This window comes from Cyanobacteria bacterium FACHB-DQ100 (assembly GCA_014695195.1).
Lineage (GTDB): Bacteria > Cyanobacteriota > Cyanobacteriia > Leptolyngbyales > Leptolyngbyaceae > Leptolyngbya.
Genome location: JACJNW010000035.1, coordinates 57,156 through 172,498 on the forward strand (window position 1 = coordinate 57,156; position 115,343 = coordinate 172,498).

108 protein-coding genes, 1 tRNA gene and 1 riboswitch (2 of these 110 cut by a window edge) are annotated in these 115,343 nt (G+C 48.4%); of the genes, 47 read left to right on the plus strand and 62 right to left on the minus strand.

All coding sequences use genetic code 11. The features are described 5' to 3' along the window. Window positions 1-616, plus strand: the end of a protein-coding gene (lysS, locus tag H6F51_20235) for a lysine--tRNA ligase (GenBank protein MBD1824801.1). It extends 884 nt beyond the left edge of the window; 616 of the gene's 1,500 nt are visible here — the last part of the coding sequence; its start codon lies off the left edge, out of view; it ends in the stop codon at window positions 614-616. Window positions 617-744: 128 nt separating this feature from the next. On the opposite strand, the gene H6F51_20240 is transcribed toward lysS, so the two are convergent. From H6F51_20240 to H6F51_20265, 6 genes are all read right to left on the minus strand, one after another. Next, complete coding sequence (locus H6F51_20240) at window positions 745-1,185, minus strand: hypothetical protein (protein ID MBD1824802.1); 441 nt, start codon at window positions 1,183-1,185, stop codon at window positions 745-747. A gap of 247 nt (window positions 1,186-1,432) precedes the next feature. Further along, on the minus strand, window positions 1,433-2,674 hold the full coding sequence (locus H6F51_20245) for a glycosyltransferase family 4 protein (GenBank protein ID MBD1824803.1): 1,242 nt from the start codon (window positions 2,672-2,674) through the stop codon (window positions 1,433-1,435). A gap of 77 nt (window positions 2,675-2,751) precedes the next feature. After that, the gene (locus H6F51_20250) at window positions 2,752-4,242 is read right to left on the minus strand and encodes an MFS transporter (GenBank protein MBD1824804.1); all 1,491 of its coding nucleotides are present in this window, start codon (window positions 4,240-4,242) and stop codon (window positions 2,752-2,754) included. A 36-nt stretch (window positions 4,243-4,278) separates the two neighbouring features. After that, window positions 4,279-5,160: a DNA repair protein RecO gene (gene recO / locus H6F51_20255; GenBank protein MBD1824805.1), complete on the minus strand. Its 882-nt coding sequence runs from the start codon at window positions 5,158-5,160 to the stop codon at window positions 4,279-4,281. After that, window positions 5,157-5,852: a deoxyribose-phosphate aldolase gene (gene deoC, locus H6F51_20260; GenBank protein MBD1824806.1), complete on the minus strand. Its 696-nt coding sequence runs from the start codon at window positions 5,850-5,852 to the stop codon at window positions 5,157-5,159. Before deoC ends, recO begins: the two co-directional genes overlap by 4 nt. 104 nt (window positions 5,853-5,956) lie before the next feature. Continuing rightward, entirely contained in the window at window positions 5,957-6,229 is a 273-nt protein-coding gene (locus H6F51_20265; GenBank protein MBD1824807.1) for a hypothetical protein, read from the minus strand. Window positions 6,230-6,655: 426 nt separating this feature from the next. Between H6F51_20265 and H6F51_20270 the strand changes: the two genes are divergently transcribed. The 5 genes from H6F51_20270 to H6F51_20290 all read left to right on the plus strand — a co-directional run bounded on the left by H6F51_20270 (window position 6,656) and on the right by H6F51_20290 (window position 11,949). Next, the gene (locus H6F51_20270; protein ID MBD1824808.1) at window positions 6,656-7,600 is read left to right on the plus strand and encodes a site-specific DNA-methyltransferase; all 945 of its coding nucleotides are present in this window, start codon (window positions 6,656-6,658) and stop codon (window positions 7,598-7,600) included. 194 nt (window positions 7,601-7,794) lie between these two features. After that, window positions 7,795-9,018, plus strand: a complete 1,224-nt coding sequence (gene chlP / locus H6F51_20275; protein MBD1824809.1) for a geranylgeranyl reductase — start codon at window positions 7,795-7,797, stop codon at window positions 9,016-9,018. Between the two features lie 152 nt (window positions 9,019-9,170). Further along, a complete protein-coding gene (locus H6F51_20280) occupies window positions 9,171-10,556 on the plus strand; it encodes a BCD family MFS transporter (GenBank protein ID MBD1824810.1) in 1,386 nt (461 codons plus the stop codon). Beyond that, entirely contained in the window at window positions 10,556-11,146 is a 591-nt protein-coding gene (locus H6F51_20285; GenBank protein ID MBD1824811.1) for a Uma2 family endonuclease, read from the plus strand. Before H6F51_20280 ends, H6F51_20285 begins: the two co-directional genes overlap by 1 nt. After that, on the plus strand, window positions 11,143-11,949 hold the full coding sequence (locus H6F51_20290; protein ID MBD1824812.1) for an inositol monophosphatase: 807 nt from the start codon (window positions 11,143-11,145) through the stop codon (window positions 11,947-11,949). Before H6F51_20285 ends, H6F51_20290 begins: the two co-directional genes overlap by 4 nt. A gap of 33 nt (window positions 11,950-11,982) precedes the next feature. Here the strand turns inward: H6F51_20290 and H6F51_20295 are convergent, their stop codons facing one another. Together H6F51_20295 and H6F51_20300 are read right to left on the minus strand one after the other, a co-directional pair. Further along, window positions 11,983-12,441 carry a DUF29 domain-containing protein gene (locus tag H6F51_20295; protein MBD1824813.1) on the minus strand — a complete coding sequence of 153 codons (459 nt, stop codon included), beginning with the start codon at window positions 12,439-12,441 and terminating at the stop codon, window positions 11,983-11,985. A 92-nt stretch (window positions 12,442-12,533) separates the two neighbouring features. Further along, on the minus strand, window positions 12,534-13,304 hold the full coding sequence (locus H6F51_20300) for an SAM-dependent chlorinase/fluorinase (GenBank protein ID MBD1824814.1): 771 nt from the start codon (window positions 13,302-13,304) through the stop codon (window positions 12,534-12,536). Window positions 13,305-13,414: 110 nt separating this feature from the next. Between H6F51_20300 and H6F51_20305 the strand changes: the two genes are divergently transcribed. Then, complete coding sequence (locus H6F51_20305; GenBank protein MBD1824815.1) at window positions 13,415-13,567, plus strand: hypothetical protein; 153 nt, start codon at window positions 13,415-13,417, stop codon at window positions 13,565-13,567. Window positions 13,568-13,625: 58 nt separating this feature from the next. On the opposite strand, the gene moaC is transcribed toward H6F51_20305, so the two are convergent. Next, window positions 13,626-14,111 carry a cyclic pyranopterin monophosphate synthase MoaC gene (gene moaC / locus H6F51_20310; protein MBD1824816.1) on the minus strand — a complete coding sequence of 162 codons (486 nt, stop codon included), beginning with the start codon at window positions 14,109-14,111 and terminating at the stop codon, window positions 13,626-13,628. Window positions 14,112-14,170: 59 nt separating this feature from the next. On the opposite strand from moaC, the gene H6F51_20315 reads away from it, so the two are divergent. Then, a tRNA-Arg gene (locus H6F51_20315) sits at window positions 14,171-14,244 on the plus strand. A 105-nt stretch (window positions 14,245-14,349) separates the two neighbouring features. On the opposite strand, the gene H6F51_20320 is transcribed toward H6F51_20315, so the two are convergent. Together H6F51_20320 and H6F51_20325 are read right to left on the minus strand one after the other, a co-directional pair. Further along, complete coding sequence (locus H6F51_20320; protein ID MBD1824817.1) at window positions 14,350-15,000, minus strand: hypothetical protein; 651 nt, start codon at window positions 14,998-15,000, stop codon at window positions 14,350-14,352. A gap of 172 nt (window positions 15,001-15,172) precedes the next feature. Continuing rightward, window positions 15,173-15,499 (minus strand): YbjQ family protein, encoded by a 327-nt coding sequence (locus tag H6F51_20325; protein ID MBD1824818.1) that lies wholly within the window; start codon window positions 15,497-15,499, stop codon window positions 15,173-15,175. Between the two features lie 45 nt (window positions 15,500-15,544). On the opposite strand from H6F51_20325, the gene H6F51_20330 reads away from it, so the two are divergent. Next, the gene (locus tag H6F51_20330) at window positions 15,545-16,615 is read left to right on the plus strand and encodes a tetratricopeptide repeat protein (GenBank protein ID MBD1824819.1); all 1,071 of its coding nucleotides are present in this window, start codon (window positions 15,545-15,547) and stop codon (window positions 16,613-16,615) included. On the opposite strand, the gene H6F51_20335 is transcribed toward H6F51_20330, so the two are convergent. From H6F51_20335 to H6F51_20345, 3 genes are read right to left on the minus strand one after another with little or no spacing between them, the layout of a single operon-like run. Beyond that, window positions 16,605-17,555 (minus strand): NAD-dependent epimerase/dehydratase family protein, encoded by a 951-nt coding sequence (locus H6F51_20335; GenBank protein MBD1824820.1) that lies wholly within the window; start codon window positions 17,553-17,555, stop codon window positions 16,605-16,607. The genes H6F51_20330 and H6F51_20335 overlap by 11 nt on opposite strands. Further along, window positions 17,552-18,676, minus strand: coding sequence for a hypothetical protein (locus tag H6F51_20340; protein MBD1824821.1), 1,125 nt, complete (start codon window positions 18,674-18,676; stop codon window positions 17,552-17,554). Before H6F51_20340 ends, H6F51_20335 begins: the two co-directional genes overlap by 4 nt. Window positions 18,677-18,732: 56 nt before the next feature. Next, complete coding sequence (locus H6F51_20345) at window positions 18,733-21,087, minus strand: GAF domain-containing protein (GenBank protein ID MBD1824822.1); 2,355 nt, start codon at window positions 21,085-21,087, stop codon at window positions 18,733-18,735. Window positions 21,088-21,303: 216 nt separating this feature from the next. Between H6F51_20345 and H6F51_20350 the strand changes: the two genes are divergently transcribed. Next, window positions 21,304-21,765, plus strand: coding sequence for a response regulator (locus H6F51_20350; protein MBD1824823.1), 462 nt, complete (start codon window positions 21,304-21,306; stop codon window positions 21,763-21,765). A gap of 599 nt (window positions 21,766-22,364) precedes the next feature. Here the strand turns inward: H6F51_20350 and H6F51_20355 are convergent. After that, window positions 22,365-22,928: a pentapeptide repeat-containing protein gene (locus tag H6F51_20355; protein MBD1824824.1), complete on the minus strand. Its 564-nt coding sequence runs from the start codon at window positions 22,926-22,928 to the stop codon at window positions 22,365-22,367. Between the two features lie 125 nt (window positions 22,929-23,053). Further along, window positions 23,054-23,935: a spore photoproduct lyase family protein gene (locus H6F51_20360; GenBank protein ID MBD1824825.1), complete on the minus strand. Its 882-nt coding sequence runs from the start codon at window positions 23,933-23,935 to the stop codon at window positions 23,054-23,056. A gap of 289 nt (window positions 23,936-24,224) precedes the next feature. On the opposite strand from H6F51_20360, the gene H6F51_20365 reads away from it, so the two are divergent. Next, window positions 24,225-24,497: a hypothetical protein gene (locus H6F51_20365; GenBank protein ID MBD1824826.1), complete on the plus strand. Its 273-nt coding sequence runs from the start codon at window positions 24,225-24,227 to the stop codon at window positions 24,495-24,497. 15 nt (window positions 24,498-24,512) lie between these two features. On the opposite strand, the gene H6F51_20370 is transcribed toward H6F51_20365, so the two are convergent. Continuing rightward, a complete protein-coding gene (locus tag H6F51_20370; protein MBD1824827.1) occupies window positions 24,513-25,139 on the minus strand; it encodes a Hint domain-containing protein in 627 nt (208 codons plus the stop codon). Window positions 25,140-25,313: 174 nt separating this feature from the next. Between H6F51_20370 and H6F51_20375 the strand changes: the two genes are divergently transcribed. Beyond that, entirely contained in the window at window positions 25,314-25,937 is a 624-nt protein-coding gene (locus H6F51_20375) for a nitroreductase family protein (GenBank protein MBD1824828.1), read from the plus strand. A 35-nt stretch (window positions 25,938-25,972) separates the two neighbouring features. Here H6F51_20375 and H6F51_20380 read toward each other — a convergent pair whose 3' ends face one another. From H6F51_20380 to H6F51_20395, 4 genes are all read right to left on the minus strand, one after another. After that, window positions 25,973-26,650: a TrkA family potassium uptake protein gene (locus tag H6F51_20380; GenBank protein MBD1824829.1), complete on the minus strand. Its 678-nt coding sequence runs from the start codon at window positions 26,648-26,650 to the stop codon at window positions 25,973-25,975. A gap of 62 nt (window positions 26,651-26,712) precedes the next feature. After that, entirely contained in the window at window positions 26,713-26,919 is a 207-nt protein-coding gene (locus tag H6F51_20385) for a glycogen debranching protein (protein ID MBD1824830.1), read from the minus strand. Between the two features lie 40 nt (window positions 26,920-26,959). After that, complete coding sequence (locus tag H6F51_20390; GenBank protein ID MBD1824831.1) at window positions 26,960-27,442, minus strand: GNAT family N-acetyltransferase; 483 nt, start codon at window positions 27,440-27,442, stop codon at window positions 26,960-26,962. A 60-nt stretch (window positions 27,443-27,502) separates the two neighbouring features. Further along, complete coding sequence (locus H6F51_20395; GenBank protein ID MBD1824832.1) at window positions 27,503-28,648, minus strand: RpoD/SigA family RNA polymerase sigma factor; 1,146 nt, start codon at window positions 28,646-28,648, stop codon at window positions 27,503-27,505. Window positions 28,649-29,335: 687 nt separating this feature from the next. Between H6F51_20395 and priA the strand changes: the two genes are divergently transcribed. Further along, window positions 29,336-31,756 (plus strand): primosomal protein N', encoded by a 2,421-nt coding sequence (gene priA, locus H6F51_20400; protein MBD1824833.1) that lies wholly within the window; start codon window positions 29,336-29,338, stop codon window positions 31,754-31,756. Here priA and queA read toward each other — a convergent pair. After that, window positions 31,748-32,824 carry a tRNA preQ1(34) S-adenosylmethionine ribosyltransferase-isomerase QueA gene (queA, locus tag H6F51_20405; GenBank protein MBD1824834.1) on the minus strand — a complete coding sequence of 359 codons (1,077 nt, stop codon included), beginning with the start codon at window positions 32,822-32,824 and terminating at the stop codon, window positions 31,748-31,750. The genes priA and queA overlap by 9 nt on opposite strands. A gap of 181 nt (window positions 32,825-33,005) precedes the next feature. On the opposite strand from queA, the gene H6F51_20410 reads away from it, so the two are divergent. Further along, the gene (locus H6F51_20410) at window positions 33,006-33,395 is read left to right on the plus strand and encodes a hypothetical protein (GenBank protein MBD1824835.1); all 390 of its coding nucleotides are present in this window, start codon (window positions 33,006-33,008) and stop codon (window positions 33,393-33,395) included. Window positions 33,396-33,404: 9 nt separating this feature from the next. On the opposite strand, the gene H6F51_20415 is transcribed toward H6F51_20410, so the two are convergent. Next, window positions 33,405-33,860 (minus strand): YraN family protein, encoded by a 456-nt coding sequence (locus H6F51_20415; GenBank protein MBD1824836.1) that lies wholly within the window; start codon window positions 33,858-33,860, stop codon window positions 33,405-33,407. Window positions 33,861-33,909: 49 nt separating this feature from the next. On the opposite strand from H6F51_20415, the gene H6F51_20420 reads away from it, so the two are divergent. Further along, on the plus strand, window positions 33,910-34,398 hold the full coding sequence (locus tag H6F51_20420; GenBank protein MBD1824837.1) for a pentapeptide repeat-containing protein: 489 nt from the start codon (window positions 33,910-33,912) through the stop codon (window positions 34,396-34,398). Here H6F51_20420 and H6F51_20425 read toward each other — a convergent pair. From H6F51_20425 to H6F51_20435, 3 genes are all read right to left on the minus strand, one after another. After that, a complete protein-coding gene (locus H6F51_20425) occupies window positions 34,386-35,414 on the minus strand; it encodes a serine/threonine protein kinase (protein MBD1824838.1) in 1,029 nt (342 codons plus the stop codon). The genes H6F51_20420 and H6F51_20425 overlap by 13 nt on opposite strands. A 73-nt stretch (window positions 35,415-35,487) precedes the next feature. After that, complete coding sequence (maf, locus tag H6F51_20430) at window positions 35,488-36,171, minus strand: septum formation inhibitor Maf (protein MBD1824839.1); 684 nt, start codon at window positions 36,169-36,171, stop codon at window positions 35,488-35,490. 4 nt (window positions 36,172-36,175) lie between these two features. After that, the gene (locus tag H6F51_20435) at window positions 36,176-36,718 is read right to left on the minus strand and encodes a photosystem II reaction center PsbP family protein (GenBank protein ID MBD1824840.1); all 543 of its coding nucleotides are present in this window, start codon (window positions 36,716-36,718) and stop codon (window positions 36,176-36,178) included. A 516-nt stretch (window positions 36,719-37,234) separates the two neighbouring features. Between H6F51_20435 and H6F51_20440 the strand changes: the two genes are divergently transcribed. The 3 genes from H6F51_20440 (at window position 37,235) to H6F51_20450 (ending at window position 39,852) form a co-directional block, all read left to right on the plus strand. After that, entirely contained in the window at window positions 37,235-37,870 is a 636-nt protein-coding gene (locus tag H6F51_20440; protein MBD1824841.1) for a DUF3038 domain-containing protein, read from the plus strand. After that, entirely contained in the window at window positions 37,867-39,399 is a 1,533-nt protein-coding gene (locus tag H6F51_20445) for a DUF4335 domain-containing protein (GenBank protein MBD1824842.1), read from the plus strand. Before H6F51_20440 ends, H6F51_20445 begins: the two co-directional genes overlap by 4 nt. A 96-nt stretch (window positions 39,400-39,495) precedes the next feature. Continuing rightward, window positions 39,496-39,852, plus strand: a complete 357-nt coding sequence (locus H6F51_20450) for a hypothetical protein (protein ID MBD1824843.1) — start codon at window positions 39,496-39,498, stop codon at window positions 39,850-39,852. On the opposite strand, the gene H6F51_20455 is transcribed toward H6F51_20450, so the two are convergent. Further along, a complete protein-coding gene (locus H6F51_20455; GenBank protein ID MBD1824844.1) occupies window positions 39,800-40,816 on the minus strand; it encodes a methionyl-tRNA formyltransferase in 1,017 nt (338 codons plus the stop codon). The genes H6F51_20450 and H6F51_20455 overlap by 53 nt on opposite strands. 60 nt (window positions 40,817-40,876) lie before the next feature. Here H6F51_20455 and H6F51_20460 point away from each other — a divergent pair, with 60 nt between their 5' ends. The 4 genes from H6F51_20460 to H6F51_20475 all read left to right on the plus strand — a co-directional run bounded on the left by H6F51_20460 (window position 40,877) and on the right by H6F51_20475 (window position 44,202). Beyond that, window positions 40,877-41,374 carry a hypothetical protein gene (locus tag H6F51_20460; protein ID MBD1824845.1) on the plus strand — a complete coding sequence of 166 codons (498 nt, stop codon included), beginning with the start codon at window positions 40,877-40,879 and terminating at the stop codon, window positions 41,372-41,374. A gap of 284 nt (window positions 41,375-41,658) precedes the next feature. Further along, complete coding sequence (locus tag H6F51_20465) at window positions 41,659-42,726, plus strand: hypothetical protein (GenBank protein MBD1824846.1); 1,068 nt, start codon at window positions 41,659-41,661, stop codon at window positions 42,724-42,726. Window positions 42,727-42,783: 57 nt separating this feature from the next. Continuing rightward, window positions 42,784-43,356 carry a TIGR04376 family protein gene (locus H6F51_20470; protein ID MBD1824847.1) on the plus strand — a complete coding sequence of 191 codons (573 nt, stop codon included), beginning with the start codon at window positions 42,784-42,786 and terminating at the stop codon, window positions 43,354-43,356. Window positions 43,357-43,437: 81 nt separating this feature from the next. After that, a complete protein-coding gene (locus H6F51_20475) occupies window positions 43,438-44,202 on the plus strand; it encodes a proteasome-type protease (GenBank protein ID MBD1824848.1) in 765 nt (254 codons plus the stop codon). Here H6F51_20475 and H6F51_20480 read toward each other — a convergent pair. Further along, the gene (locus H6F51_20480) at window positions 44,182-45,024 is read right to left on the minus strand and encodes a transglutaminase family protein (GenBank protein ID MBD1824849.1); all 843 of its coding nucleotides are present in this window, start codon (window positions 45,022-45,024) and stop codon (window positions 44,182-44,184) included. The two genes, H6F51_20475 and H6F51_20480, sit on opposite strands and share 21 nt — an antisense overlap. Window positions 45,025-45,263: 239 nt before the next feature. Between H6F51_20480 and H6F51_20485 the strand changes: the two genes are divergently transcribed. After that, on the plus strand, window positions 45,264-45,926 hold the full coding sequence (locus H6F51_20485) for a hypothetical protein (protein ID MBD1824850.1): 663 nt from the start codon (window positions 45,264-45,266) through the stop codon (window positions 45,924-45,926). Between the two features lie 9 nt (window positions 45,927-45,935). Here H6F51_20485 and H6F51_20490 read toward each other — a convergent pair whose 3' ends face one another. After that, entirely contained in the window at window positions 45,936-47,003 is a 1,068-nt protein-coding gene (locus H6F51_20490) for an ABC transporter ATP-binding protein (GenBank protein MBD1824851.1), read from the minus strand. An 86-nt stretch (window positions 47,004-47,089) separates the two neighbouring features. Between H6F51_20490 and H6F51_20495 the strand changes: the two genes are divergently transcribed. Beyond that, the gene (locus H6F51_20495) at window positions 47,090-48,730 is read left to right on the plus strand and encodes an iron ABC transporter permease (protein MBD1824852.1); all 1,641 of its coding nucleotides are present in this window, start codon (window positions 47,090-47,092) and stop codon (window positions 48,728-48,730) included. Window positions 48,731-49,102: 372 nt separating this feature from the next. On the opposite strand, the gene H6F51_20500 is transcribed toward H6F51_20495, so the two are convergent. Beyond that, the gene (locus H6F51_20500; GenBank protein MBD1824853.1) at window positions 49,103-49,789 is read right to left on the minus strand and encodes a DUF305 domain-containing protein; all 687 of its coding nucleotides are present in this window, start codon (window positions 49,787-49,789) and stop codon (window positions 49,103-49,105) included. 217 nt (window positions 49,790-50,006) lie between these two features. On the opposite strand from H6F51_20500, the gene H6F51_20505 reads away from it, so the two are divergent. From H6F51_20505 to H6F51_20515, 3 genes are all read left to right on the plus strand, one after another. Next, window positions 50,007-50,396 carry a response regulator gene (locus H6F51_20505; GenBank protein MBD1824854.1) on the plus strand — a complete coding sequence of 130 codons (390 nt, stop codon included), beginning with the start codon at window positions 50,007-50,009 and terminating at the stop codon, window positions 50,394-50,396. Between the two features lie 126 nt (window positions 50,397-50,522). Further along, the gene (locus H6F51_20510; protein MBD1824855.1) at window positions 50,523-50,930 is read left to right on the plus strand and encodes a universal stress protein; all 408 of its coding nucleotides are present in this window, start codon (window positions 50,523-50,525) and stop codon (window positions 50,928-50,930) included. 106 nt (window positions 50,931-51,036) lie between these two features. Next, complete coding sequence (locus H6F51_20515) at window positions 51,037-53,385, plus strand: response regulator (GenBank protein MBD1824856.1); 2,349 nt, start codon at window positions 51,037-51,039, stop codon at window positions 53,383-53,385. A 204-nt stretch (window positions 53,386-53,589) separates the two neighbouring features. Here the strand turns inward: H6F51_20515 and H6F51_20520 are convergent, their stop codons facing one another. Then, window positions 53,590-54,165, minus strand: coding sequence for an NYN domain-containing protein (locus H6F51_20520; protein ID MBD1824857.1), 576 nt, complete (start codon window positions 54,163-54,165; stop codon window positions 53,590-53,592). A 473-nt stretch (window positions 54,166-54,638) separates the two neighbouring features. Between H6F51_20520 and H6F51_20525 the strand changes: the two genes are divergently transcribed. Continuing rightward, window positions 54,639-55,568 (plus strand): hypothetical protein, encoded by a 930-nt coding sequence (locus tag H6F51_20525; protein ID MBD1824858.1) that lies wholly within the window; start codon window positions 54,639-54,641, stop codon window positions 55,566-55,568. A gap of 48 nt (window positions 55,569-55,616) precedes the next feature. On the opposite strand, the gene H6F51_20530 is transcribed toward H6F51_20525, so the two are convergent. The 4 genes from H6F51_20530 to H6F51_20545 all read right to left on the minus strand — a co-directional run bounded on the left by H6F51_20530 (window position 55,617) and on the right by H6F51_20545 (window position 60,779). Continuing rightward, a complete protein-coding gene (locus H6F51_20530) occupies window positions 55,617-56,456 on the minus strand; it encodes an ATP-binding cassette domain-containing protein (GenBank protein ID MBD1824859.1) in 840 nt (279 codons plus the stop codon). A 91-nt stretch (window positions 56,457-56,547) separates the two neighbouring features. Further along, entirely contained in the window at window positions 56,548-58,521 is a 1,974-nt protein-coding gene (locus H6F51_20535) for an ABC transporter substrate-binding protein (protein ID MBD1824860.1), read from the minus strand. Between the two features lie 22 nt (window positions 58,522-58,543). Then, on the minus strand, window positions 58,544-59,368 hold the full coding sequence (gene ntrB, locus H6F51_20540) for a nitrate ABC transporter permease (protein MBD1824861.1): 825 nt from the start codon (window positions 59,366-59,368) through the stop codon (window positions 58,544-58,546). A 52-nt stretch (window positions 59,369-59,420) separates the two neighbouring features. Next, on the minus strand, window positions 59,421-60,779 hold the full coding sequence (locus H6F51_20545) for an ABC transporter substrate-binding protein (protein ID MBD1824862.1): 1,359 nt from the start codon (window positions 60,777-60,779) through the stop codon (window positions 59,421-59,423). 811 nt (window positions 60,780-61,590) lie between these two features. Between H6F51_20545 and H6F51_20550 the strand changes: the two genes are divergently transcribed. Together H6F51_20550 and H6F51_20555 are read left to right on the plus strand one after the other, a co-directional pair. Next, window positions 61,591-61,785 (plus strand): hypothetical protein, encoded by a 195-nt coding sequence (locus H6F51_20550; GenBank protein ID MBD1824863.1) that lies wholly within the window; start codon window positions 61,591-61,593, stop codon window positions 61,783-61,785. 45 nt (window positions 61,786-61,830) lie between these two features. Then, entirely contained in the window at window positions 61,831-62,871 is a 1,041-nt protein-coding gene (locus tag H6F51_20555) for a SpoIID/LytB domain-containing protein (GenBank protein MBD1824864.1), read from the plus strand. Window positions 62,872-62,917: 46 nt separating this feature from the next. Here the strand turns inward: H6F51_20555 and H6F51_20560 are convergent, their stop codons facing one another. Both H6F51_20560 and H6F51_20565 read right to left on the minus strand, forming a co-directional pair. Beyond that, the gene (locus H6F51_20560; protein ID MBD1824865.1) at window positions 62,918-63,205 is read right to left on the minus strand and encodes an energy-coupling factor ABC transporter substrate-binding protein; all 288 of its coding nucleotides are present in this window, start codon (window positions 63,203-63,205) and stop codon (window positions 62,918-62,920) included. Then, window positions 63,202-63,948 (minus strand): energy-coupling factor ABC transporter permease, encoded by a 747-nt coding sequence (locus tag H6F51_20565; protein MBD1824866.1) that lies wholly within the window; start codon window positions 63,946-63,948, stop codon window positions 63,202-63,204. The genes H6F51_20560 and H6F51_20565 overlap by 4 nt, the downstream gene beginning before the upstream one ends. A 17-nt stretch (window positions 63,949-63,965) precedes the next feature. Further along, a riboswitch (cobalamin riboswitch) is annotated at window positions 63,966-64,107 on the minus strand. Between the two features lie 139 nt (window positions 64,108-64,246). Between H6F51_20565 and H6F51_20570 the strand changes: the two genes are divergently transcribed. Next, on the plus strand, window positions 64,247-65,203 hold the full coding sequence (locus tag H6F51_20570; GenBank protein MBD1824867.1) for a hypothetical protein: 957 nt from the start codon (window positions 64,247-64,249) through the stop codon (window positions 65,201-65,203). Here H6F51_20570 and H6F51_20575 read toward each other — a convergent pair. From H6F51_20575 to H6F51_20600, 6 genes are all read right to left on the minus strand, one after another. Next, window positions 65,183-66,031 carry a class I SAM-dependent methyltransferase gene (locus H6F51_20575; GenBank protein MBD1824868.1) on the minus strand — a complete coding sequence of 283 codons (849 nt, stop codon included), beginning with the start codon at window positions 66,029-66,031 and terminating at the stop codon, window positions 65,183-65,185. The two genes, H6F51_20570 and H6F51_20575, sit on opposite strands and share 21 nt — an antisense overlap. A gap of 154 nt (window positions 66,032-66,185) precedes the next feature. Beyond that, window positions 66,186-68,015, minus strand: coding sequence for a hypothetical protein (locus tag H6F51_20580; protein ID MBD1824869.1), 1,830 nt, complete (start codon window positions 68,013-68,015; stop codon window positions 66,186-66,188). After that, window positions 67,964-68,893, minus strand: a complete 930-nt coding sequence (locus H6F51_20585; GenBank protein MBD1824870.1) for a hypothetical protein — start codon at window positions 68,891-68,893, stop codon at window positions 67,964-67,966. The genes H6F51_20580 and H6F51_20585 overlap by 52 nt, the downstream gene beginning before the upstream one ends. A gap of 210 nt (window positions 68,894-69,103) precedes the next feature. Next, on the minus strand, window positions 69,104-69,685 hold the full coding sequence (locus tag H6F51_20590) for a TIGR00730 family Rossman fold protein (GenBank protein ID MBD1824871.1): 582 nt from the start codon (window positions 69,683-69,685) through the stop codon (window positions 69,104-69,106). 42 nt (window positions 69,686-69,727) lie between these two features. Beyond that, window positions 69,728-70,498 carry an RDD family protein gene (locus H6F51_20595; protein MBD1824872.1) on the minus strand — a complete coding sequence of 257 codons (771 nt, stop codon included), beginning with the start codon at window positions 70,496-70,498 and terminating at the stop codon, window positions 69,728-69,730. A 32-nt stretch (window positions 70,499-70,530) separates the two neighbouring features. After that, window positions 70,531-71,349 (minus strand): DUF975 domain-containing protein, encoded by an 819-nt coding sequence (locus H6F51_20600; GenBank protein MBD1824873.1) that lies wholly within the window; start codon window positions 71,347-71,349, stop codon window positions 70,531-70,533. An 85-nt stretch (window positions 71,350-71,434) separates the two neighbouring features. On the opposite strand from H6F51_20600, the gene H6F51_20605 reads away from it, so the two are divergent. Further along, entirely contained in the window at window positions 71,435-72,406 is a 972-nt protein-coding gene (locus tag H6F51_20605) for a stage II sporulation protein M (protein MBD1824874.1), read from the plus strand. Window positions 72,407-72,604: 198 nt separating this feature from the next. Here H6F51_20605 and H6F51_20610 read toward each other — a convergent pair whose 3' ends face one another. Beyond that, complete coding sequence (locus H6F51_20610; GenBank protein MBD1824875.1) at window positions 72,605-73,297, minus strand: response regulator transcription factor; 693 nt, start codon at window positions 73,295-73,297, stop codon at window positions 72,605-72,607. Between the two features lie 334 nt (window positions 73,298-73,631). Here H6F51_20610 and H6F51_20615 point away from each other — a divergent pair, with 334 nt between their 5' ends. After that, entirely contained in the window at window positions 73,632-74,822 is a 1,191-nt protein-coding gene (locus tag H6F51_20615) for a Coenzyme F420 hydrogenase/dehydrogenase, beta subunit C-terminal domain (GenBank protein ID MBD1824876.1), read from the plus strand. 47 nt (window positions 74,823-74,869) lie between these two features. On the opposite strand, the gene H6F51_20620 is transcribed toward H6F51_20615, so the two are convergent. After that, on the minus strand, window positions 74,870-75,817 hold the full coding sequence (locus H6F51_20620) for a LysR family transcriptional regulator (GenBank protein ID MBD1824877.1): 948 nt from the start codon (window positions 75,815-75,817) through the stop codon (window positions 74,870-74,872). Window positions 75,818-76,252: 435 nt separating this feature from the next. Here H6F51_20620 and H6F51_20625 point away from each other — a divergent pair, with 435 nt between their 5' ends. Continuing rightward, on the plus strand, window positions 76,253-76,654 hold the full coding sequence (locus tag H6F51_20625) for a fasciclin domain-containing protein (protein ID MBD1824878.1): 402 nt from the start codon (window positions 76,253-76,255) through the stop codon (window positions 76,652-76,654). A 108-nt stretch (window positions 76,655-76,762) separates the two neighbouring features. On the opposite strand, the gene H6F51_20630 is transcribed toward H6F51_20625, so the two are convergent. From H6F51_20630 to H6F51_20660, 7 genes are all read right to left on the minus strand, one after another. Next, the gene (locus tag H6F51_20630; protein ID MBD1824879.1) at window positions 76,763-78,067 is read right to left on the minus strand and encodes a CO2 hydration protein; all 1,305 of its coding nucleotides are present in this window, start codon (window positions 78,065-78,067) and stop codon (window positions 76,763-76,765) included. Window positions 78,068-78,099: 32 nt separating this feature from the next. Then, window positions 78,100-79,617, minus strand: coding sequence for an NADH-quinone oxidoreductase subunit M (locus tag H6F51_20635; GenBank protein ID MBD1824880.1), 1,518 nt, complete (start codon window positions 79,615-79,617; stop codon window positions 78,100-78,102). Between the two features lie 48 nt (window positions 79,618-79,665). Then, window positions 79,666-81,564 (minus strand): NAD(P)H-quinone oxidoreductase subunit F, encoded by a 1,899-nt coding sequence (locus tag H6F51_20640; GenBank protein ID MBD1824881.1) that lies wholly within the window; start codon window positions 81,562-81,564, stop codon window positions 79,666-79,668. 363 nt (window positions 81,565-81,927) lie between these two features. After that, on the minus strand, window positions 81,928-82,380 hold the full coding sequence (locus tag H6F51_20645) for a hypothetical protein (GenBank protein MBD1824882.1): 453 nt from the start codon (window positions 82,378-82,380) through the stop codon (window positions 81,928-81,930). Beyond that, window positions 82,377-83,516: a CO2 hydration protein gene (locus H6F51_20650; GenBank protein ID MBD1824883.1), complete on the minus strand. Its 1,140-nt coding sequence runs from the start codon at window positions 83,514-83,516 to the stop codon at window positions 82,377-82,379. Before H6F51_20650 ends, H6F51_20645 begins: the two co-directional genes overlap by 4 nt. Before the next feature lie 2 nt (window positions 83,517-83,518). Then, on the minus strand, window positions 83,519-85,039 hold the full coding sequence (locus tag H6F51_20655; GenBank protein ID MBD1824884.1) for an NADH-quinone oxidoreductase subunit M: 1,521 nt from the start codon (window positions 85,037-85,039) through the stop codon (window positions 83,519-83,521). Between the two features lie 20 nt (window positions 85,040-85,059). Next, window positions 85,060-86,895, minus strand: coding sequence for an NAD(P)H-quinone oxidoreductase subunit F (locus H6F51_20660; GenBank protein ID MBD1824885.1), 1,836 nt, complete (start codon window positions 86,893-86,895; stop codon window positions 85,060-85,062). Between the two features lie 487 nt (window positions 86,896-87,382). Between H6F51_20660 and H6F51_20665 the strand changes: the two genes are divergently transcribed. The 5 genes from H6F51_20665 to H6F51_20685 all read left to right on the plus strand — a co-directional run bounded on the left by H6F51_20665 (window position 87,383) and on the right by H6F51_20685 (window position 91,254). Then, window positions 87,383-87,691, plus strand: a complete 309-nt coding sequence (locus tag H6F51_20665; protein MBD1824886.1) for a carbon dioxide-concentrating mechanism protein CcmK — start codon at window positions 87,383-87,385, stop codon at window positions 87,689-87,691. Window positions 87,692-87,768: 77 nt separating this feature from the next. Further along, on the plus strand, window positions 87,769-88,110 hold the full coding sequence (locus H6F51_20670) for a carbon dioxide-concentrating mechanism protein CcmK (protein MBD1824887.1): 342 nt from the start codon (window positions 87,769-87,771) through the stop codon (window positions 88,108-88,110). Window positions 88,111-88,116: 6 nt separating this feature from the next. Next, the gene (locus tag H6F51_20675) at window positions 88,117-88,416 is read left to right on the plus strand and encodes a EutN/CcmL family microcompartment protein (protein MBD1824888.1); all 300 of its coding nucleotides are present in this window, start codon (window positions 88,117-88,119) and stop codon (window positions 88,414-88,416) included. 81 nt (window positions 88,417-88,497) lie between these two features. After that, complete coding sequence (locus H6F51_20680; GenBank protein MBD1824889.1) at window positions 88,498-90,531, plus strand: ribulose bisphosphate carboxylase small subunit; 2,034 nt, start codon at window positions 88,498-88,500, stop codon at window positions 90,529-90,531. Window positions 90,532-90,540: 9 nt separating this feature from the next. Next, window positions 90,541-91,254 carry a carbon dioxide concentrating mechanism protein gene (locus H6F51_20685; protein MBD1824890.1) on the plus strand — a complete coding sequence of 238 codons (714 nt, stop codon included), beginning with the start codon at window positions 90,541-90,543 and terminating at the stop codon, window positions 91,252-91,254. 30 nt (window positions 91,255-91,284) lie between these two features. Here H6F51_20685 and H6F51_20690 read toward each other — a convergent pair whose 3' ends face one another. The 5 genes from H6F51_20690 to H6F51_20710 all read right to left on the minus strand — a co-directional run bounded on the left by H6F51_20690 (window position 91,285) and on the right by H6F51_20710 (window position 94,910). Next, window positions 91,285-92,352, minus strand: a complete 1,068-nt coding sequence (locus H6F51_20690; GenBank protein ID MBD1824891.1) for a CHAT domain-containing protein — start codon at window positions 92,350-92,352, stop codon at window positions 91,285-91,287. A gap of 286 nt (window positions 92,353-92,638) precedes the next feature. Then, window positions 92,639-92,872 carry a hypothetical protein gene (locus tag H6F51_20695; protein MBD1824892.1) on the minus strand — a complete coding sequence of 78 codons (234 nt, stop codon included), beginning with the start codon at window positions 92,870-92,872 and terminating at the stop codon, window positions 92,639-92,641. Next, window positions 92,872-93,159, minus strand: a complete 288-nt coding sequence (locus H6F51_20700; protein MBD1824893.1) for a type II toxin-antitoxin system HigB family toxin — start codon at window positions 93,157-93,159, stop codon at window positions 92,872-92,874. The genes H6F51_20695 and H6F51_20700 overlap by 1 nt, the downstream gene beginning before the upstream one ends. Window positions 93,160-93,419: 260 nt before the next feature. Next, the gene (locus H6F51_20705; protein MBD1824894.1) at window positions 93,420-93,881 is read right to left on the minus strand and encodes a TspO/MBR family protein; all 462 of its coding nucleotides are present in this window, start codon (window positions 93,879-93,881) and stop codon (window positions 93,420-93,422) included. A 105-nt stretch (window positions 93,882-93,986) separates the two neighbouring features. Beyond that, a complete protein-coding gene (locus tag H6F51_20710; protein ID MBD1824895.1) occupies window positions 93,987-94,910 on the minus strand; it encodes a glycosyltransferase in 924 nt (307 codons plus the stop codon). Window positions 94,911-95,103: 193 nt separating this feature from the next. On the opposite strand from H6F51_20710, the gene H6F51_20715 reads away from it, so the two are divergent. The 5 genes from H6F51_20715 (at window position 95,104) to H6F51_20735 (ending at window position 105,269) form a co-directional block, all read left to right on the plus strand. Then, window positions 95,104-96,306: an argininosuccinate synthase gene (locus H6F51_20715; protein MBD1824896.1), complete on the plus strand. Its 1,203-nt coding sequence runs from the start codon at window positions 95,104-95,106 to the stop codon at window positions 96,304-96,306. Window positions 96,307-96,572: 266 nt separating this feature from the next. Further along, a complete protein-coding gene (locus tag H6F51_20720; protein ID MBD1824897.1) occupies window positions 96,573-99,596 on the plus strand; it encodes a caspase family protein in 3,024 nt (1,007 codons plus the stop codon). Between the two features lie 72 nt (window positions 99,597-99,668). Then, window positions 99,669-103,841 carry a DEAD/DEAH box helicase gene (locus tag H6F51_20725; protein MBD1824898.1) on the plus strand — a complete coding sequence of 1,391 codons (4,173 nt, stop codon included), beginning with the start codon at window positions 99,669-99,671 and terminating at the stop codon, window positions 103,839-103,841. A gap of 74 nt (window positions 103,842-103,915) precedes the next feature. Continuing rightward, window positions 103,916-104,872 (plus strand): DUF362 domain-containing protein, encoded by a 957-nt coding sequence (locus tag H6F51_20730; GenBank protein MBD1824899.1) that lies wholly within the window; start codon window positions 103,916-103,918, stop codon window positions 104,870-104,872. Window positions 104,873-105,044: 172 nt separating this feature from the next. Further along, window positions 105,045-105,269: a hypothetical protein gene (locus H6F51_20735; GenBank protein ID MBD1824900.1), complete on the plus strand. Its 225-nt coding sequence runs from the start codon at window positions 105,045-105,047 to the stop codon at window positions 105,267-105,269. On the opposite strand, the gene ribD is transcribed toward H6F51_20735, so the two are convergent. From ribD to H6F51_20750, 3 genes are all read right to left on the minus strand, one after another. Next, a complete protein-coding gene (ribD, locus tag H6F51_20740) occupies window positions 105,252-106,343 on the minus strand; it encodes a bifunctional diaminohydroxyphosphoribosylaminopyrimidine deaminase/5-amino-6-(5-phosphoribosylamino)uracil reductase RibD (GenBank protein MBD1824901.1) in 1,092 nt (363 codons plus the stop codon). The genes H6F51_20735 and ribD overlap by 18 nt on opposite strands. Beyond that, the gene (locus H6F51_20745) at window positions 106,343-106,879 is read right to left on the minus strand and encodes a hypothetical protein (protein MBD1824902.1); all 537 of its coding nucleotides are present in this window, start codon (window positions 106,877-106,879) and stop codon (window positions 106,343-106,345) included. Before H6F51_20745 ends, ribD begins: the two co-directional genes overlap by 1 nt. Window positions 106,880-107,117: 238 nt before the next feature. Next, window positions 107,118-110,564 carry a HEAT repeat domain-containing protein gene (locus H6F51_20750; GenBank protein ID MBD1824903.1) on the minus strand — a complete coding sequence of 1,149 codons (3,447 nt, stop codon included), beginning with the start codon at window positions 110,562-110,564 and terminating at the stop codon, window positions 107,118-107,120. A 421-nt stretch (window positions 110,565-110,985) separates the two neighbouring features. Here H6F51_20750 and H6F51_20755 point away from each other — a divergent pair, with 421 nt between their 5' ends. Together H6F51_20755 and wecB are read left to right on the plus strand one after the other, a co-directional pair. After that, on the plus strand, window positions 110,986-111,360 hold the full coding sequence (locus tag H6F51_20755; GenBank protein MBD1824904.1) for a hypothetical protein: 375 nt from the start codon (window positions 110,986-110,988) through the stop codon (window positions 111,358-111,360). A 218-nt stretch (window positions 111,361-111,578) separates the two neighbouring features. Further along, window positions 111,579-112,706 (plus strand): UDP-N-acetylglucosamine 2-epimerase (non-hydrolyzing), encoded by a 1,128-nt coding sequence (gene wecB, locus H6F51_20760; protein ID MBD1824905.1) that lies wholly within the window; start codon window positions 111,579-111,581, stop codon window positions 112,704-112,706. Here the strand turns inward: wecB and H6F51_20765 are convergent. Further along, window positions 112,703-113,683 carry an ABC transporter ATP-binding protein gene (locus H6F51_20765; protein MBD1824906.1) on the minus strand — a complete coding sequence of 327 codons (981 nt, stop codon included), beginning with the start codon at window positions 113,681-113,683 and terminating at the stop codon, window positions 112,703-112,705. The genes wecB and H6F51_20765 overlap by 4 nt on opposite strands. A gap of 125 nt (window positions 113,684-113,808) precedes the next feature. Here H6F51_20765 and H6F51_20770 point away from each other — a divergent pair, with 125 nt between their 5' ends. Next, window positions 113,809-113,955, plus strand: coding sequence for a hypothetical protein (locus H6F51_20770; GenBank protein MBD1824907.1), 147 nt, complete (start codon window positions 113,809-113,811; stop codon window positions 113,953-113,955). A gap of 1 nt (window position 113,956) precedes the next feature. Here H6F51_20770 and H6F51_20775 read toward each other — a convergent pair whose 3' ends face one another. After that, window positions 113,957-115,343, minus strand: partial view of a DUF697 domain-containing protein gene (locus H6F51_20775; GenBank protein MBD1824908.1) — the 3' portion only. The gene runs 209 nt beyond the window's last position; the window shows 1,387 of its 1,596 coding nt (coding positions 210-1,596); its start codon lies beyond the right edge, outside the window — the gene reads right to left on this strand; its stop codon occupies window positions 113,957-113,959.

The window sequence follows — 115,343 nt, forward strand, 5'->3', positions numbered from 1 at the left end:
GAAGGTGATTGGAACGCTCAAAATTAATTATCAAGGCGAAGAAATTGATCTCACTCCCCCTTGGCGGCGAATCACCATGCACGAAATTGTGCAGGAAAAAACCGGGATCGATTTTGCTCAATTCACGTCGTTAGAAGACGCGAAAGCAGCGGCGAAAACAGCAGGAATTCGCGACATTGAGGATTGCTCGTCGATCGGTAAACTCCTCAACGAAGCCTTTGAGCAAACCGTCGAAACCACGCTAATTCAACCGACCTTTATTCTTGATTATCCAGTCGAGATTTCACCTCTAGCAAAACCGCATCGATCGCAGCCCGGACTGGTCGAACGCTTTGAATTGTTCATCGTCGGGCGCGAAACCGCGAATAGTTTCTCGGAGTTAACTGATCCGTTGGATCAGCGCGATCGCTTGGAAGCGCAAGCAGCGCGAAAAGCAGCCGGAGACCTCGAAGCGCATAGTGTCGATGAGGACTTCTTGACCGCCTTAGAGTACGGAATGCCGCCGACCGGAGGCTTGGGAATTGGCATCGATCGCCTGGTAATGCTGTTAACCGATTCAGCTAGTATCCGCGATGTGATCGCTTTCCCGCTATTGAAACCTGAGAAAGAAGAGTAATTGCAGCAAATGTTGCTTTACTGAGCGAGATCTTGCACGATCGCTGCAAAAAGCAGTCAGAAACATCGAATCGCGCCTGACTGCTTTAGATCCCAGAATTGGATCGATTGCCTGGTGTTGACATAGCGCTATCTAGCCGCCGAAGAAACTCCTCGATCGTGATTGGGAAAATCTTGATTCTCATGCAAATAATGGCTAACCGCTCTCTGGCTTAACAGTCTGCCCAACTGTAACCATGTCAAATAGCTCAGCAGCAGGATAAACAGCAGAGAGAAAAATAAAGCAGGCAGAACTGGAACTCCAAGCACTTCCAATCCGGAGGCAGTGAGGATGTAGATTCCACTCATCATGCCGGTCAGCGGCAGGATAATTTGCACCGCTCCTCTGAAGGGTAGGTCACTCGCAGAGAAATGTTTAGACCAATAATCAATGCGTTCTCTAACCAAAGCGACAAATGGAATTGCGCTAGTCACAGCGATAAAAAAGCCGACAAATAGCAAAAAATAAGGAGGATCGGGTCGAGCCATTGCCAGATCTCCAAGTTGTTCAAAAGAAATAAACCAGTTCATCGTTTTTCCCTAATTTCTATTTCTAATTGCTTCAAAAAACGGTTAAATCAAAACTGTTCTAAGCGTGAATAGCTCCCTATTTGTGAGGAATTTAGGGAGCTACTTCATTGTTGACTGCTTTAAATTTCACCTACAGAGCAATCTGAATAACTCCCTCAAAAGGTGAAGAACTTCGTGAAAACTCCAATATTGATGAGAAGAAATGTGAAGCTTTTCTTCTCACTTTACAATCGCTAAACTCCCCAAATTAAATATCAAGCGGTAGATCGATTACAGTCGGATAACGCCCCTGGGGTAAATCGATCGATCTCCAAATCGACGGAACTTTATTCAAAAATGGCACTGGGCGGCGGTGTCGATGTTTCTCTAGCAAGTCTTCGTACAGCGCTTCGACTTGAGAAATATTGTTGCTCAGCGTGTAGCGCTCTTCTACCCGCTGTCTCGCCTTCTGCCCCAGTATCGTTGTCCAACTTGCGTGATCTCGCAGTTGAGGAAGTAATGCTCTCAACTGTGACGTGACTCGCTGCGTTTCTAGAACAATTCCCGCCTCGTCTTCTAAGACTTCACCATCTGCCCCCGCATCGGTCGCCACACACGCGACTCCACACGCCATTGCTTCTAGAAGAGACAGCGATAAGCCTTCGACGAGCGACGGCAAGATAAACACATCCGTATCGCGCAAGATGTTAATACGATCGCGCTCATCTGCCAAAAATCCTAGCCATTTAATCCCGTGTTCCTCGCCGTAAAACGGAATCAGCGAAGCCGCTAAAGTTCCATGATTACCCACAATCACCAGCTTGCAATCCTCACCCATATTCGCCTGCTTCCAAGCTTTTAAGAGGGATTCAACATTCTTTTCGGGTGCGATTCGACCTTGATACAAAAACAACCGTTTTGCACCCACCCTGGCTTTAAACGACGATGCTCCCGGTGAGTATTTTTCAATATCCACTCCGTTTGGAATCACCGCGATCTTTTCTGCTGGAACACCCAGTTTGATGAGTAAATCTCGCTGGATTCTGGAGAAAATAATCACACGATCGTACTTCGCCAAAGAGGGTGCATAAAGCTGGTACATCAAATGCTGAGTCCCAGAGGTGAGATTGCGAAGTTTGCGATCGAACGCAGGATGAAACGTTGCAACTAAAGGAAGGTTCAACGTCTGACAAATCTCCGGCAGCATAAAGTCAAGCGGCGATAGTGTCAGCGAGGCGTGAACCAAATCGGGCTTTGGCGATAGATTTTTAAGCGCTTGTTCGAGAACTTTGGCGGATTTTAGCGTCGGGATCGTGTAGATTTGCGATTTATATAAAAAGGGAATCTGAATTTCTCTGAGATCGGGAAAGTTGTCGGGAACTCCTTCTTCCTGAGCAAAGTGGAAGAAGCTAACTTGATGTCCTCGATCTAACAGAGCATTCGTAACTTCTCGACTGTAGGTAACATTGCCGCAAAACGGTGTTTTCTTGCCAAGCCAAGCGATGTGCATTTGAGTTTAGTAATAGAGACTAAGGGTGATGTGAGGCTCAAGGTCGTAGAAACAACACGTCTCTGGTTCCTAAGCTCTTATTCCTGGTTATTATCATTCGTATGTGCAATATACCAGGTTAGCGATCCGCCCGCGATCGTCAAGGCAGCAAGCGCCAGAAACACGATTCTCAACCCAAAGATCGTTTCAGATACGCCCGCTAAAACCAGCGGCAACGACAACGCGATGTTAACAGCATTGTTTTGCAGACCAAAGACTTTACCTCGCATATCTTCGGGTGTTTCTTGCTGAATTGTGGTTTGCATCGGAATTCCAATCAATGCGGCAAAGGCTCCCAGCGCCACCAGCAATCCGAGGGTAATCCAAAGATGACTGTAGAAAAAGCCAATTCCAACCAGACAGGATGCCATGCCGATCGACCCGATCGTTCCCAGTCTTGCATGAGCAAAACGCTGTCCAAAACTCCCCAGCAATGCCGCTCCCGCCGCCATGCCGACGCCGCCTGCTGCCAAGAGAAACCCAAACTGTGAAGACTTAATTTCGGGCATCACTTCCGCGAGTCGCACCGCCAAAACTGCGAGTGCCGCGAAAATCGAAAACAGAATCACAAGCTGAATCAGTGCGCCCCGGACATGAGCGTGTTTACCGAGAAAGCGCAGTCCGTCTTTGATATCTGCCCAAACGTGCGGTTGATCTTCCGGTGCAACCTCCTGTGGCTTCTCCCCAGTGCGCATCAATAGCAGGAGAACACCTGCAATCACATAACCACCCCCCACGAGCAATTCTTTACCAAAGTCCGTGCTGCCGCCAAATTGACTGGCGATCGTATCCGCCAGCGCCAACAACGGTTCACCCACCGCGAATCCGATAATCACCGAAGCCATTGCAGTCGTGGTGTACAGCGAATTGGCTGAAAGCAGATGTCGTTTCTCCACGACAAGCGGCATGATGGATTGTTCGGCGGGTGCGAAAAACTGCGTCAGCGTCGAAACCAAGAAGGTCACGACTAAGAGCAGACAGAACCCAACCGGTAAGTCTTTGAATGTTGTCCAGCCTTTAGTCAGCCAAAGCATAACCGGCAGCGCAAATACTAGCGCCCCGCGCAGTAGATTGGTCGAGACTAAAACGCCTTTTTTCGACCAGCGATCGACATAGACCCCCGCGATCGAACCAAATAAAATCGCCGGAATTGTGAATGCGATCATAATCGAGGACACCCAACCGCTAATCGTCTGCCCCTCCGACTGAAAGCGACTCGCAATCAAAGCAATCATCAGCACCAGATAGACCTTATCTGACAACTGCGAGAATACCTGACCCGACCAGAGCGTAAGAAAATTACGGTTTCTCAGGACGGGTGCAAATCCTCGTTCTGGCTCTTCAGGCGGTTCTGGTACAGGTTGATCTGGCGATACCACCTTCCCATTTTCAGAAACCTCGCCATCGAAATCAGGGAGGGTATTCTCTTTTGGCATCAATCGCGGCTCGATCGAGCGACTCGGCGGCTGAGAGCGAAACGGCTCAGGATGAGGATTCAGGCGGGCTGAATCGTGATCGAGCGCGGACATTAAAACGTAGTCGGTTGGGGAGGGTCGCATCATGGTTTAAGGCATCGAGTCGGTTGCAAAACAGCTTTCAATCAGGGCAGCAGATCGAATCGGTTGATCGAAGTGATACTGCGCGTACTGACGAAGCAACTTTTCGAGAGTGAGCCAGACGGCGGTGGAATGTTGGTCTGGCGCAGGTGGTTCAGCCTGGGGGAGATGCTGAAGCGCGGCAAGTTCGGGGGCGTAGAGTGGCACATTCAAAGCAGCGTGGAATTTTCGAGGGGAAGTCGAAACGCTTGATCCTGCCACCCGATATTCTCCCACAGGTGACTGGACTCGGTACTGCGGGGACTGTTCTTGGATCAGGCGATCGAGTTCTTCGAGCTTGACCACTCCGCCGATCGCGCTGCTAAATCCAGCTTGCGGCTCAGAACTGCTCAAATCTGGCTCGATCGTGGCTCCGGTGACGCTGCACTGATGCACTTGAGGCGCGACTCCAGCCACCACCAAAAGCTGAAAAACGGCGTGAATTAACCGAGGCAGCACTTCATCATCCGTGCATTGCTCGATTCGGGCTAGGTGCTCATTTAATAGATAGAAGAGTTCTTCTTGGGGCTGTTCGCTGAGGGCTTGCTGAAGGGTGAGTTCGGCTAAATATTGCCCTGCGGTCAGTTTCTTCAGGTTGCGCCCCAAGCCTGGATAAGACTCCAGCGTTTCGGCTTGCGTGATTTTGTCGAGCGATCGTCCTTTTGCCATCAGCAGTTCGTTCACAACAAACAAGCCACTGCGCCCCCCCAGTTTAGAATTTTGCTTACGCGCCCCCATCGCTACGGCTCTAAGCAATCCGAATTCCTTCGTCAAAATCGTGACGATTCGATCTGCCTCTCCCAGGGGCATCGCTTTAAGATTGATTCCGATCGCTTTGTAAGTTCGGCTCATGAACCAGATTCATTGGGGGTCTTTTCTAGGGTATCGCGCTGACGCAGTAACTCGACACCCCTGGATGTTCCAAGCCGTGTCGCTCCCGCCACAATCAAATCTAAAGCCTGTTCAACAGTGCGGATTCCCCCAGAAGCCTTAATTCCGACCCGATCCTGGGCGATTTCTTTCAAAAGGCGGACATCTGCGACAGTCGCTCCTCCGTTCCAGCCTGTACTGGTTTTGAGAAAGGCGGCTCCGGCATCCATGCACATTTGGGCAGCAGTGCGTTTTTCCGCTTCGGTCAAAAGTGACATTTCCAAGATGGCTTTAATCGGACAGCCGGTGGATTCCCGAATCTCTGCAATTTCTCGATAAAGGGCATCGAGATTACCAGACTTTAACCAACCGAGATTAATCACGATATCTAGTTCTGTCGCGCCGTTTTCGACGGCTTCTTCTGCCTCATAGCGCTTGATGATCGAGGTGTTTGCCCCTAAGGGAAATCCAATTACCGTCGTGACTTTAGGCTGCTTGGTATGCAGCAGGTTTGTCGCTTGCTTGACGTGAATCGGAAGGACGCACACGGAGGCGAAGTGATAGCGATCGGCTTCCTCGCACCACTGCTCGACTTGATTAGGAGTCGCGATCGGTGTGAGCAAGGAATGATCAATAAAAGCCGCAATATCGATATCTGGATAAGACTGACTCATTGCGTTCTTTTGGAAACTGCACTCTTCAGAATCGCATAAAAATCCGTAGTCCAACTTTCTGAACTACGGACATCTAGCAAATGGTTATAAATAAAGAAGCTGAATTAACGAGTACCAGATCCCCCAGTGCTACTGGGCGGAGCATTCGGTTCGGGATCGAAGGTTGAATCTATTAATTTAGTGATAGGCTGAAAATCATGGTGGAAAGCGGAGTGCAGCGCTTTCCCAGCGGATGGCGCTGCTACACTCCTTGCGATCGTAATAACTTCAGCCTGAGCAAATTTTGCCAGTGAGAGCGATGCACCTAAAGCCAGAGTTGCTGTCAGTGCCATCCTTGAGAACGTACTCATTTGCAGCAACCGATGGAGATAAAGCATTTATCTTATTCACTTCCTTCACAGTATCTTAATTGATCCAGCAAGATAATTCCAGTGTTTATACGGTAGTCTTATCGCGGTTTTATAGAATCGAAATGATACTTAAGTAATTGCACAGGAGCATAGAGAGGATTTCTACTTGCGAAAGCTTTAATAACTCAATTCTGCGATTTTTATAAAATATTCATGCCGAGCCGTGATGTTGTCTCAGGTTTTTAAGTTTGTTGAAGATTTTTCTCCTAAGAAACTTTGCTCGTCTCGCTCCCTTTATCTGTTAACTTTTAGATCTTTTCTAAGAGCTTTTCCAAAACCTAATCTTTACTTTATAGTCTCTTCATAAAAGTTGACAGTGTGCACCTAACCTTATTAAACACAACTGTGCAATTACGAAACCTTATAAAACTATAAAACTTTAGACTCTGTTCGATCGCGCCCGTGAAAAAATCCAAAGCCAGCAGAAATCGTAGTGTTGAATTAAGCGACCTCGACCGACAACGCCTGAGATCAAGGCTGATTTCGATCGCTGAGCTTTCTACCAACCCACCAATAGGGACTATTCAAGCAGATAGCTTAGCGATTTCCGCTCTGCTACCCGATAGATTTGTGGATCTTTTAATCCTCGATCCGCCCTACAACTTGTCAAAGAATTTCAACGGGTTGAGATTTGAACGTCGCTCAGTCGAAGCGTATACGGCTTGGCTAGAGGCTGCGATCGTTGCCTTTAAACCATTGCTCAAACCGACAGCCTCCCTTTATATCTGCGGCGATTGGCTGTCTTCGGCTTCGATTTACACGGCGGCTTCCGCTCATTTCACGGTTCACAATCGGATTACTTGGGAGCGTGAGAAAGGACGAGGTGCAAAAGCGAACTGGAAGAATTCGAGCGAAGATATTTGGTTCTGTACCGTTTCAAATCAGTACACCTTTAACTTAGATGCCGTGAAATTGCGGCGACGAGTGCTGGCACCCTATCGGACGATCGACAAAACGCCGAAAGATTGGGAATCGACCGAGCAGGGGAATTTCCGCGATACGCATCCATCAAACTTTTGGTCAGATATCACGATCCCGTTCTGGTCGATGCCTGAGAATACAGAACATCCCACTCAAAAAAGCGAAAAACTGCTCGCCAAGCTAATTTTGGCAAGCTCGAATCCGGGAGATTTTGTCTTTGATCCGTTTGTTGGCAGTGGGACGACTTCGGTGGTGGCGAAGAAGCTCGATCGATGTTATCTCGGCATCGATTTAAACGAAGAATACTGTCTGTTAACCGAGCGGCGATTGGAACTGGCGGAGAACGATCGCCGGATTCAAGGCTGGTCAGACGGAGTATTTTGGGAGCGCAATACGTTCGCATCGCAGCAGAAATAAGCGCGATCGTGACTTCGATGCTTCAAATGACATCATCGAGCGTCTTCTATTTCTGTCTTGGCGATCGCTAATTTATTACGACAAAATAATTAAATTGTTAAGCTCTGTTTCAAGTTGCCGTAGTCCGTAACAGAAGGGCAAAAGCCGCGTGATACGATGGCTTTCGTAGCTTTAAAGAAATTGGGAGAAAACCTTTGACACTCCGGGTTGCAGTTGTAGGCGGTGGTCCTGCTGGTTCTTCCGCAGCAGAGACCTTAGCAAAAGCGGGTATTGAAACCTATCTTATTGAGCGCAAGTTAGACAACGTTAAACCCTGTGGTGGGGCAATCCCCCTCTGTATGGTGTCGGAATTTGACTTGCCCGAAAACATCATCGATCGCAAAGTGCGAAAGATGAAAATGATTTCCCCCTCGAATGTCGAAGTTAGTATCGGTAGCACGTTAAAAGACGACGAATATATCGGAATGTGTCGCCGCGAAGTCCTAGATGGCTTCCTGCGCGATCGTGCCGTCTCCCTCGGCGCAAAGTTGATTAATGGCACGATGCACAAGCTGGAATTGCCCACCAGCGCAAACGGTTCCTACACGCTGCACTATGCCGATCACTCGGATGGCAGCTTGGAAGGAAAAGCCGCAACGCTCGAAGTCGATCTGGTCGTTGGTGCAGATGGCGCAAACTCGCGAGTGGCAAAAGCGATCGATGCCGGGGATTACAACTATGCGATCGCCTTCCAAGAGCGGATCATGCTGCCTGATGACAAGATGGCGTACTACGAAGACCTCGCTGAGATGTACGTGGGCGACGATGTTTCCACCGATTTCTACGCTTGGGTGTTTCCGAAGTACAACCACGTTGCGGTGGGAACCGGAACGATGGCTCCGAACAAAGCAGACATCAAAAAGCTACAGGCTGGAATTCGGGCAAGAGCCGCGAAAAAACTCAGAGGCGGAAAGATCATTCGGGTTGAAGCGCATCCGATTCCAGAGCATCCGAGACCGCGCCGTGTGGTTGGTCGCGTTGCCTTGGTTGGAGATGCAGCCGGAACCGTGACTAAATCTTCGGGTGAAGGCATTTACTTCGCTGCGAAATCGGCGCGGATGTGTGCAGAAACGATCGTCGAATTTTCTGAAAACGGTCGTCGCATTCCCACGGAAGCCGATTTGAAAGTGTATCTAAAGCGTTGGGATAAGAAGTACGGACTCACCTACAAAGTGCTGGACATTTTGCAAACGGTATTCTACCGAACCGATGCAACCCGCGAAGCCTTTGTCGAAATGTGTTCGGATATCGATGTGCAAAGGCTCACTTTCGATAGCTACCTTTACAAAACGGTTGTCCCGGCAAATCCGCTGGTGCAACTGAAGATCACGGCGAAAACGATCGGCAGCCTGATTCGCGGCAATGCGTTAGCGCCCTAAGTCAAGATTGCCTTTGCTAAGATGCGATCGTGCAGCACTGCGCGATCGCTTTTTATTGGTCGATCTGAATTCGCAATTGCTCGATTCTCCCTACCTTTACTTCGTTTACGATCGCCACAGAAACCCCAAACCGCTATTCTGAGTTCCAAACTATGATCACGCAACCGCCCAGAATCAAGCTTTTGACGATGTTCCAACTCGGTCTGTATCAGATGGGGTTGGGCATGATGTCGGTGTTAACGCTTGGTGTGCTAAATCGCATCATGATTAAAGAATTGGCAATTCCGGCAACGATCGCAGCAGGCGCGATCGCGGTGCATCAGTTTATGGCTCCCGCTCGATTGTGGTTTGGGCAGATGTCGGACGCAAAACCGATCGCAGGCTATCACCGGACGGGCTATGTGTGGATCGCGTCGGTGCTGTTTTCGCTGACTGCGTTTCTGGCAGTTCAGGTGATGTGGCAAGTGGGCGCGAGTTTGCAGACGGTTGGATGGAGTCTACAAACACAGCTTTGGATCGGCGTATTAGGGCTGGTCTTTGCGCTGTATGGGTTGACTTTGAGCGCGGGATCGACTCCGTTTGCGGCGCTATTGGTCGATGTGAGCGAAGAAGAAGAACGATCGAAATTGGTCGGAATTGTTTGGTCGATGCTGATGGTGGGAATTGTGATCGGGGCGATCGTCACCTCTCGATTGTTACCAGCCGAAGGAACTGCGAATTTAGCCGCGTTGCGTCCGGCGGTCGATCGCGTGTTTGTAATCATTCCAAGTATTGTCTGTGGGCTGTGTGTGTTAGCAACGCTTGGAGTTGAAAAGAAGTATTCGCGGTTTAGTACACGGACGACCTTCGATCGCGAGGATCAAATTACCTTAAGCCGAGCGATTCGAGTGTTAACGGCTTCACCGCAAACGGGATTATTCTTCACCTTCTTGCTATTCATGACGATTAGCTTGTTTATGCAGGATGCGGTGATGGAGTCTTACGGCGGACAAGTGTTTGGAATGTCGGTTGCAGAAACGACTCGCCTAAACGCCTTTTGGGGCATGGGCACCTTGATTGGAATTAGTAGCGCCGGATTTGCGATCGTGCCTCGCCTCGGAAAAACTAGAACCGCCAAACTCGGCTGTGTTCTCGTTGCAGCCTGCATGATCTTTATCATCTTCACAGGCTTTACCGCGAACCCCAAACTTTTACAAAGTGGATTATTCCTGTTTGGTTTGGCATCGGGCGTCACAACCACGGGCGCGATTAGCTTAATGCTCGATCTAACGGCGGTTGAAACCGCAGGAACGTTTATCGGGGCATGGGGATTAGCACAAGCGTTGGCGAGAGCATTAGCAACGATTTTCGGCGGTGGCGCTTTAGATGTGGGCAAAGCGATTTTCTCGAATTTGACGCTATCGTATGCGGTGGTATTCGGATTACAAGCGATCGGGATGCTCGTTGCAGTCGGATTGCTGAGCCGCGTCGATGTCAAAGCGTTCCGCAATAATACAAAAGCCGCAATTTCAACGATTTTGCAAGGTGAGTTGGATTAATGACTCAAGCAAAACCCCGATTTCAGACGATCGAAGAGTATCTTGATTACGATGATGGAACTGACACCCGCTACGAATTGGTTGATGGGGTGCTGGTAGAGATGGGCGCAGAAAAGCCAATTAATACCGCGATCGCCGTTTTCTTGATCGGATACTTTCTACAGCTCGGAATTCCAGTATCCCGAATTGGCATCAAACATTTGATTGCAGTGAGTTCGTCGAGAGTGACTGCACGCGATCCAGATTTAATGATTCATTCCGAAGCATCGCGTGATGCCATGAATCAAACTGCTCAGTTATTTCTGTCGGCTACAATGCCTGCACCTTTGCTTGTGATCGAAGTCGTTTCGCCAGGGGAGCCTGGAAGCGACAACTATAACCGCGATTACATTGAGAAGCCCAGGGAGTACGCGGCGCGAGGAATTCCTGAGTATTGGCTGATTGACCCCAATCGAGCTGTGGCACTTGTGCTATCGCTACAGAACGATCGCTATCAACCGAAAGAATTTAGAAACAACGATCGTCTCGTTTCCCCCACGTTTCCAAACCTGCAATTAGCAGCAGCGCAAATTTTAGAGGCAGGAGCATGAATTTTTTAGAAATCAAAACCTTTTCAGAAACGATTACTCATAAAGTTGGGGCGCAACTGCTGAAAGATTTTGGACAGGTGCAGGCGGCGGAAAAAGCAGACGGAAGCCTTGTTACACAGTCCGATCGCTGGGCAGATGAGCAAATTCGGGCGGCAATCTCGCAAAAGTTTCCCGATCACGGTGTTTTAAGTGAAGAAGCGGAGCATTGTTTTCCCGATCGTGAGTGGTGCTGGATTATCGATCCGCTAGATGGAACGACGAATTTTGCGCGGGGCTTACCGCTCTGGGGGATTTCGATCTCGCTTCTCTATCAAGGCACCCCAGTCTTCGGCTATGTGCATCTGCCGCCGTTGAATCAATCGTTTCATGGATATTGGTGCGGCGAATCGGGGCTAGATTTACCGTCGGGGGCATTTCTCAATGACAAACCAATTCACGCAAGCCAAGAAGCTCTCACCCGCAATCACTTTTTTAATCTATGTGCCCGCAGTACCTCAGTGCTGAAAAATCCATTTCCGGCAAAGATTCGGATGCTAGGAGTTGCGACCTATAACTTACTTACAGTCGCGGCAGGGGCGACGATGGGCGGCGTAGAAGCAACGCCAAAGATTTGGGATATTGCCGCAGTTTGGGCGATCGTACAAGCAGCAGGCGCGGTTTGGCATCCCTTGGAATCGTCTCCGATTTTTCCACTAGAAGTCGGCAAGGATTACAGTATGCGATCGTTTCCCACTTTAGTCGTGAGTCGAGCGGATTTGGTGCCTGTGTTTGAGCCGCTGGTGAGAACGATCGGACAACCCTGACGCTTCTGCGAGCGACTACGATCGCAAATTCAATCAGTCATGACTGTCCCAGAACTTATCATGCAGAAGAACATCGATTTCGCTCTTATATTGCCACTCATCAGGAAATTGAGTTTTCGAGTAGTCTTCTCGCAGGTCTAATAGAGCCGAATTCCAAGCGTCAGGAAATGCTGCAATTAAATATTTTCGCAAGCTTGGCGATTGTTCCAATAAGAGTTTCAGTTGCTTTCGCTGTTCGCGAATGGTTAATTCCCAACCCCGATAGTCATCGGGAGAATAAACATAGAGGCGTTTGAGGAGATGATTGAGTAATACTTCCAGACGGTTTTTTAGCTCCCGTCGATCGCGCCCTGCCAAGCCTTCAATCTCCTCAATCAAGCTGACGATGTCGATGTCTTCAAACTGTCGTTGTTTCAGCTTGATTACCGTATCGTCTAACCAAGCGACTAAATCCTGCTGATAGAGCGTTTTCTGGGCTTGGATTTGCGTCATACAGCATCGCTCCTTTTGCGAGATAACTTTATTTTATCGAGGCTCACAGACTTCTTTTGCTAGAGAAGATCGAAACTGATTGAAAATTGGTTTCAGCTAGAGAGCACCACGATCGTGTCTCCAACCGCTAACTTCAAATAATTCTGAGCATTGCCGCGATTCATCGCAATCTCAACCCAACGATGACTGCCAATCAATCCAATAACCTCGCCGATCGCAGCATCAGCATAAGTCGTCTTTCCTGAAAAGATTGCCTCATTGATGCGAATTCTCCAAGGACGATCGCGCACTCGCTCTCCTGGAATGTTGGTAATGAGATTGCCGAAATGATCGATCGCTTGAATCACGCCGAGCAATCCTGCTTCCGTTTCAATCACATCCGGAGTCGGTAACTGCACGATCGAACTTAAATCGATCGCAGTGCCTAGCTCCTGTAAGGGAACTCCACTCGCCAAATGTGCCGCAGCCGGCGCAAAAATATCGCGTCCGTGAAACGTAGTGCTCGGAGTTAGTGATCGCCAATACTGCGAATTGCTCAGTTCAACCGCCGTGATCGCATCGCTCAAAACACCGCTAATCAACCCGTTATCTGGTGCGACCACAAACCCAGATTTGAGTCGAACCGCAATCGATCGCCGCTGACTCCCGACTCCGGGATCAACGACGGCAAGATGAACCGTTCCACTTGGAAAATAAGGATAAGCATTCATCAGGTGAAATCGCGCGGTTGCAATGTCCTGTGGCGGAACTTGATGTGTTAGATCGATCGTCTGAATCTGGAGATTGATTTGTGCGATCGTTCCCTTCATTACTCCCACATAGACATCATTTAGTCCGAAGTCAGTCAGCAGCGTGATTAACATTTGTCCGTCGAAAGTATGAATTTTTAGTAGCATAAGCTACCGTTTGAAATGACCGATGCTAAAATTAAATAATGGTGATAAGCAAAGCTAACCTCTAGGAAATTCCAATTATGAACAGAAATCGCCTGCATTCAGCAGAAGTTGCGAGAGTCCATCGCGAAAACCTACAAAGAAACCTGCAACGCCGCATGGATGCAGCTAAAGCGCGGGGTGATCAAGCGTTGCTGCGGATGCTGGAAGCAGAAGCAAGCTACCTGAGATAATTCATTGTTTTGTAAAATCTCAAATTTAGCGCGACGAAAGCCGCGCTTTTTTATTGCATTATAAACTCTCTGCTCGGAAGTAATCGCCGGACTTGCCTCCGGTCTTGCTGAGAAGATAAATTTGCTCGATCGTAATCGACTTCTCGATCGCTTTTGCCATGTCATACAAAGTCAACGCCGCGATCGAAGCTGCCGTCAGCGCTTCCATCTCCACCCCGGTTTCTGCCTTGATCTTCACCGTCGCTTGAATCTCAAACCCCGGTCGCTCTGGTTGGGCTGTGATCTTGACCTCCACTTTTTGAATCGGCAAGGGATGGCACAGCGGGATTAAATTTGCCGTTTGTTTTGCCGCCATAATCCCGGCAATTCGCGCGGTTCCCAGCACGTCTCCTTTCGGTGTATCTCCGGACTCGATCGCCTGCATGGTCTCTGGTTTCATCCGAACATGCGCGATCGCAGTCGCTTGTCTCACCGTTGCCGCTTTTGCCGAGACATCTACCATTTGTGCTTGTCCTGTGGCATCGAGATGAGAAAGTTCGATCAATTTTTCAGATTGTTTTGTCATTTGCGTCAGATCGTTGTATATTGAATAAGTGCCGATAAGGGCTTGTAGCTCAGTGGACTAGAGCACGTGGCTACGGACCACGGTGTCGGGGGTTCGAATCCCTCCTAGCCCGTTTTATATTCTAGGGATGTTCAAGCAACATCCCTTTTGTTTTTTAAATTAAAAAACCCCTCAATCAAAGTGAGGGGTTATTAGAGCGATCGATCAAACCCAAATCTTACATGCCGCGATTCGGCTCAACGTAAGCGGTGGTTGCGCGGGGCTTGCGGGTTCCTACTGCTGCACCAGCCAAAGATGCCGCCAAACCGAGCAACGAACCAATCACGAACGACCAGCCTGCGGTTGCAGTGTTGCCTGCAATGTTACGAGCATCTTGAGCAGAAATGTTCGGTCTTGCAGCGTTCGGATCAACATTCGGAACACCCGTTTGCGGCAGAGCGGCACCTGCTGCGTTTGCTGCGCTCGAAACCGCCAAACCAAATGCACCCGTAACACCACTTGCCAACAGGTAAGCGCTCAGTGCCAAAGTGGTTGCCCAAAGAATTGCACCGTTGAGCAATGCGGTGCTGCGGTTCATCGGACCACAAGCGCGTGCCATCACCCAGCTACCGATAAACAGCGAAATCAACAAGCTGATCGTTGCCCAAATTCCGACTGCGGTTCCGACTCCGCCTGCCTCCGTCCGGGGCGCACCGGAGTTTGCGATCGAGGTTGCGCCAATTGCTGCACCCAGCGCGCTCAGAATTAACTGAGACACCAGTGCAACCATCAAACCGGAGATAATCGGGCCCCAACGAACGCGGTCATGATAGTCGCCCGCAACCGGGATAACAGCCGCTTCAGCGACAGGACGATTAGTATATGCCATTGTGAATTGTCTCCCCTAACAAGATAGTTATTTGCAAAGAAATTACTCTTGGCATCACTATAAGGTTTGCAGAAATAAAATCACTCTACCGGGAGTGAGACCATACAGATACCCCGTTAGAGAGAAATCATTGGGGATCACGATCGAATTCAGTTTGTGAACGTGAGCCGAATCAACGAATTTTCACAGCAGTTCCAACCGCAGTAATTAAAAGAAGAACGCCGGATTGATCAAGTTGGATTGTGCCAGTATTCACTTCGATTCCCACAACGGCATTTGCGCCTAGACTTTGTGCCCGTTTTTGGAGTTCTGCGAGGGCGTTTTGCTGTCCTTGTTCAAAGACGCGCTCATATCCTGCGGTACGTCCACCAACGATGTCACGGATGCCGGCAAAGAAATCTTTGAGGGCGTTCGTTCCGTAGACCACTTCGGCCGTAACGACACCGAGGTATGATTCGATCGCAACATCTTGTATTGTATCGGTGGTTGTCATTAGCATCGTTTCATCTCGCTCAAACTGGAGTTTCTGTAATTGTTGATCACTATGGCTACAATATCTCACCTCCGTCGATCGCTCGTTGCTGCTGGAATTCTGGTGTCGGTTGCGATGCCTCAAGTGGCTTACGCTCAATCAGATGAGTTAGATAAATTGCTAGAACAGGGACGCGAGTTTGTTGAGGCGCGGAATTGGTCAGGAGCACTAGCAGCGTTTCAGCGGGCATCGGCGATCGACAATCGCAACGCTCGGATTTTCTCTGGAATGGGGTTTGCCTTTGCTCAGGAAGGGCGATTTCAAGAAGCGGCGGAAGCTTATCGTCAAGCGGTGGCGCTGGAATCGACCAATGCCGATTTTTTCTATGCGTTGGGATTCAGCCTGGCAAATCTGGGCAACGACAGCGAAGCCGAAGAGGCTTACCGTCAAGCGACCCAATTAGACAGGCGCAACGTGAATGCGTTTTTGGGGTTGGGAACGGTTCTTTCTCGTCAGGGACAGTTTTCTCAGGCGTTGTCAGCGTATCAGCAAGCCGCAAGACTCGATCGCCGCAGCGCCGAGGCGCAGGAATCGATCGGCTTAATGCTGCTGCAACTGGGACGAACAACGCAGGGGATGACTGCGCTGCAAGCAGCGACACGGTTAAATCCAAGGCGGACGAGTTCTCATGTTGCAATGGGCATTGCGCTGCTAGATCAAGGCAACTCACAAGCGGCGCTGAATGCGTTTAATCAAGCGGTGCGAATTGATCCAAGTAATTCTAAGCTGCACCTGCAAATTGGCAAGATTCTACGCGAGAAAGGCAATAATACCGCCGCTTTAAGCGCATTTCAGCGGTCGGTGAATTTAGATCGAGAGTCAGCCGAAGCGCAGTTTGCGCTGGCAGAAGCGGCGCTGGCAAACAACGAAACGATGCGATCGGTGATGGCGTTTCGCGAGGTGATTAAGCTCGAACCGAATAACGCAGCAGCGCATTATCAAATGGGGCTTGCTTTGAGAGCGCGGAATTTCACCCAGGATGCGATCGAGGCGTTTCGCCGCGCCAAGATGCTGTTTGAGGAGCAAGGCAAGACCGACGAAATGAAAAAAGTAGAGCAGGCGCTCTCCGAAGCTAAGCCTTGATCAGTGACTTTAGGGTGGCTTCGGGCGATCGCGGGTTCCATCCGAGTTCGCGTCTTGCTTTGGAGCCATCGACGCGTACACAGCGATCGTAAACATAATGAACTCGCTCGTTGTCGATCGGCGGTTGCCAACGGGCGACTCTGCCGATTGGATCGAGAACGCTGGCGACGAGACGCACGATCGATTCTGGAGCTTCGCGGGGAACAGAAATTCCAGTTTCTTGGCTGAAGATTTCAAACATTTCTCTAGTGGTCAAGTCGCCTGCAGAAATGATGTAATAGTCGCCAGATTTGCCGCGATCGACCGCAAGAATCATGGCTTCAGCGAGATCATCAACGTGAACAATTCCTGTCACTCGTCCGCCGCCTGCCCAAACTTTGAGCCGCCCATTTAGAAAGGCGTTCAGAACAGGCTTAAAGTGTGGATCATCGCTGCCGAAAATTCCAGAAGGCAGGACGCTGACGATCGATAATTCTTGGGTTTGATCGACTAATTGCTGCGCTTGGTATTTTGTGCGATCGTAAGCGGAAGAAAAGTCTTTTTGAGTGCGCTGAAAGGTTTCGTCAATCACTTTACCTTGCGTATCGCCAAAAATCCCGATCGTGCTGCAATAAATCAATTTAGGTAGATTAACTGCTTTTGCTGCTTCCAAAACGGCGCGGGTGCCTTTAACATTAACGCGCTCCATTTCTGCAGCATCAACAATTCCAAGCTCAACATAGGCAGCCGTATGAAATACAACATCGACATTTTGCATCGCCTCGCTCAGAGCAGCGCGATCGGTAATATCACCGTAAGCATATTGAATCTCGCAACCGGATAAACGAGACAGATTGCTCGATCGCCGCACGAAACCGATTACAGAATCGCCTCGATGCAAAAGTGCCTTAACCAGATGCGATCCGGTAAATCCATTTGCTCCAGTCACTAAAGCTTTCATAGGGATTTTTCGTACATTCGATAGGTTTTGTAGATTTTACCGCCCGCCGCTTCAATCAATTTGCGCGATCGAGAATTGTCTTCGTAAACCCAGGAAAGCTCAGCCCGTTTATAAGGTTTTCCCTTTTTTAATCCGCCTTGTAATCCCAAGTAAATTAATCCCAATGGAACCAATTTTCTTTGAAATTCTGGAAGTGAACATATCGCAATCACGCGACCCTGATCAATCCGGCGACGGTACCACAAGAACTTCAGAATTCCGACCCAATTGAGCCGACCATTCACAAATTTAAGCGGAATATTGTAGTCAGGCAATCCCATCCAGAACCCGATCATTTCTCCGTTGTATTCTGCAACCGGAAACACATCCGGATCGACTAAATCTTGCAGCGATCGCGCTTCTTCTAAAAATTCTTCAAGGGTGCGAGGAGTTGAACTCCAATTACTTGAAAATGCCTGATTAAACAAGTGATATAGATTAATACAATCTTGCTCAAATCCTTCGCCTTTTGTGTGCAAAGGTCGAAATGTCACGCCGGATTTACAAGCAATTCTGTAGCCTTTTTCAAATTCAGGCGAAAGCGGTTTATCTAATGGAAAATCGTAAGCATACGCATCTTTTGCCTTTGCCCAACCTAACTGCTCAATAAAAGTTGGATAATAGGACGGATTGTAAGGCATCATTACCATCGGAGGAGAATCGAAGCCATCGACCAAAAAGAGACAGTTATTATGCGTTGAAAGGTCGATCGGACCACGAACTTCTGTAATATCTAGCGATCGTAGCCAGTTTTCTGCCGCTTCAAACAGGGCGGCTGCGACTTGGATATCCTCAACACATTCAAAGAACCCAAAAATCCCGATCGGCTTGCCTTCACGCTCAATCAATCGATCATTCACGGCTGCCACAATTCGACCGATCGCCGTTCCGCGTGAGATGGCAATAAACTGCTTCAGCTTGCCGTATTGAAAAAATGGATTCTCTGGCTGAAACTTCTTCTGCACATCGCTCCGCAAGGGTGGCACCCAATTGGGATCATTTGCGTAGACGACCCAGGGAACATTGATGAACATTTCCTGTTCAGTCGCAGACGTAACCGGAAATACTTCAAAGGTTGGCATCGCTCATTCATTCATCTATCAGGTTAATGCTGACTATACCAGCCCCAATGCAAAAATTAATTAGAACTAGGCTGATGCGGCAGTGTGAAGTAGAAGATACTCCCTTCGCCGCTGATCGACTCGACCCAAATTTTACCCTCATGCCGCTCTACAATCTTTTTCGCGATCGTCAGTCCTGCCCCTGTTCCACCTCCATACTTGTTTGGGCCATGAAGCCGCTTGAAGATGCGGAAAATGCTATCAAGATGATGTTCTGGAATGCCAATGCCATTATCTTTGATATAGAAAGTTGTCACCATTTCTGGTGCTTCGTCGTCTACATACCGTTTCTGCAACGATCTCACCGGATCTAAAAAGCCAATTTCAACCCATTTCTGAGCGCGATCGTTGTATTTAATCGCATTGCTGATCAAGTTCGTAAACACTTCCCCCATCTGAACCTGATCGCACAGGACTATTGGCAACGATCGAGGAATCCGAATATCAACATCAGTTTGCTCTAAACTAATCCGCAGCACATCTAGAACTGTATGTACCAGTTCGTTTAAGTCCGTTTGCTTCAGTTCAAGCCCAACTCGCCCCAGACGCGAGAAATGCAGCAAGGAATTGATTAAATCTTCCATTCGCTGCGTCAATCTGACCAGTGTGTGCAGCTTTGAGACTCCATCTTCATTCAAAACATCTCCATAGTCTTCGATCAGAAAGCTGGAATAGTTGTGAATTCCCCGGAGTGGCTCTTTTAAGTCGTGTGAGGCAATGTAAGCAAACGAGTCGAGTTCACTGTTGCTGCGCTCTAGCTCAATGTTAATTTGGGCAAGTTCATCTGCTTGGCGTAGAACAATGCCGACGATCGCGCTTCTGAGGTCTAATACCGCTTCAATTTCGCAGGATTTCCAGGGCAAAGACTGACCGCGCACCGTTTCCTGCCATAGCGCAAAAGACTGACGCGGAGACAAGCGCACTTCTCCACTCTCGGAGATTTCCACGGGTTTATTAGGGTTTCCGCCCCAGTTTACGGTTTGCACCACTTCAGATCGAAACCATAAGATGTAGTTGCGATTGACGCGAGAAATGGCTAATGCTAACAGTCCTGAAGCAATGTCTCGAAAGGCTTCAGCGGCTGGATAGACTTTAGAGAGTGCTGCTGTGGAAAATACATTGCTTTCAAACTGCGTTTCTATCCAGGTCAACAAATCTCTGAGCTGATCTGAGGAGGGAGTCTGACCGATCGAATAAAATTGCTCATTCCAGCAAATCACTACACCCTGAGCATTAACGAGTTCTAAAAGATTCGATTCATTGCTCACCAAACCATCCAGCATATTCTTATGCTGCGGAATGACTTCGACAAAGTTCGACTGAATCTCCTTGAGCTTCATTTTGTAATCCAAGTCTTCATTTTCTTCTTTCGCTATCAGTTCTAGCGACATCACTTGCCCCAAAAACTCACAGGCAGTCCGCACTTCATAGGTGAGATAGTTCGCCGAGGCATGATGACAGGCAATCAATCCCCATAGTTTTTTGTTCTTGATCAGCGAGATGGACATCGAAGCACCAACGCTCATGTTCTGCAAATATTCGATATGCAGAGGTGAAACACTCCTCAACACAGATAGACTCAAATCTGTCACTTGATGGGTGATCGGATTGATAGTTGGAATCAATGCTGCGGGCTGATAACTAACATCTGGAATGATTCGCAACCCGTTAAGCGTATAAAGCTGCTTGGCTTGCTTGGGGATATCACTAGGAGGATAGTGCAATCCTAGATAAGGGGTAAGCGCATCGCGTTTGTCTTCAGCAACGACTTGTCCTGCGCCCTCCTCATTAAACCGATAGACCATCACACGATCGAAGTCGGTCAATCGCCGCACTTCCTTGACGATCAAATTGCACATTTCACTCAAGCTATGAGCATTTTGCAGCTTGTGAATCGTGCCTTTGACGAGATGATAAAACCCGAAAAAGTCGGCTCTTTTTTCACTGCGCGAGGGTTCTAGCTCCAAAATTAGCAATTCTGCCCTGCGATGAATGATGCCATCAAAAGCAAGAGTTTCTTGTGGAGTTGTAATTAACAGATGCAGCGGATTCACGCTCTCAAAATCTTCGTTCAAGCAGTCTGAAATGAATTGAATCTGCTTGGAATCGAGTAAGCAACTTAAAGGCTGATTCAGTAATTCTTCTGGAGATCGCTTCAATAAAGACGTACTGTTGCTGACTTGTACGATCGTTAAGTCCGGCTCACTCAAAACTAACAACACACCGTGCGGCTGAATTTTGCCGGGAATATGAATTAGTTCACGATCGCAGTTTGTGAGATTGATTTCTTCAGGGGCAATGTTTTCAGCTTGATTCGGTTGCCGCTCACTTGATTGGGACGCAGAACTAACACGATGAGCGGGCAATTGCATTGAGGATCGGGGGCAGAACGTCCTTTGTATTCTACCGAGTTCTCTTATCTACAGCCGAGCTAATTCTAGTCATTAGGCTGCTTCTCAGCGATATGTTTGCCTGAAAATCCGTCTTCGGGTAGATGCAATTCATGAAATCTTTTAGATCAGGTCATATAATCTAATTTTAGTCTACTAAACAATATCAGCCTTTGAATCTAAAGCGAGTGTTAGCCAATGGGAGAACAGAGTGCCATCCTGTTAGTTGTGGAAGATAGTGATGAAGATTTTGAAGCACTGCAACGAACAATTCGCCAAACTTCGATCGCCTGTCAGATTCAACGCTGTTCCGAGGGAGACGAAGCGTTAACTTTTCTCTTTTCTAGAGACTCACGGGAAACACTGTTTCCCCTGTCTGCTTTTCCGCCCTCGCTGATTCTGCTGGATCTGAACCTGCCGGGTATGGATGGACGAGATATCTTAGCGCGGTTAAAGCAAGATGAGATTCTAAAGATGATTCCTGTGGTGATACTATCTACCTCCAATAATCCTAAAGATATTCGAGGGTGCTACAGTCTTGGCGCAAACGCTTACCTAATTAAGCCGATCGATACCGTTAAATTTAAGCGAACAGTCCAACTATTTGTGGAGCATTGGTTTGAAGCTGTTACCCTGCCAAACGCGGTCGATCGTGCCTGAGTACCTTGTTTTTCTTGTCGTAGACAGGAATTCTTATCCACGCCAACAACTTAATAATTTCTTAATACTGCCTATACCTAAAGAGCGATTTGTCAGGAAATTCTAACGTCCTATGCTATGAATAGCACCGGCAATTAGGGCGATTTATCTCATTATGGACGCTTCAAATCATTGCTTTATCTGCTCACATACATTGCTTTTACATATCCAACATCAAGAGAAATATTGGTACTGTAGCCATTGCCGTGAAAAGTTTTCAACTGATTTTCAACAGCGCACAAAGATTACAAATAGTGGACGGGTTTCTCCTAGTCAGCCTGAACGCCTAAGACCTCGGCCAATTCCTCATTTTGGTAGAACAACGCCCCGCCCTCAGATGGAGAAGAGCGATCGTTATGCAGCGATATCAAGCTATGTATAGATCTGCTGCTTGAACGATAATCTGCTGTTCAAAGAAACACAGCTTTAGTATGCTCCAAACTGTTTTACGCAGAAGGCAATGGAAGCAACCCATTACAAGAGAGATAAGCTGGTTCTTCACCGCTGCTTAAAAGGATTGGTTTGATCGTGATGGAAGCATCACGATCAAATCAGTAACTTTATGTCTGTTGTTCTTCAAGCTGTGTTCCTTGCAAGTTAGCTCCTTCCAACAGAGCATCTGTTAAGTCAGCATTGGCAAAATTTGCATCTGTCAGATCAGTGTGATCGAGTTCTGCATTGCTCAGATTTGCGGCCTGAAAGTTGACAGAATCCAATTCAGCGCGGCTTAAGTCTGCTGATTGTAAATTCGCTTCACTCAAATCTGCATCACTTAAATCCGCATCTTCTAGATCTGCTTTGATCAAACTTGCTGCAATCAGATCTGCTTCTTCTAAGATAGCGGCTTCTAGATTTGCGCCTTCTAAATTCGCGTGATTGAGCATGGCATCGCGTAGATCTGCACCTGTTAAATCCGCTCCACTTAAGTCTGCATAGTTCAGTGCAGCTCCGCTGAGATCTGTTCGGCTTAGGTTTGCTCCACGCAAGTTTGCTCCATCCAAGATGGCACCATGCAGTATGCTTTCATGCAGATCAATGCCTTCTAGTGATGCTTCTCGCAAATCTGCCACGCTGAAATCTCTTTCTCCTGCGGCATAACGCTCTAGTAGTTCTTGCTTATCCATTGCTGGCTCCGTTCTAGGCTGAATCACTATGCTTGATGATAGAAAAGTTACGCAAGCTCTTACGCCTTCCTATTGGTACACCTCCAGTAAAGAACGAAGAAGCAATGCTTTCTCGATTCGATGAACTAGAAAGCGTAGCGAATCTTGCAGTAAGGCAGACGATCGCTCAATAACTCGGTCAAACCTTCGATCAATGTTCCTTTGAAGCCGCGTCGATACCGCACATTCTTACCGCCTGTCTGAGAATATTTAGTCTCCTGAATGTCTGGTCGCCATAGAAGTGCTTCTCCCTGCGGATGCCAACCGAGATTCACTTCGTGCAGCTTGTCATTGTGCGTGAGGAAGATAATCTCAGCTTGAAGCTGTGCTTTGGCTCGATCGCTCAGCACATTATCTAATTGCTCAAATAGCTCAGAATAGTCTTCAAGCCAATGATCGTCGTAAATCACAGGAGCAAAGTTCACATGCACCTCATAGCCTGCATCCACAAAGTCATTGATGGTAGCAATGCGATCAGCGATCGGGGATGTGCGAATATCTACAATCTGTGCTTTCGCCTGTGGCATCAAACTAAAGCGAATCCGGGTCTTGCCTTGCGGGTCGTAATTCAATAATTCACGATTCACTCGCTTCGTGGCAAAGGTTGCCTTAGCATTCGGCAGCGTGCGGAACAATGCAATCAAATCCTTAACATTATCGCAAACGGCAGCATCGACCGAACAGTCGCTATTCTCACCAATCTCATACACCCAATACTGTGGATCAACCTGATTCGGCTCTAGCTTCATGCCTTGCTTGATACTGTGGCGTTTGAGATATTGCTGAATGCGATCGATGTTCACAAAGGTTGTAATCGGATTCGCAAAGCCCTTGCGCCGAGCCACATAGCAATTATGTGTCACAACGTCGTTTGCAACAAAGGACTCATATTTGGGAACATGAAAATTATGGACAGTCGTAGGCTGGCTGATGCGCTTAATGCTTGAAACTTTCTGATAACTCGGCATAAGTTGGATAAAACGATGGGAAGAGGAATTAAACAAAACTGCTTATGGTGCGGATGAAATACGACCGAGCAGTTGTTCTGCTGTAATCAGTGCGAACAGGCGCATACGGCAATACTTGAAAAGCCCTTCAAGTCTTTTTACTCCTACCGTCAAGCCAGTCAGTATCTAGGAAAAGATACACGAACAATTCGGCAGTATGAAGGCATCCTATTTGCTATTGATAAATCGCTTCCAAATCTGCACAGCAAGCTGAAAAATTGTCGGATTTGCGGTCAACTATCCAAAGCGCATGAGAATCGTAAAGGATATTGTCCAACCTGCTCAAAAGCAGGGGAAGGAAGAAAATCGCAAGCTAAAATCATTGCAGAACGCTACCTTGCACAAGGCAACCCAAACTATGTTAATGGCAGCGTTAACCAAACGTTTAGACATCGACGCAAAGGAAAAGCATGGACTAGAAACATTCTTGAGCGCGATCGGGCTTGCCGATGCTGCGGAGAAACCAAAATTCTACAAGCCCATCACGTCATCCCTGTCGCCCTATTTCCACAATACGCCTTAGATCTGAACAATGGCATTACGCTGTGTGGGCATCATCACACAGAACTTCATCGTCTTCAGTTAGATCTCCAGCTTTTACCCATCCTCTACGAGTCATTATCGGATGTTCAGCCGTTACACGAAGCACTTGCTGACCAACCTGAATTTCAAGCACTTCGTCAACGTCCCGTTGAGCTGTTCCAGAAACGGCGGCTTCTACAAGCTGTCCCGAAGAACTATCGTAAGCAAATACGACATCTCCATCCTGAATTTGCTCGACAGGTACTTGACCTTGAGGAGTAGAGATCAGGGTGCCAGAAGCAACACAATACGCGCAAGCCATCGCGCAACCATTGGCGTGAGAAGGTGCGACAAAATCAGAGCTACGACAATTCGGACGAGCAGAAAGCGACTTCTTCACACCGAGAACTAAGACCGATCGCTTAATCCGATTCCACTCTCCTACAGAATCTTCATTCCCGTGAAGGTCTGGAATTTGCCAGTGAGACTCAACTTCTGTGCGATCGGCATCGGGATACTGTGCAAAGATCTCGTGAGCGCGGGGATAGTCGAGAACCGCAGGTTCAAAATAAATCTGTTGAATGTTGAGAAGCCGAGTAATATCGTCGCTTGATGCGGTGGAATGCTGAAGTGATGAAGTCAAAGGACAGGTCTTATACTCTTCAACTCTAGTTTAGCGTTGCCGTCTAAACGGCTCAGTGAGGTGATCCGATGCGCGATGTAGGGATCTACGCTAGATGCGTTCCCGTCTAAAGAGTGAGGGCATTGAGAAGTGCTTCGATCACGATTAAGCGATCGTTTCTTCAAGTAAAGTGCTATGGCAGTTAGTTCTGATCCATTAGTCGATAAGGTTGTCCCTACCGAGTACCCGATCGAATCCATTCTCAAAAATCGCTGGAGTCCGCTTGCTTTTTCCGATCGTCCTGTTGAACCGGAAAAGCTTGCTAGTGTTCTCGAAGCGGCGCGATGGGCAGCCTCTTCCTTCAATGAGCAACCCTGGAGTTTTATTGTTGCAGCGAAAGACAACCCAGAGGAGTTCGATCGATTGCTTGGCTGTTTAGCAGAAGGAAATCAGGAATGGGCAAAGAGCGCTCCGATACTGATGATTTCAGTGGCTAAGCTCAATTTTGAAAAGAATGGCAATGAAAATCGTCATGCCTTTCATGATGTGGGAGCAGCAGAAGCAAATCTAGCCGCTCAAGCGACCGCGTTAGGTCTTCATGTTCACCAAATGGCGGGCTTTGATGTTGCCAAAGCAAAAGAACTGTATGGCATTCCTCAAGGATATGAACCTGTTGATGCGATCGCGCTAGGGTATCTCGGTGATCCTCATCAGTTATCGGAGCGATTGCAGCAAAGACTATCGGCTCCACGATCGCGCAAACCGATTCAGGATTTTGTCTTTACCGGACGCTGGCAGCAATCCTCAAACTTGATTTAATGGCTTTGGTGCGAACACGCAAAGTGGACTCGCACCTAACTGCACTTCTGAATAAAATCAATCACTTCGTGCATAAATCCCGGTTTGGTCACCATCAGCACCGTAGAATCTGGTGCTAAAATCGTGCTGCCGTTGGGAATCTCCAGATCCATTTGGGAGTGAGGTTGATAGCCAATAATCAAAGAGCCACGCGGAAATCGAGGATCTTGCGCCACCTCTGCCACACTGCGACCGACTACGTTGCAATTCGGCGAAATCGACAGCTTAAACACTTCAATCTGACCCTGCTCAAAGTGCATCATCGATTCCACTTCCGGGTACTCGATCAAATTCACCATTGTCGAAACCGCAAGCTCGATCGCATTGATCACATGAGTTGCCCCGGCAAATCGATACGGCTCAGCAAAATCCTTGTGCCGCATTCTGACCATAATCATCGGCACACCATAATGCTTTGCCAGCGTCACCATTGCTAAATTCAAAGCATCATCCCGCAGCACCGCCGCGATCGCATCCGCCTTACGAATTCCAGCTTCGATCAGCACTTCGGTACTTACCGCACTGCCCTCGAATGCCATCACCCCTAACTGTTCCCGCGCATACCGACAAGCCGCAGGATTCACATCAATCACTGCAACCGTATGCCCCAGAGCAATGAGACGCTGAGCCAGATTTAGACCGATCAGACCCGCGCCTCCAATTAAAACGTACATAGACCTTCTGACTCACGATGATGCTTCTAGCCTAAAGTATGAGCAATCAAAAACCGGATCTTTTAGTCAAGCTTGAGCGAATTAACCGGAACTTCGTCCCAAGATTTAACGAGACGCATCCGGGCAACCCAACCTTCTGCTTTTTGTTTGTCGGTTAGATTTGCTTCAAAGGATTCGTGGCATTCTTGCGCTTGAGATTCATTGCAGCAGGCGATACACGCATACATCAGCCCCGATGGATCAACTTGTTCGTTTACCCAAATTGCCATAATTGTGTCCTCCAAGACCCTACAGAGAATTTTGCCATATTTACGAGGAGCTTGTTGCCATGTGCGTTAGTGCTTCTCCCGTCACTCGACAGATTCGCCAGTCTGGAAGCACCGTTGCCCCCATGCGTTTGTAAAATCCGATCGCGCTTTCGTTCCAGTCCAAGACGCTCCACTCTAAACGCCCACAGCCGCGAGATACTGCGATCCCAGCCAATTCTGTTAGCAGTGCTTTACCGATCCCCCATCCTCGATAGTCGGGTCGAACAAAGAGGTCTTCTAGGTATATTCCCGGCTTTGTCAAAAAAGTTGAATAGTTGTGTAGAAATAGTGCAAAGCCGATCGCTTTATTTTCAACAATGGCGACAAGTGCCTCTACGTAAGGCTTTTCGCCAAAAAGGTGATTGTGGAGATGATCGATCGATCCCGTAACTTGATGGGACAATTTTTCATATTCCGCGAGTGCCTGAATCAAGGCGAAAATCTCAGGCACATCAGCAGGAGTCGCAGGACGAATTTCAAACATAAAATTATGAGTTTCAAGTTGCAGCAACTCAAAACTCATAACTCATATTTCGGGGATTGACTAGCCTAACCAGCCCTTTAACCGCTCTGCAATTTGCGGTCTTCTCAACTTCCGCATCGCTTTACTTTGAATTTGGCGCACCCGTTCTCGCGATAGGTTGAACATTCCGCCCACTTCTTCAAGCGTACAAGGCTTGCTGGTGGTCAGACCATAGCGCAATGAGATAATGTCTTTCTCACGCTCGGTCAGGACATTGCCCAATACATCCCAAATCTCTTGACGCAACATGGTTTCGCTCATTTGGGACTCTGGCGATTGTGTATCTCCATCTTCGAGCAAATCCATCAATTCTGTATCTTCACCTTTACCGACTCGGTGATTTAACGAAAGCGATTGACGGCGAACCTGTTGGAGATGCTGTAATTGCTCTACGGTTAATTCGAGCGATTGAGCCATTTCTGCTTCAGTTGGATTGCGTCCGAGTTCGCGTTTGAGTTCGCGATGCGCTTTTTTCAGTTTGTTGAGCTTCTCAACAATATGAATGGGTAAGCGAATGGTGCGAGCATCATTCGCGATCGTTCGCGTGATCCCCTGCCGAATCCACCAGTACGCATAGGTTGAAAACTTATAGCCTTTGTCGGGATCAAACTTTTCGGTTGCCCGATTTAATCCTAAAGCCCCTTCTTGAATTAAATCTAAGAATGGAACACCGCGATTGAGATATCGTTTCGCAATCGAGACGACTAAGCGGAGATTCGATCGAATCATCTTCCGCTTTGCCACACGACTGCGGTGTAATCGATGTTCTAATTGCCTTTCGGTCAAGCCCATACGTTCTGCCAACTCGGCTTTGGTGGGCATATGACCTAATTCGCTATAAAGCTTACGTTGTACCTCATCCACTTCTACAAGATACTGTACTCGCCGAGCTAATTCGACTTCTTCATCGGCTTTAAGGAGCGGGTAACGCGCCATTTCTTTAAAGAATGCGCCAACCGCATCATCCGCAACGGTTTTGTTATATCCAGACGATCGAGCCGATGCCATCTGATCAATTTCAGATTCACCGGAATCGGTTGAGTCTTCTAAATCAGCGGCAACCGAAGTCAGTTCGAGTAAATCAGGTTCAATTTCGATCGGAGTGCTGTCTGCGAAATCGGCTTCTAATTGCAAAGAGTCCACTGAATCTAACTCAGCAACGTCCATTGCAAAGTCCAAATCACTAGAGAGGGCTTCTGTGTGAGAACTGTTGCTTTGTTCGTTCATAGTGATGTGATATTGAGGTAGTTTTACGCGATCGAGTTAATGAGAGAGTTGCCAGTTAAGTGATCAATTTAGGCTGAAGATTTAAGCCAGTATTGAGTCGTTTTATCTTGAATGTTTTCTAATTAAATTTGAATCATGTAGCCTTAGAATTCCTCCTGAACCTATGACGAATTTGTAAGTTTGGTGACAAACTTTTTGGAAACGTTTAGTTTATGAGCAGGATAGAAAGTCTGCTCGGAACCGCCGTCTCTGAATCGGGAGGAATCCTGGAGATGCGTTTTCAGCTTCGGCACGTTTCCGATTCGCTGGAGTAGCGAATTGCACTTGAATCGAGTTAGAAATTTTGCCCATAAGACAAGATCTCGAACCGTCCGGTTGCTATAACAGACTCTCATACCCGTTCCGATTTTCATCTCTACCAATGGTTGGAAAAGCCAAAGCCAGAGGTTTCAATCTATCTTTAGACAAGTCCTCAGCCATTAGGGCGATCGATCCGGTACACTCAGTCTCACGTTAAAATTAATCAATAGTTCATCCGCACTGCATTACTTTCGATTTCTTGGTAATTTCATACCGTAGTTTTTCTTCCTTACAGGACTTCTTAAGTTTTTCTCTTCATTTGCTGATATGTCTGAGTTGCAATCTGTGGCGGAATCGAGGGCAGAGTATTTGACTGCGCCAATGTGGGTTGAGGTATTAGTGGATTGTCCGGGGGCGCAGGGAGTGTTCACCTATTCTGTGCCGTCTGGATTGCGGGTGCAGCCTGGGGACATTCTCAGTGTTCCGTTTGGGGCACAGCAAGTAGGGGGAATTGCAGTTCGGGTACTGAATGATCTGCCGAAGTTAGAGCAGATTCGATCGGTTGATTCGATTGTGAGTGCAGGCTTTTTCCCAGCATCGTATTGGGCATTGCTCGATCGCGTGGCACGTTATTATCAGACTTCGCTGATGCAGGTGGTGCGAGTGGCTTTACCGCCGGGATTGTTGGCGCGATCGCAAAGACGCATTCGATTGATTAATCCCGAAACGAATGAAGTCTTTCTCAATCCTGCCGCGCAACAAATTCTCAAGCTGCTAAAAGCGAGTAAAACTAAAGGCTATTCCTGGCAATTCATTCAGCGACAGGTCAAAGGGGCGCATCGGGGACTTCAGGACTTACTGAAGCTCAATTATGTCGAAAGCTATCTAGAGCCGCCTGCAACGATTCGACCGCAACTGCGACAAGCTGTGATCCTGGTTTCGATGCAGGCAGAGTTGCGAGAACGTCAGCGCGAGATTTTAGAAGTTCTGAAGCGCAACGGAGGTGAGATGTGGTTGACTGACTTGCTGCAGCATTGCCGCACGACTTCTGCGACGGTGAAGCGGCTGCAAGAGCAAGGCTGTGTGATTCTTCAAGGTCGGGAAGTTCTGCGGAGTGAACACAGTCCACAAGTTAATCATGATGCTGCTAAATCACTCACCCCGGATCAAGCTCAAGCACTAGAGCGAATTCAAGCGGTAACGGGATTTGAACAGATCTTGCTGCATGGTGTGACCGGATCAGGAAAGACTGAAGTTTACTTGCAAGCGATCGCCCCGATTCTAGAGCGCGGTCAATCTGCCTTAGTGTTAGTGCCTGAGATTGGATTAACGCCACAGTTAACCGATCGCTTTCGGGCGAGATTTGGCGATCAAGTTTGTGTGTATCACAGTGCGCTCTCTGATGGCGAACGGTTCGATACTTGGAGACAGATGCTCACAGGTTCGCCACAAGTTGCGATCGGGACACGATCAGCAATTTTCGCGCCGCTCCCCAATTTAGGATTAATTGTGCTGGATGAGGAGCATGATTCAAGCTTTAAGCAGGATCAGCCTGCTCCTTGTTATCATGCGCGATCTGTGGCGCAATGGCGTGCTGAACTAGAAGATTGTCCCTTGATTCTCGGATCTGCAACGCCTTCGCTAGAGTCTTGGTTAACGGCGCAATCTTCAACTTATCTATCGTTACCGAAGCGCATCTTAGATCGACCTTTACCGCAGATTGACGTGATTGATATGCGGCGGGAACTGCACGATCGCAATAGCTCAATTTTGAGCCGATCGTTGCAATTTAAACTGAAGAAACTCAAAGAAAACAATCAAAAAGGACTGTTATTCATTCATCGTCGCGGACACAGTACCTTTGTGTCTTGTCGCAGTTGTGGCTATGTGATGGACTGTCCGAACTGTGATGTTTCGCTCTCCTATCATCATGTTCACGAAAATGCTCAACCGCTTTTAAGATGCCACTACTGTAATCACACTCAGAGTCAACCAGAGCGCTGTCCCGCTTGTGGTTCATCGTATTTCAAAAACTTTGGAAGCGGCACTCAACGAGTGGTTCAAGAACTCGCTAAGCTATTTCCTGACTTAAAAACAATTCGATTCGACAGTGATACGACTCGTGCTAAAGGAGCGCATCGAGCATTGTTAAGCCAATTTGCTCACGGTGACGCAGATTTATTAGTGGGAACACAAATGCTTACCAAGGGGATTGATCTCCCTCAAGTCACCCTGGTCGGAATCATCTCAGCCGATGGTTTACTCAACTTGGCAGACTTTCGAGCGAGTGAAAGAGCCTTTCAAACCTTGGTACAGGTGGCAGGACGCGCCGGACGAGGCACTGAACCGGGACGAGTGATTCTACAAACCTATGCTCCCGAAAATCCGGTGATCCAAGCGGTCAAACGCCAGCAGTATGAACCTTTTGTCGCCAGCGAACTCGAACAACGATCGCTGCTCAACTATCCCCCTTACGGACGCTTGGTGTTGCTGCGATTTAGCGGTCTCAATGCCAGCACCGTTCAGTCCACTGCAGAAACGATCGCTGACCTCTTACTTAAATCCGACGAAGATTATCAAGTTTTAGGCCCTGCACCCGCAACCATTGTCAGAATCGCTCAGCGCTACCGATGGCAAATCTTACTCAAGCTGACTGACGATCGCATTCCTGATGTGATGGAACTGCGATCGCACTGTCCCTCGACGGTGAGTTTAACGATCGATGTCGATCCAATGAACCTAATGTAATCGCGCTTCCGGCAGAATTAGCATCGCATCACCAAAAGAATAGAAGCGATATTCGTTCTCGATCGCATCCTGGTACAGCTTTAACAACCGCTCACGTCCAATCAAGGCGCTGACTAACATCAATAAACTGGACTTTGGTAAGTGAAAATTTGTAATCAAACCGTTAACGGTGCGCCACTCATAGCCCGGATAGATAAATAAATTTGTCTTGCCGCAGTAAGGTTCAATCTGACCCGACTGCGATGCCCCTTCGAGCGATCGCACCACAGTTGTCCCCACCGCAAACACTCGTCCCCCTCTCGCTTGCGTTTCTCGAATCTTCTCCACCGCTTTCGGAGAAACCTCGATCCATTCTCCGTGCATCTGATGTTGCGTGATATCTTCAACTTCGACCGGACGAAACGTGCCTACCCCAACGTGCAGCGTAATAAAAGTCTTTTCGATGCCCTTTTGCTCTAAACGTTCTAGAAGTTCGGGCGTGAAGTGGAGTCCTGCGGTCGGTGCGGCAACCGCTCCCCTGCGATCGGCGTACACAGTTTGATACCGATTGGGTTCTGCTTCAGTTTCGTGGATATATGGGGGTAGAGGCACTTCGCCAAACTGGTCAATCACTTCAAGCAGAGATCGGCCGTCTGAAGCCTGAAATTGCAGAATCCGCCCGCGTGTCTCTGGATCACTCGCTAAAATCGATGCCGTCAACTCAACCTCGGTCTCCCCATGCGGCTTAAACACAATTTGATTGCCAGGCTTCAAACGCCTTCCAGGTTTGACCAATGCTAACCACTGATTTTGCTGATGTTCTTCGAGCAGCAGAATCTCCACTTCAGTCCCCGTCGTTTTGTGCCCGTGCAGTCGCGCCGGAATGACCTGCGTGTTATTCAACACCAGCAAATCCCCAGGACGCAGAATCTCATCTAGCTCCCGAAAAATCCGATGACAGTGCTGAGTTTGACTTTCAATCACGAGCAGCCGCGCACTATCCCTTGGAGTGGCGGGATTCTGAGCAATACGCTCTTCAGGTAAATGATAGTCATAAGCCGAAAGGAGTTGGTCAGCTTCCACGGTCATAATTAGGGGCGATCGTTACAGGTGAGTGGTTAGTATTTTCGGATAATTTTGATCCGGATCACTCAATAATTTACAAAATGGGTGAGATTCCCCAGGCGATATCGGGGGCTTCTCCCCTATTGCAATCGTGGGTGCTACCGCACAATAGAAATGTAAGCCGCATTTGCTAGGTGTCAATTCTATGGAGTACCTCTACTACCTCGCGAATGCCAGTCTAACCCTGAGAATTGTGGAACACTTGCATCACTCGAAGCAACTCCCGCTCAGCTTCTTGACTGTCATTCACCAAATCGATGGTTGGGTTGTCAGGGTTAAGCTATCTCAGGCGATCGATGCCCAGACCGAAGGCGATTTTAGAGCGTTTCTAAATGAGTTAGGCATTCCTTATTGTCCAAACATTCGCATTCAAATGGTATTGTGGGGACTCGAAACAGGACAATCCCCGATCGATGTGATGCAGCGCTATCAAGTGGCAGTGGTTTCGCATGGTAGCCCCGAACGCGAAGAAATCGAAGAGTTCCGCAAGCAGTTTGTTCAAGGGTTGGGATATTGCCCCGAAACGCTGGCTTAACTAAATGGTTTAACTAAACGCATCGCGGATATAGTTTTGTATTGAGAATTGATTTTTGGTGAGGTGGGGGGAAGTCGCCGCAGAAGGCTGATTTCCCCTTTTTCGTGTCTGAGCCTGATATCGGACGAGGGCAACATCAAAGCGACAAGGGAATTCTGACAGGTGTGGATGCGTGAGCAAAAAGAACTTTGCTGTGGTGAGGAGTTTTCTTTGCTTGGCTGGCGTGATTGATAGAACCCCATCGCTGTCCCAATTGCCTCGACTGCGGGTTTTGACTTCGACAAAGGCAACGATGCTCGCACCGCGCTCTGCGATCGCATCGCTGGTTTTGACCACCAGATCGAGTTCACCCGATCGACAAGTCCATTGGCGCGCCAAGATTAGCGCTCCCTGTGACTGAAGCCAGTCCGCAACGAAGTCTTCGCCGGAGGTTCCGAGATTAGATGTCGAATTCGGCTGATCCACAGGTAGGATTTTTAAAGTGTTCTCTTTAAAACATTCCCTAATTTTGCCAATGCGTTCTAATTGCTTAAAAAGTTTCGTTTGCGCGGTCGTGGCTCTATTCGCGTCTTGGATGCTCTTCGCTGCACCCGTTTTTGCGCTGGACTACACCAAAGAAATCCTAATCGGGGCTGATTTTTCAGGGCAGGATTTAACCGATTCGGAGTTTACCAAAGCGAATTTGCGCGACGGTAATTTGAGCCATACGAACTTGAGAGGCGTGAGATTTTTTGCGACGAACCTAGACCGAGCGAACTTAGAAGGGGCAGATTTGCGCGACTGTGTACTGGATTCAGCCCGATTAACCCGCGCCAACTTGACCAATGCCAATTTAGAAGGCGCATTTGCCGCAAATGCAAAATTTGAGGGCGCGATCATCGATGGAGCCGACTTTACCGATGTTCTGCTCAGACCCGATGCCCAAAAGATTCTGTGCTCTGTGGCAAAGGGAACGAATCCGACAACCGGACGCGACACCCGCGAAACGCTTTACTGTGACTGATTTTCTTTCGCTTGTCTCGCGGCAAGCCGCACTTGCCAAGCTCGAATTGCCATCGCTGTTCTCATCATTGGCGAGACGAATTCGTGACTTGCTGCGGTAGGTTCAGTTTGAGAGAGCGGATGATGGCTTAAACAAGGGCGCAAGCTATCTAAATGTGCTTCGAGTTCTAGCGCCCGAAATACCTCATCGGCGGACTTGAAGCGATCGCACGTCGAGGCTTGCAGCATTTTGTCGAGAATACGCCCAAAATAATCGCTGACTCTCACCAGTTTTCGCCACTGCAATTCCCCCGTATAAGCATCGTAGTCTTGTTCGGTGGGAACCCGTCCCCCCAACAGATACAAGCAGGTAATTCCGAGCGCATAAATATCGCTCGAATATACCGGACGCATGGCAACTTGTTCGGGCGGCGCAAATCCGATCGTCCCTACAAATCGGGTGACAAGCGATCGAGAAGTCGGCTCAGATAATGAGATGCGCTCTTTTACCGCTCCAAAATCGATCAGCGCCCAACGTCCATCTTCTCGACAGCGCACGATATTTGAGGGCTTGATATCTCGGTGAATCACCCGCTGAGCGTGAACGTACTGCAACAACGGCAGAAACTCTTTCAGAAACTGTTTGACGGCTGCTTCTGTCCATACGCCGAATTTCTGCACATCTTGAGCGAGCGTCCGTCCCCGAATGAATTCTTGAGCGAGATAAAAGATGCCCTCGATCTCGAAATAATCCAGCAGTTGTGGAATTTGTGAATGGCTCCCCAACCGTGCTAACGTTTTCGCCTCTTGTTCAAATCGCTGACGGGCTTTTTTCAGAGCGGCGGGGTCGCGGACTTTGGGGCAAAGCTGCTTGATCACACAGTGAGGATGTCCCGGCAAGCGGGTATCCCGCGCCAGGTACGTTACACCAAAGCCACCTCGACCCAGCATCCGATCGATCAAATACCGATCGCGTAATAACCGATCGGACTGACTCAAATCGATCCGCTGCTGTGAAGAATCCGCGCCAAAGCTCATGTCGCACTACACCATCATGCAAACGCACAACTTGTTCCAGTTTAGAAGCGCTATTCCATATCCAATAAAATCTTCACACTAAAAATCGGTTATCGGTTTTATCCTGCCAAAAATCGGTGACATCATATCCAAGCGCTGACAGCATTTGACGCAACAAAGGCAGACTTAAGCCGATGACGTTGGTATGACAGCCCTCGATTTTTTCTACAAATAGCCCACCGCGACCCTCTAGCGCAAAACACCCTGCACAACTGAGCGGCTCTTTCGTTTCGACATAAGCCTCGATTTGTCGATCGCTAATGTCAGCAAAATATACCCGCGTCATCTGGGTTTGTACCAAGGGCGGATAAGGCATCAACGCGCCCTGAACGGTTGTGTAAGGCTGCAAAAACGCATGCCCTGTAAACAGCTCACCCAGATTGCCGCGCATCTTTTTCCATCGAGCGATCGCTTCGTCTGAATCTTTCGGCTTGCCGTGAATCTCGCCATCGATCGCCAAAATCGAATCACAGCCGAGAATGAGTCCGGGCGTGGTTGAAAAAAATCCAGACGGCAGTTCAGACTGCCTGGAAAAGAGCGACTGCATTGTCGATCGGGCTTTCCCTTCGGCAAGAACCTGCACCAATTTAGCCGGATCAGTAATCTGAATCTGTGACTCGTCAAAGTCACTCGGATACACCATCGCAGAAATTCCTGCCATCGCCAAGAGCCGACGACGAGCCGGAGATGCCGAAGCTAACACGAAGGGAACCACCATCGATCTAATCCACCATAAACGACTTCACCGACTTCGTGAGAATCGGAGCCATCTTCTCCCAGCGCTCCTCTGAGGTCGAAGCATTCAGCGTGTACAACTTGCTGCGATAGACGATCGCGTTGGCTAAGTTATGCCGCTTCTCCTGATTTGGCAAGGTGACTAGATATTCCAGCAGGTAATAGGTTCGATCGGCAATGTCGCGTGACTCGGCGCTGATTAGCTCCGCTGTGCGACCGGAATCAGGGGGCGCGATCGCGCTTTTACCCAACTGATACCCCACCTCGCTTGGTGTTCCCAATTCCGCTAGCTTTTTCTTACCCGGAACCGGATTAATCACCATACTGATATTTTCGGTTTGCACGATGATGTCATGAAACACCACATCTGGCCCGTTTGTCACTTTCACAGGTAGCCAGCCATTTGGATATAAAAATCGATAGCCATCGGTACTATCAATAAAGCTTTTCAGTCCACCCACGCCAGACACACAACCTTGTAGCCCTAGCGCCAGAACAACGAGCATCACCGCAATGATTCGTTTGAGCATCAAACCACTTCTCCACAAAACGTCTTACTCTGTCAAACCACGCACAAACGACGCGCTATCGGGCAGACAACATTTCTTATTCTCCCATTTTCGGGAGCGCGATCGTGCCGAGAAATTCAGAGGGAGTTGGAGAGAGTGAAGAAAACGCAGCACCCCTCTTCCCCTACTCCCCCTCCCCCTCCAACTCCCGATCAAATTTGGCAGAATGAATCAGCATCCAAAATGTCCGCTAAACTGTAAAACTGTTTGGGCAGAGCGTCTCTAGAATTGCAACTTCCCGCAAGTCTACGGAGGCACGAATTTAACTTCGGCTTCACAATTTGCTTGGCTCAGTAGATCATCCACAGATTTGTCGTGAGATTTCGGTAAAATGCTGGAACTTCGTAATTTGGGATACGCAATTCGTAGTGAGTGAAAGGAACTGTATATCAGTCGGAAGCGATCAAATTTAGAGGATTTCCACCTTCAGTCAGGTTGCTTCAATCAAACCCCCCATTACGAATAAATTAATAAGGAATGAGTGCCTCCGTGAATGTAATGCAGTTGAATAGCCCACCTGCTCCGCTACCGCCCCCCACGCCGATTATTCTCGATAGTCTGCCCGATCCGCCTGTTGCCGAGGGTGTATGTCCGCGTCGCACCCGGATGCAGATCGATTTGCTGCTGTTGGCGATCGAAGCGCTGGATTTAGCAGGATCAGAAGCAATTTTGGCGGTTGCCTCGGAGTTTGAACTGCGCGGAGTGCTGAAAAATCGGGTTACTCTGTGGCGGATGCGATCGACGAACCCATTCCGCCGTTACGCCCAACGCCGACCCTTGACGCTAGTGGAAGCGAAAGCATTAGTGGTGGTGACGTGCTACTTAGCCCGCCGCTTAACGGTGCTAATTCGGCAATTATTGCTGGCGTATCAGCAACTCAGCGAAAAGAATTTATCGATCGATCATCATTTTCGCTTATCAGAATATTTAGAGAGATTTCGCGCTCACTACCGCAGCCGCATGAATCCTCGACGCGCAGGCGTAATGGCTTACAGTTCCGATGAGAAGCTAAACGAACTGGCGCTGGATTTGTTAGAGCAGCTTTTATTCTGTACGGGGACTTCTGGAGTCCAACGATTGTGGATTAGTTTGTTTGACGGAGAAGTGCAATGACGAACGCGATGACGCTGCAACGCCAGTACAGCTTGCCAAATTGCACGTTAATTTTAGAAGGCTTGTCGGATACAACCGGATTTGCACAACCAGAAATTCGCCCGGTGATGTCGCTGCTGATTAATGCAGAATGTCATTTACCCGGACAAGACAAGCCACTTGTCGGCGGGCGCGAATTTTTTGAAAGTCTGGTGACGGCTGTGAGTTTGTACGCTCAAGAATTTTTGAGCGGTGTTCATTTACCCCGGCATACTTATAGCGATCGTCCCTCATTTATTCGCTTGGAGCGGATCGATCGTGCTCATCATCGCTTGATTGTCGAAAAAGATCCGAACCATCCCAACAGTGAAGAACGAGCGGTCGATTTAACGACCGTGCAGTTGTTTGATTTGGTTGAGGCGATCGATCAATTCGTCGCTGATACTCAAACGTTGCCGTATTGGTCGCTGAATCTTTCGCCCGTTCCGAAACGGTATGCGCGATCGGGTGAACCGTTCGCTAAACAAGTCGTTCCTGCCTCGATCGGGGTATCGGGACTGGCATTGGCGGCGATCGCGTTCTTCTCGTTGCCCACGATGCGGGTGAAAACGCCAGAATGCTTAACTCCTGGGGCATCCGATTGTCCGGGTGTCGTTGCAAACCCCCAAAGTCCGGGCGCAAGCCCGATCCCTAGCCCCGTTGCTTCTCCGACTGCTGCGGCATCTCCTAGCCCAACGGCATCTCCTAGCGCTGTGACATCTCCCAGCCCAACAGCTTCTCCGGATCTAGCACAGCTTGAAACTGCGCTGAATGCGGCTCCTCCGATTACCGATCCTCAAGAATTAAGATCGCTGAGCGATCGCTTGTCGGCTCAAATTCGGGACAGATGGAAAACGCAATCGGCTGTAACCGAGGAGTTAGCTTATCGCGTTGGCGTGGCTCGCACTGGAGATGTCGTTGGGTTTAAAGCCGAAAGCCCTGCAGCACTGGATAATGCCCGACGTACACCGCTGCTCGATTTGCTGTATTTACCCGCAGGTGGCAGTCCTCCATCATCGGAACCTCTGGCGCAATATCGCGTGGTCTTCAAGCCGCAAGGAAACTTTGAAGTCACGCCGATCGCGTCGCCCACATCCGCCACGCCTCCGAGTCCTGCGGCAAGTCCGACGACCAATACGACGATCGTTCCGAATCCAGCTTTAAGTCCCGCCGTTGCTGCAAATCCCGCGACGACTCAGACAGAACTGACCGACGAGTCGACCCTCGATAACTTGCAGCCCAAACTCTACGATACGATCAATCAAAATTGGAAAGGCAGACCTCCGTTTAATCAAGATCTCGTGTTTCGAGTTCGGATTAAACCGGACGGGACGATCGCTGGGTATGAACCCGACAACTCAGTAGCAGGTCAGTACGCCAAAGACACGCCGCTCCCACAGTTAGGGAAACAGATTGATCCGAATGCCCCTGCTGAACCTGCAGCATCGTTCAAGGTGGTGTTTAAGCCGAGTGGAGTTTTGCAAATTAACCCCTGGTACGGATCGAGATAAGCAAACTCTAATCCTGTTCAAAAGCTAAACTCGCTCCGGGTCGGGACGCGAGTGCGATACCATCGAATAACTCTGAGTTTGCTAAAGCACATTTTCATGGAGCAACAACTACTTCCCACAGAGGTTATTCTGAGCCATCCTCGTAAATCTCTGGGCAGTGTGCAACTCGACTGGTCGCCACAGCCCGGAGCCTATTTCGATTTGGAAGGTCAGACCTACGCTGTTCTGGAGCGTCGTCACCGCTATGAACTGAAGTCAGGGCGCTATCGCTTACACAAAGTGGCGCTGTATGTTCAAACCGCACAACGTCCGATCGAGCGCTCGCTCGTTGAAGGGCGCTGGGTGCTGGGTGATGCCACTTGCGAATATAATGCGCGATCAGAGATTATGCGCTGTGCGGTTAATCCTGATGGTCTCTGTGCAGGCTGTCGTCACTACCGCCCGCAGGATTAAGCGGTTCTCCGATCGCAATTCTGGTTCCGTTGGCAAAGTCCCAGCCGGATTGAGGTCGCTTACCTGCTAGTTGGACTTGCCGCAGCAGCAATGCGCCATTTCCGGTTTGAATCACTGCCCCCCAGTTTTTCACAACACTCACCACTTCACCGGGAGAGCGTGGCTCAAATGTAATCGTCTTTAACTCTTCAAACTCGCCCAAAAATTCTGGTTCAAGCGGAATCGTTTGCAGCACTTTCAGCGCAGAATCCCGGAATGAAGTTGTACAGCTTGGATAAAATCCGCGAATTTGATTGTGAAGCTCGATCGCGCTGCGCGACCAATCCAACTCATAATCGGGTTTCTTGATTAACGGTGCGTATGTTGCTTGATCGTTGTCTTGCGAAATCGGTTGGATTTCACCCTCAACCAGTTTTGGCAGGGTTTCAACGAGCAAATCTGCGCCGATCGTACTCAATCGAATGGCTAAATCCTGCGCGGAATCGAAGGGTGCGATCGGGGTCGTCGCTTTCAACAGCATCGCGCCCGTATCCATTCCCGCATCCATTAGCATTGTCGTAATTCCTGTTTCCGCTTCGCCGTAATACAGACACCACTGAATCGGAGCCGCACCCCGATATTTCGGCAAGATTGACCCGTGAACATTCACACAGCCGTATTTCGGCATATCGAGAATTTCCTGCGACAAAATTTGCCCGTACGCGACGACAACGAAAACATCGGCGTTGAGCGATCGCAAATTTTCCAGGGTTTCGGCATCTTTCTTCACGCTTTTGGGTTGCCAAACGGGAATCTGATGCGTCTGTGCCACGGATTTCACCGGACTTGGAGATAATTCATTGCCGCGTCCGCGTCGTTTATCTGGTTGTGTAACTACAGCAACGACCTCGAACTCTGCCACTTCTAAGAGCGCTTCCAACGTCGGCACAGCAAACTGAGGGGTTCCAAAAAATACAATTTTCATCAATCTAACTCTCGCTCCTGGCAGACGTTCTACACTTATTCAAGCTGATATTTTGAACCTATGAAGCCGAGATTTGCAACGATCGAAACCTGGCAGCAGGCAGAACTCTTGATGCAGCCTGCCTTCATTCGCCTGATTGACAATTTACGCAAACAACTCGATACCTCAACTTGGCGAGGGCAATACCGCGATGTCCAAGTGTGGGCAGACGACATTCCCGACGAAACCAAACAGACGGTGCTTCAGCTTCAGCAGCAACTCGAAACTGCTCTCCCAGAAAAAGCTGCAGAAATTCAGGAAACACTAGTGCATTTGCCCTCGCCGTATCCGGGGTATGAACTGTGTTTAGAGAAGGACGATCGACAAGTCAATATTGATCTATGGGCGTTATGCTATCGAATTTGCTTTCGATCGGAGAACGGCGAATGGCGGGATGATTTTCCGGTTGAAATCGATATGACTCTGTTTGATCCGACAGGCGAAGTGGATTGGAATCTTTTAGAGGACAAAACGAAGCGAATTGTTGAGCAGGTGTTTGAGAATCTACCGCAGGAGTAGTGCTCTACAGCTTTTTAACCGCGATCGGACTTCACAATTAGCTGGTTACTGTCTCATCTTTCGCTCGATCTCCGTAGAATCCGGGGTTTCTTGCGCCGCACTGCGCCGTCCAAAAAATCGTCGAGTATAATCCCAAACACGCATAGCGGTAGGACTCTCAGATCTTGATTTGAGGCTCGATCGCCCCATGCGTAATGCAAGGCTAACTTTTGTTCACTTTATTTTGATCCTTCTGTTGGATGTCTAGCAATTCTTATACTTGACAAGCCTTTGAATCCAAAGCTATGCCTCAAACCATCAGCGGCGCTCAAAACCAATCCTCACAGGCGACTTCCGCACAGCCTTCAACGAATTCTCATGGGCTGATGCCAGCACCTGTCCAGGTCGATACCTACGCCGATCGATTAATGGATGACTTGTTTGAGGATGTGGAAGACCTCTTATCGGGCAGCGTCCCTCCTCCTGAATCGTCCAAAGCAAGACCCAAGCCCGCGCTCGACCTTCCGCGTCCCGTTGTGGCATCTCTGGCACCGCTCGTTGCCCAGCCACAACTCCCACAATGGACTTCTCCTGCCGTTGTGCCAAAAACTGGCAATCAAATTGCCGAGAAAGCCATCAGGCGTAACTCCCGCTTTCCCAAGTTCGTTGCGATCGTCTTTGGACTGTCGGCACTTTCTGCGGCTTCCGCGTGGCTGATTCAGCGTGGAACCATGCAGCGACTTTTTGCCGTGGCAACGCGAGAACCAGCGGTAGTCGCGTCTGTACCGAAAGCGATGTCGATCGATGCGAACGCTCAGTTTGCCCAATACATGAAACGGTCACTGGAAAACATCGATCGCAAAGCCAACCTTAAGACTCCAACCGCGATTCCAGTCGCTTTAAATAGCAGCTTACCGACGACTTCGATGCCTGGAACCGCACGATCGAATGCTGAATCAAATAAGCTGCCAGTCGTGGTGAATGTTCCTCCGCTCCCTTCGCCGATGCCCGTTGCAACCGCTCTGAGTAAGAGTCCGCAAGAGCTGAATCAAGTGCTCACGCGCTTAACTTCGGTTTTGGAGCGATTGTCGATCAATCCGGCTCCTCGGTCTGCCATGTCTGCGGCTCCGATCGCGATCCAGCCTGCTCAGGCAGTGTCTAGCGAACCGCAACGGATCTTGCGCGGCATTGCGATCGCGTCTGATCCGAGCCAATCTGCGATTCTGTTTGAAATGAATGGCGTGACTCAGCGCTATTACATCGGAGAAAGCGTCGGGTCGAGTGGTTGGAGCGTGGTGGATATTTCGAGTAATTATGTGAGTGTGCGGCGTAACGGTGAGGTTCGATCGATCTCCATGGGTCAAAAACTCTAGAATAAAGAGCAAGGATGAAGAGCGTTCTTCATCCTTCAGCCTTTCTTGGAGTTGCTTATGGGATTGTTCGACGATTTAGGACGCTTTCTAGAAACGCGGATTGACGAATTTTTGAAGGACAATCCGCAGCTTGAACTTCAGGCATTAGAAGAAAAGCTGTATCAGCAAGAACAAGAAACGCGCCGACTGCTAGCAGATCTGCGGCTGCGAGAAAAGCAGGTGGAATCTGAGATTTTAACCACGGCTCAGGAGATTCAGCGCTGGCACGTTCGGATTGAGAAGGCGCGATCGGCAGGACGAAAGGATTTAGCAGAACCTGCTGAATCACATGAAGCTTCTCTGCTGCGCGAGGGCAACCAGAAATGGGGACAAATGCAGGTGCTCAAGGAAAGAATTCAGCAAACCGAAGAACTCCAGCGCAAAATTCAGATTCGCCGTCAGGAAGTGCAATCGGAATTGCGGCAGGTGAAATCGGCTCAAGCGGCTCAAGTAGAACAACGCTGGGCGGTTGATGGCTGGAATCAAAGCTTTACTGAAACTGAGAAATCGACTGATCCACTAGAGCAAAAATTCCGGCAGTGGGAGACTCAAGAAGAACTCAACGAAATGAAGCGCAATATGGGCAAATAAAAGATTTCTGCACAGTCGGATTAATTCCGTGAAATGCCTGTACAGTGATGCTGCTACTGCTTCATGTACAGGATTTTTTCTATGACGTATTGCCTTGGAATTCTGACCCAAACAGGTTTAGTCATGGCAGCAGACTCGCGCACTAATGCGGGAGTGGACTATATTTCGACCTATCGGAAACTGTTTGATTTTTCGATCGAAGGCGATCGCGCATTGTTCTTCTGCACGTCTGGAAATCTTTCTGTCACTCAGTCAGTTCTGGCTCTAATGCGGCAGGCGATCGCTGCCAAGTCAGACATTAACCTACACACGCTGCCGAGCTTGTATGAGATTGCCCGTTATGTGGGTGGAATCATGCGACAAGTGCAAGATGAGAATCGTCCGTGGCTAGAAAAAGACGGCATTGATTATCAATCAACCATTTTGCTCGGTGGTCAAATTCGCGGGACTGCACCTGAACTGTTTATGATTTACAGCCAAGGCAATTTCATCCAAGCCTCTAAAGAAAAGCCCTTTTTGCAGATTGGTGAAGCGAAATATGGCAAACCGATTCTCGATCGCGTGTTGTCCTTTCACACTCCGATCGAGGCTGCGGCGAAGTGTGCGCTGTTGTCGATCGATTCCACGATGATCTCTAACATCTCAGTAGGCCCGCCAATTAACTTAGTGATGTACGAAGCGGATAGTTTCAAAGTTCGACATCAGCTTTGTTTGAACATTGATGCGCCTTATTTGACTCAAATTCGCAAACAGTGGGAACGGTGCTTGAACGAAGCATTTGAGCAGATGCCGAACATTGATTGGGAGCATTATTTGAGTCGTGGATCAGAGCCGCTGAATTTGTAAGGTATAGTTCATTGTTGTTTGTACTCCTCCCGATCGTGTGACTTTGCCGACAATCGGAGCCGCATACTCAGGAAGGGCACTGGCTGCGAGTGCGATGTGTCGATCACTCACCACTAATCCGTGTGTCGGATCATATCCGCGCCACCCTGCACCCGGAAGATACACTTCTGCCCAAGCGTGAAGATGTCGATCGGGATGTTCGGGATCACCTTCTTGATAGCCGCTCACAAATCGTGCTGCCAGTCCAATCGATCGACAGACTTCCATGAATAACATGGTTAAATCTCGACAAGATCCCTGTTTCTGCGTCCAAGTGAGTCCAGCAGGATAAGGATTGCCTGTTTCCCGAGTCCTATACTGACAGCTTGTATAAATCCTCTGATTTAGTTCATTCAGAAACTGAGTCACACTGTTTCCTGAAGCTTCTGCTATTTCGTAAGCGAGTTGAAGTGCAACACTATCTGTTGAACCCACATAAGGTTGAAGTTGTTTCAATAGTGAAGTGGGATAGTCGATCGGAAGCGCGATCGCCCAAGGTTCCAGCAGGTAGTTAAACGGGTTTGATTGCTGGGTCAGAGTTTGCGAGAGAACTTGAACATTGAGCGAGGTGGTTAGTTCAGGAGAAAACCAGACTTTGATGAATGTGTTGCCGTCGAGATCGGTGAGTTCGGATTGTGCGATCGGGATCGGTGTAACTTGCAGCGAGAACATTGTAAGCGTTTGCCAGCTATCCGATCGGGGTCGCAATCGAATTAAATGCGGCTGCAAAGTTACAGGGTCGCTGTAAGTGTAAGTTGTGGCATGAGAGATTTGATACAGCACTATCTGTGTTCCGCTAACCAATGTTCTAAATCAGACAGATTTGTGAAACCCAACAGCGTTTCGCTAAGTTCTTCTAAATTCAGTCCCACATTGCCCGAATCTCCAATTGACTTAAGTTTGCGAACTTGTACATCATTATAGAGGTGACGATATCAATGAGGTTTGCTTTTTCTTTGGCGATCGCGTGTAAAATCGGGCGATCGATGTGAATCCTAACAGTAGTGATTTGGACAAAGGTGATGAATCCGAACAAAGGCAAGGTGCTGCTTGCGCTATCGTTAGTGGTTTCAGGATTGGTGGGAGTAGGGCTTGCTCTGAAACAATCACCGCCGCGTATGGCTGTGTTTGAAGCGCCACCGACAAAGATAGAGCCGATCGCAAAACCCATTCAGAAGACACCAGCACAAAGTCGATCTCAAGACATCACCAGTCAATTAGAGCAATCGAATGCGGCTCAACTGCTCAAACAGCTTTCTAAGGAAGCAGATACTAAAGTGCAAGACTCAAAAAGTACGATCGCGGGCTTCATCCAGCAGAAGACCATAGAACAGCGTGATCATCTGAAGCAGAGTGTGGTTGGTGCGCTCCGCGAAGCCATTACAGGAGAAGTGACTCAGCGATCGAGCGTGCTTTCGGATGAGTTCAAAGGCATTAAGCTATCTGCTGATCAAGCCGCTCAAGTTGAGAAAGCACATCGCCAGATGCAGACCGAAATCGTTCAACAATTGAAAAATAATCCTCGGTTAGTCAATCAACTCAAAGCAGACTTACAAGCAGGACGATTGAACCAAACGCTCTCACAATCTTTGAGTAACTACAAAGATGCAGTTGCACAAGTCCTCACACCGGAACAACAACAGAAATGGCAAAAAAACTTTGATCTAAGCAAGATTCTTAAGTAGGACGATGACTTAATCAGTAAAGAAAGCTCGAATCGCGGATAAATTCGCTCGAATCCTCACTCGCGTTCCGATTTCTAGGGCAGGTTTGATGGCGCTTAACGCTTGCAAACGGTTTCCAGAACTAAATTGAATGCAATAGCGATGCTCCCGTCCTAAAAACTGTCGATCGACCACGACGATCGCACCGTTCGCATCAGGTTCTAAACGAATATCTTCCTGCCGAATCATCAAATCTGCTTGATCTGAGATCGGATCACTTAGATGGTTAAGAACGATTGTTCCGATCTCAGTTTTCCAGCCTTTGCTATCAAAAGTTGCAGGTAAAAAATTCCCCTGCGTGACAAACTCAGCAACATATCGCGTAGCAGGCTCACTATAAAGCGCTTCAGGAGTAGCTAACTGCTCAATCCGCCCTTGGTTCATCACGGCAACACGATCGGAAATTGATAATGCTTCTTCTTGATCGTGGGTAACAAAAATTGCAGTTGTTCCCACTGTTTTGATAATTGAGCGGATTTCTTGACGCAGGTGCGATCGCACTTGCACATCTAAATTGCTCAAAGGCTCATCGAGCAAAATTAGAGCGGGCTGAGGCGCTAACGCTCTCGCAAGGGCGACCCGCTGCTGCTGTCCTCCAGAAAGCTCGTGCGGATAGCGCTTTTCTAAGCCAGACAGTCCAACTTGAGCGATCGCGTCGGCAATCAGCTTTTTGGCTTCCTTAGAAGGATAGCTCGATCTCTTTCGACGAGATTTTTTTAACCCAAAGCCCACATTCTCTGCCAAGGTCAGATGCGGAAACAGCGCATAGTCCTGAAACACCATCCCAATATCGCGCTGTTCGGGGGGGAGCCATCGCTTTGCGCCTGCGACTTCCTGCCCTGCAAGCTCGATACTGCCGGATTGAGGACGCTCAAATCCGGCAATTAATCGCAATAACGTTGTTTTCCCACAGCCAGAAGCACCCAAGAGGCTCAATAGCTCTCCCTGCCGCAGTTTCAGAGATACTGCATCAACCACAGGAGTATCAGAAAACCGTTTTGAAACGTTGTCAAGTTGCAGGAGAATGGATTCAAGCATTTTTGATGATGTCGAGCTTATTGAGACTTATCATCAACAATTTTGGAACCACAGTAAAGTAGTTTGAAGAATTTGTTCAAAACTGTATGCAGATTTCATCGGAGAAAAAGACGGGGCTGAGTGGCTGGACAATGTTGGTGATGGCGATCGCTTTATTAATCGCACTTCCAATTATTTCAGTTTTAAGTGGATTGTTCGCAGATGCGCGATCAGTTTGGCAACATCTAGCCGAAACGGTGTTGTCAACTTATGTGATCAATTCCCTGTTGTTAATGGTTTGGGTTGCACTCGGAGTCGGTGTAATTGGAACTGGAACCGCTTGGCTGGTGACGATGTGCCGTTTTCCGGGAAGTCGGATTTTAACGTGGGCATTGTTGCTACCGTTAGCTGCTCCAGCGTACATCTTGGCGTACACCTATACCGATCTGCTTGATTATTACGGAATTGTGCAGATGAGTTTGCGATCGTGGTTCGGTTGGAAAACAATGCAGGATTACTGGTTTCCGAATGTGCGATCGCTCTGGGGTGCTGCATTGATGCTCGTTCTGGTGCTGTATCCGTATGTGTATTTGTTGGCGCGATCGGCATTTCTTTCACAGTCGGTTTGTACGATCGAAGCAAGTCGGAGTCTCGGTTGTAGCCCTTGGCAAAGCTTTAGAAAAGTAGCATTACCGTTAGCGCGTCCCGCGATCGTAGCGGGATTGTCGCTTGCATTGATGGAAACGCTGAATGACTATGCAACCGTACAGTTTTTTGAGGTGAGTACCTTTACAACTGGAATTTATCGTACTTGGTTTGGCATGGGTGAAAGACTGGCTGCGACTCAGTTATCTGCGTTTTTGTTGATGTTTATTTTTGCTCTGATTCTGTTAGAACAGCTCTCACGCGGACGGGGAAAATACTATCAGTCGAGTGGATCACAGTCGATTCAGAAATACCAGCTTCGAGGCTTGAGGGCGATCGCAGCTTTGCTGTTCTGTTTAGTGCCCTTATTGCTAGGCTTCTTTGTTCCTGGAGGATTTTTATTAAAAATGACTTTGGACAATTGGGAGCAAGCCTTTGATCAGCGATTTTGGGACTTTGCTAGCAATAGTTTAATTGTCTCAGGGTTAGCGGCAGGAGTTGCAATCGTCATCGGCATCATTCTGGCGTATGGATTGCGCTTGAATCGATCGATCACGATGCGGATTGCAGCTTACGTTGCTTCAATGGGCTATGCGGTGCCAGGATCAGTGATTGCGGTTGGAGTTTTAGTGCCGTTTGGATTGTTCGATAATGCGATCGATAGCTGGATGCGATCGACCTTCAACATTTCGACTGGATTATTACTCAGTGGAACTATCTTTGCGCTCATCTTTGCTTATTTGGTGAGATTCCTAGCCTTGTCCTTTAATAGCATCGAAGCAAGTTTGACGAACATTAAACCGAGCTTAGATGATGCGTCTCGGAGTTTAGGATTTGGAGCAACGAATACACTGTTCCGCATTCACATCCCGCTATTGTGGAAAGGCGTTCTGGCGGCTGCAATTTTAGTGTTTGTCGATGTCATGAAGGAACTTTCTGCAACCTTGATTATCCGACCGTTTAACTTTGATACATTAGCGGTTCACGTCTACAACCTCGCCTCCGATGAACGATTGGCAGAAGCTTCTGGATCAGCACTGGCGATCGTGCTAGTTGGTTTAATTCCGGTGATGCTGCTGAGTTGGCAAATGGAGAAAAGGTAAGATAATGCGAGTTCAACGGGAAGGATTCGCTTCGATGCTGTATCTGGGTCGTCCCCTAAATTCCCCATGAGTGCAGGGCAGATCGGCAGTCTTACATTTGATTAGACTTCTGATTAGGCTTCTCTACTTCCCGATTAAGCAATGATGCAACCCTCTGAAAACCAACGTTCCTACACAGCAAATTTATTCACCTATTGTCTGATTGCTTTCGGCTGGTCTTGGCTCTGTTGGCTCTGCGCGAATCTTTGTGCGAATCTTGTTTTACCCTTTGCAGAAGTTGCCGCAACGGTCTTAGGGATTTTAGCCAGTTTTGGGCCTTCTCTAGCCGCGATCGTTTTATCTGCTTTGCGATCATCGAGAATTCGTGCATTTTTAACGCAGTCCTGCCATTGGCGCGTCAGTTGGATACCAAGATTGATACCACTGTTGCATCTGATTGATGTCATCTGTTTGAGTTTTAATCACCGATGTAGCTAAATCCCGAAGTTCAGGATGCTGGGGATTTGACAGTAACATTTGTGCCATCATGACTGCCATTTGATGGTGCGGAATCATCTCTTCTAGAAAAGCTCGATCGAAGTCTTTTGCAGATTGTAGCGCTGCAAGATCGCTTCGCATCCTCATCATTCCTTGGTGTCTCATACTAGAATTATGAACACCAGACTGCCATGCAGGAACCTCCGTTCCGTACCACTGCTTGTACCAGGTTCTCATCTGCTCAATTTCGCGGGTTTGAGTGGTTTGAATGGTGCTTGCTAACGTTTTAAGCTCAGGATGCGTTGCGCGCTGTAGAGCTAACTTAGACATCTCTACAGCATCTTCATGATGCGGAATCATCATTACAATAAAGTGCTGATCAGCTTGCCCGTGTCTTCTGAGTTCTAAGGGAGTAGGTGTCGAACGATCGGGAGTTGCTGAATTTAAGTCAGTCTGAGAGGGCTGACTGCTAGAAAAAGTTGGAGCCGTTGGCTTAGCGGTCAGCAGAATCAAGGCGGCAATAATGCTTCCGGCTAGAACACCAGCAAGACTATAAAAAATAATCGGTTGGCGATGAATCATAATTCCTCCTCTATTAGGAGATGGAAGCGATTTTTAGAGTGCGGGCACTGAGGAATTGTGAAGCGAAAGTATTCCCCGATGCTTTACTCTTAGTTTAACTTGTTTGCTCAGGGTCAAGTCTTGAAAAGAGCGATCGAATTTTTCCTTGAGGTGCCTTACTAAATGACGTACTCTCAGGAAAGATAAATAGCAAATTACATCTGAAGCGGCATCTCTCATGATAGCTAAGCGCATTTTGATGATCGACGATGATTCCTTAATTCGAGAAGTGACCCAAATTTGTCTAGAAACGGTTGCAGGCTGGGAAGTGACAACTGCTGGCTCCGGACAAGAAGGATTAGCCAAGGCTGAGACAACGCAGCCAGACGCGATTTTACTCGACGTGATGATGCCTGACATGGATGGAATTTCAACCTTTCAGAAATTACAGTCCAACCCTATAACTCAGTCTATTCCAGTAATTTTGCTCAGCGCAAAAGTCCTACCAGACGAGCGTTCCTCTTACGAAAAGATGGGATTTAAGGCTGTAATCGTCAAGCCCTTCGAGCCAGTCCACTTATCAGCCGAAATTGCTCAAGTGCTAGGCTGGGACACTCCAAGAGTTTGAGGGCGTTAGCGTGGCTTCACAGACAGGCTCTGATTCAAGCTCTGATTATAGACAAAAGCTTGACTATCCTCACAACTTCCTCAGATTGCTTAATTAAGATGAGCACATTGCAAATGGGTGAAAACAATGTTTCAAAAAATTCTCGCTGTTCTCGACCCTACTCAATCCTGTCATTGTGTTCTGACTACGGCTCTTAGTTACGCCAGAGCAAATCAAGCTCAGATCCGTCTGATAACTTCATCTGAAGATAAGCTTCTAATCGAGGCTGGGAGTGATGCTTACATCGACATCGCTCAGCTTGTAGAACAAACAGATCAAGCCTTAGTTGAAGCAGCTCAGCTTTGGAATGCGGATCTTATTGTTACGGCTCGCGCTTTGAATCCAGAGTTGCAGCGAACATTGCCTTGCTCGGTTTTGATCGTGCGGCAAGACGATCAAACGATTTCAATCACCATGCAGTTAAAACCGCTAGCTCCCAACTTAGAAGTACGTAGCCATCTAGAAAGACTCCTCGCTCTCACTCCCAGTTTGTAACTTGAACTGACGCAATCTCTTTGTCGATTTGTAACTGTTCCACACCAGGAGAATGCTAACCTTTTAAACTTGGCAATGAGGAATAATACAGTCGAGAAGATGTTCTATGAGAATTCTAGTCATCGAAGACGACAGGTTGACCGCAGAGACGCTCGCGACCATTCTCACTGCTCATCACTACGCGATCGAAGTTGCAACAACCGGAAAAGCAGGACTCGCCCTGCTTAATAGCTTTGAATATGACTTACTAATTCTAGATATAGGACTACCTGATCTCGACGGCATCGAAGTTTGTCGGCGTATCCGCTCAATTCCAGCCCAACTCCCGATTCTGCTCCTAACTGCTTATCAGAGCTATCACGATCGAGCGCTTGGGCTTGATGCAGGCGCGGATGATTACTTGGTCAAGCCCTTCGATGAGGAGGAGCTAATGGCACGAATTCGCGCCCTGCTTAGACGAGGGAATGCTGCATCCTCACCGCTCCTAGAATGGAACGACCTTCAACTCGATCCGAGTACCTGTGAAGTTCAGTATCGATCGCATCCCCTCATCCTTACGCCTAAAGAATATGCACTGCTTGAACTCTTTCTGCGTAACGGACGGCGCGTTTTTAGCTGCGGTAGTATCATCGAACACTTATGGGCATTTGAAGATGCACCCAGTGAAGAAGCGGTCAGAACACACATTAAAGGATTGCGGCAAAAGCTTAAGTCCGCAGGTGCACCCCCTGATTTTATCGAAACAGTATATGGAATAGGCTATCGATTGAAGCCAATCAGTTCAGTTCCTACTGATGCTCGATCGGTAAAACAGGAGCTTCGATCGAAACTGAGTACAATCTGGCACCATCACAAAGATCAAGTCACTCAGCAAATTGCCATCATTGAGAAGTCGGTGCATCAGGCAAATGCGAGAGTACAGCCGCAAGCGATTCAGCAAGCTCATTCACTCATAGGATCACTCGGATCACTGGGTTTTTCAGAAGGATCGCAAATTGCACGCCAGATTGAATCGATTCTAGCGAAACCATCCCTGAACGCCAAAAGCTTAAAGCAATTGAAGGAACTGATCTCAACTTTGCGCCGAGTGATTGATCTTCCTGCTTCTACAACTGATCAAACCTGCGCGGAATCGCGTACAGATCTACCTAAAGCAACCATACCCCAGCCCCTCATCTTGATCGTCTCGCGTGATCCTAGTTTTATTAACCCAATTGAAAGAGAGATGTGCGTCTGGAACTATCAAAACGCGATCGCATCAACTCCTAAATCCGTCATTAAGCTTTGTGAGAATGAATCCCCCAGCCTTGTCCTGCTTGATCTCGAATGCTTTGACTCGTTAAACACTGGACTAGAATTGCTTTCATCTTTTCAGCACCATTCCCCTGTAATTCCGGCGATCGTATTTACGGCTCGAAATGACTTTACTGAGCGTTTAGAAGTGGTTCGACGAGGCGGACGACTTCTGCTTCCAAGATCAACCACAGGAGCACAAACTCTAGAAGCAATTCATCAAGTCATTCCAAAAACTCCACACCCTTCAGCAAGGATTTTAATAGTAGACGATGATATTGCTCTATTAGAGGTCTTAGTTAAACGATTAAGCCTATCGGGCTTAAATGTATTCACTTTGAATAATTCCCACTGCCTTTGTGAAGCCCTAGAAACCATTGCACCAGATGTGTTAATACTCGATCTTGAGTTCTCGGATGTGAATGGAATTGAGCTATGCCAGGTCGTTCGTAATGACTGGCGCTGGCTTCATCTCCCTATAATTATACTGGCAACACAGTCGCGCTCTGATGCAATCGCGCCAGCCTTTACTGCTGGAGCTGATGATTTCGTTAGCAAGCCAATCCTTGAATCAGAGTTAGTAGCACGTCTATTCAACCAATTAGAACGAGTAAAATTGCTGCGACAGCTCACAGAAACTGATTGGCTTACAGGCGCTGCAAACCGACAAAAATCGACACAAAGCCTAGAGGCATTTTTACGATCGTCAGACTGTAATAATCAACCGACTGCGCTTGCAGTAATTGACATCGATCGCTTACGAGATGTGAATGCTCAATACGGTTATACAGCAGGAGATTCCGTGCTGCGGCAGTTTGCTATTTTGCTCCAACAATCTTTCTGCGACGAGGATATTGTTGCTCGCTGGGGCGGCGAAGAATTTGTCGTTGGAATGTATGGCATGACGCGAGAAGACGGTGTACAGCGCTTGATTCGAGTGCTAGAACGCATCAATCAGCAAGCAATGCTAACCGACACTGGGGAAGCCTTGCAAGTGACCTTCAGTGCAGGAGTTGCACAGTATCCCGCTGACGGCAAAGACTTAAGGACTCTGTATCGTGTTGCAAATTTGGCACTCCGTCAAGCAAAACGATTGCAGCAAGAAGCGCATCCCTATGGTTCAATTCTTCCCGCAGAATCCGAACTTTTGCTGAAATCCTGATCGCTTTGTACTTCTGTCGAGTTTCTTATTGCTTTTTCATCTTGGTAGTGGTCTAGACCTGGAGATGCCTTTCGTTGCAATGCTGATTGTTGATAGGTTCTGTTAACTTGCTCCACAGGTCAGCCCATTACCGAAAGATGACTGGTTCTCGTTAGAGGGTATTATTGCCTTGAATCAGACGTATCCATTAGACATACATATCCATTAACTTGGACGGAGCTTCTCAATCTCAGATCTCAGCTTGGTTAGATCGGTAAAGCGATCGCACACATTAATCAAGCTCTCACTCACCATTGTCGGTAAGCTGACAACTTCAACTTGAACACCCCGATACGACACATGGTTCACTGCATAAGTTAAATCTCCAGTGCCACTCAGTAATACGATCGTGTCGCAGTGTTCGGAAAGCGTCAGCATATCAACCGCCATTTCAATGTTGAGATCTGCTTTTTTAGAGCCATCGGGATATTGAATTAAGTCTTTAGCGATAACTCGATAGCCATTATGGCGCATCCAGAGCAGAAAGCGCTGCTGTTTTTCATTCGCTCGATCGACTCCAGTGTAGAAATAGGCGCGAATCAGCGATCGACCTTTGGTTAAACAGTGCAACAGTCGGGTATAGTCAATCTCGACCCCAAGCTGCATCGCTGCATAAAACAAGTTTGCGCCATCGATAAAAACAACGATTCGTTCAGATTGAGCGGTTCCAGGTTGGTTAACGCTTGGAAGCGGTGAACTGGCTTGCGTAGAGGCTTGGGTTGATCGTGAAACTAATTGCATCGGAACCACTCCTAGAACATAGAGAGCTAGTCAATCAGCATCAAGAACATAAAACTCTGCCTCGGTCTTCCAAAGCTGAGAGCGTCTACAAGCCCAAAAGAGTAGCGCAGTCTTGCAGGCGGCTTAATTCTTTTTATATTCCTTAACACTTTCCTTAGATTTAACCCGATTTCTCTTGAAGGGGCTAAACCAGTTTAGAAAATTATACAAAACTTAGTTTTCGGTAGGAAAAATAGGAGCGATCGCATACTCAACAGCGAAAGTATACGAATTTATCGTCAAAATTATTCCTGTTGAAGCTCGATTCCACCCTGAATCAACCTAGATCTGAAGCTGCAACCCAGTGCGAGTAGATTGCAGAAGCAGATGATCGCAAACAAAATCAGCCTCGATCTCAGCCTGTTTCTCAGGGCAGAAGCAATTGAATTTTAGATAGCAGTAGAATTTGCACCACTATTGCTGAGGATAAGACGGTGCCGCAAAATCTTGAACTTTTACAAGTCCCTGCCATCACGCTCGAAACTGTAGAGATTGAGGTCGTGATTCGACCCGATTTAGGCGCACGAATCGATCGCTTACTCGACAAACGCACCGGGCACGATTGGATCTGGCACCCGCCGCACTATGACTCTACGCAAACTAGAACGATCGCGCTTGGCGAATCCTTCGATCGGCATTGGACAGGGGGCTGGGATGAAATCTTCCCAAACGATGCAGCAGGAGAGTTCCAAGGACGGCAATTGGTGGATCACGGAGAGTTTTGGTCAGGGTCTTGGACTGTCTTAGAACATAAGCCGGACTGCCTCACGCTCGGCTTAACTTGTCATACAGTTCCGGTTCAAGTTCAAAAAACGATCCGTGTCGAAAAGGCTGAGATTCAACTAGGCTACGAATTCAAGAATCTTTCGGATCAGCCCGTTTCATTTTTGTTCAAACAACATGCAGCGATCGCGATCAAGGCAGGCGACGAAATTATCTTACCCGATTGCGATATCGAGCCCGTCGTGCTCGACTTTAGCCGCATTATTGGACAGCCCGGAAAAACAAGATTTCCCACTGCGCTCGATAAAAACGGTGAAGTGGTTTATCTTCATCAAGCTCCGGCGCGATCGTCGCAGCTCCAGGAGTTTTACTACAGTTCTGGATTATCGATCGGGCAATGTGGCGTGAGAAATCCGCAATCGTGCTCCAGTCTGATGATGAATTTTAGTTTGAATGATTTTCCTTATGTTTGGATGTTCCAAAGCTACGGCGGCTGGAACGATTATTACGTACTTGTGATGGAGCCTTGTACAACGATGCCGTATGACCTAGAAATTGCAGAACGCAATGGCACGATCGCAACTTTAGAACCCTATCAAATCCAATATCGTCAACTGAAAGTGAAACTCGAGCGCGATTAAAAAGAAAATCGGGAATGACAAACGAACCCATTCCCGACTCCCCATTCCTTATTCAATATCGTCGTGAGCAAAGCGGTTGTAAAGGAAGTCTAGCGCTTGGTTCCGCAAATCGTAGTAGAGCGGATCTTCCATCACTTGAGCACGATCGCGAGGACGAACAAACGGAATCGTGAGGATTTCTCCGATCGTTGCTTCGGGGCCATTCGTCATCATTACTAGACGATCCGCGAGGAACAACGCTTCGTCGATATCGTGCGTTACCATCAGCACGGTACAACCATGATCCAAGCAGATCTTTGCGAGTTCTTCCTGCAATTCTTCTTTGGTAATTGCGTCCAATGCTCCAAATGGCTCATCGAGAACCAGCACTTCAGGACGGAGCGACAAGGCACGAGCGATCGCAACGCGCTGTCTCATCCCACCTGACATCTGAGGCGGCTTTTTCTGCGCGGCTTCCGCCAAACCCACCATCGCCAAGTGCTCGTTCACGATCGTGGTTTTCTCAGAGTTCGATTTTTGTGGGAAAACGGAATCGATCGCCAAATAAACATTCTCAAACGCAGTCAACCAGGGAAGCAGCGCATAGTTTTGGAACACCATCATGCGATCGGGGCCTGGTTTTTCAACCAGTTTCCCTTTCAGTCTCACTTCGCCTTCAGTCGGAGTCACAAACCCAGAAACCGTGTTCAGCATCGTGGACTTACCGCAACCAGAGTGACCGATCACACAGATAAACTCACCCTGCTTCACGTCAAGATGAATATCTTTAATGATCGTTTGAGGCCCGGTACGAGTGTTATAGACCTTAACGACATTCTTTAAAGTAAGAAACGGTTGGGTCAACGATGATTGAACAGAAGTAATGGTACCTGATTCTGTTGTGTTCATGGCAATGGGGAGATTCATAGAGATGAAGCTGTGAGGTTATGAATGTGGACATTGGCGAGAATCAGGGGCATTCGCAATGCCCCAATTCAACCTAAGCAGTGGCTCTTGCGGGTTGCAGAGCAATCTCTGCCATTGTGTAGTCCCGCCTGATCGCTAAGCTGTTGAGGTAAGCGATCGGGTCTTCCGCATTGAAGGGAACGCCATCAAACAATTCGATTTTGTTGCGGGCGTAGCTCAGTTCTGCCAGACCCAACTCCCGCGCTGCTGTACTAAACACATCGACGCGGCAGGTTTTTTCCAATACTTCCACCCAGTTGCGCGGCAGAGGAATGTCACCCCATCGCGCCATCTGCGTCATGATCCAGAGATGCTCAGTCCGGCTCGGACGGTTCGCGCCTTCGCCGAAGAAGAGATGATGGGCTGGATCAGAAGTTCCTAACCCTAGCTGAATATACTCTACCTGAGTTGCAACATATTCTTTACGCGACAGGATTTGACGAATCTCGGTCGTGTTTTCTGGATTGGCACAGTAGCGGCAGGCTTCGAGTAACGCTTTCACCAGGGCAATGTGCGTATTCGGGTATTTTGCTGCCCATTCTTCACGCACACCGAGAACTTTACCGACGTGACCGCGCCAGATATCGATATCCGATGCGATCGTGGTGCCAACGCCTTCGCGCTCTGCCCTGAGGTTCCACGGGTCGCCGACGCAGAATCCATCGATCGTGCCTGCTTTTAAGTCCACTACCATTTGCGCGGGGGGAATGATTTGCAGATGCACTTGGTGATCGGGGTCGATTCCGGCAGAAGCTAACCAGTAGCGGAGCAGCAGATTGTGCATCGAGGAGGGATGAACCACGCCGAAGCGGTGTGGATTTTCGGGAGAGCGCTCAACCATTGCTTTGAAGCTTTCCAAGGAATCCACGCCTTGTTCTTGGAAGCGGCGATCGAGGGTGATGCCATTCCCATTACGGGTCATTGTTAATGACGTAACTACTGTGGGGTTATCATTGCGCTCATTGCCACCGAGTGTAATCCACAGAGGCATTCCAGCAGGCATCTGAGCCGCATCTAAGTAGCCAGCAGTCATACCGTCTACAATGCCGCGCCAGCTTGTTTCCCGTGCCAACGACACTTCATCGAGACCATGCTTTGTAAAGAAGCCTTTCTCTTTTGCAACCGCTAGCGGAGCGCAAGCGGTGAGCGGCACAAAGCCGATTTCGAGGTTGACTTTCTCTAAGCCATGTCGCGCAACCGTTGCAACTTTCTGCGCTCGGATTTTCTTCACGCGCTTTTGCTGGTTCAAGAAGTAGATCAGTTCGCTCCGCAAGCTGTAATAGCTAGGGTGCTTCACCACTTCCATCCGTTTACGCGGACGCGGAATATCGACATCGAGAATGTTGCCAATCTTGGAACTTGGCCCGTTGGTCAGCATGACGATGCGATCGCTGAGCAACACTGCCTCATCCACATCGTGCGTCACCATGACGGCGGTGACTTGGTTCTCTTCACAGATCTTGATCAATTGCTCCTGTAGGTTGCCTCTGGTCAAAGCATCCAACGCACCGAACGGCTCATCAAGCAACAGCAGCTTGGGCTGAATTGCCAGACCCCGAGCGATCGAAACCCGCTGCTTCATCCCGCCGGAAATTTCGTGCGGATACTTGTCGATCGCGTGTCCGAGTCCGACTAATCTGATGTACTTCTCGGTCAGTTCTACACGCTCTTGGGGCGATTTCTCAGTCAGCACTTCATCCACTGCCAATCCGACGTTCTCGCGTACCGTTAACCACGGTAAGAGCGAGTAGTTTTGGAACACAACCATGCGATCGGGGCCGGGTTGCTTTACTGCCAGTCCTTCTAGGGTGACAATGCCGCCGGTTGGACTATCCAAGCCTGCAATCATATTCAGCAGCGTGGACTTACCGCAACCAGAGTGACCGATCAGCGAAATGAATTCGCCCTTTCTAATCTGTAAATCGATGCCTTTGAGTGCTATGTACTCTTGTCCACCCGGAAGCGGAAACGACTTGTCAACCTGTTCAACAGAAACAAAACTGCTCATGTGCTTATTCTCCCTCTAGAAATTACTGTTTAACAATGAGGGACTGAATCCAGCCCACGAAGCGATCGAGCAACAAACCCACTGCACCGATATAGACCAACGCCAGAATCACTTCACTGATGTAGTTGTTCTGATACGCTTCCCAGATAAAGAAACCGATTCCCACAATCCCGGACATCACGATTTCTGCCGCGATAATTGCCAGCCATGCAAGACCGATCGAGATTCTCATGCCAGTAAAGATGTAAGGCAGCGCAGACGGCAGCAAAATCTTGAAGAAGTATTTTTTCGGCGAGATTTGCAGCACTTTTGCAACGTTGTTGTAGTCCTGAGGAATTTCTTTGACACCAACTGCGGTGTTAATCAAAATGGGCCAAATGGCAGTAATGAAAATCACGAACAATGCAGCAGGCTCGTTCTTTTGCAGTGCAGCCAGCGAAATTGGCACCCATGCCAACGGCGGAACGGTACGCAGGAACATAAAGAGCGGATCGAGGGCTTTTGAGATCAGAGGCTTTGTGCCTACGAGAATTCCGATCGCAACTCCCACAATCGCAGCCGCAGTGTAGCTAAATGCAACCCGTTGCAGACTCGCGAAGGTTTGCCAGAAAATCCCTTTATCGGTGCCACCGCGATCGAAGAACGGATATAACAGCAGTTCTCGTGTCCGCTCTTCTGTCCACAGGCTTGATGGCGGCGGCAGAAGAATTACTTTCGCCGCCGAAAGCAATTCCCAAACGATTAAGAAGATTGCGATCGCAATCAAAGGCGGCAAAATTTCTTTGCCGATCTTCGCAAAATTAATTCCGCCCAATCCTGCTCTACTCTTCCCCAACGTAGCTGTCATGTCGATTCTCCTTACTGCAAGTGAGTGCAAACATCTTTCGTCCTAGTCGCAACTAGGCTTTCAAACTCTTGAACTTCAAACTGTCAAGATACGCCTGCGGTTTTGTTGGATCAAATTCCGCGCCATCAAAAAACTTTTCAACTCCACGCGATGACTCTTGTGGAATTTCTGCTTGTGCCACTCCCATTTCCCGAGCGGCTTCTTTCCAAAACTTCTCGCCGTTGACTTCGTTCACAATGCGATCGGCTTCTCCGAGTGCGCCCTGCGGCAGGAATCCCCAGCGTACACTTTCAGTGAGGAACCACAGATCGTGGCTCTTATAGGGATAAGACACGCTGCCTCTGCCGTCCTTCCAGTATTTGACCGCGAGTTCTGGGTTGTTCTCGGTTTTCTGGGTGTCGCCTAACTGATACTGTCCCGCATAAGGCCCACGTAGGAAGTCGGGCGGAACATTGAAGAACTTACGCTGCGCTAAGATCCGAGAGAGTTCTTCTTTGTTTTCTGGCTTGTCGCACCACATCTGAGCTTCCATCACCGCTTTGAGGACAGCTTTGGTTGCTTTCGGGTGTTTCTCGATCCATTCTTTGCGAACTGCGAGGTATTCTTCAGGGTGATATTGCCAAACTTGTGCCGTTAAGACAGCGAGGAAGCCGACACGATCGCGCACGATCCGGTAGGGCCAAGGGTCACCTGTGCTAAAGGCATCCATTGTTCCCGTTTTCATGTTGGCAACCGTCTGCGCGGATGGAACTGCCATCAAATTGATTTCAGTGTTTGGGTCAATACCGTTTGCTGCCATCCAGTACCGAATCCAAAAGTCTTGGTTCACCTTGGGAAACGTATAAGCGGCTCTAAAGGGTGTCCCTGCCTTTTTCAGCTCGCGAATGTAATCTGCTCCACCAGATTTTGCCAGGTTTAACTCGAAGCCTTTGCCAATGTGAGTGTTTGCAACTGCAACTCCGTTGCCATGCGTACAAAGCTGCGATAGAACAACCATTGGAATCTTACGGTTTCCTTTGGTGATCAATCCTTCACTCAACAGATGGGGGATTGGCATTTGCCATTGTCCACCGTCGATACCGCCATTGGCTGAGCCGAGTTCAGCATTATCGCGAGCTGCTCCCCACGACGGCTGTTTAGAAAGTTCTACATTCGCCATGCCATACCGAGCGAAGAATCCTTTTTCTTGAGCAATAATCAAGGGAGCAGATTCAACGATCGCAATATAACCGAGTTTGATCCGAGTGGTTTCGGGCTGTTCAGCTGGCGAAAGTGAAAGAACTTGCGCTTTTGGGGACATATCGGACGGAGAAGGGGGAGTTAAGGTACACCCTTTTAGTGCAACGGCTCCGGCTGCTGCACTAGCCGTCCATAAGAACTTTCGGCGAGTCAAGAAGTCGAATTCGGTCATGGTCGAGTCTCCAAGGATAGCAAGGCTTCTCCCACGACAAATCAGACGCGATCCGCGGGGAGGTTCACAAGCAGCAATGGCTCGTTGCAGACTGACTCAAACTCAATCGTTCAGCGTTCAACTTAGTCAAGTTGGCAAGTTTGAAGTTGCTAAATTGGATTGAAATGAATCGTCAGAAAGGACGAATCATGCTTGCGTATTTTTACGAGGAAATAGCTGTTTTGAATGCGATAGAAACGATTGATTTAAGTCAATTGTTTCTATTTGTCTTTCTACTTGTTCCAGTAACCATTCGATTGAATGTATTAAATTCAATGTTTGGATTGAAATAAGATTATCGTCTTTGTGGACGTGCGTCTAGTGAAAAAACAGTTGGAACTAAAGAAATTCTAAATTCAAACAATAAGAAATTTAACTTCATTCAAACTGTACCTCTGATTAGTATCGAGATGAATAGATAGTTGAGCGATTTTGCGTCATTTCTTGGCGGATTTTCTAATCGTTGAATTGATCGAATTAAAGTATAGAAATCTTCCTTTGTTTGTTTAGAACTAAATCAATTGCTGCGATCGCAAGCCCTACTCAGCCAAAGGATTTGTGAGTGAGACAAGGCGCTAGGGATTGAATACGCTGCTTTCGGCATCAGGGTAATAAAAACGCGGCGCGACGTTTGTTTCTAAAGCTCTGCTAATTGCTAAGTTAAATTACGGGTTTGAAATATTTTATAATTCGTCTTTTGACGGAAGAAATTTCTGGCGACAGCATGGGTAGGAGTGAAATGGCTCACTTGTTGACGCTTGTGAAATGAACGATGAAAAAGATAATTCAAATGATGAGAACACTGCTAGCTACGATCGCGCTATCTATCTTGTTTTTATTGGCAAGTGTGAATCGCTCTGTTCTAGCCGCAGATGATACGACGGGCGCGAAGGTTTTTGCTCAAACTGTGCCGCTTGCTATGCAGGTGGTAAGCGGATTTAGGAATTCAGCACTGTATAAAGGTTAAGGTAGAGATCTTGTCTGACTTTTCTGAATTCCCAAATCTGTAGTTATGTGGCGTAAATCAATCTTAGAGTGGCTGAAACATCGTCCTTGGCTATTCGTGCCGTTTCTGGCATTGATTCCTCTAGCTGGGCTGTACTTAAGTCAACACACTCAAACCGAGGCAAAATCTGTACCGGCTCCGGCTGCTGCGTCGCCAAGTCCTACACCGATTGTGCTCTCCTCGCCTCTGCCACAGCCAAGCCTTAAACCTTCTCCAAAATCAACCTTAACGCCGATCGACCCGAAGAAATATACAAAAGAACAAGCCGCTATTAATGAGCGATCGAAAGCCGCATTTGCCGCATCCGTAGGAACCGTGGATTCGCTGATTGAGATGCAGGTAGCGATCGCAATGGGGCAGCCCACAATTTCGATTACTGCCTCTCAAGGGGCGACAATTTCAGGTGCAGAGGGTCGATCGCTAAGTCAGCTTGCGGCAGGAAATCCTTATACCATTCAGGCAGCAGGCGACCAGATCAGTTTTGGCAATGGACAGTTGCCGGGAATGGTAATGATTCAGCCTGCACCGAATGGAGTGCTGTATTTGGGTGACAAGCCGTATCGAGGGCGCTTTTTGTTAGCGGCGCAGGGTGGGCGAATTTGGGTCGTCAATTATATTGATCTACGTCACTATCTCTATAGTGTGGTTGCGAGTGAAGTGTCGCCCAGTTGGAACAAAGAAGCCCTGAAAGCACAGGCGGTTGCGGCACGATCGTATGCGCTGACTTATTATTTTCGACGGGCGCAACCGCTCTATCACATGGGGTCGGACGAGTATTTTCAGGTCTATAGCGGAATATCGCGGGAATCAGAACGCACGAATCGAGCCGTGGATCAGACTGCGGGTGAATTCATTAGCTACAGGGGCGGGATTGTCGAGTCGCTGTATGCTGCCTCAGATGACATTGTTGCGGAGGCGTTTCGCGGTCGAGGAATGAGCCAGCTTGGTGCATTGGAACTCGCAGAAAGCGGACATACCTATCGGCAAATTTTAGCGCGGTACTATCCGAAAACCGGAATTGCGAGGATTGAGCAAGACCACGAATGAGGGACAGTGCGATCGCTCATCTTCCGGCGATCGCACTGGAAACCGTCTACTTGTCTCGGTGCGATCGCCCTTTGTACCATCCGATCACATATCCAATCACGCCTGCCCCGATCGCAGCTTGAGTCGCAAATAGGAGGCTTTCAATTTCGGGGCTTGCAGGCTCGAATAAAGGCTTAAGCCAGGGTTGGTAAGTGGGGTGACTGTTTTGAATCGCGGCTTCTGCTTGACCGTCTGAACCGCTAAACTCACCCCGGACAAACACTAACGGGAAAGCTGCGAGACTGACAACGGCGATCGCAAGTAACCAATTTTGTCGAGCTAAAGAGCGTTTCATTGCTTAATCAGGTTTAAGGTTTCTAATTCACTGCGGTTGTAGGTTTGTAGCCAGTTCCAAACTAATACCGTTAACAGTCCTTCGCTAATGGCTAATGGAATCTGCGTGAAGGCAAAAATTCCGGCAAACTTGAGAAATGCTGCCCAAACGCCACCGGATGCGGCGGGAAATGCTAATGCCAGTTGAAAGGAAGTTGTGACATACGTAAGTAAATTCTCTAAAGCGGAAGCAAGGAAAATCGCTGCTTTTTGATGACCTGTTTTTAAAATCAGATGATAGACCGCATAAGCAATGAAGGGGCCGACGATCGCCATCGAAAACAAATTTGCTCCGAGGGTTGTGATTCCTCCGTGTGCCAACAAGACTGCCTGAAACAGCAGCACCAATCCACCGAGTACGGTCATCACCGAAGGGCCAAACAAAATTGCGCCGAGTCCGGTTCCGGTCGGATGTGAACAACTTCCGGTGACAGATGGAATCTTAAGTGCAGATAGAACAAACGCGAATGCTCCTGCCAGCGCTAAAAGCAACTTCAATTCTGGAGTTTGGCGGGTGATACGGGTGAGCGATCGTAATCCGATTAAGAAGAACGGCAGCGAAATTGCCCACCACAAAGCCGCCCACTGAACAGGTAAAAATCCTTCTGCAATGTGCATTGCCTGTGCAGGAGCGGCGGCACCGATCACTAGATACAAACTTAGCCCTGCCATTGCAGCAAGGCTCATCCATTTTTTAGTCTTCATTCTGTACCTCGCAGAACTTTGAGAACGAAAAAGCTGGCGGGCATTCTGACTGGAGATAATTCTCTTCACAGTTGCGGGACAGCGGCAGATTTGCACTGCTCTTTCCCCGTTTCCTCGATCGACTGATCCTCAGATCGAACCAACTTTTATCCGTGCCTTACTGTATCACTATGCAATTAAAAAACTCTGATTTTGATTCACGCAATTCCATATTTTTGGCTCTTACGATTTACCTCCAAGGGCGTAAATTCCGGTACGGTTGGCTTGATAAGGTACAAGCACTGCGCATAAGACTCCTATGTTTGAGACATCTACCCTAACAACACTGCCAACCCTTAAACCATCTACGATCGCTCCTCTGAGCCTCCCAACGCTGAGACAGTCTAGTGGAACACCGAGCTTTAACAGCGGGCAACTCGAGATCGACGTTAATACTCCGACGGGAGAGAGAAGCAATATTATTGAGATCGCACCAGTCGCGAATGACTTTTCTAGCGCACTTGAGCAGCTTCAAGGAACACTTAGCTTTGATCAGGGCAGCGTAACTAGCAATCTCACAACCGCGATCGGGGGCTTCATCGGAACGATCGCATTTGCTGAAACAGTAAGCAATTTTGTAGAGAATGCGGTTAAAAGTATTTCGGGGAGTATTCCATTTTCGGATGGTCGGTTGGTGATTGATGTGCCATCTTTGGCGAATGGCACGATCGAGTTTGGTAACGGCGCATTAGTGACAAATCTAAGTACGCCGATCAGAAACTATTTCTCATCGATCGACTTAGAAGAACAAGTTAAGTTTAATGCTGGCAGTATTCCAGGGGTTGTGAATTTCGATGATGGCTTGGTGATTCTGGATTTACAGCCGCAAATTCAAGATGAAGACATTGCAATTCCGATTAATGCCATCAGTGGAACTGTAGTGTTCAACAATGGACAAGCAACTTTGAACATTCCGACCCCATTTGGGACGTTAGCGACAAACTTTGATCTATCAGCGCTTGTAACTGAAGCAGTGACAGATGCCTTGAATGGTTCTGGAACGGTGACGTTTAACAACGGTATTGCGACGATCGACACAACAGGAGGTTTAGGCACAGTGAGAACTAGACTAAACCTCCCGCAACTCGCTCAAGATTTCGGCTCAAGTTTGGCAAACACACAAGGCACGATCAGCTTTGATCAGGGCATTGTGACTAGCAATCTCACGACACCGAACATTGCAGGTGAGATCGATTTATCCGCCTTGTTGGGTTGAGGTGCGTTTCGCAGTCATGTTTAAGGTTTCGGTTGAATTGCCGCTTAACACTTCAGCCGTTCCTTGCAAAGTATCTTGCACCACTTGAGCATTCACCCGGACTCGGACATCTTGCCCATTGAGCTTTTGCCGATGTTCAAAAGACAAGCGATCGCCGACTAATTTAATGTTCGGTAGGCTGATCGTTGTGCCTGCAACTTGCGCCATTGCGCTTGCATTCTGAAACGATTGTTTCATTTGCAGGGTGTAAGGAATCGATTGTCCCGATTGGGTCGAAAGTGTTCCTGTCCACGTGCCTTCGACTTGGGCGGGAATAATCCACAGATAGGCAGTGCGATCGTCGATGGTGGTTCGCTGGTCGGGTTGCCAATCTCCCATTGAGAAGGCATGAGAAACAACGCGGCTTCCGGGTTTGAGTTCGCTCAGGAGCTTCGGACGCAGTTCAAGATTAATTCGAGGGAGCAGATACAGCGTTACAACCGTGGCATCGCGGAAATTTGCCCGAAATAGATCTTGCTGAAGGAATTGAACGCGATCGCTGACTCCCGCTTGTCGGGCATTTTCATTACTTTTGTTGACTAAACCGGGATTAATTTCGATTCCGACTCCTCGCTTTGCGCCGAACTTTTGCGCCGCAGTGATCACTAATCTGCCATCGCCTGAACCCAAATCGTAAACAATATCGTCGCGTCCCACCTTTGCCAGTTCTAACATTCCCATCACCACATTTTCAGGTGTGGGAACATAAGGAACCGCAGGAGTCGCCAATCCCGAACTGGGTTGATCTGCCGCGTGAGTTTTCGGAATGTCAGCGGCAACGATCGACATCGCAACCAGGACTCCAAGAAATTTAAGCGATCGACGCACAGCTACCTCCTCGAAAAAACTGTTGCAGATTTAGCGCGATCGTCTGGTTCAGAGCATCTATCCGAATATAGAAAAACGAGCAGGACTGGGGTTGTCCTACTCGTTTGAACCTAATTTAGGAGTCGACCGCTACCTCTATTAGTGTCTCTGGCTCTGGTGTTGGCTCATTGAGCGCGATCGTAAACGTCTTCGAGGTGGTGTCACTACCGCCGTTTGCCGTGCCGCCATTGTCCTTCAGCGTGACCGTCACCGTTGCGGTTCCTGCCTTTCCTGCCGGAGTGTAGCTGAGCGCTCCAGTTTCCGGGTCGATCGTCGGCTGTCCATTCGTCGTAAACAATCCAGCATTATCGACTGTAACCTCATAAGTCAAGGTTTCGTTCGACTCATTCGGTGCCCCTTTGGTGACGTTAGTGAGGAAACCATTCACCGCTTGAGTGCCTGCGCTCACGTCAACCGATTGGTTTTCCCCGAGCGTGAAGGTTGGTGCTTGGTTCACGGACAGGACGGTGGTGCCGATCGATGTGGTTGTGCCTGAGAACGCGCTTGTTCCTCCATTGCGGCTCACATCTTGTCGAACAGGTGTGACAATCGTAGTTGGCATGGGTGGCATTACAATGCTACCCATCATGTAGCCACCCCTGAGGATTGTGGTTACTGTAGAGAAGCTTCCGGTGTAGGTGTTGTCGATCGCCCGAATCGTCAAACTATCGGGAGTGCCGTTATAGAACTGAGTCGGCTGAAAGCGCAGTTTCGTCGTCGCGCTCAGGATCAGCGCATTGCTATCCGACACTGTACCCACCTCGCGCCAATCTATGCCATTCGTCGAATAATCCCACCAGCCTTGAGTGGTTGGAGCAGTGTTACCCACGATCGCAATGCCTTTCAAGCTGGAATTGGTATCTGGATCGCTGAACTGATTGCTCAAGAGGGTGGAGATTGCTTCTCCAGCAGTCACCGCATTCTCCAGAATCGAACCGAGAGATACATCTGCACCAAGTGAAGGAGCCGTGTTAAATGACAACTTCAGCGTCGTGGTCACGGCTGCACTGTCTGTGAAACTGTCAGCTACCACAACCGAGAAGACGCGATCGCTCTTGTCCGGGTTGAGTGCGGTATTGCTGTATGAAATGCGTTTCAGTGCGGCTTCGCAATCTGCAAATGAACCAGCGCCAAAGAGGGTGAGAACTCCGGTGCTGGCGTTGTAGGTGCTGGCAATCAAGGAACCTGCGTGATCGTAGGTTAGCCTTTCATCGGCTCCATCCTTGAGGTTGGTAATGCTCACCCTTACAAGCGCTAACTGTGTAGAATCGGGGTCTGCGATCGAGGGTGTACCAGTGATCACTGGAGCGCTGCCTTGCGACTGCTCATAGGTGCCAATGGTTGTACTCGATAAGGTGAACTGTGGCGCAATGTTCGCAAACAGATCGATCTTCGCCGTTATGGTTGTCAGGTTTGTGTTGGTCACTTGGAAATAGTATTTGCCGGGAGCCAGTGGCTGAGACGGTTCAAGCATGAACTCCTTGCCTTCCGCATTCAGCACCTTCGTCTCCAGACCCGGAACCTCTAAGTTATAGAGGAGGGCTTGCGGCTCATTGACGGTGAAAGTATAGAAGTTTGAGCTACCAGGCAGAATCGAATCAGTGAAGCTCGCATCTTTACTCGGCACACCAATATTGAACGCAGTGTCGATCGACACACCACCCAACGGCATCAACATTGGTTCAGCATACTGAGAAGTCACGCTAACAATTTGCCACTCACTGCCTACCTTAGGTGCATCAATGAATGTGCCAGACAGAAACTTTGTGCCATTAAAGAACCATGCTGCCATTTCGTTGGTCGCACTGTTGCGCCAGATGAAATGCGGATCATTGCCCACTTGAGCAACTTCTGTCAGTTCCCATTCTCCGCCCACTTTGGGTGCATCAAAGAATCCACCATCCACGACAGACCCACTCGCATGACCGTCCAGTATGCCGTTTCGCTGCTGGCTGCATTGCGCCAAACTAACTGTGTGTTGTCTCCCAGAATCAGTTCATCAAGCAGCTTCCAATTCGAATTGCTGCCGAGGGCCGCCGTGTTAGTAAAGAAGCCACCGCTCGCTATAGCCAAACTGTCATTGATTGTCCAATATGCGGTCTGATCTCCTACCGCATCACGCCACAGCAATCTCAAATCGTCGTTAACGATGTTGGCATCGATGAGTTGCCAGTTCGAGTTGCTACCGAGTTTCGGCGCATCTTTGATGAACCCGCCGTCTATAAAATTGTCGTTTACATCGACTGTCCAAGTAGCTGTTTCATCTGTTACACCATTGCGCCACACCAAGATGCGATCGCCCCTGTCGTTTGGTGTGTTGACCGCGCCAATTAGTTTCCAGTCGGAATTGCTGCCGAGTTGCGGGGGATTGTTGACAAACGCACCGTCTACTGAGCTGGTTCGATCTAAATTCCAAAAAGCAGTTTGATCGGCGAGCGAGTTGCGCCAAACGATCGAGCTTGAGATGCCAGGTTCAGCAAATAACGACAAATCGTAGCTACCTGCATCTGAGGTCGAGACGGTTAGCGTGTAAGTGCCTGGATCAAGAATGCGGGTAATGCCATCGGTAATCTTGCCTGGATTGTTTGAGGTGATTTCCAGATCGCTACCAGTCTTCGTGAGTTTGAGATTTGAATCGCCGTCGAGACTCGATAAGATTGCGTTGAAACTACTTCGTCCTCTAACCTCGAAGTTGTAGGTCTCAGTAGATAACGGAACGGGTCTTTGAAATTCTTTGAAGGTATCGAGAACGCCAAGATTATTGATGCTTTCCGGGGTTTGCATTTTTTCAGATTGAGAAATACACGTGCCCATGGTAGGTGATACAACTTACAGCGCCCTCTCGGTTCATACTGAGTTCTGTATGAATCTTCTCTTGAGGCAGTTGAAGTTCGTAGAATTACGTAATGCATAAAATTATTCTGAGCAGGAAATAAGTTTAACTGCATTGCTTATGATAGAGTGCAGCGCTTTTCGCGATTGGCGCAGGTCGCCCTAAACTTCCTCTTGCTTAATCCACTTATCCACAGTCTGCGGTTGGTAGGCAGACAAACGATCGAGCAACACCCCTGGCTCTGTTGCCTCAATCACTAAAGCGCGATGAATCGAACGCACCAGCTTCTCTGCCACCGCTTGATCAAAGAACTGCAACAGCGAATTGTAGTACCCTGCAACATTCAGCAATCCTTGCGGCTTCTGATGCAAACCCAATTGTGCCCAAGTCAGCACTTCGCAAAACTCCTCTAACGTGCCGTAACCTCCCGGCAGTGCGATAAATGCATCTGAAAGCTCTACCATTCTGGCCTTGCGATCGTGCATCGACTCTACCGTTTCCAATCGGGTTAACCGCTGATGCGCGAGTTCCTTAGATGCCAAAAAACCTGGAATGATGCCGAAGACTTCTCCTCCTGCGGCAAGTGCGGCATCTGCAACAGCGCCCATTAATCCTAGATGGCTACCTCCGTAAACGAGATTGATACCGCGATCGCCGATCGCAGTCCCTAACTCTACTGCTGCTTTCTCGTAGTCGGGATTTTGCCCCATACTCGACCCACAAAATACACAAATCGATCGCACAGGAACTCCCTCAAAACTTGAGTGCAAACTTTACCACAAAAGTCAGTCTCGCTTTTGATACGCCAGATAAACTGCTTCTAGAAAAAGATCCGGTGTCATTTGAAACGGTAGCTCCTGCATTCCGATCAAGTCTCTCGCTTGTCGCGCTAGCTTCAAACTTAAATCAGTCCTTGCTGTAGGAGCTAACATCGATCGTCGCTGCAAATACTCGCGAATCACTGCAAAATCGTCAGGAAGGAGTGCATTCAAATTCTGAGTTGCCAGCAATTGATCTGCCAAAGATTCTGCTTCAGTAGAAACCGCAAACGTGGAAGCCGCGATCGAGCGTTCTTCTTGAATCACTAATGTTCCCGCGATCAAATCGCCCAATCGTTTCTCGTGTTTAGTCAGAATAATCAACAGCATTCCGATAAAAAAAGTGTCATCGATCGGACGAATCAGCGCCCGAAGAATTGCTTGCGCGGCTCCTACAGGTTGCCCATCATCTCGAATGACGCGAATTTTACTGTATCGTTTTCCTGGGGTTTGTCCCCGCCACAACGTCTCAAAAAAAACAAAATATCCCGTGTACACCGCAAATGAAATCAGAATCGCGATCGCAGTCAGCCAGAGTTCAAGATTATCAACTGTAGGAAAATACCGCTGAAGCTGAAACGACAAGACACTCCAAAAAATCAGTACCCCAATCAGCACCGCCCCCCAGATTAGATAATCAACCACAAGCGCGATCGTGCGATTGCCAATTCCCGCCAGCGTAAACTCTAATTCGACGCTTTCGGGAGTTCGGATTTTGATGCGATTAAACAAGCTCATAGCGATGCAATTAGATCGAGGAATGTCCCAATTTAGCCGTGATCGCGCAACTCTAACCCCAAGCCTTCTCTACGCGATCGTAAGTCATAATAAATCACAGCTTTAATCACCTGCCAAAACGGTGTGATCAGCGCACTTGATGCCAAACTCACTACGACAAACAGCAAGAGCGCGATCGCTGCCACACCCGGATCAACAGTGTCGCCTGTAGGCATTGCCGCCCCCGCAATTTGGCTTGGTATATTGACGATTAACGTCAGCAGAAACGCGACGATGACAATCCACTGAATTCGACCGACTGAACCCTTGGTTAGATTCCAACTTCGACTTAGAGAAGTTGTTGCATCGACATTCTCTTCAACCGCTAAAGGTACTTCATAGATTAACAATCGTGAGAATACTCGAATGAATACGAAGATCGCTGCAATCACCAATGCTGCCATCAACAGTCCACCAATTAAACCTAATACCGGATTTGCTGCTACAAATACTGCGGTTAGACCGATTAGGATGAGAAATGCGATCGCGAATGCCATGTACAGCCCGGTATAAATCAGACCCAGCAGCAAAGCAGCCCCAAAAAAGTTCCAAAGTTGCGGTTTCGTTTTTTGCTCTGCTTCTGTCAGTGTTTCGGGTTGGTTAATCAACTCCTGATAAGCAAGGCGAGAAATGCGTCCAGAAATTTCAGCAGATTTTGCCCATCCATAAATTGGAACAAAGATCCAGAGGTAGGATCTCAAGACTAAAATCAGATAGCGTTTGAGGTTAGAGCGATAAATGCGAACACCCGCGCTAACGACATCCCCAACACTGAGCGGTTGAATTGGGTTAGTTGGATTGAGATTAGACATAAGCTCAACGTGAATGAATCACCAGAAAGGCTGAGGCTATCTTAGGCGAGGTTGGTAAAAACGCTCCCCTCTTTTTCACAAAACTATGAATGTAAAACGCTGGATTGCTCGACGCGAGCCAAACTGGAAACGGCTAGACGAATTGCTAACGCGCATTGAAAAACGCGGACTACGATCGCTCTCAACCGAAGAGATCAAAGCGCTTGCAAGTCTATATCGATCGGTTTCAGCTGATCTTGCTAGAGCGCGGACTCATCAAACGCTGGTTGGTCATACGATCGTGCAAGATCTCCAGCGTTTGACTTCTCGCGGGTATAGCCAGGTGTATCAGGGATCGCGCAAACAAGAGTGGAAAAGTGCGATCGATTTTTACAAATGGGGCTTACCGGAAGTCATACAGCAAACGATCGCGTATACGGCGATCGCAACCGGATTGTTTCTCTTGGGTGGATTAATTGCGTGGTGGTTTTCGTGGCGCGACCCGCAATTTCTTGCATTGGTCGTGCCTGATCATCTGATTCGGACAGTCCGCGACGAAGGCAAACTCTGGATGGGTTCGATTTTAGGTAGTGAACCGACCGCAGCCAGCCAGATTATGACGAATAATTTGGGCGTGACGTTCAAAGCGGTTGCTGGAGGGATGACGATCGGGGTTTTTACGATGTTTATCCTGTTTATGAATGGCTTGCTAATCGGTGGCGTAGGAACACTGGTGGCTCAGAACAATCTCGCGTTTCCATTTTGGGCATTTGTTTTTCCGCATGGATCGCTAGAACTTCCAGCCATCTTCTTCTCTGGGGGCGCAGGATTACTAATTGCACGCGGCATTCTGCTTCCAGGACAATACCGCCGTATTGATGCCATTAAAGTCTATGGCTTGAAAGCCGCACAGTTAATGTTTGGTGTAATTCCACTGTTGATCGTAGCGGGGGTAATTGAAGGTTTTTTCTCACCGAGTCCAATTGTTCCTGATCCATTAAAGTATCTGGTTGGAATCGGCTTATTTATTGCCCTTGTGCGCTATTGCAGCCGCAGACGATCGACCCAATCCGCCTGAAAAACTGCTGAACTCTGCTGACAAGAATCTGTAGGCTCGAAAAAGATCACATCACAATAGATCACAGTTGAACAGTTTCTAAAAAAAACATCAGCTTTGCTCCTGAACCAGACGGAAAGCTGATGTTTTGAGTTAATGCAGATCAAGTTGAGCTTACAGTGCAATTGAGCCTAACAAAATAACCGCTCTACACCCGAACTATTTGATTAATCCTGCCCGCAATGCTCGGACTGCGATTTGAGTCCGATCGTTCACACACAGCTTGTTCAGAATGTTACGAACGTGCGTTTTCACAGTTCCGATCGTAATGTAAAGCCGCTCCGCAATCTCAGCGTTACTACGCCCGTCTACAATCAGTTCCAGCACATCGAGTTCGCGAGTCGTCAGCGGATAATCTGAGATCATGCCGCTGTCTTCTGAAGAAAGCCGATTGATCGTGACGGTTGTGGCAACAGCAGGCTGTCCAACCTTCACCTGGGAGAGAACGATTCGAGCGATCGCCGGATCGATCCAAGCATTTCCCCCTGCGGTCGTTTGAATGGCTTCTGCCAAGCGGCTACCGCTGATATCCTTCATGCAGTATGAGTCCGCACCTGCGGCAAACGCTGCCAGCACCATCTCCTCATCATCGTGCATCGTCATGATCAAGATTTTGGTGTCCGGTGACTCGGCTTCGGCTCTAAATTGTTGGGTCAGCTCAATTCCTGTCATGTCGGGTAAGCCAATATCTACGATGGCAATATCCGGCTGAACCGAGCGAATCAGGTTTAATCCCGATCGAGCATCACGCGCTTCTCCGACCAGTTCGATTCCTTGCTCTTTCAGGAGCGCACGAATACCAAACCGAGTCAGATCATGATCTTCAATCAGTACAACTCGAATCTTATCCATCTTGGCTACTCCAATAGAAATATAATCTTTACGCTCAATTGCAGATTTATTTTGCTGAAACAATTCTAGACCGAGTTGCTGCAATTCTCGGTCTACCCACAGTCAGAGGTTTACAAGGAAAAAAATCGGTTCAGAACTCTATCTAAGGGCTGGTTTTTGTTAAGTTTTAATACAGAATTATGCTGAACTCCGCTACTTCTACAGAGAATCATCAACCTGTGCAGATTAGATCATTTTGAATTATCACAGTCTATCGATTTGCTGCGCGATCGCTAAATTGGGCGACAGTCCTGAGTTATTGTGATCAATAGCGATCAAATTCAATCTTTCAAAAATGACCCTGGTTCCTCATAAAAAAGCAAAAGCACTCAAACCTTCGAGTCGCCGTCCTGCGAAAGAACTGTGTAGTGAATGTGGACTCTGTGATACCTACTATATTCATTATGTGAAGGAAGCTTGTGCGTTTATCAATCAACAAATTCCTTCCCTAGAAGAACAGACCCACGGGCGCAGTCGAGATCTAGAGAATGCGGACGATCTGTATTTTGGAGTGCATCAAGAGATGATAGCGGCCCGCAAAACTGAGCCGATCGCGGGGGCACAGTGGACAGGAATTGTGAGCACGATCGCCATTGAGATGCTGACCCGCGGACTTGTAGAAGGCGTAGTCTGTGTGCAAAACACGAAGGACGATCGCTTTCAGCCGCACCCGATTATTGCAACAACTCCTGAAGAAATTCTGGCAGCACGAGTCAACAAGCCGACGCTTTCGCCGAATCTTTCGGTCTTGGAGCAAATCGAACAGTCAGGAATGAAACGGCTTCTAGTGATTGGAGTCGGATGTCAAATTCAGGCTCTGCGGGCAGTTGAGAAAGAGATAGGGCTAGAAAAGCTGTATGTATTAGGAACGCCCTGTACCGATAATGTCACCCGCGAAGGCTTACAGAAATTTCTGGATACCACCAGCCGATCGCCTGAAACGGTCGTGTATTACGAATTCATGCAGGATTTCCAAGTCCACTTCAAGCACGAGGATGGCTCAACCGAATTAGTACCGTTCTTCGGCTTGAAAACCAACCAACTCAAAGATGTGTTTGCGCCCTCGTGTTTAAGCTGCTTTGACTATGTGAATTCACTCGCGGATTTGGTTGTGGGATATATGGGTGCGCCATTCGGCTGGCAATGGATTGTGGTCAGAAACGATCGGGGTCAAGAAATGCTTGATTTAGTTCAAGATCAAATTCAAACTCAGCCGGTGATGTCAAAGGGCGATCGCCGTCAAGCGGTTCAGCAGAGTATTCCTGCATACGATAAAGGCGTGACGTTACCCATGTGGGCAGCAAAGCTGATGGGTGTTGTGATCGAGAAAATTGGCCCTAAAGGATTGGAGTATGCTCGATTCTCGATCGATTCGCATTTTACTCGCAACTATCTATATGTGAAACGCAATCATCCTGAAAAGCTAGAACAGCACGTTCCCGGTTATGCCAAAAAGATTGTGAGCCAATACAAGCTGCCTGAGTGACTGAAGGAGAGTTTGCTATTCAGGTGTAGCAAACTCTCCCACCTTTTCTACACCTCTACTTTTTCCTTTTCCAACACGCCTAAAACAGAAGTCTCTTCGGCCACTCGCTTGCCCTCGTTCATCAGGTAATCGTAAAACGCCTTCGCGATCGCAGAAAGCTGTTTGCCAGAAGGATGCACCACATACCAATACCGCTCGATCGGGAAGCCTTCAACATCCAAAATGGCAAGCTGGTTGTTGACTCCTTCCAGCGCTAACGTATGCTTCGACAACACCGATAAACCCATCCCGCCTGCGATCGCTTGTTTAATCGCTTCATTGCTGCCTAAGTCTAATTTGACTTTCATCGGCAGACCTTGAGCATCAAACAGCTTTTGAACAGCTTTGCGCGTTCCAGACCCTGGTTCCCGCATAATAAACGGCTCCTCAGAAATCCGAGACAGTGGGATATCCTTCTCTTTAGTGAGCGGATGGTTTCTCGGCGCAAGCACAACCAGCGGATTTTCCATGAAGGGTTCACAGTGCGCCTCTGAATCGTCCGGAAGCTGACTGAGAATGTACAAATCATCCCGGTTATCCGCCAAGCTATCAAGGACGTACTGATGATTCGTCACCGTCAGCGAAACATCAATTCCGGGGTAGCGCTGGCAGAACGGACCTAAAATACGCGGAATCACATATTTCGCGGTTGTAACTACAGCAAGGCGAAGCGTTCCTTGTTTAAGGCCTTTGAGATCGGCGATCGCAATCTGAAACTGCTCTAAACGCTCAAATACATCGCGACAGGTCGAATAAAGTTCTTTTCCGGCTGCTGTCAAATACAAGCGTTTGCCGACCTGCTCGAACAAGGGCAAACCAACTGTTTTCGATAGCTGTTTTACCTGCATCGAAACCGTGGGCTGAGTCAAAAATAGTTCTTCAGCAGCGCGGGTAAAACTGCTATGGCGGGCAACCGCTTCAAAAACCTTTAACTGGTGCAATGTAGCATTCTGCAAAATAAACTCTCCTGATTTGAGAAACGATCGCAACAAACAGTCAAAACTTGCATTTATTCGAGGTAACAAAATCGCTGTATAGAATCAGTTCTATGAAACTTATAGAGAACAGCGATTTTTCCTTATAGCTTTTGTAGTTATGATAATACACAAGAGCATATGCTCCCTTCCAATTTGGCGTTACACGAATCAGAATTTTGTTGGAGTGAGTTCGCTGTACTCTGTCGCAGTTTGTAGCTCTACCCCTTCAGGTCTATCGCGTGTAACGCTTTTCTTATGGTTTGCGGGTCATAAATCGAACGCTTTCTCACGCTGGCGAAACGCAACAGAACTTTAACAACCAAAAGAGCCTTCTCATTGTAAAGTTCAGTGGGGTGACTTCAGTTAAACGTTCTGTCACGCTCTTTCCGTTACCCTTTATCCTCAGATCGCACTATGGCAGATATTGTTGATATTGCAGTTGGCGCTGGCTCATTTAACACCCTTGTAACCGCAGTAAAGGCGGCAAACTTGGTGGATGCGCTCAAGAGTCCAGGGCCTTTTACCGTATTCGCGCCGAATGACGATGCCTTTGCAAAGCTTCCACCCGGAACGATTCAAACGCTGGTTCAAAATATTCCGCAACTGTCCCGAATCCTGACGTTTCACGTTGCTTCAGGGAAGTACATGAAAGCAGACTTGGAGAAATTAGGCTCGGTGACTTCACTTGAAGGATCACCCATTCCATTTCACTTCGAGGATGGATTTGAGGTAAAGAATGCAACGGTTCTAGCGGCTGACATCGAAGCAGATAACGGGGTCATTCACGTGATTGATACCGTTATTTTGATGGGATAAGAATCAAGTAAATGAGAGAACGATCGTGGAATCGCGATCGTTTTTTTTGTGTGCCTGCTAGATTTGCGGTTCGCTTGGAAATATCAGAACGAACCGCAAAGTCTTGAATTACCGGTAGTCTTGGCTCTGAATCTCACGAATTCGCGACTCAGGGCGTAAGAAACGATCGAGCTGCGATTCAAAGAAGCGTCGATTTGCCATCAGGTGATTTGGATTAGTGTCATCGAGCGGATACAGCAATGCAGCTCGCAACGCTTGAATTACCGCAGAGGTGACGCAATACATCGATCGCTGGAAACTGACAGCGAGCTGCACCAGCATATCGTCTTCACCTCGACAATGCTGCTTGTAATATTCCACCAAGTAAGGTGGCAAGAAATGCAACATATCTTGAGCCAAGAATGTCGGCGGAATTCCAGCGGTTCCAACCGGAAATTTATCTGCGTACAGAACGCCATAATGGAAGTCTTTCTGATCAAATGGAACTTGTCCTGCTTGGGCGTTATAAGACTTCGTACCTCGGAACGGAGACGTTCTGTAGAACACAGCTTCCACGTAAGGTAAAGCTGCTTCGTATAGCCAAGTAAATCCTTTCGATTTGGGAATGATTTCGTAGCATTCACCATCAATGTAAACGTGGTGATAGATTGGGCGACCTGCGATCGCGAAGATTCCATTCACCAAGAAGTCCATCGCTTGTGGAACCGACGCGATTTTGCCTTCATCATATAAGTCCGACATCTCGAAGAACACCGGAGCCATGACTTCCCAGAACAATCCGAGATTCGCATAATAGGAAGCTTGACGGCACTGCTCTAAGAACATATCGGGGAACAGTTTGTACAAGCCTGCCATCACCGGATTCTTGCGGAAGTATGCCTTGATCGCTCGATCGGCATTTGCCTTGTACTCATCGCTATCGAGGTACGGATCGAACTGATTCACCGGAACATACATGCCTCGGTGCCACAGCATCGCCCGCATACACTCTTCCGCGAACTCCATATTGATACGATCGTGCCAGAGGTGATGCAAGGCGCGGGGTAACTTCTTGTTCAGCTCGCCTTTTTCCATGAACTCAATCAGTTCTGGATGCGCTTCTGCGGTACCGCGCCAAATTCGCAAATCTGCATCGTCGCCTGCATAGTGGTTGTGACGCTTCATGTACTCATCCGAGATGAAATACTTGAAGACGGGCAGCGGATTGAGGAAGACTTGCTCACCAATGTAGAGCAAATCGCGCCAGTAGAAGTCCATTGGTACTGCATACGCTTTGTACAGTCCAATAATCTGCATCAGGTTTTCAGGCGTGTCGGGAAGCATTGCGCCGCCTGCTTCGAGGCGATGGATCACTTCCGCAAACGGGTGCTGTGAGGGAGGAAGCTTGGTTTTAGTGGGAGCGGGCATATTCATAGCGAATTCTCTCCTGATTCAGTGGCGCGAACTTAAGAACGATCGACAGAATTAAATGCAACCTGCTCAACTTGAGGGACTGCGGCTGTAACGAGTGCTTTCGTTGTTTGCTCACTCCAGCGCACTAACCAAGTCGGCTGGATACCGAGCCAGAAAATCAACGCCGTCAGAACGAGTGCTGGAACGTACTCAGTAAATTTGACTTTGGGATAGTAGGCGGTGTAGTTGTCGAGCTTTCCGAAACAAGTCCGATTCAGCAGGATGACGAAATAAACCGCAGTTAACCCCGTTCCAAGGATTGCTACTAAGGTCTGCACCGGGAAGGTTGAGAAGCTACCCTGGAATACAAGAAACTCAGCTACAAATCCAGCAAGTCCCGGAATTCCAGCACTCGCCATTGCAGCAAGAATGAGCAAGGCGCTGGTGAGGGGTAATCCTCGAATGGGATTGAGTAACCCGTTGAGAATGTCGCGATCGCGGGTTCCCGTCTTCGATTCGACCAAGCCCACGAGATAGAACAGCAGCGCCAGAATCAAACCATGTGCAATCATTTGAGATACTGCACCGACCATTGCCAGCGGTGTCAGTGCCGCCGCTCCGAGCAATACATAGCCCATGTGAGCGATTGAGCTAAATGCTACCATCCGCTTAATGTCATGCTGTGCCAGCGCCGACAATGCACCGTAGAGAATTGAAACGGCCGCAATGATGGAAAGTCCAGGTGAAATTAGCTTCCACGTTTCTGGGAACATTCCTAGCGCGAATCGAACTAGCCCATAGGTTCCAAGCTTCGCTAAGATTCCACCGAGCAAGATAGCAACCGGGGTCGAAGCTTCAACATAAGCATCAGGCAACCAAGTGTGCAGTGGAACCAGCGGAGTTTTGATCCCAAATCCAATCAGTAAAAGAGTCAACAAAATTAACTGAGCTTTTTGAGGCAGAACCGCTGTGTTGATCTCGCTGTAGTCAAAGCTTGCAGAATGACCTAACCAAGCGATGCCTAGAAATGCTGCTAAAATCAAAATGCCTGAAATCGCTGTGTAAATCAGGAACTTCATCGCAGCATATTCGCGCTTCTGTCCGCCCCAAATCAGAATCAGCAGATAGAACGGAACGAGTTCGACTTCATAGAATAAGAAAAACAACAGCAAGTTTTGCGCCAGAAACGCACCCGCCACCCCCGAATGCACAATCAAAAGGAGAGAGTAAAACAGCTGCGGACGCTGTAAAGCTTCTCCGGGTTTTAGTCCAACTTCGCTGTTGGAAGCTACCACGATCGTGATCAAACTGCCCAACGCCACGAGCGGCAGAGACAATCCATCGATCGCCAAACTATAGCTAATTCCCAAAGTTGGAATCCAGGTGTGGTACTCCTGCATTTGCATCCCGGGCTGGCTCAAATCGAAGTTGAGCATCAGCACGATCGTCCAAACTAGAACGGCACCGGAAACCGCGATCGCACCCAATTTTGCTTGTTTTGCAGACAGTTTAGGAATTAACCCAATGACTAACGCACCAATCAGCGGTAGCCAAATCAACGGACTCAGCATAGAACACTTTCCTTTAGCTTGAGAATCTAGAGAGAATTGAAATGGCGATTAACGCTGAACACTCATGACAATTTCGGTGGTGTTCTGTGGGAAAAGCGAGACTGTGACATGCGAGAGGAATGGCAGACTCAGCAATACACTGATCAAGGCAATTCCGAACACGATCGTCAGCATATAGAACTGCGATTGACCGGAGGTGCTGTATCGCAGGTTCCGACCGCTAAACAGGGTGAGAACACCAAAGAGATTCAGTCCTCCGTCCACGAGGTATTTATCAAACCAGGATGTGATTTGAGAAACGAGCGCAACGACGAAAACAATGCTGCTGCGATACAGATTCGGAGTGTAGAAGTCATAGGCCAGCAGGTCTTGCAGTCCTTTCCAGGGAAGAACCACGGGTTTTGCAATGTTGTTGTTGGTATAGACGATCGCGCTTAAAGCAATGCCTGTAATCGTTGACCAGATCAGCAAAAGTGCAACGTCGGTATTAATGTCTGCCCAACTTGGTAGAAGATCCAAAGCTTCAAGAATGAGCGGCAGATGCAGCGTAAAGCCCATCATTACAATCATCGGCAGCGCCATCCAGTAGTGAACTTCTGGGGATCGTTGAGCCATTTGCTTTGCTTCACCCATAAAGAGTAAACAGAAGACTCGTGTGATTCCAAATGCTGCAAACGCATTCACCAGCAAAATAATTCCAACAATCCAGGGCTGAGTCTCCCAAACGCCTTGTGCAATTTTTAGCGCCGCCCAAAATCCACCGAACGGAGGGAGCGCGACTAATCCAGCCAAACCAATCAAGAAACTAAAGCCTGAAACCGGACGGCGTGACCATAAGCCTCCGAGTTGAGTGACATCTTGGGTGATGCTGTTCCAGACGACTGCGCCACCGCCCATGATGATCAATGCAGATGCCAGCGAATGAGTCAATACGAGCAGGAGAGCCGCTTCGGGTTGCTGAGTTCCGATCGCGATAAACACCAAGCCCATGTAAGCGGTGACTAAATAGGATTGTGTCCGCTTAAGGTCGATTTGAGCGATCGCAATCAATGAGCCACCGATCGCGCTAACCGCACCGATAAAAACCGTGGTCGCTAGAACCGTTGGAGACAGTGCTAAAACAGGTTCAAGCTTGTACATCACCCAAGCACCAGTTGCAACTACGACGGAGTTCCGCAAAATTGAAGCTGGAACCGGACCTTCCATTGCTTCATCTAGCCATAAATGCAAAGGAAATTGAGCGCATTTACCCATTGGGCCTGCAATCAACGCCAAGCCCACGAGGGTGATCACCTTCGGATCAACTTGAGCCGTTTGTGCCCATTCTGCCAGTTCATTAAAGTTCCAGGTTCCTGCGATCGGCAAAAGCGCAACCACCCCCATTAGCAAGAACAAGTCCCCGATCCGCTTGGTCAGAAAGGCATCTCTCGCACCTGTCACCACAAGAGACTGATTGAACCAGATGCCGACAAGCAGATACGTGGCAAGCGTTAGGATTTCCAGAATAAAGTAGCTAAAGAAGAGGGAATTACATAGAACGAGGGCGGTCATTCCCGCTTCAAACAAGCCGAGCAGCGAGAAGAATCGTGCCCAACCCCAATCCATTTCCATGTAGCCGAAAGCGTAAGTCTGCGCCAGAAGATTAATTCCAGCAACGAGAACGATCGCACCCACGCTAAGGGTGGAAATCTCGATCGGGATCGTCAGATTCAGTCCCGCAACATCCAGCCAGGGAATCAAAATCTCCTGGGGAGGCTGTCCCCAAATCGCAGGCAGCGCGAACGCAGCGTGCAAGAATGTTGCCATAGACATGAGCGCGTTGAGGTATCCGGATGGGCGCGGTCCAGTCCGTCGAGTAATACCCGGAAACCAAAGCGCAGAAAGGATAGCGCCAAGAAGAGCGTAGCAAGGGATTAACCAAATGCTTTGAAGCAATGGGTGAGCCATCGAAATTCACCTCTAGATAGCAAGCTGAATCGAAATCAAATGAATGAGAGAATGTCTGCCAGAGACAAGCAGTGCCCAACTCACTGCAACAGCGCTCTGGGACTTATTTTACAAATTCTTAAACACTCTGTAGTAACTATAATGTTTATCACACTTAAGCATTGAAAGGAACACAGCGAACCATTTGGGTGAGGCGCTGAAATCCAGTCATTGTAAGGCTTATAATCTATTATCTATGATTGGAATTGTCCGAATCAATTATTATCAATACTTAATTTAACTATTGAAAAACTTTATGGTGATAACAGAGATTATTCATCGGCTGATCGATTAATATTACGACCGCATTCCATCGCCAAAAGTCTATCTCTCAAGAATCCGCACTTGCCGAGGATCGACGCTGAGCGTAACGCGATCGCCATATTTCAGATCGAAAATGAGCGGAGCGATCACTTCTACGATCGACGGATTCTGAAAATGCCCGATTTTTGTCTCTGGATGCGGATAGTAGATCAGGCTGTCGAAGCTTTTGTTCTGATGGATAATTTGGCAGGGCGTAAAAGAAAAATCCTCCGGCTCAAATCCTTCCGCCCATTGCACATTTCTAAATGTATGTAGAGGCGATATTAGTTCAAATTCGTTCGGGCTGATATTGACGTTGAGAGTACCCGGAAAAAATGGTGTGAGATCGAGTCCCAACTGCTTGAAAAATGGAGTTTGCATCTCGATCGTGCCTTTAGGATAGGGGCTGCTGTTTGTTCTGCCCGATGCAACCCCGTATCCTGCTTGAATGATGCCGCCAATCTGTTGATTCATAAAACGTCGCAAGCTTGAAAACTAATCAGGCGTGACTCTATTAGTTTATCCATCCAGCCTTCTAAGTATTTGCGATTTTCCTCCTGTTCCTTTGGATCTTGGGTGTTGATTTCATGAGGAGCCAATCCCAAAATCGCGGCTGTTGTCACGCAGAACATCGATTTCTGGAAGCTAATACAGATTTTGACACGCATATCACTTTCGCCTCTGAGCGTTCGGCGGTAAAAATCAAGCAGGTATTCCGGCAGATAATGCGTCATGTCTTGCATCAACAACGTGGGTGGAATTCCACCGCCGCCAACCGGTAATGGATCCGCATACAGTGCACCATAGGAGAATCGTTCTTGCTCTAAGGGGATTTGTCGCGCTTGAGCATTGTAAGAGACGGTTCCCATGAACGGAAAAGATTTGAAGAATACCGCTTCCACATAAGGCACTGCTGTATCCATCAAAAACTGTAAGCCTGCGGATTCTGGAATGATTTCGTAAGTACGATCGCCAATCTTCACGGCATAAGTAATGGGTAGTGCTGCATTGTTCACCAATCCCGCTTTCACATGATTGACGACATCTTGAATGGTTTTAATTTCACCGTTGTCATAGCGATCGGACAGATTGAGAAACATATCGCTCATCACCGTCCAAAACTGCCCAAGTGCACTGTAATAACAAGACATTCGCACTTGTTCCAGCAGAAAATTTGGGAAAATTTGCGACAGATTTCGGATAAAGAAGTTACTTTTGATCTTGGCTTGAATTGCTTGTTGTGCGCGATCGATAAATTCGCAGCTATCGACATACTGATCTAAGCCACCACCGCCGTGCCACAACATAGCTTTCATGCAGTATTCGGAGAATTCGTAGTTAATTCGATCGTGCCACCAATGCTTTAAAAGCTTCTTCGTTGAAACGTCTCCGTCGAAATACTTGAAAAATGGAAACAACACTAAAAACTGATTCTCAGCAATGAATTCGAGATTGCGAGAATAAGCGCCTAAAACAACGCCATAGCTTTTAAGAACGCCAACGACTTCAATCAAGTTCGTGGGCGATTCCGGCAAAAGTGCGCCGCCTGACTCGATGCGCTCAATGATATCGGCTAACGAGTGCGAGGATTTTGAACGTGCGACAACCATAGTTACTCCAACGGTAAGACCGAAACGGGATGAGATTGAGTTGGGGCGGAATGAACTGCGATCGTTGGATATTCGCTCAACATTGCAGTCGTTGTCGTCTCAGTCCAATGCACCAGCCAACTGGGTTGCAAACCCAACAGCACAATCAAAACCGCCACCGCAATAGAAGGAATTCGTTCCGACCAAGACACCGGTGGCAGATTTGCAAACTGATCCGGCAGCCGCCCAAAGAAGGTGCGATTCACCAATAGCAAAAAGTAAACCGCCGTCAAACCTGTGCCAATCATACTGAGCAGTGTTTGCACTGGGAATGCGATGAAACTTCCCCGGAATATCAGAAACTCCGAAATAAACCCAACCATTCCTGGAATTCCAGCACTCGCCATCACACCCAAAATCATCAAACTACCGACGATCGGTAAGCCTCGCTCTGGAGTTAACAATCCTTTCAAAACGGTAATGTCACGGGTTCCTGTTTTGGTATAGACTACACCGACTAGGGCAAATAGCAGCGCGGAGATCAAACCGTGGCTCACCATCTGGAACACACAGCCCAACAGACTTAGCGGTGTTGCCGCTGCGGCAGCGAGAAGAATAAATCCCATGTGCCCGACTGAACTGTAAGCCACCATCTTTTTCATATCGGTTTGAGCGATCGCAGTAAAGGCACCAAACAACACACTCACGACTGCCCAAATCGCCAGGTATGGAGCCAATACCGCCCAAGCTTGCGGAAATAACTGCAATCCAAACCGCAACAACCCATAAGTTCCAAGCTTCAACAATACCCCTGCAAGCAGCACTGAGATTGGCGTAGAAGCTTCAACGTGAGCATCGGGCAACCAAGTATGTAGCGGAAACAGCGGGATCTTGATCCCGAATCCGATTAGAATCGCGCCCAGCAATATCACTTGTGATGTTAACGGCAGTGCTTCGGTTAATGCTGGGTTGTATTCAAACGAGGTTGCGCCGCTTAACCAAGTTAAACCTAGAAATGCAATTAGAATTAATATTCCTGAAACCGCCGTGTAGATAAGAAACTTCGTCGAAGCGTACCCCCGCTTTGCTCCTCCCCAAATTCCAATCAGTAGATAAAGTGGAATGAGTTCCAACTCATAGAACAAGAAGAACAACAATAAGTTATGAGCGAGAAATGCTCCAGCAACGGCAGCATTAATCACTAAAATCAGCAAGTAATAAAGCCGAGGACGTTGAACGGCTGGGGGCGTGGAAAACAGCGCAATCAGGGTTAAAAAGCAATTCAGAACAATCAGCGGCAGCGACAAACCGTCTAACCCTAATCGGTAAGTCAGTCCCAGTGGTTCCAGCCAGGGCAGATCTTCTTGAAACTGAAGTCCGATATTAATCACATCAAACTGAGTCGCAATCCAAAGCGACACAGCTAAGGCAATGCTAACGGTTGCGATCGCTGTTCTTCTCAAAGATTGATCGGAGATCGAACCCGGCAACAGTCCAATCACGATCGCACCCAAAATCGGTATCCAAATCAACGCACTCAACATAAGTCATTCTTTAGAAAGAGTTACCACATCGACCAAGTTAGAAGCGCACCTAACAAGCCAACCACAAGCGAAATGGTCAGCATATAAGCTTGCGATCGTCCTGAAGCGCTATATTTCAAAGTCTCACCGCTAAAGAGCGAAGCTAATCCGACGAAGTTGACTACTCCATCCACGATGTAACGATCGCACCAGGCGCTAAATTGAGCGATCGCGTTTACAACCAAAACCACACTGACGCGATATAGACGATCCACGTAAAAGTCATACGCCAGCAAATCTTGGAAAAATCGGAGCGGAGCTTGGACGGGACGAATCCAGGCATAGTTCAACGTGATTGCAAATCCCAACGCTGTACCCGCGATTCCAGACAGAATCAACAGTCCTGCTGCTGACCAATTCATAATCTCCCAATGAGGCAATAGGTTCAGAGTATTGAGGATGATCGGAATCATCAAGGTTAAAACACTTAGTGACACCATAGGCACAGCCATCAGCCAGGGAACTTCTGGAGCGCGTCGAGTTTTTGGCTGCACCTTACCCATGAACACTAATCGGTAAACTCTCGTCAGGTTTAGAGCGGTTAGTGCATTCACCGCCAGCACGACCACGACTAGCCAAGGCTTGTCATACCAAAAATCATCAATTCCGCGCTGCAATGCCCAGAACCCACCCAGCGGAAACAGCCCCACTAATCCGGCTGAACCTGTTAGAAACGCAGTGGTTGTCGCAGGCATTTTTGACCACAAGCCGCCCATTTCTGTGATGTCTTGAGAACTGGTGGTCATAATGATTGATCCGGTACTCATGAACAGAAGCGCTTTTGCGATCGCATGAGCAAACAACAGAATGAAGGCGAAATCCGTCCAGCCAATGCCGACCGCAATAAAGACTAATCCGAGATAAGCACTGGTGGAATGAGACAATGCCCGCTTCATGTCAATTTGAGCGAGAGAAACCAGAGAAGCCCCGATCGCAGTCATCGTTCCTAAAGTCACCAGAGCAGTGGAAGCGACAGGCGACAACGTAACGATCGGCTGAAGCCTGATCAATACGTAAGCGCCACATCCAACGACAACTGAGTTCCGTAAAATCGATGCAGGATTCGGACCTTCCATTGCTTCATCCAGCCAGAGATGTAGCGGAAACTGGGCACACTTCCCAATTGGGCCTGAAATCAACGCCAGTCCCAGTAACGCCGACACCACAGGCGACAGTTCTGCCTTTTCTGCCCAATCATAAAGGCCCGGAAAATCTAAGCTTCCAGAAAGCGCGGACAGTGCCACAACACCCATCAACAGCAACACATCTCCAACCCGCTTGGTCAGAAACGCATCTCGTGCCGCAGTCACAACAAGTGGTTGAGCATACCAAAACCCTACCAACAAATAAGTTGAGAGCGTCAGCATTTCTAGAAGTGCATAGGTCAGAAAGAGCGAATCACTCACTGCCAATCCGCTCATTGCACCTTCAAAAAATCCCATCAATCCAAAAAATCGCGCCAGCGCCCAGTCTTTCTCCATGTACCCCAGCGCAAACACCTGAGCAAACAGACTCAAGCCCGTCACCAGCTCCATTGCACCAACACTGATTGGAGAAAGCTCCAACGAAAACGTCAAATCTAAATCTGCTGCCTGCAGCCAGTGAAAGGCGAAATGCTGCGGTTCCTGTCCCCAGACTGCGCCAAACAGTGCGATTCCATGCACAAACGCTAGCACAGTCGTTAATACATTAAGATAAGCCGCAGGACGAGGACCTGTCTTCCGAATCAGTCCCACAGACCAAGGCAGCGTCAAAAATGCACCCAGAAGTCCGTAGCAAGGAATCCACCAGCTTGTTTCGATTAGGGACTGCTGCATACTCTTCGCCTAGAAATTTGCTAAAAATGCTCCCCGAACCAAATTCGCTTGAACCTGGGGGAGCTTTACATAATTTTCCGGATTCAAAACCGAAAATAATCGCTCTAAAGTCTTAGGATTCAGCTTAGCGCTTCAACCCTTTAAAAGTAAAATGTGATCGATAGACAAATTCAATCATTGAGATTAGCTTGGATTTATATAGACTTTTAATGATTTATTAACGATTCGATTTTTCGGATTGAAATCAATCTATGGTTACATGTTGACTCAGGTTATTCCAGCGACTTCAATCAGAGACATTAGCTCCGCTTATGTCATGAATTTGCAACTATCATAGAACATTATATTGTCAAGTGACAGACTCAACTCTATTCTGAAGAAGTAGCACAGTGGAAAACTCGACAACAGTAAGAATGATGGGCGATCCCCGTCGCTCTTTTGGTTTACGATGTTGAATTAGTTCCACTTCAATCTATGGAGAGACGAAATGCCGATCGCTGTGGGAATGATTGAAACGCGGGGATTTCCGGCTGTGGTTGAAGCCGCAGACGCAATGGTGAAAGCCGCTCGTGTCACCCTGGTTGGCTATGAAAAGATTGGTAGCGGTCGCGTGACTGTTATCGTTCGGGGCGATGTGTCCGAGGTGCAAGCTTCTTTGGCGGCGGGACTGGAATCAGTCAAGCGCGTTAATGGAGGTGAAACTGCATCAAGTCACATTATTGCGCGTCCGCATGAGAACCTAGAATATGTCTTACCGATTCGATACACCGAAGCGGTGGAACAATTCCGAAGTTAAATGTGCGCGATCGTTTGGGTTTGAATTGACATCGAGTTTGAATTGACATCGTTTTTTGATTGGAAGGGAGAATTACAATGGCTATTGCAGTTGGCATGATCGAGACGTTAGGGTTTCCCGCAGTTGTGGAAGCCGCAGACGCAATGGTGAAAGCCGCTCGTGTGACCTTGGTGGGTTACGAGAAAATCGGTAGCGGTCGGGTGACTGTGATTGTGCGGGGCGACGTTTCAGAAGTGCAAGCTTCGGTCGCGGCTGGAATTGAGAATGTGAAGCGCGTCAACGGTGGACAAGTGCTGTCTACTCACATCATTGCGCGTCCGCACGAAAACCTGGAGTACGTGCTGCCGATTCGCTATACCGAGGCAGTTGAACCGTTCCGTGAAAGCGTGAGCGGTATCCGTCCGCTGAACCGTCCATAGTCCCCGATGCAAATTGCAAAAGTTCGGGGAACTGTTGTCAGTACGCAGAAAGAGCCGAGTCTCAGAGGCGTAAAATTCCTCTTAGTGCAGGTTCTCGATGAAGAAGGGCAGCCGCTTCCGCTATATGAAGTGGCTGCTGACAACGTGGGCGCAGGGGTCGATGAGTGGGTATTAGTGAGTCGCGGCAGCGCAGCGAGGCAGGTTCCCGGTAGCGAGAACCGCCCAGTCGATGCTGCTGTGATCGCCATTATTGATACGGTGAGCGTGGATAATCGCCCGCTGTACAACAAAGGAACTCAATACTAGGGTTCGATCATTAGGGTCGAACCTTCCATTCTCCTCCCTGCACAGTTAGCTTGCTTGTGCGGTTTTGTTAGGAGAAATGCTATGGCAGTCCGTAGTGATGCGGCTCCGCCTACACCCTGGTCGCGGAATCTGACTGAGCCGAAGATCGATCAATCGGCTTCTGTGCATTCGTTTTCTAATCTGATTGGCGATGTGCGGATCGGAGCAAACGTAGTGATTGCGCCGGGAACCTCAATTCGGGCGGATGAAGGCAGTCCCTTTTTTATTGGATCGCGATCGACGGTTCAAGATGGGGTGATGATTCACGGCTTGGAGCAGGGGCGAGTCGTTGGGGACGACGGCGATTCCTATTCGGTCTGGATTGGAAACAATACCGCGATCACCCACATGGCGATCATTCACGGCCCTGCCTATGTGGGTGATGATTGTTTTATTGGTTTTCGATCGACGGTGTTTAACGCCCGAATCGGAAATGGGTGCATTATTATGATGCACGCACTGGTTCAAGATGTGGAAGTGCCGCCTGGGAAGTATGTGCCGTCGGGTGCAGTGATTACGACTCAGCAGCAAGCCGATCGATTACCGGAAGTGAGTGAGCGCGATCGTGCTTTTGCTTCCTACATTGTCGGCACTGCATCAAAGACAAGTTCTCAAGCGGCAGTTTCGAGTCGGAGTGCCGCGAAGTCCACGACAGATATTAAAGCTGGCAGTAGCGCTACAGAAAATGGGTCAATTATGAACGGCGAAGTTGTTAACCACGTTCGGCAATTATTAGCGCAAGGCTACCGAATCGGCATGGAACACGCAGATAAGCGGCAGTTTCAGACCAGTTCTTGGAAGAGTTGTGCGCCCATTCAAGCAACGAGCGAGTCGGCTGTGTTGGCAGAATTACAATCCTGTCTTGCGGAACACAGCGGTGAGTATGTTCGCTTGATTGGGATTGATACGAAGAATAAAAAGCGGGTGCTGGAAGCGATTATTCAGCGTCCGGGTGATAAGCCTACAAGTTTCTCAGGCGGTTCGAGCTATTCGGCTCCGTCTTATAGTGCAGCAAATTCGAGCTACAGTTCGGCTTCGAGCTATGGTTCTGCATCGAATGGAAACGGTCACAGTAGCGGCGGACTTGATCCGACTGTGGTAGCTCAGATTCGTCAGATTCTATCGAAAGGTGGTCGGATTGGAACCGAACACGCAGACAAGCGCCAGTTCCAAACCAGTTCCTGGAAAAGCTGCGCCCCGATTCAGACTACAAATGAATCCGCAGTAATGACAGAGTTACAGCGATGTTTAGCAGAACACAGCGGCGAATATGTTCGCTTGATCGGGATTGACACTCAGAACAAGCGACGGATGCTGGAAGCAATTATTCAGCGTCCAGATGGAAAGCCTGTGGCTCAACCGACTTCGCACGTTACCTCTCATCATCAACCTGCTGTTCATCACACGGTTGATGGCGCACTTGCGGGCGATGCAACAGAGCAAATTCAACAACTGTTAGCGCAAGGCGCAGTGGTGGGTTTGGAGTTTGCAGATGAACGTCGATTTAAGTATGGCTCTTGGAACAGTGCGCCAACGATTCAGGCGGGTTCGGCTCAAAGCGCGATCGCGGCTCTCAATTCGTTTATCAACGAGCATCGCGATCACTACATCCGCTTGGTTGGCGTTGATCCAAAACAGAAAAAGCGAATTGCAGAAAGTGTGATTCATCGCCCCGGAAAAGCTCATGCTTCTAACGGTAACGCCAGTGGTTACAGCAGTTCAGCCGCTTCTGAACCGCCAATGTATAACGGGCCTTCGAGCTACAAATCTCAGCCTCCGCTTTACACACCTTCCAGCAATGGTAACGGTCGTCTAAGTCCGGACACTGTGGAGCAGATTCGTCAGCTTGTGCGTCAGGGCTACAAGATTGGGGTTGAGTTCGCGGATCAGCGACGTTATAAAACCAGTTCTTGGCAGACTGCAACTTCGATTCAAACCAACCGTGATGCTGAGGCAATCTTAGAGGTTGAAGCAGCGATCGCGAACTATTCCGGTCTATATGTGCGCCTAATCGGCATTGATCCGAAAGCAAAGCGGCGTGTAGCTGAAATGGTGATTCAACAACCTGGTAAGTAGTTTACTCTGATGCAATCGCCGCCTCTACAGTTAATGCCCGTGAGTACGACCCACTACTATGTGAGTGGGAATGTCACGGTTCACCCAGGGGCAGCGATCGCACCAGGCGTTTTGCTGCAAGCTGATCCGGGCAGTCGGATTGTAATTCATCAAAGCGTTTGTGTGGGGCTTGGATCAGTGATTCAGGCGCATGAGGGAACGATCGAACTCGGTGAAGGCGTGATCATCGGGGCTGGGGTGTTGCTGATTGGTGAGTTGACCGTGGGCGATCGTGCTTGTGTGGGTACGGGGACAACGGTGATGAATCGATCGATTGCGAGTTTGTCGATCGTGCCTCCGGGGTCGTTGTTGTGTGAGGAACTGCGATCGGCTGCGGTAGAAGAGCCAACTGAAGAAGTTTACGAGCCTGGTTTCTGTCCACCGCCACCTGAGAACAAGCAACCTGAAGCAGTGAAAGAACCGGAGCTTGTGAAGGATGTTTGGCAGAATAATGGCTCGAAGCCACAGATAGAAGAGATTTCTCAAACAAATGGAGCGAAGCCACAAACCACCGCTGCTGAAGTGAATGGAGCAAAGCCGACAGTAGAGGCGCAAGAGTCGGATGAAATTGAATCTCCAGCTTCGCAAAATGGGCAGGTGTATGGGCAAGCTTATGTGAATCGATTGTTGGGTAAGATGTTTCCGGGGCAGCGATCAGCAAACGATAATGGCAATCCATCCTAACAAAAACAAACAAGGTGGCTTGTTGAGTAGTTAATGAGGCGGTTCGATATCTTCTAATGAAGTATTCACAACAGCAAAAAAATCATCATTACTAAACACTTGACCAAGTAATTCCCATCCTGCATCCAACGGCACTTTACTCTCACCATCTTGATAGTAATGTTCACCCAAAACACCGCCTGCTGCTTCTATTAGGTCATAAGCAGCAAGCATGGTGAGATTCTCGTGTTCATACTCTTGCTTCTCAATATAGTTGATGATCTTGCTTTGTCGTGACAAATCTAATCGTAATAGTACCTTCATAAGAAACCAGAAAGTGAAGGCTTTTTCATCTGAAAAATCTTCTACATCTCGCAAAGCAAAACGTTCCTCGATTCCTGACACAAGGATTGCCACATAGTAAGCTATTTGCCTATCTGACAGCGATTCAATACGCTGTTGAACAAGTCTAATTATGTTGTCAAAAAAAGGTAGCTTTAATTTTCTTTCTATTCGCTGCTTGATTGAAGATTCAAATTCTATATTTCTCTTATTAATTAGTACTGGTGTCAAATGCTCTGGGATACCTTCGACTTGAATAGCATAGCAACCCAATCTGTATGAGAAGTCAAAAGAGCGACCTGCTCCCAAAGCGTCATAAAAACCAACAGCGAATGAAATTGCTGCTCTGTCGCCAATTGCTTGCTGCATTCCAATCACGTATGGAATATGTTGAGCAATGCTTTCCGCTTGGACTTTAGAATAACAGCCGTTTAAAACTACACACTCTACTTGGTCAGCAAACAATTCAAATAGCCCAGATAGAGCATCTTTTGTGACGAATTTTTGCTGTCCTGATTCATCCTCGAAAACTAAGCCATTCTCTCCCGCACCATGCCCTGAGAAATGCACAATATTTGGAACTACATCCAATAAAGCACGATGAATGTCTCTTGAACGTACTGCCCACTTCTGAATCAATTCAAACTGATCACGATGCTTTGCTCGATTTAGTCCCTCGTTAATTTCTCTTACTTCTTCATCTAAACGCAAATGTGAGGTATTTTTTGGATTAGAAGCCAAAATTAAAATCTTTCGAGGTGAAGCAGCGCTATTCATACTGGTTCCACGTAATTAGATTCTTCTCCAGTGTAATTTCCTGCTCAATTATTGGCATCGCACTAATAACTCTTTGGCTGCATTACTTTTGATATCTAATAGACATTAGTTTGAGTTTTATACGATCCAACTCAGTACCCGACTCGCTGGTGCGCGGTTTGTGGCGTTGGGGATGAAGTGATTTTGCTCTGGAAGGTCGATCGCGTTCTTGAGTCGATCAAGGGGTGCGATCGCGGCTCTCGAAGAGAACTCGATCGTCCAGTAGTCCGAGGATTAAGAAACTCAATTAAGCGACTTCGTCTAACTCTGGAACAAACTCAGCCTCGTAATTCTCAATTAAAACTCCGATCACATCCATCATTGAAGCCAAAGGATGATCCTCATCTTCACCGACTTGATCAATCAAACGATCAAGCAAGGAAACTAGCCGCTCATACTCTTGTTCTGTATGAGGCACAAAAACGGTTTCAGCGATCGACGACCAAGCAGTAATTGTTTTCTCTAAGTTGAGATTTTGCATTACTCTTTCCACCTCTCTTCATCATATTCTGCGTGAGTTAGGACAGCCCGAATGTAAATCTTCTGGCGATTGTAATGAATAGCGGCAATCAGTCGAACCTTATTTCCTCCAATGTTAAAGATGGTGAGTTTTCCGACTTGATCAGCAGACGGAAATCGCTCACGGAGTTCTAGAAACGAAGCAAATTCGCCTTGTTTGACAGCTTTGTACCACTGAGCAAGAGCGGTTTTTGTATCTGGATGAAGCTTTGCAAACTCATTAAGCCGTTTACGGGTAATGACGTGCATATTAATTGACTCATTTCCGCTCCATCATACAGCGGTCACGTACTCGTGCGCTGGAGGCATCGCTCCGCTCCACCGATCGCCTAATTTCTAAATCAGTTTCGCCGTTGTGGGGATTGAGGTGTTAGAGGTGGAGATTTTGCTCTGGAAGGTTGGTGTTTCGCTCGCCGAAGGTGTTCGCGTTCTTTGATCAATCGAGGAATGCGATCGCACCCCTCGATCTTGAAGGAGTGTATTCTTTAGAATCGTTTGGAGGCTCTGACTTAGAACGATTCGGGGTTGAGTTTTCCCATTTCCCAGGTGGTGTAGGTTCCGATCGGACTCCAAATCAAATAAGGCAAGAGTAAGAGCGCTGCTGTGCCGGAGATTGATAAAACTTGAAACGCTAAAAACAGTCCCAAGACAAAGCCTAATCCACCGACGATCGTGCCATTCCGTAAGCTTCTTGTCCACAACAGCACCGGAGAATAGGCAACGATCGTGACTTCAATCAATGCATAGAATGCCATTAATCCCCAGTTTTGGGTCTTTTCCCAGACGATGTAAGCTGACCAAGCGCCGCAGATAAAAACGATCGTCCAAATCAACGGAATCGCTTTCTCAAACGTCAGCCATCTAGGGCGCTGCAATCGATTGAACCATTTGATATCTTTGGGGCGAAGAATGCTGCTTCCTAATGCAATTAGGAAAGTGACAACACCAATAACTAACCAAGAGGGAAGCATACGATCAGCGCTCCAAAACATCTGACTTGCATTGTGTCAGAGGTTAATCATTCGGGAATCGATCGCAAGAGTGAATCTAGAAAGAGAGCAAATTAGGCAAAAATATTAGTGCTTGTGCTGAACTTCGGCATAAGCCGCATAAACACCTTTGACGTTGTACCAATTTAAGAAAATGCGGGCGACTTGTTCTGCAAGTTGAGGTTTGCCTTGTTTGATTAGTGATCGCATCACAGGCGCAAGTGTTCTCTCATTCAACAATCCACCCAGCGATAACATGCCCCACAGGATTCGGTGAATCCAGGTCATTTGAATCATCATTCGCACATCCCAAGTTGGATGTTTCTGATAAAACACAACTCCCATTCGACCCCGTTGTAATTCAACATCGATTAAGCGGGGAATTTGATCTAAAGAGAACGCAGGATGCCAATGATATCCCACAGCTTCCGGGCATTTAATGAGCTTTAATCCTAAGTTCTTCAGCCGTACACCGAGTTCTAGATCTTCCCAACCGTATTGTTTGAATCCTGTATCAAATAATCCCGCCTTGATTAGCCAATGACGCGCGATCGCAACATTCCCCGTCGCAAAATAAGCCGCAGAAAAGTCAGTTAACTTATACGGCTCAGAGGTGGGATCATTGAAATTTGCTGTATTAATCACACGACCATAAGTGAACACTCGATCGTTCCCTAATTCCTTCTGTGCTTGAACTAAGGCTTCAACGTGCGATCGTAGAAACACATCCGTTACCACTAAATCACTATCAATAAAAACGATCGTGTCACCTTTTGCTTGTTCGACTCCGTAATTTCGTGCTGCCGCCGCACCCTGATGATTCCGACAAAAGAGGCGAACATGCGGAAAATCAGCCGCATTCGATCTCAACCATTCCACTGTGCCATCGATCGAGCCATCATCGACGACAACCACCTCATACTCGGAAAACTGCTGACATTCGAGCGCTCGGAGGCACTTTTCTAAAATCGGTTTACGGTTGTAGGTCGGAATCACAACACTCAAAAACACAGCATTCTCCTCAAAGGCACGTTCCTAGTATCCTCGATCGACGTTGAACCTGATTAAGTTCCAAATGGGTTCTCTTCTCAAAACAGTATTGATTTTTAACCTAGATCCGGTACAACTTCTGATCTGTGATACAGAACTTTCGCAGCATCATTGTAAACTTGAGTGTCTTGACGTTACAGAGAGCGGAAATTTTATGGGTCGTGCGAAGAAAGTTGTGCTGGCTTATTCAGGCGGGGTCGATACTTCCGTTTGTATTCCATACCTCAAGCACGAGTGGGGAGTCGAAGAAGTCATCACTTTGGCTGCGGATTTGGGACAGGGGGATGAGTTGGAGCCGATTCGCGAGAAAGCGCTGGCTTCGGGCGCATCCGTATCGCTGGTGGCAGATGCAAAGGTCAACTTTATCAAGGATTACGCATTTCCGGCGATTCAGGCAAATGCCCTGTATGAAAACCGCTATCCGCTCTCGACTGCGTTAGCGCGTCCCCTGATTGCCAAACTGCTAGTAGATGCCGCCGCAGAATATGGAGCCGATGCCGTAGCACATGGTTGTACCGGAAAAGGAAATGATCAGGTGCGGTTTGATGTGTCGATCGCTGCCCTCAATCCCGATCTGAAAGTTCTCGCTCCAGCAAGAGAATGGGGCATGAGCCGCGAGGAAACGATCGCCTACGGAGAGCGCTTTGGGATTGCATCTCCGGTGAAGAAGAAGTCGCCTTATAGTATCGATCGCAATTTACTCGGTCGCAGTATCGAAGCAGGCCCGCTCGAAGATCCTTGGACAGAACCGCTCGAAGAAATCTACGCGATGACCAAATCGATCGAGAACACGCCGAATGAGCCAGATTACGTCGAAATCGGCTTTGAGATGGGGATTCCTGTGAGCTTGGATGGACGGTCGCTCAACTCGATCGATCTAATCACCGAACTGAATGAGCGCGTTGGCAATCACGGCATCGGACGGATCGATATGGTCGAAAACCGCTTGGTCGGAATTAAGTCGCGGGAAATCTACGAAACGCCTGCGTTGTTGGTATTGATTCAGGCGCATCGAGATCTAGAAAGTCTGACCTTGACCGCAGATGTAACACACTACAAGCGCGGTATCGAAGAAACCTACTCGCAGATGATTTATAACGGCTTGTGGTACAGTCCGCTTAAGTCGGCGCTAGATGCGTTTGTGCAGAAGACGCAAGAGAAAGTGAGCGGTACGGTTCGGGTGAAATTGTTTAAGGGCAATTCGTCGATCGTCGGTCGCAAGTCCGAAAATTCGCTGTACACGCCCGATTTGGCAACTTACGGGTCAGAAGATCAGTTTGATCACAAAGCGGCGGAAGGATTTATTTACGTCTGGGGACTGCCGACTCGCGTTTGGTCGCAGCAACACCGCAAGTAAGACCATCTATTTTGCAAAGGGGCGTTCTAAGAGCGTCCCTAATTTGCTGTAATTTCTCAGGAGTGTAATTCACAATTACTTTATCTACACATAGAGTTTGTGAATCTCTGAACGTGATTCAGCCAAAAATCAGTATTTTCCGTCAGTGCTGCTAGTTTGAGCATTTGACTCACCCAATGTCGATCGGTCACAATCGATCGTAGACCGCGAAACAAATTGGGTGCGTCCATCTCACTTCACGACCTCTGAACTAGCGCAACATCATAATGCAATCTACGCTCAAAACTGGACAAGCGAAACTGTGGATTTTACTGATCGGAGTAAGCCGATATGAAGATCGGAAGTTTCCGATCTTGCAATACTCAACGATCGATACTCAGTCTCTTGCGGATGCGTTTGTCGATGTGACTCAAGAGTTTCCGAATACTTCGATTCAGGTGCATCACGATGCTGCTGCGGCACCCTCTTTGAGTGAAGTGAAGGTGAGTTTGCAGACGATCACCGAGCAGGCAAAGCCAGAAGATACCGTCGTTGTTTATTTCTGCGGTCATGCGGCGCTTGATCTGCGCTTGCAGCAGGCAGTATTTTGCTTAGCCGATACGCAGAAAGATGCAATGCGACAAACCGGACTCAGCGCGATCGGATTGTTGGGACTGTTGGGGAATTGTGCGGCAAAGCAACAGGTCTTATGGATCGATGTCTGGCACGCGAACGGAATGACGGCTCAGACGGATGCGGCAGAATTGCTGGATAATCCGGTTGGGCAGTTGATTCAGATGTTGCAGCAGCAAGCAATGCAGCATCCTGGATTTCAAGCGCTTCTCTCTTGTAATGCCTCTGGGCGTGAAATTCAGCAGTCTTGGAAGTTTCCAGAATTAGGGCATGGAGTGTTTGCTCACTTCCTGATCGAAGGACTGCGGGGAGCGGCTGCAAACGCAGAGGGAACTGTGACAACTTCGGTGCTGGGGAACTATGTCCACGATCGCACCGTGGATTATGTCGATCGCAGCAACCAGCAGATAGAGTGGCTGCACCGCGATACAAAAAATCGATCTTCTAAAGCCATTCTGCAAACGCCAGTCCGCATTGGTCAAGCCCAAACCGTTTTGGGCATTAAGCCTAAAGATCCATTAGAGCTTTTGTTTCCAGAGATTGAAGCACCGAATATTGACCCCCCGCTTCCTCGCTCTACTCAGCCCTATCAGCCGCAGCTGGAAACCGAGACTATCGTTCCGCCCTCGATCGAGAAACCGAGTACGATCGAGCCTGAGATTCCTATCGTTCAGAAGATTGTTTCTGAGCCTAGTGCTGCTGAACCAGTCGAGCCTGCAATACCAAGCGCGATCGAGCCTACTATTCCTACGATTCAAACCATTGCTCTTGACCAGACTGCAATATCACCTGTTGCTGAATGGGTTAAACCTGAGATAACGCCTGTAACCTCTTTTCCAACGATCGCGTCTAACCCTGTTGAATCTGCAACGATCAAGAGCCTAGTTAAATCGCCTGCTTCTAAACCTGTTCGCAAGACAGGGGAGCGTCAAGTTAGACATCTTCAGGAAGCGGCTAGACAGCACTTCAATCAAGCAGGAACGACGCTGACTTCGCTGCAAGGTGCGATCGTGCAAGCCACCCAAGCTGCCGGAGAATTTGCGATCGCACAGCAGACTCAATCAAAGCAACGGGCGGCTCAACTCAAAAGTGCCGTAACTACAAAAATTAGCGCGCTGAATCGATCGATTTCTCAAGCCGCAAGCTCTGGACAAACTCTCTATCAGCAACGCGCCTCCGAGATCGGTCAAATTGCAGTAACCACGGCTCAACTCTCAAAGCAACGCGCTGTCCAACTCAAGAGCGCTGCGACCACAAAGATTAGCGCCTTGAATCAATCGATTTTTCAGACTGCAAGTTCTGGACAAGCTCTCTATCGTCAGAGAAGCTCAGAAGCAAATCAAATTGCAGCGACCACGGTGCAGCACCTCGGTCGTGCCACTCGAAATCTCACACAATCCACGCTTGAGCAAACCCAGAAGCCTAAAACTCAGAAGATGGTGACAACCGGAGTAAAAATCGTCGGTGTGGTTGCAGTTGCGGGTGTGGGAGTTGGATTATATCAATCTCGCAGTGAGCAAATTGAGACGATACAAAATCTCTCAAGTGCGGCAACCACACAGCTTGAAGCCAATCAAGCTAGAGAAGCGCTCAGCACTGCCCTTGAAGCAGGGCACAAACTTCAGCAAGTCGATCGTCCCTGGAATTTTGTGCCTGAAAGCCTGAAAATTAGCACGATCGTCACATTGCAACAAGCGATCGCAGCATCCGAGCCGCCGTTATCTCCTTTGAGCAATTCGCTTTCAAGTGCTAGCCTTAGCCCGGATCAAAAAACCTTTGCCGTTGTGACCCGCAACAACTCAATTCAACTCTGGCAACGTGCCGGGAATCAGCCTCAGTCGATCCGGGCAGAGTTGAAAGGGCACAAAGCCGCCGTTACCCAGATAGTGTTTAGTCCAGATGGCAAGCGTCTAGCCTCTGCAAGTCAAGATAAAACGATTAAGCTCTGGAATATTGAGAAGGGCATTCTGATTCAAACGCTCTCCGCTCATACGGAAGCAGTAACGGCACTCAGTTTTCGATCGGACGGAGAAGTGTTGGCATCGGGAAGCGCGGATCAAACGATTAAACTCTGGAATGTTTCCAAAGGTCGGATTCTCGACACATTCAAAGGCCATAATGCGACAGCCAGCGTCATTCGCTTTAGTCCCGATGGTCGAATTCTAGCGGCTGGAACGCTTACGAATACTCTTCATCTTTGGTATCCCGACAGTCAAAATCCGATTCTGCTTGGAACTCACGGGAGCCGCTCTGAAGCACAAGCAATCAACGATCTCGCATTTACCCCGGATGGAAAAACGATCGCTTCAGCCGGATCAGATTCAACCATTAAGCTCTGGACAGCGGGTAAGGCAAGCTCTGAGCGAGAAACGGTTCCGACTCAGACCTTATCCGGTCATGAAGCGGCGGTCACAAGCATCAGTTTTATTGCAGATGGGAAAGTTCTTGCATCAGGTGGTCGCGATCGCACAATCCGACTGTGGAATATGCAGGACGGAACCTTTTTGAAAACGCTGCTCGGATCTCAAGATCAGATTGAGCAGATTGCGCTTAGTTCAGATAGCAAAACTTTGTTAAGTGTGGGAAATCGCTATGGCTTGAAGATTTGGGACTTTGATCTAGAAACATTAATGCAAACAGGCTGTCGATTAAGTGGTAATCGTTCAGCGTGTTCTTAGAGTTCTCTCTGAGCAGCGATCGAGCTTTCTTGTTATCCTTATTTGCATCCATATTTCCCAGATTGAATGTCAATGGATGCTGAACAAACTCAGTTAATCGATCGCTACCGCAAGCTAGATCCGCTCAAGCGCCAAATTCTGCGCGTCTTTTCAGTGATTTATGAGCCTGTGAGCCGCACCGCTTTTTTGAGTTGTTTTAATCCGTTAGACACGAAAGATAAGACTGGGAAGGCTTACACTACCACTGGAATTAAGTCGCATCTCGATCGCTTATTTCAAGATGGCTTTTTAGTTCAGTATTCGGGTCAAGGGCCACAATGTAATCCGTTGATTGTGGAGGTTGCAACTCGTGAAGCAGTTGCACTAGGAGAATTTAATCAGATCGTCAGTGCTATCAATCAACACTTGCCGATTCACTGCTACGGGCAAACAGGGCCCAGATACTTCACCAACGAGCGCCAATTCCTGCGAGAAGTTCGCATTGGAATTTATCAGAATAATATGAAGTCTGTGGCTCAACAGTTCGAGGACTATTACAGATATGGCTATCAAAAGCGGAAGATTACGATCGACGAAGTCTTATCTGATGTTTGTAGCAATCCGTTTGATCCAGATTGGTTTCGGTCTTTAACACCAGATATCTATCAAGCCGGATTGATTGGAATTCTTAGTTATTCTTATTTGCATTTAGTTCCAGCAGATGAAGCGTTCAAACTGCTACAAGAAGACTGTGCAACGGGAGCAACAAAGTTCAATTGGCAGTTTCTATTGCTTGCAGAACAGTTGTTATTAAGAGGAAGACTGACCGAGGCGGAAGCCGTTTTAGAACAGTTACCAAGAGAATACCGCGATAGTGGTGCTGCATTGTGGGGATGGTTCAACATTCTCAAAGGTAATGCCGAATCTGCGATCGCCCAGTTTACGATCGCGCTTGCGGCGCTGCGAAAAGGGACTGGAAAACGCAAAGCTTACTTCCAAGCCCCAACTGGATTGTTCTTTATTTTGGCGCTGATCAAAGAAGGCTCTTCAGCACGACTCGACGAAGCGAAGAACTATGCTGCGAGCGGACGACAAGCAAAACACTGGCTCAGTTTGACCTATGAAACCCTAGAGAAACTCATTCAACTGCAACAAGGTGATATTGCTCAGAAAGAGTGGATTTTTGATCTCGTGCCTTACCGCAATCAGCACAGTCTTGAAACACTGTTGAACTCATTGGCGCTCTACTGGGCAGATGCCGATGCTGCTAAACCCTTGTTGACAAACTCATTAGAAACATTCCATCAAACTGCAAAAGCAGCAGGCTATGATTGGATCGCACTTGAATCTGCACTGCTCTTATCTAAGATCAAGCCTAAAGGTGAGTTTAACGATGTTGCACAACAGTTGCAGCAATCTATGGCGATTACACCCATCATTGATTTACTACGATCGCAGCAACCTTGGGAGCTATGTCTAAACGCACTGGTAAACTTGCAAAAAGAACCCGCTAAACCGACCAAAGGAGAGGCAGAACGGCGTTTAGCTTGGTTTGTAACATTACTCAAGAATCAATGGTTACTGCAACCCCGTGAACAATCGATCAACGCTAGAGGGGAATGGGGCAAAGGTCGGAACATTGCGCTAAGACGATTAGATAAGTCGCTACAAGAATTTCCTTACCTCACTGAACAAGATCGCAAAGCTTGTACTGAACTTAAAGCGACTCCAAGTAGCTACTACGGACAGATGGACTATCGCTTCGGAGAGCGAGCAATCGCGGCACTGGTTGGACATCCTCATGTGTTCTGGGAAGATACCAACACGCGCATCGAGATTGTGAAAGGGGAACCCGAACTGATTGTTAAAAAAGGCAGAAACGAAAATCTAAAGCTGCAACTATCACCTGCTGTGAAAGACAACCAGAGCATTGTAGTTGTGAAAGAAAGCCCGACGCGACTCAAGGTGATCGAAATGACTCTAGAGCATCGTCGGATCGCTGAGATTCTAGGATCAAAAAATCAGTTAGATGTGCCTGCGATCGCAAAAGATCAAGTCCTTGCCGCCATTCATGCGATTTCTAATCTAGTCACAGTCCATTCTGATATCGGTGGCGGGGTCAGTGCGGAAGAAGTCCCTGCCGATGCAACTCCGAACATTCATCTCCTACCTGCGGGAACGGGGCTAAAAGTTGCAGTGTTAGTGCGTCCGTTTGCAACAGGCGGATCATACTACCGTCCCGGTATGGGTGGTGAAACAGTGATTGCTGAAGTTGAAGGAAAGCGATTGCAAACGACACGCGACCTAAGACAAGAACGAAAATTAGCAAAGAGCGTTATTGCAGATTGCCGCACGTTAGAAGAGTACGAGGAGGAGGACAGCGAATGGTGGATTGAAGATCCCGAAGCTTGTTTAGAACTGCTGCTTGAACTGCAAGAATTGGGCGATCGGGTGATCATCTCGCATCCCGAAGGCGAGAAGTTCCGCATTCGCAAGCAGGTTGGATTGGGAGATTTTCAGCTTAAGATTCAGCGCCAGCGCGATTGGTTTGAGGCGAGCGGCGAAGTGAAATTAGACGAAGATTCTGTCTTGGAAATGCAGCGACTTCTAGAGTTGCTAGGACAAACATCCAGCCGATTTATTCGCCTCGAAGATGGTCAATTTCTCGCGCTCACGCAAGAATTTCGCAAACGTCTGGATGACTTCAGAGCGATCGCAGAGAATCACGGTAAAAAGACACGCTTTCATCCCCTAGCAGCAGTCGCGATCGAAGACTGGATGGATGAAGTTGGAGAACTTGAAGCCGACAAATATTGGCAGCAACATATCAAGAAATTGAAAGAAGTTGAAGCACTTGCTCCCATCGTTCCATCAACGTTACAGGCAGAATTAAGAGAGTATCAAATTGAAGGGTTTCGCTGGATGGCAAAACTGGCGCATTGGGGCGTTGGGGCGTGCTTAGCGGACGGCATGGGACTTGGAAAGACCTTGCAATCGATCGCGCTTATTCTCACCCGCGCTGCTAACGGAGCAACGCTAGTAATTGCCCCTACTTCGGTTTGTCTGAATTGGATTAGCGAGATTGATCGATTTGCGCCCACATTGAATGTTATTCAATTCGGTAGCGGCGATCGCCAGAAAGTCATCGATCGATTACAACCTTTCGACGTTCTGATTTGCAGTTACGGCTTACTTCAGCAAGATGATGTGGCGCAACTGTTAGCAAAAGTGAAATGGGAAACGATCATTCTCGATGAAGCCCAATCGATCAAAAATTTTGCAACGAAGCGATCGCAAGCTGCAATGAATTTACAAGGTGGATTCAAACTCATTACAACGGGAACACCGATCGAAAATCACTTAGGCGAGTTATGGAATTTATTCAGATTTATTAATCCTGGATTACTCGGATCGCTAGAGCAATTTAACGAGCGATTTGCCGTTCCGATCGAACGCTTCGAGGACAAACAAGCCCGCACTCGCTTAAGAAAACTCATTCAACCCTTCCTCCTCCGCCGCACGAAAAGTCAAGTTTTACAGGAGTTGCCCTCGCGTACCGAAATTGCGCTGCACGTCGAACTCAGCACTGAAGAACGGCTATTCTACGAAGCACTGAGAAAGAGCGCGATCGAACGTCTTGCCGAATCTGATGCTACCGCAGGCCAAAAACATCTACAGGTGCTGGCGGAACTGATGAAGCTGCGTCGGGCTTGCTGCAATTCCCGCTTAGTCACCCCGAAATCACCGCTACCGAGTGCAAAACTTCAGCTATTCGGGGAAGTGCTAGAAGAATTATTAGACAACCGCCATAAAGTTCTAGTCTTTAGTCAATTTGTCGATCACCTACATATCTTGCGCGAATATTTGGACGAAAAAGCGATCGCCTATCAATATCTCGACGGCAGCACCTCAACTCCCGAACGCAAAAAACGTATTGATGCGTTTCAATCTGGAATCGGGGATGTCTTTCTCATCAGCCTGAAAGCAGGAGGAACTGGGCTGAACCTGACTGCTGCGGACTATGTAATTCACATGGACCCGTGGTGGAACCCAGCGGTTGAAGATCAAGCCAGCGATCGCGCTCATCGCATCGGTCAACAGCGTCCGGTGACAATCTACCGACTGGTGGCGAAAGATACGATCGAAGATCAAATCGTAGACTTGCACCAACACAAACGCGAACTCGCTGACAGCCTACTTGAAGGCACAGAGATTAGCGGCAAGGTCTCTACTGAAGACCTACTGCAACTAATTCAAGCCGGTTAGGGCGATCGCTCCTCCAAATTGGAATTTTTAGCAATCAGAGTTACAGTATTCAAAAAACTTCACCTCACTGACCTATGAAACCTGCCGTTAGTTTGCTGCGTGTCACATCTTACGATCTCGTTGAACTCCGCGCAGCCCTCGAAACCCTACTCGAACCGCTCGGAGGAATCGGCGGCATCGTCAAACCCGGCGATCGTGTTCTGCTCAAACCGAATCTGCTCACAGGCGCGCGTCCTGGAAAAGAATGCGTCACCCGCCCAGAAATCGTCTACTGTGTCGCGAAAATGGTGCAGGAGGCAGGCGGAAAGCCGTTTCTTGGAGATAGCCCTGCGTTTGGGAGCGCCCTTGGAGTCGCTAAAGCCAGTGGTTACTTACCCTTAACCGCATCGCTCAACTTACCAATTGTTGAATTCAAAGGCAAACGCTACGAAACGATCGGCGAAGAGTTCAATCATTTGTTGCTGTGCAAGGAAGCGATCGAAGCCGATGTCGTGATTAACTTGCCTAAAGTAAAATCCCACGTGCAACTGACCGTAACAATGGGCGTGAAGAATCTGTTCGGCTGCGTTCCTGGCAAAATGAAAGCTTGGTGGCACATGGAAGCCGGAAAAGATCCCGATCGCTTCGGCACAATGCTGGTCGAAACGGCTCGCACGATCAACCCAGACCTCACGATTATTGATGGCATTATCGGGCATGAAGGCAATGGGCCGAGCGGCGGTGAGCCGAGAAATTTAGGTGTATTGGGGGCATCACGGAACGTGTTTGCGCTCGATCGCGCCATTGTTGACATTCTCAAAGTCGATCCGGTGGCGGTTCCGACCCTGATCGCAAGTCAGCGCTTAGGACTCTGCTCAACGACCGACGAAATCGAGTTTCCGCACCTTTGCCCGATCGATTTACAAATCGCAGACTGGCGACTCCCTGACAAGATGATGCCGATCGATTTTGGCGCGCCTCGCGTTCTCAAATCCACCTTCAAGCATCTTTACATTCGATTCATCAAAGAACCAATGGCAGCCTATCGCTGAGCCAAACCATGAGCTAAAACGCGAAGGATGAGAAAAATTTATGCGGTTCGGCCCTTGGATTACGCGCTGTAATGGCTTAATGATCTTTTAATAACTGTTGTTGCAGCTTGTAAGGTCTAACCCTACTTCTGGGCAGATTCAGTATCGTAAAAGAACCTCATCCTTCGTTCTTATGAATCCAACTCTTCTCCGTCAAGTCTGGGCAATCGTCGAAGCGACTCAAGCCCCACACCTTCTAAACCTTGATGATGCTCATCTTGTTCAGTCTCTTCTCCGGCAGTTCAGTATCCAACAACCGCTCAACTCTGAAGAAATGAAACTTATCTCAAGCTATCTCCATTCGCGAGTGAGTTTAATTCGCGACTTGGCTTCCGATCGCTTAGCCGTTCCCGCCTAAATACCCTTCGATCAATAAATCCGACTCGATCGTTTGCCACCTCACTCGCACTAACTGAATTGCGTCCGTCATCTTCTCTAAACCTAAATTCCCGATCGGCGTTGGGGCATCGCTTCCGCCAATAATTTTCGGTGCCACAAACGCCCAAATTTTTTGTACACAGCCTTGTGCGATCGCCTGAGCTGCTAATATACCCCCACATTCCCACAGCACCGTATTCAAGCCGCGATCGTACAACTGCATCATCACCGCATCAGGCGTTAACTCCTCTAAATTCACGACCTCAACACCCTGTTGGGTAAGATTCGTTTGAACAGCTTGGTCGGCGTTCAACTGAGTAAATACGATCGTCGATGCACTCTCTGTATTCCAAAGATTCGCTTTCAGCGGCAGATTGAGAGTTCGACTCATCACGACCCGCAACGGTTGATGCTGAGAGAGTCCGTGGGTTGTCAACTGCGGATTATCGTTACGAACCGTATTGCCGCCGATGACGATCGCGTCACACATCGTTCTGAGTTGATGAACCCGATGTCGCGATGCTTCACCTGTCACCCAACTGCTATGTCCGCTAGTTGCGGCAATCTTGCCATCCAGCGTCATTGCATATTTGAGAATGCCAAACGGACGATGCCGCAAAATTCGATGCACAAACGCCTCATTCAGCGTCTGACAATCCGCTTCCTCAACCCCGACACTCACTTCAATCCCTGCCTGTTTCAAAGTCGCAATTCCGCTGCCTGCGACCTTTGGATTCGGATCAACCATACCAACCACCACACGCCGAATTCCCGCTTCAACTACGGCTTCCGAGCAAGGCGGCGTTCTGCCATGATGATTACAAGGCTCGAGATTGACGTATAGCGTTGCTCCTTGCGATCTCGCTCCCGCCTGTCTCAGCGCAAACACTTCCGCATGTGGCTCTCCCGCTTTCGGATGAAACCCTTCCCCAACAATTTCTTCATCCGCCACAATAACGCAGCCTACCATCGGATTCGGGGCTGTCCGCCCGATCGCAGTTCGCGCCAACTCCAAGCAGCGCTGCATCATCGCTCGATCAAACGCTGCCGACATTAGTACAGACTGCTAGAAGTCGAGTAATGGCTCAAAATCTCCTGTCCCCACCGTACCAACCGCTCTGAGCCTTCGATCATCAGCAAGTACTGACCCCGATCGAGATGGTGACGATAAATACTGGCAGTCGTCCCCTCTCCGAACAAGCCAAACAGCGCTCCAATCACTGCCCCTAAAAAGCCACTGACGATCGACAACGCCGGAATTAATAAAGGATTTTGCAGCTCTGGAATGCTCAACCAGCCCATGTGACCCGCAACGACGAATAGCAGTCCTGTGATCGCGCCGATCGTTCCAAGGGTCACACTCAGAAGCCGTGCTTTGCGAACGGCAAGCTGCATCGGCTTCATCAGTCCGACGCTTTCGGGATTACTGTAACCTGTACCGACGATCGCAAGGTGTTCAGGGGAAATGCCGTGATAATGGAGCAGGCGGTAGGCTTGAAAAACAGAAGCTTCGTCCGGGAAAACCATCACGGCAAGGAAAGATTGACGACGCATCAAGCCATTTTTGCGGAGGAACCGTGTAACTGACACAGGAGTAGCTCAGGAATAGCAATTTATCCCTGAATTCTAAACCCTCTCGCTTGATTTACCTATGCACCGAAGGAGGAATTTAATTATTGTTTTTATCAGTTTTATAACAACTTTGTTACAAGAAGATTAGCTCTAGATCAGTCACAGGTTTACAGGATTGGATAGAGAAGCTTGAGAGAGAAGCTTGTCCCACTTTATATCTCTATATCTCTCCCTACTCTTACAGCGAATGCGAGGTTTAGTTGCGATCGTGCCCTTGGCTGGTTCCTCCCAGCGCTGCCACGATGACTTCTGCTTCGCCGCTAATGCGCCACAGTGTCCGACTAGCTTCCTTGCTAACCAACTCATATTCGCCTCGAAACGACTCAATCAACGCGGGAATCGCAGATTTTGCATCTGGCCCGATACAACCGAGGGCATAAGCTGCCACCCATCGAACTTGCCAATTTTCATCCTTAAGCGCAGCAATCAAGGCGGGGATTGCTGGCTTTGCTGCGGCGTTAAAACTCGCTAAAACCCAAGCGGCGCTGCTCCGAACATGAGCCACTTTCGAGTCTAGAGCGCTAATCAAAGCTGGAAGTGAGCTAATACCGAGCTTACCCAGCGTTGCAATCGCTTCTCCGCTGACTCGTCGATCCTCGTCGCGTAAGCGTTCTACTAAAGCGGGAATTGCAGTTCGCGCTTCGGGACCGATGTTCCCGATCGTCCGTGCCACTTCCCGCCGGATGCACCAATCACGATCCTGAAACTCTCGAATTAGCGCAGGCAACACATTTTTCGATGCCGTACCCAGTTCCCCAAGCTCTCGGATCGCTTCAATCCGCGCGATCGTCTCTCCGGTTGAAAGCATTGGCGTTAAGCGTCTCAGTCGTTGCTCGATCTGAGATTTACGCAACACCTCCGCGCTCAGCCCGACTCGCTGCCCCAGTTCTTCGAGAACAAAATCCGGCACATCAATCTCGGTACTCCGCGTTAAGCAGCAATCCCGCATCGCCAGCAAGAATCCTTGAATCGTGTCCGGCGCACCCGGCATGGTATCTGCCTGCATCAACCAGGTACTCCAAGCCGTGCGATCGTCCTGATACTGTTCTACTAAATGCAGCGCGGCTAAACACTCGGCTAGCGGGTCAAGAGAAAATGTGATTTGATCTTGGGCAGGGCCGATCGCATGGACAATTCGCAATCGTTTTTCCAGGTGCCTGAGCCTTGCTTTTACGGTCTCTTCGTCTGCCTCAGTTTGAGCTTGCAGCGCATCCAGAATTGCTTCGCGTTTCGCTGGAGCCGGACGATAAAAATGCTTCAGGCATTCCCAAGCAATAATTTTTGTGTCTTCATGCACCGTGAGATTATCTGGCTCATCTTCTGCTGCATCGCGATTCAGCTCGTTGAGATAACTCAGCATCAAGTCCGGAATATTATCCGGCAGAACGCCCTCACTGCCCTCTTTTTTCGCGATCATCTGCTCTGCGTAAAGCTTTGCCAGTAGAACGGTGATATTGCGCTGTCCTACCATTCTCGATAGTTGACTACACGCATCAAAGTATTCGGCATCTGTGAATAATTCCCGCTTGTGGCGTTGATTCAAATACGCTTCCAGAAATGAAGACAAGCGATTTCCTTCGATCCGTAGGGGCTTCACGGTTGTTTTGGGAACCTCGTCTAAGGTTTCTTCAACCCGCGAGGTGACGACCAAAGCGTTGGCTGGAAAGTCAGGATGTCCGGGGCGGATTTGCTGGCGTGTTTCTTCGCTCAGTTCAGACAGTCGATCGACAATCACCAAAATTCGTCGCTGTCTCAGCAATTTCTCTAAAAACTCATCGCAGAGTGGATCGGCGGCATCAATCAAGGCTTGCAGTTGTCCCCGAATTGCCTCACGGAACGGACTCTTCTCTTCGGGTAGCTTGAAATCTAGTTCCTGCTCGATCAGAACAGGCAGCATTCGATGCCGGCTTAGGCGCTCATCCGGATCGTCTGACATTGCCCATTTTGCCAAGTGACAGGCGAGGCTCGTTTTTCCGACTCCACCCTCGCCCCAGATCAATAAACACTGCCGCCCGTCCCAAAACGTTGTGTGTAAATCATGGCTGCTCAGTTCTGCGATCGCGTTGCCGTCCATCACCACCGGAATTGGAATATACACCTTGCGATCGCTGACCGTGCTTTTGTGAGCAAATGCCTCCCGTGCAACGTTAATCTGCTGCTTCACCCACGCATCTAACACTCGCGGGTGATAATGCAGCCAACCAATAAACAACACGAACCGCAATGGAATTTTAATACTGCCGCCTAAAGGACTCGCAATCTCAAAATCTGTGTAAGGTTGTAGTGCATTATTTAGTTTAAGTAACCATAAGGGACGAACGAGTAATACAGTGAGCCACAGCGAGGGCATCGATAACAGATAAAGCGCGATCAATGCGGCTGCGGGATTCGCCTGTGACCACTCAAACACCCGCTCGAATAGCCGCGAATCCTTTTCGTTCTTAAGAACGTTGAGCGATCGACGCACAGTAGCGGTAACTTCTTCGTTAAACTGAGCTTGCGGGTTTTCCAGAATAGGCAATGCTGTTTCGAGAGTGCTGTAAGCCGCAACTAGCTCGGAAGCAGATAGCTTTGCTGCTTTATCCTGCAATACCCCTGCCAATCGTCCCACGGATACTGCGGCGTTGATCCGCACTCCTGAATCCTCATCTTTGAGTGCATTAACTAACTTTGGCAGCGTCGATCGTGCATTCGTTCCGATCCGCCCCAGGGCAGTTGCCGCACTAGAGCGGACATCTTTATCCAGATCTTTGAGCAGATAAGTCAGTTCCGGAACCGCTGCGCTTGCCGCTGCGCCAATTCGCCCTAATGCTAGTGCTGCAAACAATCGAGTTTTGCGATCGGGGTGCTGCAAAGTGCTTCTCAGTTGCGGAACGGCTGCACCTGCCTCTCCTGCAAACGCCCCTAAAGTCGATGCAGTAGTCATCCGAATTTCTGCATCTGGGTCGGCTAGCAACTGCGCCAAGATGGGCACTGCCGATTTGGCATCTGCGCCTAGCTTACTGAGGGCAACGATCGCCGCTAGTCGCATGTCTCTTTCCGGTGCATTCAGCGCATCGGTGAGCGCAGGAATTGCTGGTTTAGCATCGGCTCCAATCTCTGCGATCACGTTAATCGCTTTAATCCGAACAGTGCGATTTGGATCTTCGAGTGCGGCAGTTAAATCTGGGACGGCTTCCTTTGCTGCACTGCCAAACTTGCCAATGGCTTGTGTCGCACCGATACGAATGTCGGCATCTTTGTCTTTAAGTGCAATCATCAAGGCTGGAATCGCGCTTTTTTCGGGATTTTCTAATTTTGAAAGCGCAGCTAAAGCGGCAAGCCGAATTTCTTTAGATGAACTACCGATCGCCTCGATGAAGACTGGAGTTGCAGCTTTGGCGTTCAGTTCACCCAACCTGGCAATTGCAAACAAGCGCGATCGTTGCGGTTCTTTCTCGTTTTGAGCAAGGGCGATCAGGGCTGAGATCGTGGGCTTGCCGCGCTTTTTGAGATCTGCGGCGGATTGTTCTGTCGTTACCAGCTTGCGGATTTCTGCGGGCGTCGTTTGTGCTGAGCCTGAACTTGAGGCGAGTGTTAGCGCCAGACATAACAGCGTTGCTTGACTCGCTAATGTGAAAATCTTGGGGGTGTGCGCTGCCATAGAAAAAGCCTGCAAACGAGATCCATCGTATGCAGGGCTACAACTCGGATTTGGATGCGGATGAATTTGACGGTGAGAAGATCCGTAAAATTCCTAGTCTTCAAACACGATGCAACCCTGACTCCGTAATAGTTCCCAGAGCGATCGACTAAATAACGCGATCTTCCAGGCAAAAGCAGCGCTCTAACTGGTTCGATCAAACTTCCTTCTGCTAAGTATTTATTCTTAGGGCAAGATGAGAGCAAAAATCAGTGATTAAACTCAATGAGCGTCATAGATTAATTTGTTGTTTAAACTTTCTTTAATTACTATTCACCATTTCTAATCTTTTCCCTATACTGACTTTCATAAGAGCGGTTAGTTAAGCCGCACCGAAAAAGTTTTCGCATTTTCAATAAACCTTATCTTTAGGAGTAAAGTGATGACCCTGGCAAACAGTCAAAGCCTGGAAAATTCTCATATCTTGTTTACCTTGAAAAGCTTCTTAATCTGGGTCTTTACACTGACTGTCTGCATGATTGTGATTGGTTTTCCGGTGTTTGTTTTAGTCGTTTCAGTAAGTGCTGTCGCCGCATTTGCATTGAATGCAATTCTGCCTTTTAGCTCGATTCTGTTTGTATCGGCGCTCGTGATTGGCGTTCATGCTTTTGGGATTATGTTTGCGGCAGCATGGTTGACGGCAAAAGGCATTCATCCTCAAGAAGTTGAGTTTCTGCGCTGGTTGAATGGTAAAGAAAACCCGTTGCATACTTCGGTGTATGCGTCTTGCCCCTTAACTTGTGAACTCAGCGAATAAGCTTCGCATCAATATCATTCGGTGAACTGGTCTGACACGCCCGACTTTGGTCGGGCTTTTTTATGAGTGTTTACTTTACGCTTCTTTATATGTTTTAATCGCAGTTCCCGAATTATGATGAGTGGACGATCGACTCCGGATTCTTAAGTCTTATCTCTTTAAGCCCTATCTAAGTCGAATGCCGCTAAGTAAAGTTTTGCTGAGTTGAGTGAGTTCCCATGCTAAAGTTACCGATTCCGATCTGTGTGATTGTGGGAACGCGCCCCGAAGCAATCAAGATGGCTCCGGTAATTCAAGCGTTTGGGCGATCGCCTGTGTTTGATACGCAGGTCGTTCTGACGGGTCAGCATCGCGAGATGGTGGATCAGGTGATGCAATTGTTCGATTTGTCTGCACAGCACGATCTGGCGATCATGCAGCCAAAGCAAACGCTGACAGATATTACCTGTTGGGCACTGCGGGGATTAGAAGAGTTATTTCAAAAGCTTCAGCCGCGAATGGTTTTAGTGCAGGGAGATACGACGACCGCATTTGCGGCAGCACTGGCAGCGTTTTATCAAAAAATCCCGATCGCTCACGTTGAAGCAGGATTGCGAACGGAGAATATTTTTAATCCATATCCGGAAGAGGCAAATCGACGATTAGTTTCGCAAATCGCTCAGCTTCATTTTGCACCAACCTCGCTTTCCGTGGAAAATTTACAGCGATCGGGGGTGTTGGGTGAGATTCATCAAACCGGAAATACGGTGATCGACGCGCTGTTAACGGTTGCCGATCGACATCCTCCTTGCGAGATTCCGGGGTTGGATTGGTCGAAGTACCGCACGATTTTGGCAACGGTGCATCGTCGTGAAAACTGGGGACAACCGCTCGAAGATATTGCTCAAGGGTTTCTCAAAGTTCTAACTCAGTTTGAAGATACGGCGCTGCTGCTGCCGTTGCACCGCAATCCGACTGTTCGAGAACCGTTAACCGCAATTCTCGGTGATCACCCACGAGTGTTTTTAACGGAGCCGCTTGACTATACAGACCTGGTCGGCGCGATGCAGCGATGTTATTTATTGCTCACGGATTCGGGTGGAATTCAAGAAGAAGCACCGAGTTTAGGTAAGCCTGTTTTGGTGCTGCGGGAGACAACCGAGCGACCAGAGGCAATCATGGCGGGGACTGCTAAGTTGATTGGAACAAACGCGGACAATATTTTGAAAGAAGCGGGTGAACTGTTGAGTAGTTCGATCGCTTATCAAACGATGGCAAATGCTGTCAGCCCGTTCGGAGATGGTTTGGCTTCTGAAAGAATTGTTCAGATTGTAGAACGGTACTTGTCAGGAGCGACTGAAGCTTAGCTACTTGCCTGAATTCCCCGCGCTCTTATCTGATTCACAAAAAATTCTTCAAGCGAAGGACGCGCCAGATCGATTGAAATCAATTGCCCATTCATCAAGCGCAAGCTGCCTAAGAAATCTTGAGGTTCGCCCTGAAGATGTCCTGTCCATAGTCCATCTTGAAGTTCCAAATCTGGAATCCATTGATGCAGCATTTCTGGTTTTCCGCCTTTGACCGAAACGTGATACTGCTCAGCCGTTCCAAGAAGCTCTTGCATCGAGCCGATCGCAATCAGTTCGCCTTTTGCCAGCAGCGCCACGCGATCGCAAATCTTCTCCACATCCGACAGCACATGGCTGTTAAAGAAAATTGTTTTGCCCTGTGATTTAAGCGACAAAATAATCTCACGCATTTGGTAACGTCCCAGCGGATCGAGTCCTGACATCGGCTCGTCCAGAAACACCAAATCTGGATTGTTGATCAACGCTTGCGCCATTCCAATGCGTTGCAGCATTCCTTTTGAGTATTGCCGCAATTGTTTTTTCTTCGCAGCAGACTGAGCTAAACCGACAAGATCGAGCAGTTCAGGAATTCGTTTGCGCTGTTGCGATCGCTCAATTCCAAATAAATCTCCAGCGAAATTCAGCACCTCCCAGCCTGTGAGATAGTCATAAAAATAGGGATTTTCGGGGAGATAGCCGATGCGTTGCTTCACGGTGCGATCGCCAAGAGAAGCGCCTAACACAGTGGCCCGCCCTGATGAGGGACGCACAATTCCCAATAGCGTTTTGAGCAAGGTTGTTTTTCCGGCTCCATTCTGTCCGAGCAACCCAAATGTTTCACCCTCGTATACGGTGAGACTGACGGAGTTCAGAGAAGGCACCTTCTTATTCATCCAGAACCCAGTGCGGTAGATTTTACCGAGTTCGTAGGTTTGAAGCGCGATCAAACGTTCAATGACCGGAAGTTGAAGGCGAGTTGCAACAGCAGAATCCATAGGTACTCCAAGCTCTACTGAGTAGCCATTTAATCACCTCCTATCATTCCCGCCGCAGTAATCTTTGCGATCGTCCCTCCGCGAAATTTTGTAAACTTTGGTTAGAAGCGTATCTTTCCTCGTTTATGACTCGTTCAAAATTTGTTGCAGTGCTGACCGGAATTATCTCTCTGGTACTGGGTGTGGGTTACTTGTTGCTGGTTCAATTGCTCGATTTTCGCGGGGAAATGCTTCCGGCTCCGATCGAAGTAATTCCGCCGTTCTTTTTCTAAATCATCTCCAATCGTCGATCGTATCTTCGGACGATCGCGGAATTTCCTCGTATTCTGGCATTCTTAATTCTTCTAAAGGTTCTGGCGCTTCTGCTTTCATCTCAAGCTGCAACGGTCGAATCACTCGCGTCACTGCCTCTTGCATAAACGCTTTGATAAATTCATCGCGTCGATTGAGGTGGAACTGCTTCTGCACTACTTCTGAGATGCCACCATCGCCCCAGTTCTGATCATTGCGGAAATATTCGATAAAGCTCCGACCTGCAATGCGCGTTAGATAGGCAGCGCTCACCCCTTGAATGGCTCGACCGGCAATGAAGCCTGCAACACTGAATTGCATCGCAGTGGTCACAACCTCGATCGCACCTCGAACAATTCCCAATCCCACCAGCGTTTTTGCAAGTGAAATCGCCATCTCCCGCGCATGGCCAGTCGTAATCTCACACCCATAAATTCGCCCAATTTCAACTACCATCTGAGCATTTACCGCCGCTGTTGCCAGCAAATCAATGATTGGGATTGGGGTCGCAGCAATCACCCCGGCTCCGATCCACTGATAGCGATCGACTAATTTCTCTGCTTGTCTGCGTCGTTGCTCATCAATCAATCGCCGTGCTTCTTCGCCTAAACGCTGCGACTGAATCAGAATATTGTCCGCCAGCAGATCTTCGCCTTCAGTGCGTAGAATCTGGGCAATGCGATCGATCAGCGCTGTCATTTCTGGGTCAGGATAGAGCCACTCTCCGGTTTCAGTCCGCATCGCTGGAGGATTTGCCGCGATCGCCACAACATCCTCGAATGCTACCGTCCCGCGTACTCGCTGCCGTAACCGCGCCAAAATTGCCTCTAAATCTTCCTCGGTGTAGAGATCTGCTTTGTTGAGAACCAGGATCGATCGCTTCCCAATCTGGGTTAATGCTTGCAAGGGTTCATACTCCGACTGCCGCAAGTCGTTATCCAGCACAAACAGAACTAAATCTGCTTCAGTTGCCAATCGTCGCGCGAGCGTTTCACGCTCGGTTCCCACGACTCCCACCTCTAAAATTCCAGGCGTGTCCGTGATGATGATCTCTCGATCGACTCCGCTTAACTTCAATCGATGCGTTGCGCCTGCTTCCGTTGTGCCCATCGGTGCGCCCACTTCCCCGACAATCTGCCCCATGAGCGCATTAATCAGGGAAGTTTTCCCGGCTGATCCCGTTCCAAACACCACAAGCCGAAATTCCCCTCGCGCTAAATCTTGTTCAATCAGCTTCGATCGCAACATCAATTCTCGTCGTGCAATCTCATCCTGAATCTGCGCGACCTGCTGCCGAACTGCTTGTAAATTCTCTTGTGCCGCTTCTGTTTTGACTTCTGAAACTTTGGGAATTGCCCGTCTGCGGCGT

Bases quoted from the DNA above. Each gene is read 5' to 3' on its own strand.
- H6F51_20475 (MBD1824848.1), top strand. From the start codon at position 43,438: ATGACGTATTGCCTTGGAATTCTGACCCAAACAGGTTTAGTCATGGCA.
- H6F51_20545 (MBD1824862.1), bottom strand. From the start codon at position 60,779: ATGACCGAATTCGACTTCTTGACTCGCCGAAAGTTCTTATGGACGGCT.
- H6F51_20435 (MBD1824840.1), bottom strand. From the start codon at position 36,718: ATGCTCAAACGAATCATTGCGGTGATGCTCGTTGTTCTGGCGCTAGGG.
- H6F51_20730 (MBD1824899.1), top strand. From the start codon at position 103,916: ATGAAACCTGCCGTTAGTTTGCTGCGTGTCACATCTTACGATCTCGTT.
- H6F51_20655 (MBD1824884.1), bottom strand. From the start codon at position 85,039: ATGTTGAGTGCGTTGATTTGGATACCGATTTTGGGTGCGATCGTGATT.
- H6F51_20410 (MBD1824835.1), top strand. From the start codon at position 33,006: ATGGAGTACCTCTACTACCTCGCGAATGCCAGTCTAACCCTGAGAATT.
- H6F51_20360 (MBD1824825.1), bottom strand. From the start codon at position 23,935: ATGCCGAGTTATCAGAAAGTTTCAAGCATTAAGCGCATCAGCCAGCCT.
- H6F51_20705 (MBD1824894.1), bottom strand. From the start codon at position 93,881: ATGCTTCCCTCTTGGTTAGTTATTGGTGTTGTCACTTTCCTAATTGCA.
- H6F51_20290 (MBD1824812.1), top strand. From the start codon at position 11,143: ATGAATTTTTTAGAAATCAAAACCTTTTCAGAAACGATTACTCATAAA.
- H6F51_20605 (MBD1824874.1), top strand. From the start codon at position 71,435: ATGAATGTAAAACGCTGGATTGCTCGACGCGAGCCAAACTGGAAACGG.
- H6F51_20665 (MBD1824886.1), top strand. From the start codon at position 87,383: ATGCCGATCGCTGTGGGAATGATTGAAACGCGGGGATTTCCGGCTGTG.
- H6F51_20625 (MBD1824878.1), top strand. From the start codon at position 76,253: ATGGCAGATATTGTTGATATTGCAGTTGGCGCTGGCTCATTTAACACC.
- H6F51_20650 (MBD1824883.1), bottom strand. From the start codon at position 83,516: ATGGTTGTCGCACGTTCAAAATCCTCGCACTCGTTAGCCGATATCATT.
- H6F51_20495 (MBD1824852.1), top strand. From the start codon at position 47,090: ATGCAGATTTCATCGGAGAAAAAGACGGGGCTGAGTGGCTGGACAATG.
- H6F51_20585 (MBD1824870.1), bottom strand. From the start codon at position 68,893: ATGCAAACCCCGGAAAGCATCAATAATCTTGGCGTTCTCGATACCTTC.
- H6F51_20445 (MBD1824842.1), top strand. From the start codon at position 37,867: ATGACGAACGCGATGACGCTGCAACGCCAGTACAGCTTGCCAAATTGC.
- H6F51_20375 (MBD1824828.1), top strand. From the start codon at position 25,314: ATGGCAGTTAGTTCTGATCCATTAGTCGATAAGGTTGTCCCTACCGAG.
- H6F51_20630 (MBD1824879.1), bottom strand. From the start codon at position 78,067: ATGAATATGCCCGCTCCCACTAAAACCAAGCTTCCTCCCTCACAGCAC.
- H6F51_20725 (MBD1824898.1), top strand. From the start codon at position 99,669: ATGGATGCTGAACAAACTCAGTTAATCGATCGCTACCGCAAGCTAGAT.
- H6F51_20500 (MBD1824853.1), bottom strand. From the start codon at position 49,789: ATGATTCATCGCCAACCGATTATTTTTTATAGTCTTGCTGGTGTTCTA.
- H6F51_20735 (MBD1824900.1), top strand. From the start codon at position 105,045: ATGAATCCAACTCTTCTCCGTCAAGTCTGGGCAATCGTCGAAGCGACT.
- H6F51_20715 (MBD1824896.1), top strand. From the start codon at position 95,104: ATGGGTCGTGCGAAGAAAGTTGTGCTGGCTTATTCAGGCGGGGTCGAT.
- H6F51_20325 (MBD1824818.1), bottom strand. From the start codon at position 15,499: ATGCTAATGACAACCACCGATACAATACAAGATGTTGCGATCGAATCA.
- H6F51_20340 (MBD1824821.1), bottom strand. From the start codon at position 18,676: ATGCCAACCTTTGAAGTATTTCCGGTTACGTCTGCGACTGAACAGGAA.
- H6F51_20595 (MBD1824872.1), bottom strand. From the start codon at position 70,498: ATGAGCTTGTTTAATCGCATCAAAATCCGAACTCCCGAAAGCGTCGAA.
- H6F51_20295 (MBD1824813.1), bottom strand. From the start codon at position 12,441: ATGACGCAAATCCAAGCCCAGAAAACGCTCTATCAGCAGGATTTAGTC.
- H6F51_20660 (MBD1824885.1), bottom strand. From the start codon at position 86,895: ATGCAGCAGTCCCTAATCGAAACAAGCTGGTGGATTCCTTGCTACGGA.
- H6F51_20750 (MBD1824903.1), bottom strand. From the start codon at position 110,564: ATGGCAGCGCACACCCCCAAGATTTTCACATTAGCGAGTCAAGCAACG.
- H6F51_20610 (MBD1824875.1), bottom strand. From the start codon at position 73,297: ATGGATAAGATTCGAGTTGTACTGATTGAAGATCATGATCTGACTCGG.
- H6F51_20240 (MBD1824802.1), bottom strand. From the start codon at position 1,185: ATGAACTGGTTTATTTCTTTTGAACAACTTGGAGATCTGGCAATGGCT.
- H6F51_20520 (MBD1824857.1), bottom strand. From the start codon at position 54,165: ATGCAATTAGTTTCACGATCAACCCAAGCCTCTACGCAAGCCAGTTCA.
- H6F51_20565 (MBD1824866.1), bottom strand. From the start codon at position 63,948: ATGAAGACTAAAAAATGGATGAGCCTTGCTGCAATGGCAGGGCTAAGT.
- deoC (MBD1824806.1), bottom strand. From the start codon at position 5,852: ATGAGTCAGTCTTATCCAGATATCGATATTGCGGCTTTTATTGATCAT.
- recO (MBD1824805.1), bottom strand. From the start codon at position 5,160: ATGAGCCGAACTTACAAAGCGATCGGAATCAATCTTAAAGCGATGCCC.
- H6F51_20450 (MBD1824843.1), top strand. From the start codon at position 39,496: ATGGAGCAACAACTACTTCCCACAGAGGTTATTCTGAGCCATCCTCGT.
- H6F51_20460 (MBD1824845.1), top strand. From the start codon at position 40,877: ATGAAGCCGAGATTTGCAACGATCGAAACCTGGCAGCAGGCAGAACTC.
- H6F51_20515 (MBD1824856.1), top strand. From the start codon at position 51,037: ATGAGAATTCTAGTCATCGAAGACGACAGGTTGACCGCAGAGACGCTC.
- H6F51_20555 (MBD1824864.1), top strand. From the start codon at position 61,831: ATGTGGCGTAAATCAATCTTAGAGTGGCTGAAACATCGTCCTTGGCTA.
- maf (MBD1824839.1), bottom strand. From the start codon at position 36,171: ATGGTGGTTCCCTTCGTGTTAGCTTCGGCATCTCCGGCTCGTCGTCGG.
- H6F51_20350 (MBD1824823.1), top strand. From the start codon at position 21,304: ATGGGAGAACAGAGTGCCATCCTGTTAGTTGTGGAAGATAGTGATGAA.
- ntrB (MBD1824861.1), bottom strand. From the start codon at position 59,368: ATGACAGCTACGTTGGGGAAGAGTAGAGCAGGATTGGGCGGAATTAAT.
- H6F51_20690 (MBD1824891.1), bottom strand. From the start codon at position 92,352: ATGAATAGCGCTGCTTCACCTCGAAAGATTTTAATTTTGGCTTCTAAT.
- H6F51_20330 (MBD1824819.1), top strand. From the start codon at position 15,545: ATGGCTACAATATCTCACCTCCGTCGATCGCTCGTTGCTGCTGGAATT.
- H6F51_20385 (MBD1824830.1), bottom strand. From the start codon at position 26,919: ATGGCAATTTGGGTAAACGAACAAGTTGATCCATCGGGGCTGATGTAT.
- H6F51_20250 (MBD1824804.1), bottom strand. From the start codon at position 4,242: ATGTCCGCGCTCGATCACGATTCAGCCCGCCTGAATCCTCATCCTGAG.
- H6F51_20390 (MBD1824831.1), bottom strand. From the start codon at position 27,442: ATGTTTGAAATTCGTCCTGCGACTCCTGCTGATGTGCCTGAGATTTTC.
- H6F51_20550 (MBD1824863.1), top strand. From the start codon at position 61,591: ATGAAAAAGATAATTCAAATGATGAGAACACTGCTAGCTACGATCGCG.
- H6F51_20535 (MBD1824860.1), bottom strand. From the start codon at position 58,521: ATGAGCAGTTTTGTTTCTGTTGAACAGGTTGACAAGTCGTTTCCGCTT.
- H6F51_20615 (MBD1824876.1), top strand. From the start codon at position 73,632: ATGACCCTGGTTCCTCATAAAAAAGCAAAAGCACTCAAACCTTCGAGT.
- H6F51_20320 (MBD1824817.1), bottom strand. From the start codon at position 15,000: ATGGCATATACTAATCGTCCTGTCGCTGAAGCGGCTGTTATCCCGGTT.
- H6F51_20300 (MBD1824814.1), bottom strand. From the start codon at position 13,304: ATGTTAATCACGCTGCTGACTGACTTCGGACTAAATGATGTCTATGTG.
- wecB (MBD1824905.1), top strand. From the start codon at position 111,579: ATGCTAAAGTTACCGATTCCGATCTGTGTGATTGTGGGAACGCGCCCC.
- H6F51_20425 (MBD1824838.1), bottom strand. From the start codon at position 35,414: ATGAGCTTTGGCGCGGATTCTTCACAGCAGCGGATCGATTTGAGTCAG.
- H6F51_20755 (MBD1824904.1), top strand. From the start codon at position 110,986: ATGACCCTGGCAAACAGTCAAAGCCTGGAAAATTCTCATATCTTGTTT.
- H6F51_20635 (MBD1824880.1), bottom strand. From the start codon at position 79,617: ATGCTGAGTCCGTTGATTTGGCTACCGCTGATTGGTGCGTTAGTCATT.
- H6F51_20455 (MBD1824844.1), bottom strand. From the start codon at position 40,816: ATGAAAATTGTATTTTTTGGAACCCCTCAGTTTGCTGTGCCGACGTTG.
- H6F51_20465 (MBD1824846.1), top strand. From the start codon at position 41,659: ATGCCTCAAACCATCAGCGGCGCTCAAAACCAATCCTCACAGGCGACT.
- H6F51_20770 (MBD1824907.1), top strand. From the start codon at position 113,809: ATGACTCGTTCAAAATTTGTTGCAGTGCTGACCGGAATTATCTCTCTG.
- H6F51_20305 (MBD1824815.1), top strand. From the start codon at position 13,415: ATGAACAGAAATCGCCTGCATTCAGCAGAAGTTGCGAGAGTCCATCGC.
- H6F51_20380 (MBD1824829.1), bottom strand. From the start codon at position 26,650: ATGTACGTTTTAATTGGAGGCGCGGGTCTGATCGGTCTAAATCTGGCT.
- H6F51_20560 (MBD1824865.1), bottom strand. From the start codon at position 63,205: ATGAAACGCTCTTTAGCTCGACAAAATTGGTTACTTGCGATCGCCGTT.
- H6F51_20570 (MBD1824867.1), top strand. From the start codon at position 64,247: ATGTTTGAGACATCTACCCTAACAACACTGCCAACCCTTAAACCATCT.
- H6F51_20645 (MBD1824882.1), bottom strand. From the start codon at position 82,380: ATGAATCAACAGATTGGCGGCATCATTCAAGCAGGATACGGGGTTGCA.
- H6F51_20720 (MBD1824897.1), top strand. From the start codon at position 96,573: ATGCAATCTACGCTCAAAACTGGACAAGCGAAACTGTGGATTTTACTG.
- H6F51_20505 (MBD1824854.1), top strand. From the start codon at position 50,007: ATGATAGCTAAGCGCATTTTGATGATCGACGATGATTCCTTAATTCGA.
- H6F51_20420 (MBD1824837.1), top strand. From the start codon at position 33,910: ATGCGTTCTAATTGCTTAAAAAGTTTCGTTTGCGCGGTCGTGGCTCTA.
- H6F51_20640 (MBD1824881.1), bottom strand. From the start codon at position 81,564: ATGGCTCACCCATTGCTTCAAAGCATTTGGTTAATCCCTTGCTACGCT.
- H6F51_20470 (MBD1824847.1), top strand. From the start codon at position 42,784: ATGGGATTGTTCGACGATTTAGGACGCTTTCTAGAAACGCGGATTGAC.
- H6F51_20700 (MBD1824893.1), bottom strand. From the start codon at position 93,159: ATGCACGTCATTACCCGTAAACGGCTTAATGAGTTTGCAAAGCTTCAT.
- H6F51_20680 (MBD1824889.1), top strand. From the start codon at position 88,498: ATGGCAGTCCGTAGTGATGCGGCTCCGCCTACACCCTGGTCGCGGAAT.
- H6F51_20245 (MBD1824803.1), bottom strand. From the start codon at position 2,674: ATGCACATCGCTTGGCTTGGCAAGAAAACACCGTTTTGCGGCAATGTT.
- H6F51_20395 (MBD1824832.1), bottom strand. From the start codon at position 28,648: ATGGACGTTGCTGAGTTAGATTCAGTGGACTCTTTGCAATTAGAAGCC.
- H6F51_20485 (MBD1824850.1), top strand. From the start codon at position 45,264: ATGAATCCGAACAAAGGCAAGGTGCTGCTTGCGCTATCGTTAGTGGTT.
- H6F51_20670 (MBD1824887.1), top strand. From the start codon at position 87,769: ATGGCTATTGCAGTTGGCATGATCGAGACGTTAGGGTTTCCCGCAGTT.
- H6F51_20575 (MBD1824868.1), bottom strand. From the start codon at position 66,031: ATGTCGATCGTTGCCGCTGACATTCCGAAAACTCACGCGGCAGATCAA.
- H6F51_20265 (MBD1824807.1), bottom strand. From the start codon at position 6,229: ATGCTTTATCTCCATCGGTTGCTGCAAATGAGTACGTTCTCAAGGATG.
- H6F51_20345 (MBD1824822.1), bottom strand. From the start codon at position 21,087: ATGCAATTGCCCGCTCATCGTGTTAGTTCTGCGTCCCAATCAAGTGAG.
- ribD (MBD1824901.1), bottom strand. From the start codon at position 106,343: ATGTCGGCAGCGTTTGATCGAGCGATGATGCAGCGCTGCTTGGAGTTG.
- H6F51_20675 (MBD1824888.1), top strand. From the start codon at position 88,117: ATGCAAATTGCAAAAGTTCGGGGAACTGTTGTCAGTACGCAGAAAGAG.
- H6F51_20335 (MBD1824820.1), bottom strand. From the start codon at position 17,555: ATGAAAGCTTTAGTGACTGGAGCAAATGGATTTACCGGATCGCATCTG.
- queA (MBD1824834.1), bottom strand. From the start codon at position 32,824: ATGACCGTGGAAGCTGACCAACTCCTTTCGGCTTATGACTATCATTTA.
- H6F51_20600 (MBD1824873.1), bottom strand. From the start codon at position 71,349: ATGTCTAATCTCAATCCAACTAACCCAATTCAACCGCTCAGTGTTGGG.
- H6F51_20440 (MBD1824841.1), top strand. From the start codon at position 37,235: ATGAGTGCCTCCGTGAATGTAATGCAGTTGAATAGCCCACCTGCTCCG.
- H6F51_20530 (MBD1824859.1), bottom strand. From the start codon at position 56,456: ATGAACACAACAGAATCAGGTACCATTACTTCTGTTCAATCATCGTTG.
- priA (MBD1824833.1), top strand. From the start codon at position 29,336: ATGTCTGAGTTGCAATCTGTGGCGGAATCGAGGGCAGAGTATTTGACT.
- H6F51_20685 (MBD1824890.1), top strand. From the start codon at position 90,541: ATGCAATCGCCGCCTCTACAGTTAATGCCCGTGAGTACGACCCACTAC.
- H6F51_20365 (MBD1824826.1), top strand. From the start codon at position 24,225: ATGAGAATCGTAAAGGATATTGTCCAACCTGCTCAAAAGCAGGGGAAG.
- H6F51_20285 (MBD1824811.1), top strand. From the start codon at position 10,556: ATGACTCAAGCAAAACCCCGATTTCAGACGATCGAAGAGTATCTTGAT.
- H6F51_20765 (MBD1824906.1), bottom strand. From the start codon at position 113,683: ATGGATTCTGCTGTTGCAACTCGCCTTCAACTTCCGGTCATTGAACGT.
- H6F51_20695 (MBD1824892.1), bottom strand. From the start codon at position 92,872: ATGCAAAATCTCAACTTAGAGAAAACAATTACTGCTTGGTCGTCGATC.
- H6F51_20280 (MBD1824810.1), top strand. From the start codon at position 9,171: ATGATCACGCAACCGCCCAGAATCAAGCTTTTGACGATGTTCCAACTC.
- H6F51_20490 (MBD1824851.1), bottom strand. From the start codon at position 47,003: ATGCTTGAATCCATTCTCCTGCAACTTGACAACGTTTCAAAACGGTTT.
- H6F51_20355 (MBD1824824.1), bottom strand. From the start codon at position 22,928: ATGGATAAGCAAGAACTACTAGAGCGTTATGCCGCAGGAGAAAGAGAT.
- H6F51_20510 (MBD1824855.1), top strand. From the start codon at position 50,523: ATGTTTCAAAAAATTCTCGCTGTTCTCGACCCTACTCAATCCTGTCAT.